Below are 115,343 nucleotides of genomic sequence, written 5' to 3'. Positions count from 1 at the left end.
GTTGTACCGCGCAAACTTGCGACGACGCTCTCGAAATACGTCACCAAGACCTCTCATGGCATTGGCCTTGGCATGCCCGAGACGATGGAAATGGCGCTTCGGGAGTGTGGAACGCCCCGGATTCTTTTTGCTGCAGCGGTCGCCGCCGTCACGAAGGCTTTTGGCCGCCGTGGTGATTTCTACCGGATTGCTGGTCCGAAGGCTCGCGCCATCGATGGCCCGACAAAGAACACCATCCCGCCGTACGATTCCCACGTCGTGCTCGGCCCGGCTCGGCCCAATGGCGTCGCGAACGATATTGCTCAGGCTCTCGGCGGTTCGATCACGGTGGCAGTCGTCGATATCAACGACTTCGGTGGCAACGTTCTCGGCTCAACAGACAAGAGCACGAACGCGTTAGTACTGCACGTTCTCAAAGATAATCCGCTCGGGCAAGACCACCAGAGCACGCCACTTGGTGTCATCCGTCGCGCTGCAGTTTAGATTCCGGCTGCCGGCGTAACTGCCTCGAACTGTGGCAGCTGCCGAACAAGGTGTGCAACTAGAAGTCGATTACTTCGCGGAACTTGGGCAACAAACCTGTCTTGATTCCGGTCAGGCTCGGTTTCATCTGAAACACGCCAGTGTTGTAATTGCCTTCGATAATTGCCGGACCTGTGGTCGAAATTGCGATGTCCCATCCGACATACGGTATCTGCGGAATGATGCAAGAGACCGTGTCGAGGGTACTCAGTACCTCGTCGTAGAGGGGAACTTTGAACCCGACGATTGGGGTTCCTGTTTGTGGATGAGTAACGAAAGTATTCGCGTACTTATCGAAGGCGCCATAGGGGGCGATGCCAGTTTTTTCGTCGAGAACGGTATACATGCCGCCTCGGCCATAGTTATCGACGTCGGCGCCGTTGCCCATGCGCAGTACCGCCTCAAGGACATGCACATCGGTTCCATCGAAGAAAGTGATCATGCGCAGCGAGTTGACGCTAGTAGGACACAGCGCTGACATACCAGGGTGTTGCTCGATGAACGCTTCCACCAGAAACTGGCGATTGTTCATGAGCTCGCGGTACAAAGCAGGAGCATCAGCTAGTTCTTGACCGGAATGTTTCGCGATTCCGGCACCGCTCATGCTGTCGACCACTTTGACCATGATGGGGTCATGGGAACCGACAAATTCGACAAACTCAGACTCCGTGGCGGTTCTGAGATCTAGCCAATCACGACCAAGCCATTCGTTGAACGTTGTGTTGAACGTTGGTTTGTCGTAGAAGCGTTGTCGAAAGTCACGCTGGTTATATTTGACGACGATCGAGTTTGCATTCCCGCTCGTGATCCACGTGCGTCGTTCGGCGCGACTGAGCACGTTAAATTCGAATTCCTCATAGTCGAGGTAACCCGCTTGATAAACGAGCGAGCACCACACCATGTCGAGCAAAATTTGGATGACCGGAGTGCGGTCGCGCGCGCTAATGGCCCGCGCAACCGCCAACATATTCGAAACGTCCAAAGACTTCAGACGCGACACATAATGCCGGATGCGCTTCACAGTTCTCCTACGAAGGTCACACCGACACGGGGGCCGGTTACGAGCTAGCTAGCGGGCGAAACTAAACGGTGCGTCCAGAGGCCAGACGGCTCGACTCGTCGATCCACCCAAGAGCGGTAGGGAAGAGCTTCTCCTTGAATTTTGCGCCGTGGTGAGCGCAGAAGAGGAGATCGCCACTGGCGAGAGTCGCGCGAATGTATGCCTGCGCGCCACAACTGTCACAGCGATCGAGCGCCGTGAGGGTGTAGTCCATCTCATCGACTGTGGTGTCTTCTGTTGCAATGTTCGACATGGCCTACTCCTTCTTGCTTGCGGTTGTTAATCCGTACGCCTATACAAGCATGCGGACCTGCGGATTGTTCCTATATCGAGGGCATTTCGCTCAGCGCGTATCAGAATCAGTCCATGGCGGTCTCAGTGCGCGATGGGTGTTGATGGGCAGCAATGTCGTGCGGAGAACGTAGTCTTAACGCTGGTCTTCCGTCGTCAAACCCTAGGAGCACATCATGGCGAGCTCTGACTATTCAGCCCGTCACCTTTCAGTACTTGAGGGGCTCGAAGCTGTACGCAAACGTCCCGGTATGTACATCGGTTCCACTGACTCCCGCGGGCTTATGCACTGCCTATGGGAAGTCATCGACAACTCAGTCGACGAGGCGCTCGACGGGCACGGTTCAGAAATCAGCGTGATTCTGCACGCTGACGAGAGCGTTGAAGTGCGAGACCAAGCACGGGGCATCCCCGTCGATATCGAACCTAAGACCGGGCTCTCAGGGGTCGAAGTAGTTTTCACAAAGCTGCACGCCGGAGGCAAGTTTGGTTCGGGCTCGTATGCGGCATCCGGTGGTCTTCACGGTGTCGGCGCCTCGGTCGTCAACGCTCTGTCTGAACGACTCGACGTTGAGGTCGACCGCGACGGCAAGACCTGGGCAATGTCATTCCATCGTGGCGAGCCAGGAACATTCGCGGACACGGGCGCACCTACGCCAGACGCACCATTCACTCCTTTCGTTTCCGGCAGTGAACTTCGCATCGTTGGCAAGGTGCCCAAGGCACGCACCGGTACCCGTGTTCGTTACTGGGCTGACCGCCAGATTTTCACCAAGGGCGCAACATTTCAGTCTGACGGATTGATCGATCGACTTCGCCAAACCGCGTTCCTCGTGCCCAACCTCACGTTGAATGTCACGGACGAGCGCGGTGACGAGCCCCGCCACGAGAGCTTCGCGTTTGAAGGCGGAATCTCAGAGTTCGTTGAACATCTCGCCGTTGATCCGCCCATTACCGACACGTGGCGGCTCACTGGCTCAGGCGGCTTCACTGAGAGCGTGCCCGTCTTGCAGCCAAACGGTCACATGGTTTCTACCGAGGTCTCCCGAGACTGCGTCGTGGATGTCGCTCTCCGTTGGGGCACGGGGTACGACACTGTGGTCAAGAGCTTCGTCAACATCATTGCTACCCCCAAGGGCGGAACGCACCTCGCAGGTTTTGAGCAGAGCTTGCTCAAGTTCTTGCGGGCCGAGACAGAAAAAAATTCACGACGACTGAAGCTGGGCAACGACAAGCTCGACAAAGACGACGTACTTGCTGGTCTGACGGTTGTATTGACAGTGCGATTGCCAGAGCCTCAGTTCGAAGGGCAAACTAAGGAGATCTTGGGAACCCCGGCGGTACGCGCAATCGTCGCGAAGGTTGTTGCCACCGCTCTGGCTGAAAAGTTCTCATCGACGAAGCGCGACGACAAGGCTCAGTCCTCGTTGGTGCTCGACAAGGTCGTTGCTGAAATGAAGTCGCGCATTTCCGCGCGTGCCCATAAAGAGACTCAACGCCGAAAAAATGCGCTCGAGAGCTCGAGCTTGCCGGCGAAACTTGTGGACTGCCGCTCGAGCGATGTTGCCAATAGCGAACTATTTATCGTCGAGGGTGACTCGGCACTTGGCACGGCGAAGCTCGGCCGTGACAGTGAATACCAAGCGTTGCTACCCATCAGAGGCAAGATCCTCAACGTTCAAAAAGCATCGATTAGCGACATGTTGTCGAATGCAGAGTGCGCGTCGATCATTCAAGTTATTGGTGCTGGCTCCGGGCGAAGCTTTGATCTTTCAACAGCCCGCTACGGCAAGGTCATCATCATGGCCGATGCAGATGTCGACGGTGCCCACATTCGTACCTTGCTCCTCACTCTCTTCTTCCGCTACATGCCTGACATGATTCGTGACGGCCGGGTCTACGCCGCGGTCCCACCACTTCACCGGGTAGTCGTGATCAATCCAGGGTCGAAGCCCAATGAGACGATCTACACGTACTCCGAAAAGGAACTCAACGGCGTCTTGGCTGGCCTCAAAAAGTCGGGCAAGCGCTACCAAGATCCCATCCAGCGCTACAAGGGTCTGGGTGAGATGGATGCCGATCAGCTAGCGACGACGACCATGGATCGCAATAACCGGGTGCTGCGTCGCGTGAACATCTCGGATGCCGAACAAGCCGGAACCGTGTTCGAGCTGCTCATGGGCAATGAGGTTGCTCCGCGCAAGGAGTTCATCATCCAGGGTCAGGGTCTCGACCGCGACCGGATCGACATCTAGCGACGGAAGGGCCGCCGCCTACACAGCCGACTGCCCAGCTAGGGAGTCGTTCCAATCGAGCCAATTACGCCGTCAAGAGGTGCCCCTGAGGCATCGCGTTTCACTAGCTCTGTTGGGAGGTGACGTACGACCCCATCGGGCGCTACGGCGGTTGCAGGAGCCGCTCCGACCCATCCAAGGGTGAGCACGTCTTCGCCCTTGAGGAGTGAGTGTGCGCGCACCCCGCCTGTTCCTCGTCCTTTGGCCGGGAACTGGTCGAATTCGCTTACCTTAGCGCGGCCAGGGTCGGTGCCGGCAATCGTTGCGCTCGAACCGGAAACGGTCACGGCTACAGGGGTGGTGCTTGGGTCGATGGAATCGAAGAAGATCACGGCGGCGCTGGACTCCACGCGGATTCCGGCCATTCCTCCAGCCGTGAGTCCTTGGGGGCGCACTGATGACGCCGCAAAGTGAAGCAATTGTGCATTTGAGGTGATGAATGTGAGTTCATCACCGTCTTTGCTGTGTCCCGCTCCGACCAGTTCGTCGCCATCTTTCAGAGCGATGATCTCGAAGTCAGGTTTCGATGGCCACGCGCCGGGGGTGACCCGCTTTACCGTGCCGAGTCGAGTTCCCAACGCGATCGGCTGATCGCTCTCGAGCGAGACGAAAGCCAATACTTTCTCTTTGCCATCGATTGCTAAGTATTCGTTGATCTTGGATCCGGCTCCCAGCTGCACCGAGCTTGATGGAACGTTCGGCAGTTCCATCGCCGTGAATCGAATGAGGCGGCCACGGCTTGTGATTGCGCCGACTTCGGTGCGGCTTGTTGTTGTAACGCGCGAGCGAATCGCATCATGCTGTGATCGACGGGGAGTGGCAAGGACGGTTTCACCCTCGGGTATACCAACGCGGATGACGCGGCCCGTTGTTGACAGCAGAATGACGCACGGCTCGTCCGCTATTTCGAGCACCGGCAAGTTCTTGCGGGCGGCGGAGCGTGAGGTTGTTGCGATCGATGCGGGAGCTTCGGTGAGTAGCGTGCGTCGCGGTGTACCAAATTTCTCAGCGACTTCTTCGAGTTCGTCTGAGACGAGTGCGCGAATCAGTTTTTCGTCTGCCAGTAGGGCTTCAAGGCGCGCAATCTCGGCACGCAACTTGTCGGCCTCTGCCTCGAGTTCGATCCGGCTGAACTTCGTGAGTCGTCGCAAGCGCAGCTCAAGAATGTATTCAGCCTGCAGTTCGCTCAGATCGAAGACATCGCGCAGGCGCGTTCGCGCTTGATCGCTGTCATCACTCTGGCGAATGACTTGAATCACTTCATCGATGTCGACGATCGCGACGAGCAGTCCCTTGACCAGGTGCAAGCGCTCACGGTGCTTGGTTAGACGAAAATTGCTGCGCCGCGTAACCACTTGGAGGCGGTGCTTGAGAAAAACTTCAAGCAGCGCTTTGAGGCCCAAAGTTTGTGGGCGACCGTCAACGAGGGTGACGGCGTTGATGCTGAAGTTGTCTTCTAGGGGAGTGAGGCGATAGAGCTGTTCGAGGACAGCATCCGGGCTGAAGCCCGTTTTGATTCCGATGACAAGGCGAAGACCATGATTTCGGTCAGTGAGGTCGGTAACGTCAGAGATGCCGACGATCTTTTTTGCGTTGACGCCGTCTTTGATCTTTTCGATCACACGCTCGGGGCCAACGAGGTAGGGGAGTTCGGTGACGACGAGCCCCATTTTGCGGGCTGTGATGGATTCGACAGAAACTTTCGCTCGTGTCTTGAACGCTCCTCGGCCGTTCGCGTACGCATCCTTTACACCGGCGAGTCCGATGATTTTTCCCCCGGTCGGCAAGTCTGGACCGGGTACGAACTGCATGAGTTCTTCGAGCGAAGCGTCGGGATTTGACAGCAGGTGGCGTGCGGCTCCCACGACCTCGATGAGGTTGTGCGGTGCCATGTTCGTTGCCATGCCGACAGCGATTCCGCTGGCGCCGTTGACGAGCAGATTGGGGAATGCCGCAGGCAAAACTTCTGGCTGAGTTGTGGAGTTGTCGTAGTTCGGCACGAAGTCGACGACGTCTTCGTCGAGGTTGTCGGTCATTGCGATCGCGGAGGCCTGCAAGCGTGCCTCGGTGTAACGCGGGGCAGCGGGACCATCATCGAGCGAGCCAAAGTTACCGTGGCCGTCAATGAGCGGAACGCGAAGAATAAAGCTTTGGGTCAGTCGAACCATCGCGTCGTAGATTGACGCGTCACCGTGAGGGTGGAGTTTTCCCATGACGTCGCCAACGACGCGGGAGGACTTGACGTGACCCTTTTCGGGGCGCAGCCCCATCTCGCTCATCTGGTACAAAATGCGGCGTTGTACGGGCTTGAGGCCGTCGCGGGCATCGGGAAGAGCGCGCGAATAAATCACGGAGTAGGCGTACTCCAAGAACGACCCCTGCATTTCAGTGGTTACATCGATATCTTCGATGCGTTCGCCGGCAGGGGAGTCTGGGGTGGGTTTTGTGGGAGTAGCCATAGGATTGCCCTAATGTTACCGGCGCTTAACCCAGACTCAGCGAACCTCACCGATGTGTTGTCAAGTTCACTCCAGGCAATCGAAGGTGAGGCTAATCGCTTAAGCTTGCCATCCGTCCGGCACGCGGTAGTTGTGCTCGTCGATGGCCTTGGCGCTCAGAGCTTGAAGGCCCGCGCCGGCCACGCGCGCACTCTCAGTTCTGCGTTCTCAAAAACTTCGGTGATTCAATCAGGATTTCCCACCACAACGGCAGCAGCGCTAGCGAGCCTGACGACTGGCGCTCGAGCTGGCCAGCATGGGTTGGTCGGCTATAGCGCTCTCGATACCGTCAATGACCGGGTGGTCAATCAGCTTTCTGGTTGGGATGCTCGGCTCGACCCTGCCGTATGGCAGCGTGTTCCGACTCTCTTCGAACGCGCTAGCGAGCGCGGACACACGGCAGTGGCGGTTGGGGCGGCTCGCTATCGCGACTCTGGGTTCACTCGAGCCGTACTGCGTGGAGCGAAATACGTCGCGGCAGGTTCTTTAGCTGACCGATTGCGCGCGGCCGTGGCAGTTGCCGGCTCGAGTGATGCGGCATCCCTCACCTACGTTTATGCACCAGAACTTGACATGGCCGGTCACGCTAACGGTTGGCAGTCACCGCAATGGACTCACGCGCTGGAAGCTCTCGATGGGGCTCTCGCCGGTGTTGTTGTGCAGCTTGCTGATGATCAGGGAATGCTCGTTACCGCCGATCACGGCATGGTGGATGTTCCTGCCCACGCTCATGTGCTCTTCGACACTTCGCCAGAGCTCCTTGCTGGCGTGCGTCACGTTGCCGGAGAACCTCGCTGTTTGCAGCTTCATTATGAACCGTCATTGACGACGGATGAACGCACCGAGGTCTTCGATCGTTGGTACGCGGCTGAGAGTCATCGTTCGTGGGTCGTTAGCCGTGACGACGCAATAGCTGCTGGCTGGTTCGGCGATGTCGCCCCTGCAGTCGCACCGCGTATTGGCGACATCATCGTTGCGGCACGCAAGGCAATCGCGTACTACGACTCACGAATTCCGAATGATCACGGTCGACTCATGGTTGGTCAGCATGGATCGTGGACAGACGATGAGCTGCGCGTTCCGCTCGTGCGTTTCGGCGCGTTTGCCCATTAGCGGGTTGCGCTGGATCTAGCGGTTTAGGCAGGGTCGTCGTCTGGCTTCGTACCGAAGACGATGTCATCCCAGCTGGGCATTGCTACACGTCGCCTGCGCGACTTAGTGGTCGGTTGGGGCGCAGTTGCCTGAGGCGGGGCAGGAGCATCATGACGCTGTTCAACAACCGGTGGATCGAGAAGGCGCATTGATGCTTCGGGGGCTGCCGCGGGCGAGTCATCCTCGTCAGAAGCATCGAAGCTCGCAGGCTCTCGCTCACCGCGGCGTCTGCGCAGCGCATCAAGAAGATCAGCCGTTTGATTACCAACCCCAGCTTCGGCGGTGCGATCACGCATGACTGGGAGTTCAGCTGGCCGAACGGGCGTTGGTTCGTCATCGAGACCGTTCATGTCAAACGCCCCGCTGTCGAAGCGAGCGGCATCCGCTGCACTGTCTACGGGCGCAACGGCACGGAGTCGAGGGATAAGGGCGCCAGTGGACTCTCCTTGCTGCGACAAGGTCTTAGCTTCGTTGTTGAGGGGAGCTAGTGATTGACGTTTCGGATCAAATTGCCAGCGAGCGTCGTGGTCAATCTCGCTCGCGGTAAAAGCTAGTTTGACGATCCACCCGGTTTCGGGATCTTTCCAGCTTGCCCAACGCTCATCTGTGGCACGGAGCTCGAGGAGGCGATCGCGAATAGCGGATCCGAAAGTGCGCGAGGAGGTGAGAGTGTCAGTCTCGCCAGCAACGTGCACGGGAATTCCCAGCGCGGATTCAATGACAAACTCACGCTCGGCCATGACGGGACCTTCGAAACGAAGAATGTATTCCAAATCGGCACCGGTGACACTCGCGACGTCTTGCGCAGACATTCCGGCACGGATGTGCGCCTGGATTTCACGGGGCGCAATTTTGGGGCTAGCGCTGGCTTGACCGCGACTCTGGCGGAGGCGTGACTGCAGCACGCTATCTACCGCGAGGCGGTACTGCGTTCCATCAGTGCCTGAAACGATCAGTGCACCGTCTTGTACTTCGACTACCCGAAGGTCTTCCATAGTGAACTTCTCCAGCCCTGACGATTCTGTTTCAGGATCGCATGAAGTTGCCCGAAAACGTGGGAATAACACGCCTCGGATAACAGTTGTCTCAGGCGCTGCACAGTGATGCAGATTCGGCGGTTTGCATTTCGGCTCGCTTTCATGGAGACTGTGCCCGCCGATTCCGGTGATTCAACGTAAAACAGAAGTGGATGGGCATGGCCACCGACTACGACGCACCTCGTAAGACTGACGACGACTCCGAGTCGATCGAAGCTCTTAAAGAGCGTGTTCCTGACAAGATGTCGGGCTCGGTTGACGTCGACGATTCAGATAACCCTGCGAACTTTGAACTCGCTGGGGCAGACCTTTCTGATCTCGACCTCGACGTGGTTGTTCTGCCTCCTCAGGCCGACGAATTCACTTGCGTGAGCTGCTTCCTTGTGAAGCACCGCTCGCAGGTAGACCACACCACCAAGCTCGGCGCTATCTGCTTGGAGTGCGCAGCCTAGACTGCGCAATTGCTTCAGCAAGCAACTCGGGAGTGCGACTCGACAACAACCAATATGGTGTCGGGTCGCCCTCATCGTTGACTTCGAGTTTCGCTACGGGAGAAACCCAGCCCCGAATCATTAGCCACGCACGAGCGTCGAGTCGCTGACCTCGTTCGAGAGTCGCCTCAGCCCCGTGGAATGTCGTTACCGCGCCAATGATTGAAATCGGCAGCCGTGCTTTTCCGGCCCGAAGTTCAGTCTCATCAACTTCAATCGTTGGTGCCGATGCCACGAGAAATAAGACGATTCCCCCATACAACACCGCTGCGGTGATGTAGCCGGCAAGAATGTTGATGGGCATAAAGACCAAGATGCTTGCGGGAATGATGAGTGCGGTGCTGACATATAGCCAAGCAGTTGGCCACAAACGTTCGCGATAGATAGTCACTCATCCATTACACACTGCTTTTCTTGATGGCGTTTCGGGCTGGCTGGCGTTCTGCACTAGCCTCGACTCGTGATTGACAACGTAGAGGTGCTCATCTCCGGTGGGCAAACTCCCACCTATGCACATCCCGGTGATGCCGGAGCTGACCTGTATTCGGCAGGAAGCTACTCCCTACCTCCCGGCCACCGCGACACCGTCGCTACCGGAGTTTCGCTCGCGCTTCCCGATGGATACGTTGCTTTTGTTGTGCCACGAAGTGGTTTGGCGGCACGCAGCGGAATCACTATTGTGAACAGCCCGGGCACCGTAGATGCCGGATATCGTGGAGAAATTCGCGTTACCTTGCTTAATACGGATACAGCATCCACATTCGAGATCGAGCCGGGGGATAGAATCGCGCAATTGATCGTTATGCCGGTGTCCCGTGCTCGCTTCATCCCGGTATCGACACTTCCCGGCAGTCATCGCGGTGAGTCGGGCTTTGGCTCGACCGGATTCCGTGCAGATTCAACTCAACAAGGAGCCACTTCGTGAGCGACAACACCGAATCTCTTGAACCTCAAGACCAGCCAAAATCAGCGCCAGAGAATCGTGCAAGCGAGGGTCCGCTTGACGAGAGCGAAGCCAATGCAGTGCGACCCTATGTCGACCTCGGTGGCGTGAAAATTCTGCCTCGCCAAGAACTGCACTTGCGCCTTGAAGTTGAGGAAGCCAGCAAGCGTGTTGTTGCGGTCGGACTGGACTATTCGGGTTCTACACTTCAAATTCAGCCGTTCGCTGCTCCGCGATCAAGCGGGCTGTGGCACGAAATTCGCCAGCAGATTATTGATCAGGTGCACACCCAGGGTGGGACGACGAAGGTTTCGGAAGGCCCATTTGGGCCTGAAGTGTTTGCAGAGATTCCGGTTGCCGGGGCACAGTCTGGTGAGAAGCGAATCGCTCGCTTTGTTGGCGTTGACGGTCCGCGTTGGTTCCTGCGTGGCGTGATCGCTGGTGAGGCTCTCACTAATGCGGATGCCGCGACAAAGATCGAAGACCTGTTCCGTTCCATCGTCGTCGTTCGGGGCAATACGCCAATGCCGCCGCGGGACCTGATTCCGCTGCACATGCCAGCAACGGGAGAGAAGGAAGCTCAGGCGTGAGTTCTTCCGACCTGCCGTCTGGAGCGCCGGAGGATCCTTCCTCGGCGGACCCTTCGTCGGCCGAACCGTCGGTGCGTGACGCTCTCGCGGCTGCCGCACGCCGATCCGCGGTTGGGCATGTGGCTCCTGGCGAGACGCCTACGGGTGGCGCATTGCTCGCCGCCATGGGGGGAATTCGAGGACTCGTCGAGTCGATTCTTCCCGGGCTGAGTTTTCTGGTTATTTTCACTCTCACTCAACAGTTGGTCATCTCGGTTGCTGCCCCGGTGATCGTGGCTTTGGGGTTCGTTGCGGTTCGCTTGATCACGCGCACTCCTGTGTCGTCAGCCCTTGTCGGCGTTGTCGGAGTAGCGCTGTCAGCGGGACTGGCGCTTATTACCGGGCGAGCCGAAGACAATTTCGTCCTCGGCTTCATCATTAACGTGGTCTTCCTTGTCGCCATCATCGTCAGCATCATCGTTCGTCGACCTCTCGTCGGATTGATTGCGATGCTCTTGGTTCCTTCTGCTGCTGACTGGCGTGAGGACAAAGCGAAGTTTCGCGTTGCGTCCATCGCTACCGTCATGTGGGCGGGATTATTCGCACTTCGACTCGGCGTCGAGTTGCCGCTCTATTTCGCCGAAGAGACTCAGGCTTTGGCCACGATGAAGCTTCTCTTGGGCGTACCGCTGTATGCGGGAGTGTTGTGGGTTACATGGTTGCTCATGCGCACGGCCTACGGACGAACGGCATCCGACTAGTTCGTGTTTTTCGTCGTGGCGATCTCGCCCGAGGTTCGCGATGGTGTATATTTATCTCGACGTCAAGATACTTTTGGCCGCAATCGTAGTCTTGTTGCTGCGATTCAGCCTTAGGCTTGCCTTGCTGGATGCAGCGCACGCTCCGCGCAAGGATTGATGAACCGTAGCAAGGGAGATGACAGTGTCGACAGTCAATAGTTTTGGGTCGAAAGACACACTCACAGTCGGGTCAACCGACTACGAAGTGTTTCGCATCGACAAAGTAGCGGGATACGAAAAGCTTCCCTTTAGCCTGAAGGTTCTGCTCGAGAACCTGTTGCGCACGGAAGACGGAAAGAACGTCACCGAAGCGCACATTACGTCGCTGAGCTCCTGGGTTCCCAGTGCAGAGCCCGACACCGAGATTCAGTTCACTCCAGCACGCGTCGTCATGCAGGACTTCACTGGAGTTCCCTGCATCGTTGACCTCGCTACGATGCGCGAAGCTGTCGCCGAGCTCGGTGGAGACCCCACCAAGATCAATCCGCTCGCGCCAGCAGAGCTCGTCATTGACCACTCCGTGATTGCGGACCTGTTCGGTTCTGAGAACGCGCTGGAGCGCAACGTTGAACTTGAGTACGAGCGCAACGGTGAGCGTTACCAGTTCCTTCGGTGGGGACAAACGGCTTTCGACGACTTCAAGGTAGTTCCTCCCGGAACGGGAATCGTTCACCAGGTGAACATTGAGCACCTCGCTCGAGTCACCTACACGCGCGAGGTGGACGGCAAGACGCGCGCCTTCCCCGACACTCTTGTCGGAACCGACTCGCACACCACAATGGTCAATGGCCTCGGTGTTCTCGGATGGGGAGTCGGCGGAATCGAAGCCGAAGCAGCGATGCTCGGCCAGCCGGTTTCCATGCTCATCCCCAAGGTTGTTGGATTCAAGCTCAAGGGTTCGATCCCGGCCGGCGTCACCGCAACTGACGTTGTTCTCACGATCACGCAGATGCTGCGCCAGCACGGCGTCGTCGGCAAGTTCGTCGAGTTCTATGGTGAGGGCGTTGGCGCAGTTCCGCTCGCGAACCGCGCAACTATCGGAAACATGAGCCCTGAGTTCGGTTCGACCGCCGCGATGTTCCCCATCGATGACGTGACTCTTGACTACCTGCGTCTTACCGGTCGCAGCGAAGAGCAGGTTGACCTTGTGGAGGCGTACTCGAAGCTGCAGTCGCTGTGGCACGACCCCAGCGTTGAGCCAAACTACAGCGAGTATCTCGAACTTGACCTCGCTACCGTTGTGCCTTCGATCGCCGGGCCGAAGCGTCCTCAGGACCGTGTCGAGCTCACGAATGCGAAGAACCAGTTCGAAATCGACCTCAACAACTACGCGTCGAGAGATCACTCCAAGGTTGATGCCGCGGTTGAGGGTACGTTCCCGGCATCCGACCCGATTGGTCTCACGCCGCAGGATGAGGACTCGGCTCACGAGCGCTCGCACACTCACGCTAGCCATGCGCCGTACACTGCTTCCTCGCCCACTTCCGTGAGTGTTGATGGGGGAGACCCGTTCACCCTTGATCACGGTGCTGTCGCAATCGCGGCTATCACCTCGTGCACGAACACCTCGAACCCATCGGTCATGCTTGCTGCCGGCCTTCTGGCTCGGAATGCTGCCGCCAAGGGCTTGAAGTCGAAGCCGTGGGTCAAAACCACTCTTGCACCAGGCTCCAAAGTAGTCACTGACTACTACGCAAAGTCTGGACTTGACGTTTCTCTCGAGGCTTTGGGTTTCTACACCGTCGGCTATGGCTGCACAACGTGTATCGGAAACTCGGGACCGCTGGAAGATGAAATCTCTGCCGCGATCAACGAGAACGATCTCGCGGTCACTGCGGTGCTCTCTGGTAACCGCAACTTCGAGGGCCGTATCAACCCCGATGTGAAGATGAACTATCTCGCTAGCCCGCCCCTGGTCATTGCATACGCGCTTGCCGGATCGATGAACTTCGACTTCGACAGCGATGCTCTCGGTCAAGATCAGGATGGCAATGATGTCTTCTTGAAGGACATTTGGCCCGATGCATCTGAAGTTCAGGCCACGATCGACTCGTCGATCGACCGAGACATGTTCATCCACGAATACGCGGGTGTCTTCGACGGCGACGAGCGTTGGCAGAACTTGCCAACGCCAACCGGATCCACTTTCGAGTGGGATGACGAGTCGACCTACGTTCGCAAGCCTCCGTACTTCGAAGGCATGACGATGGAGATCACTCCGGTCAGCTCGATCACGGGTGCACGTGTCCTCGCAAAGCTTGGCGACTCGGTCACCACCGACCACATCAGCCCCGCTGGTTCGATCAAGGGCGACAGCCCGGCCGGACAATACCTGGCTGAGCACGGCATTGATCGCAAGGACTTCAACTCCTACGGATCGCGTCGCGGAAACCACGAGGTAATGATTCGTGGAACGTTCGCGAACATCCGCCTCAAGAACCAGCTTCTCGATGGCGTCGAGGGTGGCTACACCCGTGACTTCACCACGCCGGATGCTGCGCAGTCGTTCATCTACGATGCGGCTCAAAACTATGCAGCCCAGGACACTCCGCTCGTCGTTCTTGGTGGCAAGGAATACGGCTCTGGTTCCTCACGCGACTGGGCGGCTAAGGGCACGAGCTTGCTCGGCGTCAAGGCTGTCATCTGCGAGAGCTTCGAGCGCATTCACCGCTCGAACCTCATCGGAATGGGTGTTCTTCCGCTCCAGTTCCCTGAGGGACAATCCTGGGAATCGTTGGGTCTTGACGGCACTGAGAGCATCAGCATCTCGGGAGTCGAAGAGCTCAATGACGACCGCATTCCGGGCACCCTGCACGTTGTAGCGGAGCCGACTGCGCACTCTCCAGAGGGCAAGACGACGGTGGAGTTCGACGCGAAACTGCGCATCGATACTCCTGGTGAGGCTGACTACTACCGAAATGGCGGCATTCTTCAGTACGTTTTGCGTTCGCTGGTCTAGCTCGAACTAGCTGCTCAAGGCGCGTGGCCGAAAGTATTTACTTTCGCCACGCGCCTTCTGCGTTCCCCGGCGGAAAATCCCGGTACCGCAGAACCCCGTGCGTAATCCTTCACGGTCAGCTGAAGGAGCCTAGACTGAAGGAATGAACTTACTCGAGGGAATCAATGGTCCCCGAGATCTTGACGGTCTCTCTACTGCCCAGCTTGTCGAGTTAGCGCAAGAGATCCGTGAGTTTCTGATTCAGAATGTTTCGCAAACCGGTGGGCATTTGGGGCCAAATCTCGGAGTGGTCGAGCTCACAACCGCTATTCATCGTGTCTTTGATTCGCCGCGGGATTCCATTGTGTTCGATACGGGGCACCAGAGTTATGTTCACAAGATTCTGACGGGACGCAAAGACTTTACGAAGCTGCGCACTGAGGGCGGCCTAGCGGGGTATCCGCAGCGTTCAGAGTCAGAGCACGACATTGTTGAGAGTTCTCACGCCTCAAGTTCACTCTCGTGGGCCGATGGAATTTCACGAGCGTTCGAGATGACAGGGCAGAGCGATCGCCACGTTGTCGCTGTCGTTGGTGACGGCGCGCTCACAGGCGGAATGACGTGGGAAGCGCTCAATAACATCAGCGACGACAACAGTCGCAACCTCATTATCGTAGTGAACGATAACGGTCGTTCATACGCGCCGACCATCGGCGGAATGGCTCATTTCCTCAACAGCGTACGGACTCGTCGTTCGTACCGCTCCCTGTACAGCTCAAGCCAGCGCTTCTTCGGCGCTTTTGGCGGTCCAGGCCGTGCCCTATATCGCGGTATTCGCGGGGGGACGCACGGCTTCCTCTCTCGTTTCAGCAACAACGAGGCTCTGTATTCGAATCTTGACATCAAGTATCTTGGCCCGGTTCATGGCCACGATATTGCGGCCCTCACTGAAGTTCTCGAACAGGCCAAGTCATACGGTGCGCCGGTCATTGTTCACGCGATCACCGAGAAGGGCCGTGGCTACGAGCCAGCACTGCTCGACGTTGCGGATCAATTTCATGCCGTGGGTCAGATTGATCCAGCAACAGGCGAGCCGGTTCAGTCCGGGGGAGCAGCATCGTGGACCTCGGCGTTCTCAGAAGAAATCGTCGCGCTTGCTGACGAGAACCCTCGACTCGTTGGTATCACTGCGGCGATGTTGCGGCCAACAGGGCTCCATCTATTTGCGGAAAAGTATCCAGAACGTGTTCACGATGTTGGCATCGCCGAGCAGCACGCTGTCACTTCGGCCGCTGGGCTTGCCTTTGGCGGTCTGCACCCGGTAGTGGCGCTGTACGCGACGTTTATGAACCGTGCCTTCGATCAGGTACTGATGGATGTCGCGTTGCACCGAGCTGGCGTCACGTTCGTGCTCGACCGTGCAGGGGTCACTGGTCCCGATGGTGCTAGTCACCACGGTATGTGGGACCTTGCTCTGCTCCAGGTTGTCCCGCACATCCGCATTGCGGCCCCTCGCGACGCTGAGCGCCTGCGTGAAGAGCTCGGAGAAGCCGTCGCGGTTGATGATGGTCCCACGGTCATCCGTTTCGCTAAAGGCACTGTGGGAACCTCCTACGATGCGGTTCGCCGAACGGACGACGGCGTGGATGTTCTCCGCGAGGATGAGCAACACGATGTGCTCATTGTCACCGTTGGCTCAATGGCAAAGACCGGACTCCAGGTCGCTGAGCTTCTCGCGGCGCAGGGAATCGGCGCAACCGTAATTGACCCGCGATGGGTAGTTCCCGTAGCGCAGAGCGTGATCGATTTCTCGGCTCAATACCGAATTGTGATCACGATTGAAGATGGAGTTCGTGTAGGCGGAATCGGTACCCGGATTCGTCAGGATATGCGGGCTCAGGGCGTAGATACTGCGGTGAATGAGTTGGGACTCCCTGCCGAGTTCTTGGATCACGGCAGCCGCGACTACGTTCTTGATCAGGTCGGGCTTACTCCTCAACACATCGCGCGCGACGTGGTAGCGCAAGTCCTCGGAAGCAAAATTCCTATTGCTCGACCGCTGAGTGATACCGATTCGCAGGCTGTTACGCTTCCCGCCGAACGAAGCTAGATTTCCCGGGTTATTCTCCGTGACGTCAACGAGATAGTTCTCTTCGACACTTTCTGCGTGCTCCAATGAGCCCCTCGGCTTTTAACAGCAGAAGAGGGCCGACCCAGACAGTGTCCGGGTCGGCCCTCTTCCTAGCTATGCCGCGTTAGTGCGAAACGCTTACTGCACTCCGCGAATCTGCGGATCGTGGAAAGTTCCACCAAACGCCCGCTCCGAAGCGCCAGCGCGATCGAGGTAGGGCGTGACTCCACCCATCTGGAAGGGGTAGCCGGCACCGAGGATGAGGCACAGGTCGATGTCCTCCGCCGCCGCAACCACCTTGTCTTCAAGCATCCGGTGAATCTCGTCGGCAAGACCGTCTTCGATGCGAATCTGAAGCTCCTCGGCCGTCATCGGTGAAGTGCCGCCCTTGACGATTTCTACAGCCTTCTTGGAAACGCCCTTTGCCTTGCCCTTACTGTCACGGTCAAAGATGTATCCGAGCTCGGCGAGCTTGTGCAGGTTCTCACTCTTGAAGAATCGTTCAGGGAATGCAGCGTGATGAGTGTCGAGCACGTGCGCCCCGACCTTGAGTCCAACCAGCTCGAGAAGTTCGAACGGAGTCATCGGCAGCCCGAAAGGACGGGTCGACTCCTCGACGACCTCAAACGGCGTTCCGGTGTCGACAGCGTTCATTGCCTCACCCAAAACCTTGGCCAAGATGCGGTTCACGACGAAACCGGGCGTATCGGTTGTGATCACCGCGTTCTTGCGCAGGTTCTTAGCCGTGACCATTGCGGTCGACAACGTCTCATCGTTGGTGTGCGGTGTTTTGACGACTTCGATGAGCGGCATGACTGCGACGGGGTTGAAGAAGTGGAACCCAACAAGGCGCTCCGGATGCGACAAGTTTGCACCGATCTGTTCCACCGACAACGACGAAGTGTTTGTGGCCAGGATTGCTTCCTCGGAGATGTACTGCTCAACCTCCGCGAACACAGCCTGCTTAGCACCGAGTTCTTCGTAGATCGCTTCAATCACCCAGTCGCAATCAGCAAAGTCCGCTTTGTTCGTGGTGCCGGTAACAAGGGCTTTGAGGCGGTTAGTGTCGTCTGATGACACCCGGCCTTTGTCGTGCAGCTTGTCGATCTCCGAGTGAATCGCGACAACACCGGCATCCGTCGCTGCCTGATCGAGGTCAGTAATAACAACCGGGACCTGCAGGCGGCGGACGAAGAGCAATGCGAATTGGCGGGCCATGAGCCCTGCGCCAATCACACCCACCTTTGTTACTTTGTGGGCCAGTTCCTTGTCTGGAGCCCCAGCCGGTCGCTTGGCGCGCTTCTGAACGAGGTTGAATGCGTAGATGCTCGCCTGGAACTGATCTCCAGAGATCATGTCAGCCAGAGCCTCATCTTCAGCTTCGAACCCGGTCTTCTTGTCAGTGTTCTTGGCTGCCTTCAATAATGCGAGCGCTGCATAGGGCGACTTGGCGACGCGACCAATGCGGTTCGCGAGCATCTTCTCGGCGATTCCGATCGCAACATCCCATTTGACGGTACGTTCGATTTTTCCCGGCTCGTTCTTGCGCTTGACCTTCGTCGTGCCAGCAATGACACCGTCGGCCCAGCGAATAGAGTCTTCGAGGAAGTTCGCAGGACCAAACATGGCGTCAGCAATACCCAGCTCGAAAGCTTCTGGCCCCTTCAGCATTCGGTTGTTCTTGAGCGGATTCTCGATCACTACCTTGAGTGCATTTTCGATTCCGATCAGGTTAGGAAGCAACCAGGCGCCGCCCCAACCAGGAATCAGACCGAGGAATACCTCAGGAAGCGCCAGCGCAGGTACCGAACTGTCGATGGTGCGGTAGTCAGCGTTGAGAGGAACCTCGACGCCGCCACCGAGAGCGAGTCCATTAATGAACACGAACGAGGGAACACCCAAGTCGCTCAGCTTGCCGAGCGCCCAGTGACCAAGCTGCGCCATCTGCTTACCGGTTTCGCGGTCAGGGATTTCGCTGACCTTCGAGAGGTCGGCGCCTGCGGCAAAAATGAATGGCTTGCCGGTGACAGCCAATCCGTGGATTTCTCCAGCGGATGCCCGTTCTTTCTGCTCATCGAGTACTTTTGCAAACTCAAGAAGAGTTGCTGGGCCGAGAGTGTTCGGCCGAGTGTGGTCTTTCCCGTTGTCGAGAGTGACGAGAGCAAGCGTGCGCCCGCCGGACAACGGCACATCGCGAACGAAGGAGTGGGTGATGACCTCGTCTTGAGACAGGCCAGCGAGACGTGCAAACTGCTGGGTCATTGTTACTTAGCTCCCTTGTAGTTGGGGTTTTCCCAGATAACGGATCCACCTTGGCCAAGACCGACGCACATTGCCGTAAGCCCGTAGCGCACCTCAGGGTGCTGTTCGAACTGGGCTGCGAGCTGAATCATAAGACGGACACCCGATGACGCTAGGGGGTGGCCCATCGCGATCGCGCCGCCCCACTGGTTTACGCGGGGGTCTTCATCGTCGATGCCATAGTGATCGAGCAGTGAGAGAACCTGCACCGCAAAAGCTTCATTGAGTTCGAAGAGTCCGATGTCGTCGATCGAGAGGCTCGCCTTGCGCAGTGCTTTCTCGGTTGACGGAATGGGCCCGATGCCCATGATTTCTGGCTCGACACCGGCGTAGGCGAAGCTCACCATGCGCATTTTGGGCTTCAATCCCAACTCGCGCGCTACTTCGCCGCTCGCCATGATGCTGGCTGTTGCACCATCGTTAAGACCGGATGCGTTTCCCGCGGTGATGCGTCCGTGAGAGCGGAACGGGGTTTTGAGTGCGGCGAGTCCCTCAAGAGTTGTCTCGGGGCGGAGTCCCTCGTCGCGAGTGGCCATTCCCCATCCGGCGTCACTTCGCGTGGCGACAGGAATCAGGTCAGGCTGAATGTTGTTGGCTTCGTACGCAGCGGTTGCACGCTGCTGGCTGCGAAGTGCAAAGGCATCGGCGCGAGCCTTCGTGAGGTGAGGGAAGCGGTCGTGTAGCTTCTCAGCAGTGTTTCCCATGTTGAGCGCTTCGGGGTCGACGAGCTTCTCTGACATGAATCGGGGGTTAGGGTCAACGCCAGATCCCATCGGGTGGTGCCCCATGTGCTCCACGCCGCCAGCAATTGCCAGATCGTAGGCGCCGAATGCGATGCCTCCGGCGACATTCGTGACGGCGGTCATAGCTCCGGCGCACATGCGGTCGATGGCGTAACCAGGAACTGAAATCGGCAATCCAGCGAGAATTGCTGCGCTGCGTCCGATTGTGAGTCCCTGATCACCGGTCTGAGTTGTCGCGGCAATCGCAACTTCGTCAAAGCGTTCTTTAGGGATTTGGGGGTTACGCTCCAGCAGTCCGATCATCGCCTTGACGACGAGGTCATCCGCTCTGGTATTCCAGAACATGCCCTTCTCGCCAGCACGCCCAAATGGAGTACGGACTCCATCTACGAACACAATCTCGGTTTCCTTGGCCACAATGCCTCCACTAGATCCTTGGATGTAGGACTGATCCTAGGTGGCCAAGATTAGGGTTAGGAATCCTTTGATTGTTCCTACGACTCGGTGTCGTCGGACTCCTCAGGCGTTTGGTGGGCTTCGACAAAGGCTTGGGCGATTGACTGTGCAGAAACGTCAATTTGCCATTGGCGCGCGCCGAGGGCATGAAGTACTGCCGCAATGCTCTCGCGCGTGATCTCGGTCGGTGGGGTCCAAGCGACACGTCGGAGGTAGTCAGGAGTGAGCAAATTCTCGATCGGGATCGACAATTCTTCCGAGCGCTCGGTCATCATCGCTCGTGCTGCCTTCAGCCGAAGATCGGCTGCGGGGTTCTTGTCTGACCACACTCGTGGCGGCGGAAGTGCGTCGCTAGCGACACGAGAAGCCGGAATGTCCGTCGACGCGATTCCCGCTTGAATCGCGTCCCACCAACGATCAATTTGAGTACGACTAGCACGCCCGCTGAACTCTTTCATCGCAGAGAGCTGACGCTTTGACTCGGGCAGAAAGCGCGCGGCGGCGAGAAGCGCCGAATCAGGAACAAGTCGACCGGGAGCCGTGTCTACTTCTTGAGCGTAGGCATCCCGAGCAAGCCAGAGTTCACGCGCAATGGCGAGATTTTTTCCGCCACGAAGTGAGTGAACCCCGCTGAGCCGGCGCCAAGGTTCTGCGCGAACATTGCTGAGATCCCGAACTAAGACAGAATCGAATTCCTGCTGTGCGATGTCGTGTTTGTCTGCAGAGTCGAGCAGTTCACCAAGAGCTTCGCGAAGATCTACGAGCAACTCAACATCGAGAGCGGCATAGACGAGCCACGCCTGCGGAAGCGGCCGCGTTGACCAGTCCGCCGACGAATGCTCTTTCGCTAGGTGAATGCCGAGGAGATGTTCGACGACAGTGCCGAGTCCAACACGGGGGAGCCCCGCGAGACGAGCGCCCAATTCTGTGTCAAATAGTCGAGTGGGGTGGAGACCAACTTCGCGCAAACACGTGAGGTCTTGTGTCGCTGCGTGCAGAATCCACTCTTCACCGGCGATGATGTCATTGAGCTCGGCGAAGTCGCCGATAGCTGGCGGATCAAATAAGAAGGTGCCAGCTCCGCGACGAAAGATTTGAATGAGGTACGCACGCTGCGAGTAGCGATAGCCGCTCGCACGTTCGGCATCAATTCCGATAGGACCATGGCCCGCAGCAATAGCCGCAACGGCGGCAAGGTATTCTTCCCGATCGTCTATGACGTTTACGGGATCATGAGGGGCTTGGGTTGCGTGCGACTCACCCTCAGGGGTTGCACTTTCGGTTGCGCTATTCACGTCCAACTTTACGGGCCGACAACAGGGTGACTCCTTCAATGGCTGGTGGTAGGCCAGCTAACATGCAGACCAATTCACTCCAGCCTTCCACATGCGCGGCCATGCTGAGATCTTTGGGGCTCCACGAGGCACGTAATTCGATCTGAGCACCGTCAGGCTGCGACTCAAGTTCGCCAAACCCTGTCGACAAAATTCGGGTCGCAGTTCCGGACACTTGATCGTAGGTAGCACCGCGACCGTCAAGAGCATCAACGAGCCACGACCAGGTGACCTCGCTCAGGAACGGATCAACGCCGATCTCCGGTTCTAACGGTGCCTGTGCGAAGCAAATTATGCGAAACTCGCTGTCCCAAGCGTCCGGAACTTCGGGATCGTATAAAAGAACAAAACGGCCAGTGCCAAGATCTGAGTCTTCACCGTGACGTGACGGAGTGACGTCGGCGGCCAGAGCGAATGACCATGGTGCGATCTGAGACGGAGCAGTGATTTCGGTTACTGCGAGCTCCGAGCGCAAAGATGCGCCACGAAGCGACTCGACCGCGGCAGTGAAGACTGCGGGTGGTGTTGGTCCAGCTGGTGAATCGGGCACGACTGAAGATTAGGCTTTAGAGGAACGATCGCTAGTGAGGCACGCCGCGCCAGTGCGGGTGCAGACGGAGGTTTGCGGATGCGAGCACCACAACCGGGGCGCATGGTCGTCGGCATCGTCAGCGGAATTGCTATCGGTGTCACAGCAGTCGGAATCGTCGGTTTGGTCGCTAGCGCGGTTCTTTCCGTAGTTTTTGCTCGGCGGCTCGTGACCCCACCAGGGCGAGCAGACAGTGGACTGCAGATTCTTGCGGTCGGCGAATCGACGATTGTGCTTTCAGCCGCTCTGGAGAGTCGCGCGCCAGGCCGCTTTAGCTTGTGGTTTGCCGACGAGGCAGGTCACGCCCGCATCGGTGCTGTCGTTTCGGAGAGTTCACGATGGGTCGCACGAGAGTTGATCTCGGTTCAACGAGGGATTCCGCACGCCGGGGACAACGCGCGAACGAGTGGCTGGTTCTATCTCAGTCCCGCAGAACTTGGGCTCGAATTTTCCGAAGTACACATTGAAACGGAGCTGGGCGCGGCACCGGCGTGGTTGGTCCCAGCAGCGGCGGCGAGTTCGACGTGGGCAATTCATGTACACGGTCGGGGAGTCCGACGCCAAGAGACTCTGCGCGCTCTGCCCGAGTTTTATGACGCCGGAATCACATCACTTGCCGTGTCATACCGCAATGATACTGAAGCACCAGATTCACCCGACAGGCGCTACGGGTTGGGTTCTACGGAGTATCGCGACGTCGACGCTGCTATCAGTTATGCGCTCGAGGCAGGTGCAGAGCGAATCGTTCTGATGGGATGGTCAATGGGAGGTGCGACAGTCTTGCAGACACTGATGCGCTCCAAGAGTCGGGAAGTAATCGTTGGCCTCATCTTGGATTCTCCCGTAATCGCCTGGGGTCCCATCCTCGAGCTTCACGGCACAATTAACCGAATCCCCACTCCGATTCAGCGCGCGGCGCAAGAAATTCTCGCGGGCGAACAAGCGCAGCTGCTCGTAGGCACCGAGAACCCGCTCGATTTTGCCGCGATGAATTTCGTCGGCCGCGCGACCGAACTCGATCGTCCCATCCTGCTGATGCACAGCACAGCTGACGCTTATGTTCCCGTTGAACCGTCACGTGCGCTTGCGGTGCTTCGCCCGGACATCGTCACCTTCGAAGAATTTGACACTGCCGGTCACACGAGGCTGTGGAACTACGACAGCGAACGGTGGCTTTCGGCTATTCGGTCATGGTTGAGAATTCACGTGGGCGAAGACGACGCCCGAGAAGGTCTCGACTAGGAAATGCTCTTGAGGCGAATCTGACGCTTAGCTCGTGCCAGCATTCCAGTCATGCCGCGAAGGCGGAGTGGACTGACTGCCTTGGCCAGGCCAAGTGACTGAGGGAAGTCGTCCGACAACTCCAGGACTTCCTGGGTGCTGAGGCCAGAAAGGCCCTGTGCCAAAATCGAAGCAAACCCGCGTGTGGTCGGAGCTTCGGGAGGCGCGGTCGCGAACATGTGCACCGTGTCGTTTTCGACCTCAATGAAAATGAAGACCGGGGACTGGCACTCCTCTACCCGTTCAAAAAGATCGGGGTGATCGCGGTAGCGCTCCGGGAGTTCCGGCAGCTCATTCGAGAACTCAAGGAGAAGTTGCAGCCGATCCCGCAGCTGGAGGTCCAAAAAATCGTCGCGGATTTCAGCCAACTGGGTCGGGATCTGCTGCTCACTCATCACTTAAGTCTAACGGGAAGGAACCTCGCCGGGCTCAGTGCCGATGACGATCGGCACTGCGACCAAAGATCCCCATTCAGTCCAAGACCCGTCGTAGTTGCGAACGTTATCGAAGCCCATCAGGTAGTTGAGCACGAACCATGTGTGGCTCGAGCGCTCACCGATACGGCAGTACGCAACAATATCGTCGCCATCTTTCAGCCCGGCACCGTCACGGTAGATCGCGTTCAGCTCGCTGAGCGGACGGAAAGTTCCGTCATCCGCGACAGCCTTGGACCATGGCACACTCTGAGCGCTGGGAATGTGACCGGCACGGAGCGCACCCTCTTCAGGGTAGGCAGGCGCTGTGGTGCGCTCTCCGCTGTACTCCTCAGGGGAACGGACATCAATGAGCGGGTTGCCCAAGTGGGTGAGTACGTCGTCACGGAACGCGCGAATTGTGGAGTCGTTGCGCTCGACGATCGGGTACTCGGTGGCTTGGGGAGTCGGTACCTCGAGAGTGTATTCGCGGCCATCAGCTTCCCACTTTGCGCGCCCACCATCGAGCAAGCGGACATCATCGTGCCCGAAAAGAGTGAAGACCCATAGTGCGTAGGCCGCCCACCAGTTTGTCTTGTCGCCGTAGATGACGACGGTAGTGTCTCGGGAAATTCCGCTACGAGACATGAGCTCGGCGAATCCCTCACCGTCGATGTAGTCGCGGGTTACGGGATCATTGAGATCAGTGTGCCAGTCGATTTTTACGGCGCCGCGGATGTGGCCAGTTTCGTAAAGCAAAACGTCTTCATCAGATTCGACAACTACTAAGCCAGGAGTTTCGAGACGTTCTTCAAGCCAGTCCGCCGAAACCAATCGTTCAGGGTTCGAGAACTCAACGAATTGGGGGGCCGGGTCGCGTTCGATAGTCATAGCTACCTCCGATAGTGGATGGAAAAACTGGCGCGGGCTTCAAACTAAGCTTGATTAGTCCCTTGCCCAAGAAAATTACGCATTCGCCGCTGATTACACCGCGTTGCCGTAAGACTGCGAAACATAACCGAGGCTGAGAATGAGCGCTACTGCGCCTACGACTCCTGAGCGTCTAGTCGATCGTATCCCGTCGTTGACCGGAGCGCAGATGCTCGCCGAACTGGTGCCACCGCGTCAGTTCACCGGGGCGACCTTAGATTCCTATCGACCTGACCGCGACTACCCCTCTCAGGGCGCCGCCGTTGCCGCGATGCGCCACTTTTCTGCCCCGACGAAACCCGGCGGAGGACTGTTTTCTCGCAAAAAAACGCCGGTAGCTAAACCTGGAGTTTATTTGGACGGCGGGTTTGGGGTTGGTAAGACCCACTTGCTTGCGGCTTTGTGGCATCACATTCCTGGCCGCAAGTATTTCGGCACGTTCATTGAGTACACAGCTCTCGTCGGTGCCGTGGGCTATGCCCAAGCTGTTGAGCTTCTCAAGGGTGCTTCGCTGGTGTGCATCGACGAATTTGAGCTTGACGATCCCGGAGACACTCGGTTAATTTCGCGACTGCTGTCTGACCTCGTCGGCTCGGGCACCAAGATTGCGGCAACCTCGAATACTCCGCCGAACGCGCTCGGCGAAGGACGGTTTGCCGCTCAGGACTTCTTGCGAGAAATTGACTCCCTTTCAGCCAAGTTCGAAACCATTCGAATTGATGGAGTTGACTATCGGCGCCGAGACACCGGGGCGCACGCGCTCACAGTCGAGGATGCGGCTGCGGCGGTTTCTCAGATAGCCGGGACAGTGACTTTGGACTCGTTCGATGAAGTGCTGAAACATCTATCGGGAGTTCACCCCTCGCGCTACGTGAAACTGATTGAGGGGATCGACGCGATTGGCTTGACGGACGTGCATCCATTTTCTAACCAGACGGATGCGCTGCGATTTGTTGCGTTTGTAGATCGACTGTATGACGCGCAGGTTCGTATTTTCGCTGAGGGGACGCCACTCGACGGTGTTTTCCCCGACGACATGCTCGCTGGCGGCTATAGCAAGAAGTATTTGCGTGCCGTATCCCGACTTATTGCGCTGACTGCCAACCACGTCTAGTCGCGGTATGCAGTGGACCGGCCCAATTCGCCCATCAAGGGTGGTTCTTGGCGAAGTCATTGTGTATGTGCCCGCTGAGGCATAAGACTGGTCACGGGGAGGTTCACTGTGGCGGAAGAATTCGCGGCGGCGACCATTGGGGTAATTGCGCTTGCAGTGTTGTTGTCGGCGCTGATCGTTTTGTACGCCCGGATTCTTCCGGAAGCGTCTTGGGCACGCGTGATGACAGAGTCTCTCCTGTGCTCGTTGCCCGGTGTCGTTGCGTGGCTGGCTCTTGGCCCTCTTATGTCATCGACATTGCGCCCCATCATGATGCCTTCGCTATCGTTGCTCGGGGGAATCTGTAGCTACCTGGTGACCGTCGTCGCGCGAAGTGCGGGTGCATCGTTTGTTCGGAGTATGACTTTTGGATCTATTTGGGCCGTTGGTGTGTTTGTGCCGACGGCGATCCGCACGTTTGAGCCATTCGGAGCAACCACGCCTCTTGGGCTGAGTCCGATTGATCACGGTGGTGCGCTCGTTATGAGCGTTGCGGTTGGTGCCGGCATGTTCGCCGTCCTGGTGGTGGAACGGAAGTCGCTGATTCGTGGTCGTCGGATGTTTGTCCCCGTCCCGCTGGGGATCGTCGCACTGGTCATCGTGGTTGTGTCGTGGATTGGTTGGCTAGTTGGAGCAGAGTTTGCCATCGACGATGTCGCGGGCCTCATTATCGTCAATGGTGTAGTGAGCGCTATCGCCGGTGCGGTTGGTTGGATCGCAGTTCAGTTGATTGGCCACGGTGTAATTAGTCTCAGATCGCTCGCAGGCGGCGTGGTGAGTGGCCTGATTGCGGTAACGGCCGGCGCACCACTTTTCACTCCAGTTTCTGCGGCAGTGGCCGGGCTTATTGCGGGTGCTGTGGCGTGTGTGTTTACCGTGCGGCGCGGATCGCCGCTGGGTAACCAGTTGCGTTTTCTGGTCAACACCCATTTATTGGGTGGGAGTCTTGGCGTTGTTTCCTTGGGCGTACTCGCGACCGGGTCAGGTTTTCTATTCACCGGCCAGACGGGAATTTTCCAAGAACAGCTCCTCAGCGTCGTCGCGACGGCAAGCTGGTCGTTTGTTATTTCGTCAGGATGCTGGTGGTTGCTCAGCAAGGTCGGTAGAGGCGTTCGCGCCCGCGACTCGCACCTCTTCGTCAAGTAGCGATCGCGTGAGGAGCGTGGCACCGGCGACGGCAGCGGGCATGGCGAACACAGCACCGAACGGAATCAAGAAGACAAGATAGGTCGCTGTTCCCAATCCGAGCGACTGTGCCCGTGAGGCTCTGAGGATGCGACGCCGTGCAGTGAGGTGCATATCTCGAGCCTCGAAGGGGATGTTGGCGAGCTCGACGACTAGGAGCCAGCCGCCGAGTAAGGCACCGGCGGTGGCAGCAATAATGGCGCCGACGATGGGGATAAATCCGAGCAGGAGCACGAGCAGGGCTAGACCGATCGTGGGGAAAAGCAGTCGCAGGCCCTCGCCGAATCCGCGTCGTGCGTCTTTCCAGAACCCTTGCGTCGCGGGCGTGGGCGGCGCACCATGACGGAAATCTACGTGGCTAGAAATTTGACGATAAAAGAAATCTCCGACCATCAGCGTCACCGTCGTGTAGGTGTTCACGATGATGAGGATGCTCGCTAAGAGCAGCGCAACCCCGGCGGCAAATCGCACAGCGGTTCGGGGGAGTTCGTCCCAGTCGTTAGCGAAAGGGGTTATCAGGGTCGCTATGGGGTCAATGGTGACAATCAGGGTAATTAATACCGCGATTGCGACAGCGCCGACGATAGCTGCAGGAATCATCCCCAGAAACATTTGGCGGGGCGCCGTGAGCACTTCGCGGAAGCCTCGAAACAAGAAACTGACGCCGACGAAGAATCGACGAAGTGGCGTTGATCTGGGGGACTTCGCGGCGCGCATTCCCCAAGGGTACTGGCATTGGGCAAGGCCTCAACGTGGCTGATTGCACACACGGCCTGATGGCGAATACGTGTCGCTCTTGCAATTCAGTGCATAAATAGTGGGCGATACCGGACTCGAACCGATGACCTCTTCCGTGTGAAGGAAGCGCGCTACCAACTGCGCCAATCGCCCCGCAGGCCAATCTTCGCATATCTTCGCGACACGCTCGCTACCGAATTGGCTCTCAGCGCAGACTTCGTATACAGTCATCTAGCACGCGAAAACGGGTAACCGAATAGCTGCAAAGTGCGGATGTGGCGCAGTGGTAGCGCATAACCTTGCCAAGGTTAGGGTCGCGAGTTCGAATCTCGTCATCCGCTCGAGTGGGAAGTGTCAGCCTCGCTGGCACTTTCCATGTGCGGTGGAGTGGCCGAGAGGCGAGGCAGCGGCCTGCAAAGCCGTATACGCGGGTTCAAATCCCGTCTCCACCTCGGTATCTAGTGTTTCAACTAAATAGCATGAGCGATTGGCGCAGCGGTAGCGCGCTTCCCTGACACGGAAGAGGTCGCTGGTTCGATCCCAGTATCGCTCACTCGAAAACACCCGACTCAGGTCGGGTTTTTTCGTTTAAGAAGCGCAACCGAACGCTCGTTTGTCTCGTGACACGGCAGTGACCTGATCGCCGCTAAAGTTGCACTGTGACTAAGACTGGATTTGACCTATACACCGACCGCAACGTCGTCGCCATGCGCGTCAACGGTGAGCTGAAAGACCTCGCCACGACGGTAACTGACACGGATGAGGTCGAGGCTGTCACTATCGATTCGCCTGATGGGCTCAATATCCTTCGTCACTCGGCGGCGCACGTCGCAGCTCAAGCGATCCAGACCATTAACCCTGAGGCAAAACTCGGTATTGGTCCGCCCGTTACGGATGGTTTCTATTACGACTTCGATGTCGAGGAGCCGTTTACGCCCGAGGACCTCAAGGCGATCACCAAGGCGATGGATCGCATCATCCGTCAGGGGCAACGCTTTCAGCGTCGTGTCGTGACTGAGGCTGAAGCCCGGGAAGAGCTCGCTAACGAGCCGTACAAGCTTGAACTTATCGGCCTGAAGGGGGCTGTTGCCGAGGGCGACGCCGATGCAGATAACGAGTCGGTCGAGGTCGGCGGCGCCGAGCTCACCATCTACGACAACGTCGATGGCAAGACTGGCGAGGTCTACTGGAAAGATTTGTGCCGTGGACCGCACCTTCCCAACACTCGCATGATCGGCAACGGGTGGTCACTCACGCGTACCGCTGCCGCATATTGGCGCGGTTCGGAAAAGAACAAGCAGCTGCAGCGCGTCTATGGCACGGCCTGGCCGACCAAAGATGAGCTTCGTGAATACCAAGCGCGTCAAGAGGAAGCATTGAAGCGCGATCACCGCAAGCTCGGCGCTGAGCTAGATCTCTTTTCGTTCCCTGACGAAATCGGTTCTGGCCTTGCTGTCTTCCACCCCAAGGGCGGAATCATCCGCCACGAGATGGAGAACTACTCCCGAACGCGCCACTTGCAGGAGGGCTATTCCTTCGTCAACACGCCTCACATCACTAAAGAGGCGCTGTTCGAAACTTCCGGTCACTTGGGCTGGTACAAAGACGGTATGTTCCCACCGATGCACCTCGATGAGGCGCGCAATGAGGAAGGCGAAATAACTCGCCAGGGTGCCGACTATTACCTCAAGCCCATGAACTGCCCGATGCACATCCTGATTTACAAGTCAGGCGGCCGCTCCTACCGCGACCTTCCCATGCGCCTGTTTGAATTCGGCACGGTGTACCGCAATGAGAAGTCTGGTGTTATTCACGGACTGACTCGCGTGCGTGGACTCACCATGGATGACGCCCACATTTTCACAACAAAGGAGGGGATGAAGGCTGAGCTCACTAACACTCTCAACTTCGTGCTCTCTTTGTTGCGGGATTATGGCCTCACAGACTTTTACCTTGAACTGTCGACGAAGGATCCTGAGAAGTATGTCGGTGACGACGATGTGTGGGATGAAGCGACGCAGACCCTTGCCGAGGTGGCCGAAGAGTCGGGGCTTGAACTTGTTCCTGACCCGGGCGGAGCCGCGTTCTATGGCCCCAAGATTTCGGTTCAGGCTCGCGACGCCATCGGGCGTACGTGGCAGATGTCTACCGTGCAGCTCGACTTCAACCTTCCGGAACGCTTCGATCTGGAGTACACGGCTGCGGATGGTTCACGCCAGCGTCCCGTCATGATTCACCGCGCGCTGTTCGGCTCGATCGAGCGCTTCTTCGGCGTTCTCACCGAGCACTACGCTGGGGCATTCCCGGTCTGGCTTTCGCCAGTTCAGGTTGTCGGCATCCCTGTCGCTGAAGCCTACGAGGAGTACTTGGGCGGTGTTGTCGACCAGCTCAAAGCTCTCGGTGTTCGCGCCGAGCTCGACGCATCCAGTGAGCGCATGCAGAAGAAGATCCGCACGCACACGAAGTCGAAGGTTCCGTTCCAGCTCATTGCTGGAGAGCAAGATCAGGCTGCTGGCTCGGTCAGCTTCCGTTTCCGTGACGGAACTCAGGAGAACGGCATCCCGATTGCGGACGCGGTTGCGCGTATTACCGACGCGATCGCGACCCGAGCCCAGGTTTAATTCGTGCGCGACTACGACGGTTCCGAGCTTCCGGCGGGGGAGTCTAGTAACGACTTCGCTGCGGTGCCTGACGCGTTCCAGCGGCTGTGGACGCCCCATCGCATTGCGTACATCATGGACCAGACCCAACCAGAGAAGGATGATTGTCCGTTCTGCGTTGCGCCAACCCTGGATGACGAAAAGGCTCTCATCGTTGCGCGGGGAACTCACGCGTACGTTCTGCTCAACCTCTTTCCGTACAACAGCGGGCACTTGCTCGTGTGCCCGTACCGCCACGTCGCGCTCTATGACGAAGCTACGGATGACGAAGTTGCCGAGATCGCCTCACTCACTCAGACAGCAATGCGAGTGCTGCGCGAAACCTCGAAATCGCACGGATTCAATATCGGCATGAATCAGGGAGCGTTGGCCGGAGCGGGCATCGCTAACCACCTTCATCAACATGTGGTGCCTCGGTGGGCCACCGACTCGAACTTCTTTCCCATCGTTGCGGGAACAAAGGCGATTCCGCGTCTACTTGGTGAAGTGCGTGACGAGCTCGCTAACGCGTGGCCAACGAACCACTGAGAAGGAATTGGCTACGCCCTTCACCGCCAATCCGACGGTAAAATTGGGTCACTATGAGCGACAACACTTCATCAAACCAGTCGGGCACGAGCCGCGTTAAGCGTGGACTCGCTGAAATGCTCAAGGGCGGCGTCATTATGGACGTCGTCAACGCAGAACAAGCGAAGATCGCTGAAGACGCCGGCGCAGTAGCCGTGATGGCTCTCGAGCGCGTTCCCGCAGACATCCGTTCACAAGGCGGAGTGGCTCGCATGAGCGATCCCGACCTCATCGACGGAATCATCGAAGCTGTGTCGATCCCGGTTATGGCGAAGGCCCGCATCGGTCACTTCGTTGAGGCGCAGGTTCTTCAGGCGCTCAAGGTTGACTACATTGACGAATCAGAAGTACTGAGCCCTGCTGACTACGTGAACCACATCGACAAGTGGAACTTCGATGTTCCCTTCGTTTGTGGTGCTACCAACCTGGGTGAGGCGCTGCGTCGCATCACTGAGGGTGCCGCGATGATCCGCTCGAAGGGTGAAGCCGGAACCGGTGACGTCTCTGAGGCGACCAAGCACATCCGCACCATCAAGGGCCAAATCAACGAGCTTCGTTCGAAGACTGCTGACGAACTCTATGTTGCAGCTAAGGAGCTTCAGGCTCCCTACGACCTCGTTCGGGAGATCGCTGAAACCGGCAAGCTCCCGGTTGTTCTTTTCACCGCTGGTGGAGTTGCGACTCCGGCCGACGCTGCGTTGATGATGCAGCTTGGTGCCGATGGCGTATTCGTTGGTTCAGGAATCTTCAAGTCGGGAAACCCGGCTCAGCGCGCCGCCGCGATCGTCAAGGCAACGACGTTCTTCGATGACCCCAGTGTGATTGCGGCAGCATCGCGCGGACTCGGTGAAGCCATGGTCGGCATTAACGTTTCTGACCTCGCTGCTCCTCACCGTCTCTCTGAGCGTGGCTGGTAGTTCACCAGTCGGTCAACTCCCTATTGGAGTTCTCGCTCTCCAGGGCGATTTTCGTGAGCACCTGCATGTGCTCCAGCAACTGGGCGAAACCGCAGTAGCGGTCAAGACGCCTGAACAGCTGGAGCACATCGCCGGCCTTGTCATTCCTGGTGGCGAATCAAGTGTGATCGACAAACTGTCCCGCCTCTATGGGCTTGCTGAACCCATCCGGTCCGCGATTGCGGCGGGTCTGCCCGTGTACGGAACCTGCGCAGGGCTGATTATGCTCGCAGACACCGTTCTTGATGCAATCGAAGGTCAACAGTCCTTTGGCGGTCTCGATATCGTCGTCAGGCGCAATGCGTTCGGCTCGCAGACTGACTCTTTTGAGACTGATCTTGTCGTGCCTGAGCTCGGTGAAGTACCCGTGCGCGCTGTTTTCATTCGGGCTCCAGTCGTCGTCTCTCTGGGGACGGATGTTCGTGCTCTCGCTACCCTCGAAGACGGTCGCGTGGTCGCTGTCGAACACGGCCAGCTCATGGGTACCTCTTTTCACCCAGAGATCACGGGCGATACACGTTTTCACGAGTATTTCGTCGCGCGAGTGCGGAGCCGCAGCTAGTTCCTGCATCATGGGGGAATGAAACTGTACGCAGACCATGCTCCTCGTCGGGCTCGCCAACTGACCGGTGACATCCTCGCGCTAGTTTTCATCGTTGGGTGGATTGCGCTCGGAGTATGGGTGTATCAACTGATCGCTGCGTTCCAGCAGCTCGGTGTTCAGATGCAGGAGGCGGGGGCCGGCTTCAGGTCTACGATGATCGAGCTGGGGGACACTCTGGGTTCGGTTCCCCTCATCGGGGCGGGCATCCGAGTTCCCTTTGATGGAGCGAGCGACGCCGGGGTCGCGTTGGAAAATGCCGGACAGAGCCAACAAGACACGGTGCTTGCTACTGCGACCGTCGTTGGGATAGTGATTGCGGTTGTTCCCATTGCGCTAATCCTGTTGTTGTGGCTGGTGCCCCGACTGCGATTCGCGCGCCGAGCAACCGAAGCGAAAATCCTCTTGAGTTCTCCAGGTGGCGCAGATTTGCTTGCTCTTCGCGCGTTATCTACTCACAAGCTGGGGGATCTTGCCGAGGTGGCGCCAGACGCCGCCGCGCTGTGGCGGGCTGGGGATCCGGTGATTGTCGCGCGTCTTGCACAGCTCCAGTTGCACTCGCTCGGCGTGCGCAGCGCGCTTGTCGAGCACTAGAGCGGGGATTCGCGCAGGCGAACTGTCTGCGTGCCCGGTAGAATGGTGTTTATGTCAGGGCATTCCAAATGGGCAACTACCAAGCACAAGAAGGCGATTACTGATTCTCGCCGCGCGAAGTCATTCGCGAAACTGATCAAGAATATTGAGGTCGCCGCCAAGATTGGCGGAGCTGACCTCTCGGGTAATCCGACTCTTGTTGACGCTATTCAAAAGGCGAAGAAGACATCGGTGCCCAACGACAACATCGATCGTGCAGTCAAGCGCGGCTCCGGCCAGCTTGGCGATGCCATTGAGTATCTCAACATCATGTACGAAGGCTACGGCCCCAATGGTGTTGCTCTTCTGGTCGAATGTCTCACCGACAACAAGAACCGCGCTGCGGCAGACGTACGCACCATCATGAGTCGTAACGGCGGTTCGCTCGCTGACCCTGGCAGCGTCGCTTACAACTTCGAACGCAAGGGTGTTATCTCGATCACTAAGACCGAGGGCGTCACCGAAGACGACATCCTCATTGCCGTACTCGATGCCGGTGCTGAAGAGGTCAAGAACCACGGCGAAGGCTTCGAGGTAATTACCGACACGGCGCACCTCGTTCAATCGCGGGACGCCCTTCAGGCGGCAGGGATTGACTACGACTCCTCAGAGGCAGAATTCGTTCCCCACCTCAAGGTCGAAGTTGATGCGGACACCGCGCGCAAGGTTTTCCGACTGATTGATGCTCTTGAAGAGTCTGACGACGTTCAGAATATTTACTCGAACTTCGACATCACGCCTGAGGTGCAGGCCGAACTCGACGAGGACTAGTCGATGACGCTCCGCGTGATCGGGATTGATCCCGGTCTCACGCGATGCGGCATCGGTGTGGTGGATGTTGCACCAGATCGTCGCGCGACGCTCGTGCATGTTGGCGTGGTGCGCACCCCTCCGGGCATGGCGTTAGAAGAGCGACTCCGCGAAATTGGCGACGGCATCGATGCGGTGATCGCCGAATTCGCGCCTCAACAGCTTGCGCTCGAACGAGTCTTTGCCCAAAACAACGTGAGCACAGTGATGGGAACGGCTCAAGCAAGCGGAGTCGCAATGTATGTCGCCGCTCGCCACGGCATACCGGTCACCCTCCACACCCCCACCGAAGTGAAGCTTGCGATTACGGGATACGGTGGCGCTGAAAAGAAGCAGGTTGGCACAATGGTTGCGCGTGTTTTGGGCCTCGCTGAAGCTCCTAAACCTGCGGATGCGGCGGATGCCTGTGCTCTCGCAATTTGTGGAGCGTGGAAGAGTGGCCCTGGTTTCGCTGCTTCTCCGTCAGGTCGCGGGGCTGATCGCTCAGGGTCATCCGGCTCATCACAGCTGACACCGGCCCAGGAGGCGTGGCGGTCAGCAGAGAAGTCGGCGGGTGCTCGTAGGGTGAAGCCATGATTTCTTCCCTTCGTGGCACCGTCCTTGCCGCGGCCGGAACCACGGTCGTCATCGAAGTTGGGGGAGTGGGCCTCTCGGTGAGTGTCACTCCCGAGCACGCACTATCGGTGCGCGTCGGATCCGAAACTCAACTCAATACAGCGCTCATCGTGCGTGAAGATGATTTAGCGCTCTATGGGTTTCGCACTCCGGACGAACTTTCTGCGTTCACCCTGCTTCGCGGCGTAACGGGCGTTGGCCCTAAAAGTGCGATGGGCGTGCTTGCTGCCCTCGCGCCAGAGGAGATAGCCCGTGCCGTGGCCGAAGAGAACGACGCTGCATTTCGTAAGGTATCGGGCATCGGTCCGAAGACGGCAAAACTCATTGTTCTCAATCTCGCAGGCAAACTCTTCGTTAGTTCTCCCCAGCGTGGCGCTCAGCCCGTTGTCTCCACTCCGGTATCCGAAAGTGTGTCGATGGCGTTGCAGGGGCTCGGGTGGTCTGAGAAGCTTGCCCGGCCCGCGGCTGAGGCTGCCTTCCGCGAGGCAGCAGAGGCCGATAAAGGCAATACACAGGCCGTCTTGAGGCGCGCCCTTCTGCTCGTCGGCTCGCAAACCCCGAATGGTGGTTCGTGATGCCTGACAACGATGATGTCGTCGCCAACTCTGGTGTTGAGTCGGATGCAGAGCTTGCCTTTGAGGGCGCGCTTCGACCGAAATCCCTCCATGAGTTTGTCGGTCAGCAGAAGGTGCGTGGCCAACTGCAGCTTCTTCTGAAGGCAGCAGCGATGCAAAACCGCACGGCAGACCACATCTTGCTTGCGGGCCCACCCGGCCTCGGCAAGACAACATTGGCGATGATTGTTGCGCACGAAAGTAACCGACCATTGCGCATGTCTAGCGGTCCTGCGATCCAGCACGCCGGTGATCTTGCGGCGGTATTGTCGTCGCTTCTTCCCGGCGAAGTTCTCTTCATCGACGAAATCCACCGGATGGCACGCTCGGCCGAAGAGATGCTCTACCTCGCGATGGAAGACTTTCGCATCGATATTATGGTCGGCAAGGGCGCCGGCGCGACATCCATTCCTTTAGACATTGCGCCGTTCACGCTTGTCGGTGCCACGACGCGATCGGGATTGCTGCCGAACCCGCTGCGAGATCGTTTTGGGTTTACCGCACACCTTGAGTTCTATGACGAGCCCGAGCTTGAACAGGTACTCGTTCGTGCTGCCGTGATGCTTGAGCTCGAGATTGATCGCGATGCGATCGCGGAGATTGCTGGTCGTTGTCGCGGCACTCCTCGAATCGCGAACCGATTGCTTCGGCGTGTGCGCGATTACGCGCTCGTCAATCACATTCCGGCTTCTCGGGATGCGGTGCGTGCCGCCCTTGAGCTGTACGACGTCGATGAACGCGGCCTTGATCGTCTGGACAGAGCGGTGATGCAGACCGTACTGACCCGCTTTGATGGCGGACCAGTTGGACTCAGCACGCTTGCAGTTTCCGTCGGAGAAGAAGCAGAGACGGTCGAGTCAGTCGTCGAGCCGTTCCTGGTGCGAATAGGGCTGTTGTCGCGCACGCCGCGCGGTCGTGTTGCGACTCGCGCAGCGTGGGAGCACTTCGGCATCGACGATCGAAATTCGTCTCTCTTCAGTGATGAACTATAGTTTTATTGGCTTAGTACGCGCCTCAGCTTGAGCGCCAGGCCCACAGACCACCGAAAGGTACCTCATGGATCCTCTTTCTATTGCGATGCTCGCCATTCTTGGCGTACTCATCTTCTTTATGTTCCGCAACAGCCGCAAGCGCAAAGCTCAGATGGCAGAACTGCGCGAGCAGATGGTTCCTGGCGTCGAAGTTATGACTAACTTCGGGCTTTTTGGAACGCTCGTTACCAACGACACCGTTGCCAACTCTGCCGAGATCGAGATCAGCACTGGCGTAATCGTCAAGGTTCACAGCCAGACGCTGGCCAAGGTCGTTGTCGAAGAAGAGGCTGTCGAAGGCGCTCCTCGTTCGGTGGAAGAAGCTATGGAAATCGCCAACCGCGAAGCTGCGGAACGCGAAGCTGGCACTGCTGAGGTTGACGCTGACGTGAAGCCAGAATTTGGTGAGTTGTCAGACACGAAGCCGGCTAGCTCTGCTGAGTCAAAAAAGGCGTCCGAGTAACCCACTAGTGTTGAGAGTCGTCCCTCCCGAGGACGGTTGTCCAATGGCGTGCGCTTCTGCACTGCTCTGTTAAGAAAGCTGAGTCAATTAGGTGGCAAGAACTACCCCTGTGAAAAACGCGTGGCGAGCCATCGTCTGGCTCACCGCACTCACGGTGGGGCTCTCCGTATTGATCGGTGCTGGCTCCATTTTCGGTTCGGCCTCCTGGGCTCCGAAGCTCGCTCTTGACCTTGAGGGGGGAACGCAAATCGTTCTCGCCCCTCAGCTCGAGAGCGGACAGACGGTTTCCAAGGAGCAGCTGGCTCAAGCAGTCTCGATTATTCGAGATCGTGTCGACGCCAGTGGTGTCGCTGAAGCTGAAGTTACGACTCAAGGCGCGAGCAACGTCATTGTCTCGATCCCGGGTACTCCTGATAAGGAAACACTCAACCGGATCCAGTCATCGGCAAAGCTCGAATTCCGCCCGGTGCTCTACACCGAGGTCGCGACGACTGCTGCTGCTGAAGCAACTCCTGAACCGACCGATGCGGCGGAGACGCCGGACGGAGAGTCGGCAACGAGCACCCCAGAGCCGACCTTGGCCACAACGCCAACCGCGACACCCACCGACGCAAGCGATCTCAACTGGATTACCGAATCTCTTTTCGACGAATACACCAACTTCGATTGTGCTTCGCTCGACAGCTTTAGCGTTGCTCCCGCTGCTGAGCCGCTCATCACTTGTGATTCGGATGATGCCTTCAAGTACATTCTCGGCCCAGTCGAGGTAGAGGGCAGCACGATCACCGACGCGAGCAGCGGACTGATTTCCAGCTCGCAAGGCGTCAGCACCGGACAGTGGGGCGTCTTCCCGACGTTCAACGCCGAGGGCACCACAGACGTCGCAGCGATGACTACGCGTCTCTTCGGCTTCGACAACACTGATCCGCGCAACCGATTCGGAATCGTGCTCGACGGTCGTGTCATTTCGGCGCCGACGACTCAGGGCATCATTACTGGCGGAAACCCACAGATTTCGGGTTCGTTCGACCAGGACAGCGCAAAAGTTCTTGCTGACCAGTTGAAGTTCGGTGCGCTACCCATTGGTTTCGAAGTACAGAGCAACGATTCCATCTCAGCGACGCTAGGTACAACTCAGCTTAATTCTGGGCTGATCGCTGGTCTGATTGGTCTCCTGCTGGTCGTCATCTACTCGCTGTTCCAATACCGCCTTCTCGGTCTCGTTACGGTGGCTTCGCTTGTAGTCGCCGGAGTGCTCACCTATCTCGTCATCGCCTACCTTTCGTGGCAGCACGGCTACCGACTCTCGTTGGCTGGTGTTGCCGGACTGATTGTGGCGATCGGATTTACCGCGGACTCGTTCATCGTCTACTTCGAACGCATTCGAGACGAACTTCGCGATGGTCGATCTCTGACCGGCGCGGTCGAGGCCGGTTGGAAGCGTGCCCTGCGCACTATCTTCGCTGCGAAGGCCGTCAACCTTCTTTCGGCCGTAGTTCTGTTCGTCCTTGCCGTGGGAAACGTTCGCGGTTTCGCGCTGACCTTGGGACTCACCACAGTGATCGACGTGCTCGTTGTCGTTCTCTTCACGCATCCCATGCTTCAGTTGCTCGCAACAACGAAGTTCTTTGCGAGCGGACACCCCATTAGCGGTCTTGATCCCCGAGCTCTGGGCGCGGTCTACCGCGGTCGAGCTCAGTTCAGAACGCCGGTAGCCACGAAGGCGACCGCGGGAGCAAGCCGCGAGGCTGCTCGCCGCCAAACTATTGCTGAACGAAAAGCTGCTGAGTTGGCGGGAACCGCCAAAGATTCCAGCTCAGATGGAAAGGAATCCTGATGGCTAGCTTCTCGAAGTTCGGCAACGACCTCTACACCGGTGAACTATCGGTTAACTTCATCGGGCGTCGGATGGTGTGGTACACCCTCGCGATAGTTTTGATTGTGGTGTCCATTGCTGGCCCCGCGCTCCGTGGTGGTTACGTACTGGGCATTGAATTTACTGGTGGATCACAATTCCAGATCGACTCGGTCGAAGCGCTAACAGATCCTGCTACCAACGCCGACGCTCAGAACCTTGCGATTGACACCGTATCGGGAGTGGTAGCAGAAGCTGATCCCAAGGTCACCGTGGTGGGAACTGACTCCTTGCGTGTGCAAACGGAACAGCTTGAAGCCGACCAGTCCGACGAGGTGCGCGATGCCTTGGCCGGCGCGTTCAATGTCGACAGCGACCAGGTGGCCGCATCGTTTGTTGGCCCGTCATGGGGCGCAGACATCACGAGTTCTGCACTGCGGGCTTTGCTCGTCTTCGTCGCTCTCGCGGCCATCATGATGGCGATCTATTTCCGCACGTGGAAGATGTCGCTCGCAGCGATGATTGCGTTGCTCCACGACATTGTCATCACTGCCGGCGTCTATGGACTCTTCGGATTCGAGATCACTCCTTCCGCAGTTATCGGGTTCTTGACGATCCTTGGTTTCTCGCTTTACGACACCGTTGTGGTGTTCGACAAAATTCGAGAGAACACCTCGGAAGACGGGGCCGAATCCCGACGCACGTTCGCTGAATCTGTCAACCTTGCGGTTAACCAGACTCTTGTTCGCTCGATCAACACCGGAGTCGTTGCAGCTCTGCCTGTCGGTGCGATTCTCTTCATTGGCGCTTATGTGCTCGGTGCCGGCACGTTGCGCGATATTGCTCTTGCGCTCTTTATCGGAATCATTGTTGGTACTTATTCCACGATCTTCATCGCTGCTCCGCTCTACGCGCAGTTCCGTGAGAATGAGCCTGCAATTCTCAGTCGCACGAAGCGGTTGACCGCAGCGCGCGCCGAAGAGAAGGACCGCAAGTAGCCAGCGTGCGCGGACGTGGATCTCGACGTTCGCAGGCTGCGCAGTGCCCCGATAGGGGTAACGGTATGCCAATGCAGCTACGCGTTCTAGAATTGTTCTAGGGGGTAGCGGAATGAGTGAATCACCACAGTCAGCTGCCTCGTTCCGTGCGCTGTTGCCGAGGATTTTCTCCCGCGCTCAGCCCGCTGGAGCCGTAGAGAATTTACTGCGAACGGTAAAGACTCATCACCCTAAAGCGAACCTTGCACTGATCGAGCGCGCCTATGCCGCAGCTTTCCGAGCGCACGACGGTCAGAAGCGTAAGAGCGGTGAGCCCTACATAACTCATCCCGTCGCGGTGGCGCAGATTCTCGCTGATCTCGGTATCGGTGAGAAGACGATCGCCGCTGCACTCTTGCATGACACCGTTGAAGACACTGACTACTCGCTTGATGAGTTGAGGGTTGAATTCGGCGATGAGATTGCGATGTTGGTCGATGGTGTGACCAAGCTCGACAAGGTCAAGTACGGCGACAGCGCGCAAGCCGAGACGGTGCGCAAGATGATCGTCGCGATGTCGAAAGACATCCGAGTCCTCGTGATTAAGCTGGCCGACCGTCTCCATAACGCTCGCACGTGGGGCTTTGTGCCGCGCGAGTCTGCTTCCCGAAAAGCACAAGAGACACTTGAGATTTATGCACCGCTCGCGCATCGTCTGGGTATTCAGGCGATAAAAATTGAACTCGAAGACCTGTCGTTCGCTGTGCTCCACCCTAAGATCTACGTCGAAATCGAGAGCCTGGTAACTAAGCGCACCCCGATGCGTGACGAATTCGTCAAAGAGGTCATTGCTTCGGTTAATGACGACCTCAAGACATCGCGGATCAAGGGCACTGTCGCTGGCCGTCCGAAACAGTACTACTCGATCTATCAGAAGATGATCGTTCGAGGTCGCGAGTTCGATGAAATTTATGACCTTGTGGGCATTCGTGTTCTCGTGAACTCTGTTCGCGATTGTTATGCGGTGCTTGGGTCGATCCACGCCAGATGGAATCCGATTCCTGGTCGTTTCAAGGACTACATTGCGACGCCTAAGTTCAATCTTTATCAGTCTCTTCACACGACGGTCATCGGACCGCACGGTCGCGCGGTTGAGATCCAGATTCGAACGAGCGAGATGCACCACCGTGCCGAGTTCGGTGTAGCTGCGCACTGGAAATACAAAGACCGTAGTGCGGGCAAGATCGTCGAATCTGGGCCCGTTGATAGCGATATGGCGTGGCTTGCGCACATCACGGACTGGCAGGCCGAAACGTCAGACCCCGGTGAGTTCCTTGAGTCGCTGCGATTCGAGATCGGCGCCAAAGAGGTATACGTCTTCACTCCTCAGGGAAAAGTGATCGGCCTACCAGCTGGCGCGACGCCCGTCGACTTTGCCTACGCGGTGCACACGGAAATCGGGCACCGCACTATGGGTGCCAAGGTCAATGGGCGGCTCGTTCCCCTAGAGACAGAACTCACCAGTGGCGACTCTGTTGAGGTCTTCACCTCCAAGAGTCCGGATGCTGCTCCTAGCCAGGACTGGCTCAGTTTCGTCAAGAGCACTCGAGCCCGAAACAAGATTCGCGCCTGGTTCACGAAGGAACGCCGCGACGAAGCTATCGAGCAGGGCAAGGACGCGATCGCGCGCGCAATGCGTAAGCAGAATATGCCACTGCAAAAGCTCATGAATCACGAGTCTTTCGCCGACCTCGCGTCGACAATGCGTTACGAAGACGTATCTGCGTTGTATGCCGCAGTGGGTGAAGGGCACGTTTCCACTCAGTCGGTAATTGAAAAGCTTGTCGCGTCGCTGAGTTCAGGTACTGAAGAGGACGAAGGGGAACTCACATTCCCCGCGCAGGGAAAGCTGCGTCCCTTCAAGCACTCTGACTCCGGAATTCTCGTGCGGGGAGCGCCAGACATTCTGGTGAAGCTGGCGCGCTGTTGCACCCCGGTACCGGGAGACAAGGTTGTCGGATTTGTCACTCGTGGCGCCGGTGTTTCCGTTCACCGGGCGGATTGTAAGAATGTTCAATCGCTCCTAGACGAGCCCGAGCGCATGATCGACGTTGAATGGGCGCCAACGTCAAAGAGTCTCTTTCTCGTGCAGATTCAGGTTGAGGCGCTCGATCGTTCTGGCTTGCTTTCAGACATCACCAAGGTGCTGAGCGAAACACACGTCAACATTCTTTCTGCCACCGTCAACACGTCAACGGACCGTTTAGCTATCAGCAAATTTGTTTTTGAAATGGGAGATACAACCCATCTCGATCGCGTGCTCAATGCCGTGCGTCGTGTTGACGCGGTCTATGACGTTTATCGCGTCAATAGCGGCTAGCTCGCGGCGGGCTGAGGATGTCTCGCACGCACCAACGTGAGTCGCTCAAGGGCGATCCGTTTTTGGGGCAAATTGCGACGGACCAGCATTGAGTTAGCGCACTCGGAATAATCCAACGTGCCTTCGGTCATCAATGTTGCAATTGCTTGGATCTCGCGGTTTCCGAAGCTCTCGCTAAATCTCAGTAGGTCAATTACTGTGCGGAGTCGTGAGGTCACGCTCACGCCGGCCACGCTATCAATCTCTTCTGGAGAGATCACGACTTCCCGCAGCGTTGCATTCAGGCTCGCATGCGGCCTAGTTCGTGCGCCGATGGCAACGCAGAGCTGATGCCGCCGTGGGGGAGTCACCAGCGCACCCCACACCCAGGCTGCGCTCAACCTCTCGGCAATTATTCGCGGATCGAGCACCACACCGAGGGCCCGTGCACGCAAGTGCGTCGTTTCAAATTCGTGAATAGGGCAGAAGCATTGATCGAGGGCATAGAGCTCTCCATCGAGGACGGCACACTGCAGCTCAACAAGGGGCAGATCGAGTGCGCTGAGCACGGAAGGAAGTCGCGAGGTCATTCCTCTATCGTGCAGTGGCACTCACTCCGACGGTGTGTTCACTCTGGTTCGGTGGACAAACAGATGGCCTGTGGAGAGTCTGCTACTTCAGTGCCCCGAGCCATGCCTTGCGAGCATCTAGTGCGTCCTGAGCATCCGCAATCTTCCTAGCATTGCCGGTGGCCTTCGCTTCAGCAAGTTCGGCTTCAAGTTTCGCGATTGCGTCGTTGAGCTGACCCAAGAATCCTTCGGAACGCTCTTGGCGCTCGGGGTTGCTCTTGTTCCAGTGATCCTCGTCGAGCTTGCGCACGGCCGTTTCGATTTTGCGCAGGCGTTCCTCGGCGACTTTGATCTTGTCGCGAGGGACCTTACCAATTTCATCCCAGCGCTTCTGAATCGACAACAACGACTTCTTGGCTTGAGCGCGGTCTGTGGCGGTCAAGAGTGGCTCGGCCTCGGCGAGCAACGCTTTCTTGAGCTCCCAATTTGCGGTGAACTCGACGTTGTCTTGCGCATCCACCTCGGACTTTGCGGCGTAGAGCACGTCGCCAGCCTGCTTAAACTTTGCCCAGAGTGCATCGTCAAACTTCTTGCCAGCGCGCCCGGCTGCCTTCCAACGATCGAGGAGGCGACGGTAGTTGGGGATGGCGTCGGCACCCTGAGCTACCAACGCTTCCGCTTCGTCGACAAGAGCCTGTTTGTCAGCGCGGGCTTGTTTGTGACTCGTGTCGAGTTCAGCGAAGAATGCGCGGCGATGGGTGTCGATCGTGCTGCGGGCGGCTCGAAAACGCTTCCACAACTCGTTCGCTTCCGCCTTCGGAAGACGGGGGCCATCGGCCTGGTGGGCTTTCCAACGCGCGAAGATGTCGTCGATCTGAGCCGTGACCTGCTTCCACTGTGCTTTGGCAGGATCTGCCGCAGCAAGCGTCTCAGCTTCGACAACAAGGGCAGTTCGCACAGCGATAGCTTCGCCCAGAGCCAGTTTGGCTTCTTCGCTCTGCTTCTCGGTGAGTTTTGAGACCGAGCCACCAAGGGCTTCGACACGTGCGCTGAGCGCCGCGAGATCGCCAACGGCGTTTGCGGTTGCGATTGACTCCTTCAGGGCGCTAATCGCCTTCGAGACGTCTGCGGCGGGCGCACCGTTCTTCACGCGCTGCTCGAGCAACGTCACTTGACCTGCAAGCTCGTGATACTTGCGGGTGAAGTAAGCCAAAGCTTCTTCCGGTGTTCCATCGGGGTATTGACCGACAGCGCGTTCGCTTTCTGCTTCGCGTACAAAGACGGTACCCGTCTCATCGACGCGTCCCCACTCGTTTTGCTCCTGTGTAGCCAATTACTTCACCTTGCTGGTTATGCCGGAAGCCGCTGCCCGGGTGAACCCAAGCTTAGGACAACCACGCTTACGGTCGTTGACGCTGTTACTGGATCGTGAAGCCCGTGATGCTTGTGGCAATCACCGGAGCCCCATCCTCGGCATTGTCGACAATGCCTCCAGAGGTGATCTCGGACTGCAAAGCATCGAGACCAGAAACGACCGTACCGACAATGCTGTAGCCGCCGGCGGTGTCGTCAGGAATTATCGCATCGTCAGAGACGATGAAGAACTGTCGCCCATTGGAGAAGGCATTGTTTCCGGTACGCGCCATTGCGATAGTGCCCGCGGGGTAGAAGCCGCCAACTCCTGCATTTTCCACCGGCCCATAGGCGTAGTCGGGATCACTGGCGCCGGTGCCGTCGAGCGATCCACACTGGATCAACCCGGCGTTCTCAGTTTTCACCATGCGGTGGCAGGTAGTACCGACGTAGTAGTCAGTAGCGATCGAGTCGATGATTGAGGCAACAGCTTGAGGTGCAGCGGCTCCGTCGAGTTCAATTCCGAGAGCCACGTCGTTGAGAGTAAGCTCACCCGTCCACGTGCGGTCTTCGGAGACTGAGACATCTGGAACGTCGCCGACGTTCTCCTGGGCGGCCGCAGTGGGTTCGGGGGTGAAGGACGGCGCGGGTTCCGGCGTTCCTGGTCCAGCACTGAAATAGAACACTTGAGCGGTCGAGACAAGCGCGATTACGAGGATCCCAACGCCAACGGCCAGAACATTGTCGCGCTTGCGGCGTGCAAGAGTGTTCTCATGGACCGCATTGCGGGCAGAGTAGTGGCGCAGGCGTTCCCGAGCGTCTCGTTGCTCGCGTGAATGCTTTTTGCTGGATGCCACCATTACTCCTTGAAGAATTGCGGATTTCGCCGCGGTCGTAGGAACGCCACACTGAACCTTACGGTCTCGTGCGAATCTCGACCAAACGCCACGGCGTTCTAGCCCTGAGCCGAAGGGCTGCGCATTTCATCAGTGCGGACGATTACGATTGACCTATGGATGCTTCCGCAAGTCTTCACAGCGGGGCTACGCCTCTTGCTGTGCGCATGCGTCCGCTGACACTTGACGAGATCGTTGGGCAGAAGCATCTGCTGCAGCGAGGTTCGCCGCTCATGAGTCTCGCATCGGATGCTGGCGGCAGTCATGGCTCGGCATCCATTATTTTGTGGGGTCCTCCGGGCACGGGCAAAACAACCATCGCGAAGGCAATCGCGCGAGGGTCTCAACGCAAGTTCGTTGAATTGTCTGCCGTGACCGCCGGGGTTAAGGACGTGCGTCTGACAATTGAAGAAGCCTTGACCGCGCGCGACCTCTACGGCGTCTCTACCGTGTTGTTTCTCGATGAGATTCACCGGTTCACGAAGGCACAGCAGGATGCTCTGCTGCCGGGGGTCGAGAACGGGTGGATCATTTTGATTGCCGCAACGACCGAGAATCCGTCGTTCTCTGTAATCTCTCCTCTCCTCTCACGGTCATTGTTGTTGACGCTCAATCAACTTGACGATGATGAGCTAGGCGAGTTGGTCGATCGGGCGGTTTCCGACGCTCGTGGACTGAACGATGCGGTAGTGCTTGAATCAGACGCTCGCGCATTGCTTGTACGGCTGTCATCTGGCGACGCGAGACGCGCCCTCACGGCGCTAGAGGCTTCAGCGGTATCGGCTGCCAACGAAGACAACGCTTCGAGTCCACCCGTAGTTACCGCAGAGCATGTTGCCACTGCCGTTGACCGTGCGCTGTTGCGCTACGACCGTCAGGGCGATGAGCACTACGACGTCATCAGCGCTTTTATCAAATCGGTGCGTGGTTCAGACGTCGACGCTGCCATCCACTACTTGGCGAGAATGATCGAAGCGGGTGAAGATCCGCGGTTCATCGCCAGACGGATCATCATCAGTGCCGCTGAAGATGTCGGCGTCGCAGACCCCCAAGCTCTCGTCATCGCCGTCGCTGCGGCCGATGCCGTGCAGATGATCGGGATGCCGGAGGGCCGAATCCCTCTCGCGGAGGCCGTTGTGTATCTCGCGACAGCGCCCAAGTCGAACGCCGCTTATGTTGCCCTGGACGCCGCAATCGCCGATGTTCGCGCGGGAAAGATTGGGCGGGTTCCCAAGCCGCTGCGCGATGCGCACTATCCGGGAGCAAAACGCCTCGGCCATGGCAAGGGGTACCAGTATTCTCACGATTCCGAGTTCGGCGTCGTGAAGCAGCAGTACCTCCCCGATGTCCTTCAGGGGACCGAGTACTACCGCCCAACCAACAACGGAAACGAACGCGACGTGTCGGCTCGACTGGCGAAACTTCGAGAGATTATCCGCGGAGAGTGACCAGCCGACGCGCCAAACCCTTGCTGGCCTCGTTTCGTGCCATAGCGATGCTTGGCGTGTTAGAGTTATGCGTCCCATCGATACGGTTTCGGCGCGCGGCTGCAATGAAACCGGAAATCGCGGAGCAAGGTCTGTAGCCGACCAGTCTCCATTGGGCCATCCCTCTACTTTCTTCTGGTGTGTTGTGTACGCGCGTTCGCGTGCGAGTAATCACCAGAGTGTTCTTACTTGAATCAATCGAAAAGGATCTTGTGTCTACTAAGTCACGTACCCGCAGCAAGACTCGCCTTTCGCGTGCACTGGGCATTGCCCTCACGCCGAAGGCTGCAAAGTACCTCGAAAAGCGCCCCTATGCTCCCGGTGAGCACGGCCGCACCAAGCGCAAGCAGGACAGTGACTACGCTGTTCGTCTTCGCGAGAAGCAGCGTCTACGGGCCCAGTACGGAATCCGTGAAGCTCAGCTGAAGATTCAGTTCGAGGAAGCTCGCAAGACCGCCGGCCTAACCGGTGAGAACTTGGTTGAGCAGCTCGAAATGCGTCTCGATGCACTGCTCGTTCGTTCGGCTATCGCTCGCACGACCGCTCAGGCTCGTCAGATGATCGTTCACCGCCACATCCTGGTTGACGGCCAGCTCGTTGACCGTCCCTCGTTCCGCGTCAAGCCGGGACAGCTCATGCACGTCAAGGCTCGCAGCGAGGGCATGGAAATCTTCCAGGTCGCCGCAGCTGGTGGACACGTGGATGTTCTGCCTAAGACTCCTGGTTACCTCGAAGTTGAAATCGACAAGCTGCAGGCACGTCTCGTACGTCGCCCGAAGCGCGCCGAGGTTCCCGTGACCTGTGAAGTTCAGCTCGTTGTTGAGTACTACGCAGCACGCTAACTAACGCACGAAAGGGTCGGGGCTTATGCTCCGGCCCTTTTTTGCGTTTGGCGGGATGTTGGTGCGATTGTCGAATAGCGTGTAACCACCACTTTTTCTGAGACGGATCGGAGCAGGCATGACTGGCGGAGATATCGCAGGGCTTATCGCGGCAGGAGTATTCGCAGTCCTTGTCGGGTTGCTCGCCGTTCCCTTGCTCAAGTTGGGAAGGGTGTTCGACGAAACGAGTTCCGCAATACGTGGAGTCAGCGACAATCTGGACCCCATGTTGACTGAGGCAACGGCCACGATTTCGGAGACGAATCGCCAATTGGCTCGCGTCGATGCGATCACTCAGAATGTGGAAGAAACCACCGGGAATGTCTCAGCATTGGTCGCACTAGCAGCCGCAACCGTCGGCGGCCCTTTGATCAAGATCGCTGGCCTCAGTGCCGGAGTGCGTGCCGCTGTGCTGAGCATCCGCCCGAAGCGCCGTCGCTGACCTTTTCGCACGGCCTAAGCTAGTACGGTTCTAGTACCGCTCTCGCACCCAAATCTGAAGGAGAAGTTATGAAAGGCGCCGTTCTTTTCGTTGTAGGTATTGCCGTCGGTTTCGTCGCAGCCCACCAAGTCGCGAAGACACCTGAGGGCAAGCAGTTCTTCTCTGAGGTTGACAGCAAGGCACGCGAGTTCACGAGTGCCGTTGTTGATGGCTACCGCGAGCGTGAAGCAGAACTTCGCGCAGCAGTGGGCGAGGCAGAAGAAGCTCTCTCGGACTTTTCGCAGCGTTCTAAGTAAGAAAATCAGGGCCCTCGGGCCGCATTATTGAGTTCCCGGGGATCCCATGCAGACCGCAGACATTCAGAACCGTTGGTTGACCTATTTTGGCGACCGTGGTCACACTATTGTTCCTTCAGCCTCGCTCGTCAGCGATGACCCGACGCTGCTATTCACTGTCGCGGGCATGGTTCCCTTCGTTCCCTATCTGACGGGCCTCGTTCCGGCGCCGTTCGATCGCGCAACGAGCGTTCAGAAGTGCATCCGAACGCTCGATATCGAAGAAGTCGGCAAGACACCGCGTCACGGAACGTTCTTCCAGATGAACGGAAACTTTTCTTTCGGCGACTATTTCAAAAAGGAAGCCATTCAGTTTGCCTGGGAGTTCCTCACGCTTCCCGAGGCCGATGGGGGACTTGGTTTTCACGCAGAGGACCTCTGGGTCACCGTTTACGAAGACGATGACGATGCTGTCGCCTATTGGAAAGAGACCGCAGGGCTTCCTGACGAGCGCATTCAGCGACTCGGGATGGACAGCAACTACTGGTCAACAGGCCAGCCAGGTCCCGCTGGACCCTGTTCGGAAATTTTCTTCGATCGAGGCCCTGCTTACGGCGCCGATGGCGGCCCAGCCACCGACGACGATCGTTACGTTGAAATCTGGAACCTCGTCTTCATGCAGTACCTCCGTGGCGAAGGTAAAGGCAAAGATTTCTCGATCCTCGGCGAACTGCCCAAGCAGAACATTGACACCGGCATGGGCCTGGAGCGCGTTGCGTTCCTCAAGCAGGGCGTCGAGAACATGTACGAAATCGACCAAGTCCGTCCCGTGCTCGACAAGGCCGCAGAACTTTCTGGCCGCACTTACGGCGCTGACCATGAAGCTGACGTTCGACTGCGCGTAGTCGCTGACCACGTTCGTTCGAGCCTCATGCTCATTGCGGATGGCGTTACTCCCAGCAACGAAGGTCGCGGGTACGTGCTGCGGCGCCTACTACGCCGCACAGTGCGCGCCATGCGCCTGCTTGGGGTTGAAGGAACCACCTTCGCTGAACTCTTTCCCGAGTCGCGGGATGCCATGAAGGCCGCCTACCCCGAAGTCGAGAAAGACTACGATCGCATTTCGCGCGTCGTTCTCGCCGAAGAAGATACCTTCATGCGCACGCTCGCTAGCGGAACAACGATCCTTGACACTGCGGTCGAAAACACCAAGAAGTCCGGCGCTTCGGAACTGCCTAGTGACACCGCATTCCTCCTGCACGACACCTTTGGATTTCCCATCGACCTGACGCTGGAGATGGCGGGCGAAGCTGGACTATCGGTGGACCGCGAAGCTTTTGATTCGCTCATGAAACAGCAGCGCGATCGCGCAAAAGCAGACGCAGGCTCCAAAAAGCAATTCCTTGCTGACCTGTCGGTTTACGGCGCGTTCCGCGCGCTCGGCGAGACCACCTTCACCGGCTACGAAAATCTTGAAACCGAATCTAGCGTTCTCGGGATCATCGTCGACGGCGTCTCGGTATCGCAAGCGACATCCGGCCAAATCGCTGAAGTGATCCTCGCCGAAACGTCGCTCTACGCCGAATCCGGTGGTCAAGAAGCGGATGCGGGTGCGATTGTTGGTGCCAGCTACCACCTAGAGATTCTCGACGTCCAACGCCCGGTAAAGGGACTCATCAGCCACAAGGTGCAAGTGACGTCCGGTGAGGTCGGCGTCGGAGACGCTGCAACAGCGATCGTGGATGCCGATTGGCGTCGCGGCGCAACTCAAGCGCACTCGGCAACCCACGTCATCCACGCAGCTTTGCGTCAAATTTTGGGCAAGGATGCTCACCAGTCTGGTTCATACAACAAGGCTGGCTACATGCGTCTGGACTTCTCGTGGTCGCAGGCTCTCTCGGCTGAGACAAAGTCTGAGATTGAAGAAGTCGCGAACACTGCTGTGCGTGACAACCTCGAAGTCACGACACGAATCATGGCACTCGATGACGCCAACGACCTCGGCGCGATGGCGCTGTTTGGTGAGAAGTACGGCGATACGGTTCGCGTTGTCGAAATCGGTGGACCTTGGTCGCTCGAGTTGTGTGCTGGCACCCACGTTGCCCGTTCCGCTGAGATCGGACTTATTTCGCTCGTTGGTGAGTCGTCGGTCGGATCGTCAAACCGCCGCGTTGAGTCCCTCGTCGGCATGAGCGCATTCCGAAACTTTGCAGCGGAGCGCGCAATCGTCTCAGAACTTACTGCCAATTTGAAGACGCCTAAGGAGCAATTGCCTGATCGGATTGCCGAACTGATGGCAAACCTTAAGGCAGCCGAGCGCAAGATTGCCCAGCTTGAGGCTGGCCAGCTCTCGCAGCGCGTACCGGCCTTGGTCGAGACAGCGCAAGTGCTGGGCTCGGTGAAGGCCGTCGTCGAGAATGTTGGCGAGCTTCCGTCAAACGATGACCTTCGTGGACTTGTCCAGTCAGTTCGTGAGCGGCTCGGCTCGAAGGCTGCTGTCGTAGCACTTGCTGCCACAATTGGCGAAAAGCCTGCCGTCATTGTCGCGACCAATGAGGCGGCTCGTGCTCATGGTCTCGCCGCTGGGGCACTGGCCAAGGCGGCAGCAGGGGTGCTCGGTGGCGGCGGTGGCGGCAAGCCAGACATCGCACAGGGTGGTGGCGCAAACCCCGCTTCGATTCCCGACGCTCTCGCACTTATCGTCTCGACTCTGTCCGCTTAGTCCATGCGCTCAGGTACTCGAATCGGTATTGACGTCGGAAAAGTTCGGGTCGGGGTTGCGAGAAGCGACCCTCACGGGATGTTGGCGACCCCAGTAGAGACGGTGAAGCGCGCACAAGCAAGTATCACAAGAGTGCTGGCTATCGCGAAGGAATACGAGGCTGTTGAACTGGTCGTCGGCCTCCCCATCGCTCTTTCTGGACGGGATACTGCGTCAACCGGTGATGCTCGAGAATTCGCTCAACAGCTTGCCGATAGCTCCGATTTGCCCGTGCGGCTCGTAGATGAGCGGATGACCACGATGAGTGCGCATACTGCGCTGCGGGCATCCGGTCGCACCGCAAAAAATTCTCGCTCGGTCGTCGATCAGGTTGCCGCCGTTATAATTTTGCAACACGCCCTCGACTTCGAGCGCTCAGCGGCGCGATTGCCCGGAGAACTTGTCGAACCGACGCTAGGATCCTGAACCATGGCCGATGAACCGAACTGGGAAGATATCTTCAACGATCAACCCGGTGAAAGTGCACCGAAGTCGGCTCGCGCCGCGGCCTCGCATGGCACCGAACGTGCCGATGGCGCGGCAAGCACCGAATCCTCTACTCCGGTAGTAGGCGCTGGCGAACAGCCACTGACCCGGCGCGAAGCGCGAGCGGCTCACGAGGCGCAAGCATCGCGGGGGAGGACCGCAGAAGCTGCTCCGGAAACTGACGGTTCGACACCAGGAGGCCTACCACGCAAGCGTCGTTGGTGGCTCATCATTGGGCTCCCGATTCTTGTTATTGCCATCGCCGGTGCTGCAGTCGCAACTTTTGCGTGGGTCAACTACGAAGAGAAGATCCGCGAAGTGCTCGGCTGGGAACTGCCAAACGACTTTGAAGGAAGTGGCAACGGCGAGGAAGTTATCGTCACCGTCAACTCGGGTGATATCGGATCCGATATCGCGCGGAGCCTTAATGTTGCTGGCGTCACGATGACCTTCGATGCGTTCTACGATCTGTTGCTTGCGCAAGAAACGGACCCAGCCTTCTTTCCAGGAAACTACTCCCTTCAAAAGGAGATGAGTGCTCAATCTGCACTTGATGCTCTGCTTGACCCAGAGAACAAGGTAACCGACAGAGTCTTGATCACCGAGGGCACAACCTTGCCCGACGCGCTCGAAATCATCTCCCAAACCACCGGCATTGCCCTCGCTGATGTGCAGGCGGCATCCGAAGATCTCGCACACTTTGGGCTTCCCGCCGAAGCTGTCAGCCTTGAGGGCTACCTGTTCCCTGCAACCTACGAACTCGACGGCAGCCAAGACCCCTACGTCGTACTCGACCTGATGGTCAACACCATGTACGAGAAGTTGGATGCAGCGGGTGTCCCTGTTGAAGACCGCTACCGAATTCTGACAATGGCAGCGCTTGTCCAGCGCGAAGCCGGCCCCAATACCGACGACTTCTACAAAATTGCCCGTGTCTTCTACAACCGACTCGATCAGGGGATGTTGCTTCAGTCCGACGCGACCGTCGCCTATGGCACCGGAAATCTCCACACGGTGTGGACAACAGACTCCGAACGCGCTGATGCCAGCAATCCCTACAACACGTACGCCAATCCCGGTCTGCCTGTCGGACCGATTGGTCTCCCCGGCGAGTTGGCGATCGATGCTGCCCTGAACCCTGCCGCCGGCGACTGGCTATTCTTCGTTCCGATCAACTTGGCGACAGGGGAGACGGTCTTCACCAGCAATGTTGACGACCATGAGGCTGCAGCCCAGCAGCTTCGCGATTGGTGCGCCGAGAGCGAAGAGAATGGCAGCTATTGCTAGACAGCTCACGTGTTCCGGCCGCGGGATCCACCCGATCGAAGCTTGCCGTTCTCGGTTCTCCCATCGCTCACTCGTTGAGCCCGGCAATCCATCGTGCGGCGTACAAAACTCTCGGTTTCGATTGGGAATACGATGCAATCGATCTGTCAGAAGAGTCTCTGCCCGCGTTTCTTGCGGCTCTCGATGGACGCTGGCGTGGACTGTCACTGACGATGCCTCTCAAGCGCGATGTCGTTCCACTACTCGATTGGGCTGACCCGCTTGTTGAGCTCGTTGGAGGGGCAAACACTGTCGTAGTGACGGATGCCGGTCTCCGTGGCTACAACACGGACGTCGAGGGCGCCATGCGCAGTTTTCTCGATGCCGGATTGTCGAGCTTGGAATCCGTCTGGATTCTGGGGGCAGGTGCCACTGCCGCATCGCTTCTCGTGGCTTCTGTTCGTCTCGGCGCGCAGAAGATCGTCATCTTCGCGCGCAGCCCAGCAAAAGCGGAACCCCTCAAGGTGCTTGGCGAGTCGCTCGGTGCAACGATTATTGTTCGACAATGGCACGATGCGGCTCGGGCAGCCGACATTCCCTCTGTTGTTGTCACAACGGTCCCTGGCGGGGCCATAGATCTTGAGTTCGCTGAGGCTGTGCGCAAGCAAGCAGCCCTCTTTGATGTTGCCTATGACCCATGGCCGAGCGACATTGCGCACAGCTGGATGGCTGCAGGCGGAACAGTAATTTCTGGTCACGATTTGTTGATCAATCAGGCCATTGCTCAAGTACGTATTTTTGCCTCAGGAACGCCAGATGTGCCGCTGGCGCATGAGGCGGATGCGATTGACTCGATGCGTGCCGCAATTGAGGCGCCGTCGATTCGCGACGAGGTCTAGCGACAGGTACGCCGAGCTCACTGGGACGGTGATCTAGCGCTGCGTAAAATGTGGCGTCATCTCGTGTGGGAGGATTGACGCATGCTTCGATGGTTAACGGCCGGTGAATCTCACGGCCCAGAATTGGTCGCAATTCTTGAGGGGATGCCTTCGGGCGTGCCCATCTCACCTGAACAAATTCAGGCTGACTTGGTGCGTCGTACGCTCGGCTATGGCCGTGGTGCCCGCATGAAGTTTGAGCAGGATGAGCTCACGCTGAGTGGGGGAATCCGTTTCGGTGCCACGATGGGTAGCCCCATTGCGTTGCGCATCGGTAACACTGAATGGCCCCGGTGGGTCGAAGTGATGAGTCCGGTTCCCGTCGACCCAGAGACTTTGCCCAAGGGGCGCGGTGCCGCCCTCACGCGTCCGCGTCCGGGGCACGCCGACCTCACAGGGATGCAAAAGTACAACTTTGCCGAGTCCCGTAACGTTCTCGAGCGAGCGAGTGCACGCGAAACTGCAGCTCGCGTTGCTCTCGGTGCCGTTGCGCGCGCGTTCCTCGACGGTCTCGGAATTCATCTCGTTAGTCATACTCTGTCGATTGGTACGGTTCGGGTGCCAGCAGGAAGCGCACTGCCAACACCTGGCGATGTTGCGACCCTCGACGCCGACCTTTTGCGGTGCTTCAACCCCGAGACATCTGAGCAAATGGTTGCTGAGGTCGATCTCGCCCATGAAGATGGCGACACCCTCGGGGGAATCGTCGAAGTTCTCGCCTATGGCTTGCCACCGGGACTCGGTTCGTACACCCACTGGGATCGTCGTCTCGACGCGCAGCTTTCTGCCGCACTCATGGGCATCCAAGCGATCAAGGGTGTCGAAGTCGGGGATGGTTTCGAGACAGCTGCACGTCGTGGTTCAGTCGCGCACGATGAACTTGTGCACTCGCCTGACGGAATCTCTCGAGAGAGTGACCGTGCCGGCGGAATCGAAGGCGGAATGTCTACCGGCACTGTATTGCGTGTTCGTGCCGCCATGAAGCCAATCTCGACGGTTCCTCGTGCTCTTCGAACGGTGGATATCGCGACGGGCGAAGCAGCCGTGGCGCATCATCAGCGTTCGGATGTGTGTGCCGTTCCGGCTGCGGGCGTGGTAGCGGAAGCAATGGTTGCGCTCACTCTGGCGAACTCAGTGCTCGAAAAATTTGGTGGAGATTCGCTTGGCGAAACTAAGCGAAACCTCGAGGCATACCTAGCCGCGATTCCTGATGCGCTCCAGACCACCGGGGCTACGTATGCTCAATGATGGCGGAGCGATCGTTGTCATCATTGGGGCGCCCGGTGCAGGAAAAACTAAAGCAGGCAAGCGACTAGCCAAAATTTTGGATGTGCCTCTTGTCGACACTGACAAGGTTGTCGTCGCCTCACACGGCCCCATCCCTGAACTATTCGCAGAATTTGGCGAAGAATATTTTCGTGAGCGAGAGCGCGAAGCCGTCGCCAACGCACTACTCGAACCTGCCGTCGTCACTCTGGGTGGGGGAGCGGTGCTGAACCTCGAGACGCGTGCTGACCTTGCGTCCCACCGCGTTGTGCAATTGACGATGTCGAAGGCTGCCGCGCGCCTGCGGATTGCCGGAAGTAAACGGCCATTGGCCAATAACGCTGATGAATGGGAAAAGCTCGTCGAAGCCCGTCGTCCTATATATGACGAACTTGCTTCTCTCACGATTGATACTTCACTTAAGCCTATGGAAAAAGTTGCGCGCGAGATCGCCGACTGGTTGGGAACCCAACAACAATGACTGAAACCACGATCATCCCGGTACCTGGAACGAACCCCTACGATGTTCTCATCGGCCGAGGCCTGCTGCCGAAGCTCGCTGAGCAGCTAGGTCCGCGAGTGGCAAAGGTGCTGATCATTCACCCGCCGACGCTTGGTGCGAGAGCAAATGCACTGCGCGAGTCGCTCTCGGAGAACTACGAGGTACTTCTTGCGGAGATTCCGGATGCCGAAGACGCCAAGCGGATCGAAGTTGCCGCTTTTTGCTGGCAGATCATGGGTCAGACCGATTTCACTCGCACCGATGCTGTGATTGGTTTCGGCGGGGGAGCAGCGACTGACCTTGCTGGCTTTGTCGCCGCCACCTGGCTGCGCGGAATCAAGCTCATTCAGTGCCCAACGAGTGTCGCGGGCATGGTTGACGCTGCTGTGGGTGGAAAAACCGGAATCAACACTGCTGAAGGCAAGAATCTTGTGGGAGCGTTCTATGCCCCGAGCGCTGTGGTCGCGGACCTCGACGTGTTAGAAGACCTTCCTCGCAACGAGATCTTGGCCGGATTCGCTGAGATCGTCAAGTGCGGATTCATCGGTGAGCCCGAAATTCTTGACATCATTGAAGCTGACGTCGACAAGGTCATCGATCCACATTCTGAACAGTTTCGGCGCGTTGTTGAATTGTCGATCGGACTGAAAGCTCGTGTAGTTGGCGAAGACTTCACGGAGACCGGTCTTCGAGAGATTCTGAACTACGGGCACACTCTTGGTCACGCAATTGAGCATGCCGAGCGTTACCGCTGGCGTCACGGCGCTGCAGTGTCCGTCGGAATGGTTTTTGCTGCGGAACTAGCCCACCTCGCTGGATCGCTCAGTTCTGAAGTTGTCGACAGGCACCGGAGCATCCTGCAGTCGCTCAGCTTGCCCATCGATTACCCCCTCGGTCGTTGGAACACTCTTCTCGCGACTATGCAGCGCGACAAGAAGGCCCGGGCGGGAATGATTCGTTTTGTGGTGCTCGACTCTGTCGGCCGCACATCCATGTTGAATGGCCCCGACGAAGCGATGCTGTACTCCGCCTATCAGGAAGTCGGGGTCTAGCGGGCTCGTGCCTCGCTAGAGTGGAGCGGTGACTACAGTATTTGTCCTCAATGGGCCCAACCTCAGCAGGCTCGGCAGTCGAGAGCCTGATGTTTATGGTGGGGGAACGCTTCGCGAGCTGCAATCCGCTCTTGAAGCTCACACCCGAGGGCTGGCCAATGGAGAGAATGTTGTGCTCGACTTTCGCCAAACCGACAGCGAAACAGAACTGATTTCTTGGCTCCATGAGGCTGTCGATTCAGGATCGCCGGTCATCATGAATCCTGCTGCCTTCACTCACTACTCGTACGCTTTGCGGGATGCTGCGGCTCAAGTCACTGGCGCAGGGCTCCCGCTCGTGGAGGTGCACATCACGAATCCTCACGCCAGAGAAGAATTCCGTCACACGAGCGTGATTTCTGGTGTGGCAACCGGAGTGATTGCCGGATTCGGTTTCGAATCGTACATTCTCGCCCTCGACGCGGTTGCTCGTCGACTCGGTTAGACTCGAACGTCGCATTTGTCGCCTTCGCGACTTACTCGCGCTTTTGCTCGTTAACAGAAACGGATTTACGCATGGCCTCTACCGCTGACATCAGGAACGGCGTCGTTCTCAACATGGACGGTGGATTGTGGACCGTTATCGAGTTCCAACACGTCAAGCCCGGCAAGGGTGGCGCTTTCGTTCGAACCAAGGTGAAGAACGTGCGTTCGGGTAAGACCGTTGACCGCACATTCAACGCTGGCGCCAAGATCGAGACCGAGACGGTTGACCGTTCCGAATTCCAGTACCTGTACAAGGACATGGAAAATTTCGTGTTCATGAACACGAGCGACTACGACCAGATCACGTTGAGTGCTGAAGCTGTTGGCGATGCCGCAAACTTTATGCTCGAGAACCAGAACGTGGTAATCGCTCTCCACAACGGTGACCCTCTCTACGTCGAGCTCCCGGCATCCGTTGTTCTGGAGATCACATACACGGAGCCTGGCCTTCAGGGCGACCGTTCGACCGGTGGCAGCAAGCCTGCGACCGTCGAAACCGGATATCAGATTCAGGTTCCGTTGTTCCTCGAGCAGGGCACCCGCGTCAAGGTTGATACTCGCGATGGTAGCTACCTCGGCCGCGTGAACGAGTAAATGGGGGCACGCAGCAAGGCGCGTAAGCGCGCGCTTGACCTTATGTACGGTGCCGATGTTCGTGGCGAAAGCATCAACGAAGCGTTGGCAGCAGAGTCACTCCGTGCGATGAACGATCCGGCACGGGCAACCTCGTGGGCGTACGCCCAGCAAGTTGTCTTAGGGATTACCGCTCACGGTGACGAGATTGATGAACTCATCGAGACGTATTCGCAGGGGTGGCCCCTTAACCGGATGCCCGCGGTAGATCGCGCCCTATTGCGTATCGGTCTCTGGGAAATCTTGTACAACGATGATGTTCCCACCGGTGTCGCGATTTCTGAAGCCGTCGAATCAGCCAAGGTTCACTCCACTGAAGATTCAGCGGGTTTCATCAACGGTTTGCTCGGTCGCATCGCGGCCAGTAGCGAGTAACTAGCTCTATTGTGACGTAGCGTTACGCAGTTGCGTGACGCTACGTTACGGCGCAGATCGCCATTGTCGCCGAGGAGTTCTAGCGTTCAGGGATGAGTTCTTCATCCCCCCGCCGCAGCACGGCAGCCGATGCGCTGTCCGTCACTATTCGCGATCTCTCGCGAAGGTTTGGCGAGCGCCGTGTTCTCAACAACATCGATCTCGACATCAGCGCCGGAGATATTGTTGCCCTCATCGGGCCCTCTGGCTGCGGCAAGTCAACGCTGTTGCGCCATATCGGTGGATTGGATTCACCAACCGGTGGCGCAATCAGCATCGGCGGTGCACCCGTTACCGGTCTTGACGCGCGTTCGGCAATTGCTTTTCAAGAGCCTCGTTTGCTTCCGTGGCGTTCGATCAAACGAAATGTCGAGGTCGGGCTTCCTCGCGGCAAGCGTACGAGCGACGATAGCGATCGGGTCGCTGACCTCCTCGAGCTTGTCAAACTGTCTGAATCTGCACAGCTTCGCCCGCGGGAAATCTCGGGGGGAATGGCGCAGCGAGTTTCTCTCGCGCGAGCTCTCGCCCGCCGGCCAGGCGTGCTCCTTCTCGACGAACCTTTCGGAGCGCTCGACGCGCTAACGAGGCTCTCGATGCAAGATCTGCTTCTCGAGCTTCATTCTGCTGAACCCGCCACTATCGTCATCGTCACTCACGATGTTGATGAAGCGCTCTACTTAGCGGATCGCGTCATTTTGCTTGGTGCGGTCGGTAGTGACACCGCACACGAGGGCTCGAGTATCAGGGCCACTGTCACTGTCCCCGGTGTGCGCCCTCGAGATCGCGGCAGCGGAGATCTTGCCGAACTTCGGGCCGAACTACTTGAAGGCCTCGGGGTTCCCACCCACCATCTCAGTTCCCACTAATCCCCGCTTCTTTACTCACCCACGAAGGAAATCATGTCTCGCCGTTCACTTTTTTCTCCCCTTGCCGCTGGCGCAGTTGCGTTGACGCTTGGCCTTTCTGGCTGTGTTGCCGGTGAAGGTTCCGCACTGTCTCCGGAGGCTGCAAACAACGACGGTGGCTGGAGCAGTGACCACCTCGATGTTGACTTTGCTACCTACAACCCTCTGAGTCTCATCATCAAGGAAGAGGGCTGGCTTGAAGACACCCTGGGCGATGATGTCGAGGTGACCTGGATCCAGTCATCCGGTTCCGCAGCGGCGAACGATGCTCTCCGCGCCGGAGCTCTTGACATCGGTTCGACTGCTGGCTCAGCAGCACTGCTGGCGCGGGCTAATGGTTCACCGATCAAAACGGTTGATGTGTACTCGCAACCAAACTGGTCCGCTATTGTCGTTGCCGCGGATTCGCCTATTCAATCGGCTGAGGACCTGCGCGGTAAGAACATCGGAGCCAATGCGGGAACCGACCCCTATTTCTTCTTGCTTCAAACTCTCGCAGAATTCGGTATCGGCCTTGATGAAGTTACGATCACCCAGCTTCAACACGCTGACGGTAAGACGGCGTTGGAATCGGGTGCTGTGGATGCGTGGGCTGGTCTTGATCCGCTGATGAGTGCATCCGTCGTCAATGCGGGTTCGCGCATCGTCTATGACAATCCTGACTTCAACAGCTACGGGTTCTTGAATGCGACGGAAAGTTTTCTCGAGAAGTCCCCTGATCTCGCCCAACTCGTAGTGGATGCTTACGAGAAGGCTCGGCAGTGGGCCGCAGATAACCCCGATGATGCTGCAGCGGTTTTCGCTGATGTTGCGGGTATTGATCTTCCCATCGCCAACTCGGTGCTGCTGGAGCGCACCAACCTTGCCATCGATCCCGCGCCGGGCCAGAAGCAGCTCGATGTGCTGAACATAATCGGTCCAATTTTCGTGGATTCTGGTGCTGTTGCTGCGCAATCACAGATTGACGATGCACTCGCCTCACTCTTCGAGACCACATATGTCGATGCTGCGGATCCGAGCCGTGTCGCCGAGTAACGATTCAAGCGTGTTGGAGCGGCCCGACGTGAACCACGTCGAGGCCGTTCCGGCGATCTCTGCCGCAGCGCCACAGCGCCGACGTCGCTTGGTGCGCTCAATGATTCTGGGTGCGGTTGTTCCTGTTGCGTTAATCGTGCTGTGGCAAATCATTGCGACTTCCGGCGTGGTAGCGAGCTATCGACTGCCAACACCCCTCAGTGTCTGGATAGCGGGCGTAGATCTCTACGAGCGTGGAGTGCTCTATCAGCATGTTGCTATCTCGACGCAACGGGTGATCCTTGGCTTCGCGATGGGCTCAATTGTTGGTTTGGCATTGGCAGCCGTTGTCGGATTGTCCGCTCGCGTCTCTGATTTTTTTGCCCCGACGTTGGGGGCGCTCCGTGCAGTCCCGTCGCTGGCTTGGGTTCCGCTCCTCGGGCTCTACCTCGGTTACAACGAGGATTCCAAAGTTGTTTTGATTGCGATCGGCGCGTTCTTTCCTGTCTATACAACGGTCGCGTCCGCTCTCAGACATGTGGATGCTCACCTAGTGGAATTGGGTCGTAGCTACGGTTACTCCGGCCCGGCCCTCCTGAGTCTCGTTCAGCTGCCAGCGGTGGTGCCTGCAGTTATTTCTTCGCTGCGGCTTGCTCTGGCGCAGGCGTGGTTATTTCTGGTGGCGGGCGAGCTGCTAGGAGCGTCTTTGGGACTCGGTTATTTGCTGGTTGATTCACAGAACAATGGTCGGATTGATCGATTGTTCTTGACGATCATTCTGCTTGGTGTGCTTGGCAAGACCACCGACAGCCTTGTGGGCTTGCTTGAGCGTTTCCTTCTCAAGCGCTGGGGTTCATAAGTCTGTTGTGAGCACGCTATAGTCGGTGAAACAGATTTCCTTTAAATTCCGTCCAGAGAGGCGGGGAAGGAGGTCAGAATGCCTGTACGCACAGTGCTGCAGCATGCTGATATCACCCGAGCGTTGACTCGTATTTCCCACGAGATTCTTGAGTCCAATCGCGGTTCAGACGATCTCGTCATTCTCGGTATTCCTACCCGCGGTGTAACTCTCGCGAAGCGAATCTCGACGATCATCCACTCCGTCGACTCTGCGGTTATTCCCGCCGGTGCGCTCGACGTGACGATGTACCGCGACGACCTTGCTCAGAATCCCACTCGCGCAACTGGCCCGACAGACATCCCCGGTGGCGGTATCGACGGTAAGACGGTTGTGCTCGTTGACGACGTTCTCTACTCAGGCCGAACAATTCGCGCTGCTCTTGATGCGCTGGGTGACCTAGGGCGACCGAGAGCGGTCCGATTAGCTGTGCTTGTTGACCGTGGCCACCGTGAGTTCCCGATTCGCGCTGACTTCGTAGGGAAGAACCTTCCGAGCTCAATGGAAGAACGCATTAATGTGCGCCTGGAAGAAATCGACGGCACTGATGAGGTGACGATCGGATGAGGCACCTACTGACAACGCAGGGTCTGCAACGTGACGAAGCCATCGCGATTCTCGATGTTGCCGAAGACATGGCGGCTGTTGGCGAGCGTGAGGTCAAAAAGTTGCCTACTCTCCGCGGCAAGACCGTCATCAACCTGTTCTTCGAAGACTCCACTCGCACTCGTATCTCCTTCGAGGCGGCAGCGAAACGGCTCAGTGCCGATGTGATCAACTTCGCCGCCAAGGGCTCGAGCGTATCTAAGGGGGAGAACCTCAAAGACACCGCTCAGACTCTTGCCGCCATGGGGGCTGATGCTGTGGTCGTTCGTCATTGGGCATCTGGAGCGCCTAAAACACTCGCTGACAGCGGATGGATCGATGCCGGCATTGTCAATGCTGGCGACGGAACCCACGAGCATCCCACTCAAGCGTTGCTTGACGCGTTTACCATTCGGCGCCGACTTCATGGTGCGAACGCTCGCGGACGGGATCTCGACGGCGTCACCGTCACCATTGTTGGCGACATTGTGCATTCTCGGGTAGCCCGGTCGAACGTCTGGCTACTCACAACGCTCGGAGCGCACGTCACTCTCGTTGCCCCGGCCACGCTCTTGCCGGTGAACCTCAGCGGATGGCCTGTTGAAGTGTCCTATGACCTCGATCACGCGATTGCCCAGGGCCCAGATGTCATCATGATGTTGCGAGTTCAGGGTGAACGAATGGCTGCCGCATTCTTTCCTAATGCTCGCGAATATTCGAAGCAGTGGGGACTCAACGACGAACGAATGCGTGCACTTCCAGCCAGTAGCATGGTTATGCATCCTGGGCCGATGAACCGCGGTCTAGAAATCTCCGCTGCGGCGGCAGATTCGCCGCAGTCGACAGTGCTCGATCAGGTCAGAAATGGCGTCTCAGTGAGAATGTCGGTGCTGTATCACTTGCTGTCCGGAGCTGTAGAGCGATGAGTGAAGAACTAGCCTCTGTCACCGACGTCCGTGTAGTACCCCAGAGAAGAGGACTCTCTTGAGTATAAGAATTGTCAACGCAACTTTGCCTAGTGGCGAGCGCACCGACTTCACCATTGACCGGGGCGTTTTTACCGACGACAGCACTGCGGATCGCACCATTGATGCTTCGGGACTTCAAGCCTTGCCAGGTCTGGTTGACCTCCACACCCACCTTCGTGAACCTGGCTTTGAACAGAGCGAAACCGTCTTGTCAGGCACGCGGGCAGCGGCTATCGGCGGCTTTACCGCCGTCTTTGCTATGGCAAACACCATGCCGGTGCAAGACACTGCCGGAGTAGTAGAGCAAGTGCAGTCATTGGGCGATACCCACGGCTATGCCACAGTGCGCCCCATCGGCGCTGTCACCGAGGGCCTTGGCGGCACGACACTCTCTGAGATTGGTGCCATGGCGAACTCGCGTGCGGGTGTCCGGGTTTTTTCCGACGACGGCAAGTGCGTTCACAACGCGCTTCTCATGCGCCGAGCGCTTGAATATGTGAAGACGTTTGATGGAGTTGTTGCTCAGCACGCGCAAGAGCCGACTCTGACAGTGGATGCCCAAATGAACGAGGGCGCTGTATCGAGCGAGCTTGGTCTCGCCGGGTGGCCGGCGGTTGCCGAAGAGTCGATCATCGCTCGCGATGTACTGCTCGCTGAGCACGTCGGAGCACGGCTTCACATTTGTCACCTCTCAACGGCAGGTTCGGTTGACGTCATTCGGTGGGCGAAAGCCCGCGGCATTGCGGTAACGGCAGAAGTCACACCGCATCACCTTCTGCTGACAGACGAACTTGTGCGTGGCTACGACGCTCGATTCAAAGTGAATCCGCCGCTTCGCCGTGATGAGGATGTGCACGCGTTACGAGCGGCTCTCGCCGACGGAACCATCGACATTGTTGCTACCGATCATGCTCCGCATCCTCCCGAGGCAAAAGAGTGTTCGTGGGCAGAGGCAGCGTTTGGAATGGTCGGTCTCGAATCAGCGCTGAACGTTGTGCAAGAGGCCGTTGTCGATACCGGTCAGTTGACATGGGCAGATGTCGCGCGCGTACTCTCACAGGCGCCGGCACAGATCGGGCGTCTCGACGGCTATCAGGTTCCGTTTGCGCTCGGCTCGCCAGCGAACCTCGTGCTGATTGACCCGAGTGCACGATCGACGTTCAGTACCGAATCGTTGCGCGGCAAGAGCACGAACTCGCCGTATTTGGGGCGCACGCTTCCCGGCCGCGTGCTCACTACGATCCATAACGGGTATGAAACCGTGAGGGATGGCGAATTGGTTGATAGTGATGAAGTTGCTCGGAGCGCGCGACTTGCCACCGTGGAGGCCAACAATGTCTAAAGATGTGTCAACGCTGATCGTGGTCGCTTTCCTCGCGCTACTCCTGGGGCTGATGGTTGCCGGGTGGTTCGCGCGCAAGCGTCGCCAATCGCACATCAGCGTTCCCCAGCTGCCTCCAGCAGATTTGCCTGGCACGCACCCGAGCTTCACGGGAAAGTATGTGTCGACGACGCTCGGCGGAGATCAACTCAATCGTGTTGCCGTTCACACGCTGGGCTTCCGCGGCAACTGCAGCATCGAGGTGCACCCCCACGGCGTCGCGGTGTTCCGCACTGGCGAACGCGATGTGTGGATACCGCGCGCCGACGTGCGCGGCATTTCGCGGGCATCTTTGACGATCGACCGTGTCGTCGAGAACAACGGATTGCAGGTGATCGAGTGGACGCTCGATGGCACAGCAGTCGATAGTTATTTCCGAATGGATGACCCCGAGGCCTGTGAACAAGCCCTCGCCGGTGTCATCAGCAATGAGAGGCAGCCCCATGACCTTTGAAGCAGCAGTGCTCGTACTGGAAGATGGCACTCGCTATCTCGGACAGGCATACGGTGCCCGCGGCCAGCGTCTTGGCGAAGTCGTGTTCGCCACAGGGATGACCGGTTACCAAGAGACGATCACCGACCCGAGCTATGCCGGACAAATCGTCGTGATGACGGCGCCGCATATTGGCAACACCGGGGTTAACGACGAAGACCCTGAGTCCTCGCGCATCTGGGTATCGGGCTTTGTCGTTCGCGACGCTAGCCGCGTTGTTTCCAACTATCGCGCAAACGGTTCCCTCGATGACCAGCTCACCGAGCAGTCAATCGTGGGCATCAGCGGTGTCGATACTAGGGCGATCACCCGGCGCTTGCGTGATTCTGGGTCAATGCGCGGCGGAATCTTTTCCGGTGCTGACGCTGAGTTGAGTCACGAAGATCAGCTCGCCGCAGTGAACAGCACAGCGCAGATGACCGGCCGAAGCTTGTCATCCGAGGTGTCCACCGCTGAAAGCTATGTCGTCGACGCGATCGGCGACAGCATCGGGCGTCTCGCCGTGCTTGATCTCGGTGTGAAAACATCCACCCTGAGATTCTTGGCGGAGCGCGGCTTCGAAGTGCACGTGCTGCCACAGACGGTCACTTTCGATGAGCTGCTCGCCATCAACCCGGTCGCAGTCTTCTATTCGAATGGGCCCGGCGACCCTTCTGCATCGGATGATCATGTCGCCCTCCTCACCGACGTCCTCAAGAAGGGACTTCCGTTCTTCGGAATTTGCTTCGGAAACCAACTTTTGGGCCGAGCCCTCGGGTACGGAACCTACAAGTTGCCATTCGGTCACCGCGGAATCAACCAACCAGTTGTCGATGTGAACACACTCCGCACTGAGATCACTTCTCACAATCACGGCTTCGCGGTTGACGCCCCCGTCGGTGTGATCAGCCAGTCACCGGCCGGCTTCGGTCGCGTCGAAGTAAGCCACGTCAACCTCAATGACAACGTGGTCGAGGGCCTTCGAGCGCTCGACATCCCCGCCTTCTCAGTTCAGTACCACCCCGAGGCGGCCTCTGGCCCCCACGATGCCAACTATCTTTTCGACAGGTTCCGCGACCTTGTTCTCGAGAACGCAAAGGACAGCAAGTAATGCCCAAGAGACAAGACATTTCCTCGGTACTGGTCATCGGTTCCGGCCCGATCGTTATCGGTCAGGCAGCAGAGTTTGACTACTCGGGAACACAAGCCTGTCGAGTGTTGCGCGAGGAGGGCATCCGGGTCATCCTGGTCAACTCGAACCCCGCGACGATCATGACCGACCCCGATTTCGCCGATGCAACCTACATCGAGCCCATCACGTGGGAAGTCATCGAGTCGATCATCGCCAAGGAGCGTCCGGATGCTCTGCTCCCGACCCTCGGCGGCCAGACGGCGCTCAACGCGGCTATCGAGCTCGACGCTCACGGCATCCTCGAAAAGTACAACGTCGAGCTGATCGGCGCGAACCTCGAAGCGATCAACCGCGGAGAAGACCGCCAGATTTTCAAGCAGCTCGTGATCGACTGTGGGGCAGACGTCGCAAAGTCGTACATCGCTCGTACAGTTACGGAGGCGGTTGAGTTCGCCGAGGATCTTGGATATCCACTCGTGATCCGCCCCTCTTTCACGATGGGCGGTCTCGGTTCGGGGTTTGCGTACTCTCGCGAGGAACTGATCCGCATGGTCACCGACGGCTTGCACCAGAGTCCAACTACCGAGGTGCTGCTCGAGGAGAGCATCCTGGGCTGGAAAGAGTACGAGCTCGAGCTCATGCGCGACACGTCAGACAACACTGTTGTCGTGTGTTCGATTGAGAATGTTGACCCGGTCGGTGTTCACACCGGTGACTCGATCACAGTCGCGCCGGCGCTCACTTTGACAGACCGTGAGTACCAGAACCTTCGCAACATTGGCATCGACATCATCCGTGCTGTTGGGGTCGACACTGGTGGCTGCAACGTTCAGTTCGCTATCGATCCCGCGACTGGTCGTGTGATTGTCATCGAGATGAACCCACGGGTATCACGCTCGAGCGCACTCGCGTCGAAAGCAACCGGATTCCCGATCGCAAAGATCGCGGCCAAGCTCGCCATCGGCTACCGTCTCGACGAAATCCCAAACGACATCACCAAGGTCACCCCCGCAAGCTTCGAGCCGACCCTCGACTACGTCGTGGTCAAGGTTCCGCGGTTCGCGTTTGAGAAGTTCCCGGCGGCAGACACCCGCCTCACGACCACCATGAAATCGGTCGGTGAGGCCATGGCAATCGGTCGCAACTATTCGACGGCCCTGCAAAAAGCGCTTCGCTCACTAGAGAAGCGAGATTCAAGCTTCCACTGGAACGGTCAAGTGGGTGACAAGACGGAATTGCTTGCCCTGTCGGCCATCGCTACTGACGGTCGCATTGTTACGGTGCAGCAGGCCATGCGCGCCGGCGCCACGACCGAAGAGGTCTTCGATGCCACCAAAATCGACCCGTGGTTTATCGACCAGATCGCGCTAATCAACGAGGTCGCAATTGACATTGCCGAAGCAGAAAAGCTGACTGTTGCCCTGCTCACTCACGCCAAGAATCATGGGTTCAGCGACGTGCAGATTGCTGACCTTCGTGGTTCCACCGAGGCAGAAATTCGCGATCTTCGCTGGGGCCTGAACGTACGTCCCGTCTTCAAGACGGTCGATACCTGTGCCGGCGAGTTCCCCGCACTTACCCCGTACCACTACTCCAGCTACGACTCCGAGACTGAAGTTGCCCCGAGCGACAAGACGAAGGTCATCATTCTTGGTTCGGGACCGAACCGTATTGGCCAGGGTATTGAGTTCGACTACTCGTGTGTTCATGCCTCGTTCGCCCTCTCCGATGCGGGCTACGAGACCATCATGATCAACTGCAACCCCGAGACGGTCTCGACTGACTACGACACGAGTGACCGGCTCTACTTCGAGCCCCTCACCCTCGAAGATGTGCTCGAGATCATCCATGCAGAGAGCAAGAGTGGTGAACTCCTCGGAGTGATCGTGCAGCTCGGCGGCCAGACAGCTCTGGGTCTCGCTCAGGGACTCAAGGATGCAGGCATCCCGATCCTCGGAACGACACCAGAGGCGATTGACCTTGCCGAGGAGCGCGGGTTGTTCTCGGAGATTCTCGACAACGCTGGACTGCTCGCACCAAAGAACGGCACCGCCACTAACCAGTCCGAAGCGATTGAGATCGCAGAGCACATCGGGTTCCCGGTTCTCGTTCGTCCCTCGCACGTGCTTGGTGGGCGTGGCATGGAGATCATTTATGACTCCGAAGCTCTCGCCGACTACTTCGAACGGGTGCGCGACGTTGTGATCATCTCGCCGAGCTCACCGTTGCTCGTTGACCGCTTCCTCGATGACGCGATCGAGATCGACATCGACGCAATTTATGACGGTACTGAGCTTTACGTCGGCGGAATCATGGAGCACATCGAAGAAGCCGGTATTCACTCCGGCGATTCTGCATGCACCCTTCCGTCGGTCACTCTTGGCCGCGACGTGCTCAATCGCGTGCGCGAAGCAACACTCGCCATCGCTGAAGGCGTCGGCGTGCGCGGTCTGCTGAACGTGCAGTTTGCGATCGGTCAGGGCATCCTTTATGTGCTCGAAGCCAACCCTCGCGCGAGTCGTACCGTTCCCTTCGTATCGAAGGCACTCGGTATCCCGCTGGCGAAGGCTGCCGCTCTCGTGATGGCCGGTTCGAGCATCCGTTCGCTCGTCGATAGCGGCCTACTGCCGATTCTCGATGGCTCGCAAGTGCCATCGACGTCGCCGGTCTCGGTGAAAGAAGCAGTGTTGCCATTCCGCCGCTTCCGCACGGTTGAGGGTCAGGTTGTTGACTCCGTTCTTGGCCCAGAGATGCGCTCGACCGGTGAGGTCATGGGAATCGACTCCAACTTCCCGAAGGCCTTCGCCAAGAGCCAGGAGGCGGCTTATGGTGGATTACCCGACAGCGGATCGGTGTTCGTATCGGTTGCTGACCGTGACAAGCGAGCCGTCATCCTGCCGGTGCTGCGCCTCAGCCAGCTTGGCTTCACGATTCTCGCCACCGAAGGCACCGCCGAAATTCTCGCGCGCAACGGCATCGAGGCTCAAGTGGTGCGAAAATACTTCATGGGTCAAGAGGTTGACGCTGCGGAACCGTCGATCGTGGAGATGATCAACGAAGGCAAGGTGGATGTCGTCATCAACACGCCAAGCGGCCGCAGCGCGCGTGCCGATGGTTACGAAATCCGCACAGCGACGGTCGCCGCCGACAAACCGATCTTCACAACCATGGCCCAACTTGCGGCGGCGGTAGCTTCGTTTGAGGCCATCCGTGATGGCTTCGATGTTCGCTCTCTCCAGGATTACGCCCTCGATCGCGCTGCCGAGCTGGAGAAAGTTGCTAACAATGCCTAGCTTCGCGTCACGACTAGAGCAAACCTTCGAGGAATTCGGGGGAGTCTGCATGGGGGTTGACCCCCACCCGTTCTTGCTCGAGAGTTGGGGGCTTTCCGATGATGTGCACGGTGTTCGCGAATTTGCGCTTCGTGCGGTGGATGCTGCAGCAGGCAACGTAGGAATGATCAAACCACAGGTGGCATTTTTCGAGCGCTTTGGATCTGCCGGCTATGCGGTGCTCGAAGAGTCCTTCGCTTTGGCACGTTCGGCCGGAATGCTTGTCATCGCCGACGTCAAGCGTGGCGATCTCTCGTCTTCGGTAGAGGCGTATGGGCAAGCGTGGCTCACTCCGGGATCTCCTCTGGAAGCTGATGCAATGACGGCTGTCGCGTACCAGGGCGTTTCAGAACTTTCAGGACCGTTTGAGTTGGCACGCAACGCTGGCAAAGGGATTTTCGTACTTGCGGCGACATCGAACGCTTCAGCTTTGAGCATCCAATCTGCTCGCATTGTTGAGGGTGAGCATGAGGGCGCAACGGTTGCGGCCAGCGTTGTTCGAGATGTTCGTGCTCTCAACTCGGAGAGCGGGTTGGGCTCGTTTGGTGTTGTTGTTGGTGCAACGGTGAACGTCGCCGACTACGGCATGCGAGTTGAAGAGTTGATCGATGTGCCGGTACTGGCCCCGGGTTTTGGCGCTCAAGGAGCATTGGTTGAGCAAGCGCGAGAACTATACGGTCCAGCGGTCGTGAACACTATTGTCACGGTCTCGCGAAGCGTTCTCCAAGAGGGAGCGAGCCAGATTCCCTCCGAATTGCGTTCGTTACGCTCTCAACTTCGTGAGCAGGTGCGCTGATGGGACCTCGCCCGGAACCCCCAGCAGTCGATAGAGCTGCTGCATCGCGCGCGGCGATTGCTGCCCGCCGAGCTCGCGCATCGGTCAAACGGGAAGTTGCCGAGCGCGCACGAACCGCTCTGAGCGTTGCACGCACAGCGTGGTCAAGTCCAGATAGCCCTGAGGCTCGGTTGTTGGTTCGCGAGCTCTTGCTCAGTGTTCCCTCGTTGGGACCGACAAGGGTTGAATCAGTGATGGAAGATTTGGCTATTGCCGAGCGTAAGCGCGTCGGTGGTCTCGGTCCGAAACAGCGAGACCGACTCGCCGCGTACCTTTCCGATCGTCAAGGTCCGGAACCCACGCGTCTCGTCGTGCTCGCTGGTCCAACAGCCGTCGGCAAAGGTACTGTCTCGAGCTACATTCGGGAAAATCATCCCGACGTTTTGCTTAGCGTGTCTGCGACGACACGAAAGCCCCGCCCGGGAGAGGTTGACGGAGTTCATTACTACTTCGTTAGTGATGAACAGTTCGACGCCATGATCGCCGGTAATGAGCTTCTCGAGTGGGCAATCGTGCACAATTCCTACCGTTACGGCACGCCGCGTCCGCCAATCGATGCTGCTCTCGCTGCGGGAAAGCGTGTTCTCCTGGAGATTGATCTGCAAGGTGCGCGCTCCGTGCGTTCGGTCATGCCTGAGGCATTATTGGTCTTCCTTCTGCCTCCCACTTGGGAAGAATTGGTTCGCCGATTGATTGGCCGCGGCACCGAAGATGCGGCCGAACAGGCGCGCAGATTAGAGACCGCAAAGGTCGAGTTGGCGGCTCAAGAAGAGTTCGATGTGAAAGTCGTGAACACAGAAGTAAGCCAAGCGGCTCAAGAAGTCGTAGAATTGATGGATGCGCCCGCTGGCGCGACCACTTCCGACTCCAAGGAGCACCCCCATGGTTGACAAGAACTCGGGCATCATTGATCCCCCCATCGACGAACTGCTGTCGAAGGTTGACTCGAAGTACCAGCTGGTAATCTTCGCGTCCAAGCGTGCTCGCCAGATCAACGACTACTACGCAGACCTTCACGAAGGAAGCCTGTTCGACAACGTCGGACCCCTCGTTGACTCCACGATCGAAGACAAGCCTCTCTCGGTTGCTCTTCACGAGATCAACGAGAACAAGCTCGAACTCAAGCGCCTCAGCGGCGAATAGAACCCACTTCGGTGACCGCGCTCAACGTAGTCGTCGGAATTTCTGGCGGAATCGCTGCCTACAAGGCTGTCTCCGTTGTGCGCGAGCTTGTGCTCGCTGGCCACGATGTCCATGTTGTTGCGACGAGCAATGCTCTGCGCTTTGTGGGAATCCCCACGCTCGAGGCGATAAGTCGCAACCCGGTCAACACCGACCTGTACGAGGGCGTTGACGAAGTTCGCCATGTTGCAGTCGGGAAAGCAGCCGATCTGATCATCGTTGCGCCAGCGACAGCGAACACGATCGCAAAAATCGCCACCGGTCAGGCCAACGACTTTCTCGGCAACACTATTTTGGCGAGCACCGCACCACTCGTCATCGCTCCGGCCATGCACACTGAAATGTGGCTCAATCCGGCCACCGTTGCCAATATTGAGACGCTGCGGTCGCGCGGCATCCACATCATTGGCCCGGAATCAGGTCAATTGACTGGCACCGATAGCGGACCCGGTCGGATGTCGGAGCCAAGCGACATAGTTTCTGCTGCTTTGGAGTTGGCGGTTTCCTCTCACGATCTCGCCGGTCGCACGGTGCTCGTTACTGCTGGTGGCACCCGTGAACCTCTCGATCCGGTGCGATTCATTGGTAATCGTTCGAGTGGAAAGCAGGGGGTTGCGTTGGCGTCCGCGGCGGCGGCGCGCGGTGCATCCGTCACGCTTATCGGAGCCAATCTTGAGGTTTCTGCCCCTCCCGGTGTTCACTTTATTGAAGTCGGTTCGACGCTAGAGCTGCAGGCGGCGGTTGTTGCCGAGGCTGTACACGCCGATCTTGTGGTGATGGCAGCCGCTGTTGCCGACTATCGGCCAGCGGAGACCGCTCAGTCCAAGATTAAGAAGCGCAGCGATTCGAGCACTCTTGAACTCCGATTGGAAGAGAATCCTGACATTTTGCGTGGACTGGCGAGCAACCGAACTCGCGATCAGGTGATCGTTGGCTTTGCCGCTGAGACTGAACCTGACGATGACGCTCTCGTCGAACTGGGGCGAGCAAAAATTTCCCGAAAGGGCTGCGATTTTCTTGTTCTCAACCGTGTGGGTTGGAACGAAGGATTCGCCACAGACAGTAACACTGTCGTCGTGATCAACACGGCCGGAGATAGAGTGGGCGAGGCAAGCGGAAGCAAGTTGTCGGTGGCCCACCGCATTCTGGATCTTGTGTTCGCAGCCCGCTGACATCCATTCATCACTACCGGAGACGGCTTATGACTTCGCCCCTGCGCACCTTCACCTCGGAGTCCGTTACCGAGGGACACCCCGACAAGATCTGTGACCAGATCAGCGACAGCATTCTTGATGCACTGCTTGAGGAAGACCCCAACGCTCGTGTTGCGGTTGAGACACTCGTCACGACTGGTCTTGTTCATGTTGCCGGTGAGGTTACGACATCCGGCTATGCGGACATTCCGGCAATCGTTCGAGATCGCATCTCAGCGATCGGCTACAACTCTTCAGCAGTAGGGTTTGACGGCCGATCGTGCGGCGTGTCAATTTCGATTGGCGCTCAGTCGCCCGATATTGCTCAGGGCGTAGATGTCGCATTGGAGACTCGCGAGGGACACTCGAGCGACAAACTTGATGTTCTCGGCGCCGGCGATCAAGGCGTGATGTTTGGCTACGCCACGATCGAAACTCCTCAGTTGATGCCAGCACCGGTGTGGTTTGCCCACCGGATGGCTGAGCGGCTTGCGGAAGTTCGCAAGCTCGGTCTCGTGGATTATCTGCGGCCGGACGGCAAGACACAGGTCACCGTCGGTTACGAGGGCGACATCCCGCGCAGCATTGAGACTGTTGTTCTCTCGACGCAGCACTCGCCTCACATTTCGACCGCTCAGTTGCGGTCGGAGATCGAAGAGCTTGTGGTTCGCCCGATTGCTGAAAGCTCGGGTCTTGATCTTTCGAACCTGCAGTCGATCGTTAATCCGAGTGGCCGATTTGAGATCGGTGGCCCGCAGGGCGACGCTGGCGTCACTGGTCGCAAGGTGATTGTCGATACTTACGGTGGGGCATCGCGTCACGGTGGGGGAGCTTTCAGCGGTAAAGATCCGTCGAAGGTTGACCGCTCGGCGACGTATGCCATGCGCTGGGTAGCAAAGAATGCTGTTGCTGCTGGCCTCGCCGATCGCCTCGAGATCCAGATTGCTTACGCGATTGGCCGCGCGGCTCCGGTGAGCCTCTATGTCGAAACGTTCGGCACTGGCCACGTTTCAGACGAGGCAATTCTTGGTGCGATTCACGAGGTATTTGATTTACGACCTGGCGCCATCATCCGAGATCTGGATCTTCTTCGCCCGATCTACGCCAAGACGGCTACCTATGGCCACTTTGGTCGTGAGCTTCCCGAGTTCACGTGGGAACGACTCGACCGCGTTGAGGCTCTTCGCAGGGCCGCCGGGCTCTAGAGATGACTGAAGCATCCATCGCACGGGTGCTCATTGACTCTCCGCTGCCGCAACTTGACAGGCTTTTCGATTACACGATTCCCGAGAATCTTCGTCACGAAGCGCGCGCTGGTGTTCGGGTCAAGGCTCCGCTCAAGACCCTCGGCCGCTTGGTCGAGGGTTGGATTGTCGAACTAACAGACACTGTCGACTACGCCGGCAAGTTGAGCGAACTCGATTCGATTGTTTCGCCGTTTCCTGTCTTATCTCCAGAAGTGTGGACGCTCGCTCGCGCTGCAGCAGATCGCGCCGCAGGAAACGCAGCTGATGTGTTGCGTCTAGGAATTCCGAAGCGCCACGCTCGCGCCGAAAAATTGCTTCCTGATCCTGCGACCGTGACGTTTGAGCCCTCAGGGCAGCCGCTGCCGGTCACCTATTTCCACGCAGAATCTGTCACGACGCTTCTGACAACGAACAAGAGGGCGGCGCTGTCGGCTCCCACCGGGGTCGTTGAAGTTTCTCCAGGCACGTGGGTTGGTCGGTGGGCTGTAACGATGGCTGAGTTGGCCGCTCAGACGCTCGCTCGTGGCTCGACAACGATTCTGGCGACGCCAGATTTTCGTGATCAGGAGCAGCTTGAGGCTGCCGTTGCTGCGCTTATCCCGGACGACCGAATTCTGAGGCTGGATGCGCGCCAGAGCGTGCAGCGTCGCTACGGAAACTTCTTGAGAACCCACGACGACTCTCCGTATGTCATCGTCGGCAACCGATCTGCGGTGTACGCCCCGGCGAAAAACCTGGGATTGATCGTGATCTGGGATGACGGCGATTCGCTCTACAGCGAAAATCTTTCGCCATACATCCATACGCGGGATGCCGCGCTGCTTCGTCAGGAGCAGCAACAGTGCGCCTTGGTGTTTCTGAGCCACTCCCGCAGCACAGAAGTTCAGCGACTCGTCGAAGTCGGCTGGCTTGTCTCACTGAATCCCGGGGGAATCCGTCCACCGAAGGTAATCCCTTCGGCGAATCAGGAAAGTCAGGATCGACTGGCGGCGATAGCCCGCATCCCGTCGTCGGCGTGGAAGGCGGCGCGTGCCGGTCTCGATGAGGGCCCAGTTCTTGTGCAGGTCGCGCGCCCTGGCTATGCGCCACGGCTTGCCTGTACTGATTGTGCACAGTCAGCGCGGTGCACAACTTGCGCCGGCCCGCTTGCGCAGCGTTCGGCTTCAGCGACCCCAAGCTGCGTCTGGTGTGGAGCGCTAGCCGTGAAGTGGCGCTGTCGTGAATGTGACGGGACGCGATTGCGCATGGTCGGCTCGGGCAGCGCCCGCACGGCTGATGAACTGGGCCGAGCGTTTCCGGGCTATCGCGTGATCGTGGCAGACGGCGATCACCAAGTGCTCACGGTCTCGTCTGAACCATCATTGGTCATTGCCACTCGGGGTGCTGAGCCTGTCGCCGCGGGCGGCTACCGTGCGGTGCTTCTCCTTGACGGTGCCGGGATGCTCGCCCGCGAAAGCTTGAGGGTATCGGAGGATTGTCTCCGCTGGTGGTCGAACGCCATCTCGCTGGCCGCCGACGGTGCTCCAGCTGTGATCGTTGGGGTTGGTGGTTCGCTGGCCACCGCGTTGGTGACGTGGCGTCAAGAGGATTTTGCCAGTTCTGAGCTTGCCGACCGCCGAGAGTTGAGGTTTCCGCCGGCGATTCGTGTCGCCACCCTCACCGGCAAGGTTGATCTCATCACTGACGCAATCGAGAAGCTGCACGTCGAACCGCTTGATGTTCTTGGGCCAGTGGATCTTGCAGACGGGGTGGTTCGCACGATCATCCGTTTCGATTACAAGGCCGGTTCGGCGATTGCCGAACAACTCAAGGCCCTCGTTATCGCGGCCACAACAGTGTCGCGCAGCAACCGCAAACCGGGTGTGCCACGAGCGAGCCAGCCACCACCCGGACTGCGTGTTCACCTTGACGATCTCGAACCATTTGTGGATCTATAAAGCAAGAGTGCGAAAGCTTCCGTATTTTCACGAGAGAATTGGTGGATGACTTCGTTGCGACTCCTCTTTGCCGGTAGCCCCGACGTTGCTGTACCCAGTCTTGACGCGCTGCTAGAGAGCAAGCACGAGGTTGCTGCAGTGCTCACGCGGACTGACTCTGCTCAGGGGCGCCGTCGTGTGATGACCCCGACGCCTGTTGCCGCTCGAGCGGAACAGGCCGGAGTCGAGGTTATCCGGGCAAACCGCCTTGACGACACGGCGAGTGAGTCAATTGAGGCGCTCAATGTGGACCTCGGTGTGATCGTTGCTTATGGAGGACTAGTCCCCAAGCACGTGTTGACCATTCCCCGCCTTGGCTGGATCAACCTGCACTTTTCGCTGCTTCCTCAGTGGAGAGGGGCCGCGCCAGTTCAACGAGCCATTATGGGCGGCGATACGGTCGCCGGCGCGACTGTATTCCAACTTGTTGAGAAGCTTGATGCTGGGGATATTTTTGCCACCATGACCGAGCCCATCGGTGCGCAGCAAACAGCGGGTGCCCTTCTGCAACAACTGTCTTTCTCCGGTGCAACTCTTCTCTCGACTGTGGTCGATTCTTTGGCAGCGGGAACAGCTCACGCCGAACCACAGTCCGGCAACATCACACTTGCCCCCAAATTGACTTTAGAAGACGGTCGTATCGACTGGTCGCAGGGTGCTCAAGACGTGCACAACCAAATCCGAGGCGTCACCCCTGAGCCCGGCGCATCTACTCAGGTAGACGGCAAGCGACTGAAAGTACTTGACGCGGCGATCGCCCGCGAAACCCCCGCTCTCCCGATCGGCCACATCAATTTCGTCGGCAAAAAAGTTTTTGTCGGCACAGCCTCAGAACCAATCGAGCTTCTCCGGGTTCATCCGGAGGGGCGCAACGCAATGGATGCCGCAGCCTGGTGGCGCGGCCTGAATTCAGAATCAGAGGTGGTGGCTTCGTGAGCTACGCACAGTCAGCCCGTCGAGTCGCGCTCGATGTCATTATGGCGGTGCGCGAGTCCGATGCGTACGCCAACTTGTTGTTGCCGGTTCATCTCGAGCGCGCGAAGCTGTCGACAGCGGATGCGGGACTTGCCACTGAGCTGACCTATGGGACTCTCCGCATGCAGGGCTACTACGATGCGGTAATTGAGCAGGCTGCCGGTCGTGCTGTCGCAAAGATTGATCCGCCGGTTCTTGATGTTCTGAGGCTCGCAACTCATCAGTTGTTGTCGATGCGTATCCCGTCGCATGCTGCTGTCGACGAGTCGGTCCGTTTGGCTAAGACGATCGGTTCCCGCTCGGCGGTAGGTTTTGTGAACGCGGTCTTGCGTGCCATTACGAAGCACGAACCAGACGTCTGGCGTGAGCGAGTGATCGGTTCGGCTGCGTCAGGGGAAGAGGCTCTGGCGCTGGCGTATTCGCATCCGTTGTGGGTGACCCGTGCCTTCCGTCAGGTATTGGTTGCCGAGGGTCGTGAGGCTGAGCTTGAGGGACTATTGGCTGCCGATAACGTTCCTGCACGAGTTTCCGTTGTCGCGCTACCAGGCTTCGCGGATGCCACTCAGATTGGTGTGACGGTCGCTGAGTATTCGCCGGTCGGTGGCACCCTTCGCGAGGGTGACCCTGGCAAGAATACTGCAGTGGCTTCGGGGCGAGCACGTGTGCAAGACGAGGGTTCGCAATTGGCTGCACTGGCTTTGAGTCGGGCGCGTCCGATCGTTGCTGGCGAGTCGTGGCTCGATATGTGTGCTGGTCCGGGCGGCAAAGCAGCGTTGCTTGCCGCAGAGGCGCTCATCGGTGGCGCGAAGCTGACCGCTAACGAGCTCGTTCCTGCCCGCGCAAAGCTCGTGCGAAATGCCCTTGCGGTTTTCGATTCACCTCCTGAGGTCTGGGAGAAGGATGGTGTCGAGATTGGCCGCGAACATCCTGGCCAATTTGACCGCATCTTGCTCGACGCACCATGTACTGGTCTTGGGGCACTACGTCGCCGCCCGGAGGCTCGGTGGCGAAAGCAGCCGGGTGATGTTGCCCAACTTGGCGCGCTGCAGACGGCGCTGCTTCATTCGGCACTCGATGCTCTCAAGCCAGGCGGCGTGCTTGCTTATGTGACGTGTTCGCCTCACGCTGCTGAGACGAAAGCGATTGTCGGGTCTGTGCTTCGCAAAGTTCCGAATGTGACCAAAATGGACACTCCTGCGGTAATTCGCACAGTCACGGTACATGAGCTCGATCTCCCGGATGCCACCCATGTCCAGTTGTGGCCGCACCGTCACGGTACCGACGCCATGTTCATTCAGCTGCTCGTGAAGGCTGACTCCTAGATAGGCTCTCGCTATGTCAGTACGCATTAGTCCCAGCATCCTCGCCGCCGATTTTGTCAATCTCGAGCGTGACATTTCTCGCATCTCGAACGCCGATCTGGTTCACGTTGACATCATGGACAACCATTTCGTGCCTAATCTCACGTTTGGGCTACAGATGACTGAACGAATCCAGCAGGTGTCGCCGATCCCGCTCGACATTCACCTCATGATTGAGAACCCAGAACGGTGGGCTCCCGACTATGCAGACTTGGGTGCTTTTGCGGTCACCTTCCATGCCGAAGCCGCTAGGGATGCTGTTGCGCTCGCGCGCACGCTCCGATCTCAGGGCACGCGTGCTGGTGTCGCGGTTAAACCGGGGACGGCGATCGAGCCGTATCTCGAACTTCTTGAGGAATTCGATCAGGTACTAGTGATGACCGTTGAACCTGGCTTTGGTGGGCAAAGTTTCATGGAAGAGACGATGCCCAAATTGCGCCAGTTGCGTGAACTCGTCGATAAGCGTGGCCTCGATGTGTGGTTGGAAGTCGACGGAGGGGTCGATGAACAAACCATCGAAATTGCCGCTGCGGCTGGTGCGGACACTTTTGTTGCGGGGTCATCCGTTTATCGTGGATCCGATCCATCACTTCGAGTGTCAGAACTGCGCGAACGGGCAGCCGCACACCGTCATTAGTCGCCGGCAAGCGATCGGGTCTGGTTGACTAGTCCTATGAGCGATTCAGGAAAAACTAAGCCAGAGGTCGAGTTCTATGAGGGCCAAGCGCCCACTGAGCTTGTCATTATTGATATTGAAGAAGGAACCGGAGCCGAAGCAACTGCGGGTGCCACCGTTGACGTTCACTACTTGGGCGTAGATTTCGAATCCGGCGAGGAGTTCGATTCTTCATGGAGCCGCGGACAGTCCATCAACTTCCCTCTCACGTCTCTCATTAGCGGATGGCAAGAAGGTATCCCCGGGATGAAAGTTGGCGGACGTCGTCAGCTCATTTGCCCTCCTCACTTGGCATACGGCCCCGCTGGTGGAGGACACCAGTTGTCTGGTCGCACGTTGACCTTCGTGATCGACCTTCTCGGCACGAACTAGCTCCAGAGCTGCATCTCGCAAAACGGCAGGGGACCGTCCTTCGGGGCGGTACCCTTGACCTGTGAAAGACTTTGACGAACTTTTTGCAGAACTAAGCCGCAAAGCGGTCGAACGCCCAGCAGGGTCAGGGTCGGTAGCCTTGCTCGATGCTGGAGTGCACTCGATCGGCAAGAAGATCGTTGAGGAGGCCGCTGAAGTATGGATGGCCGCCGAATTCCAGTCTGACGAAGAGACTGCTGAAGAAATTTCTCAGTTGATCTATCACCTCCAGGTTCTCATGGTCGCCAAGGGGCTAACGCCCGACGACGTGTGGCGACATCTCTGACGCCAACACACCCCTTTTCGCGCGAACTGACTGAGAGTTGACATGTTAAGAGTTGCAGTGCCCAATAAGGGTTCACTGAGTGATACCGCTTCCGAAATGCTGTCGGAAGCTGGTTATGTTGGTCGCCGGGACCCCCGCGCGCTGAACGTACGTGACGAACGCAATGGCGTTGAGTTCTTTTACCTCCGCCCCCGCGACATCGCTACCTATGTTGGATCCGGCGCTCTCGACGTTGGGATCACTGGCCGAGACTTGCTTTTGGATTCGCAGTCGCCTGCTGTTGAAATTGCGAGCCTTGATTTTGGGGGATCCACCTTCCGTTTCGCCGGAACGCCCGGCCGCTTTTCTGAACTCTCCGATCTCAATGGAGTGAGGGTAGCCACCAGCTACGCAGGACTCGTTGGTGCGTTTCTTGAGCGTCACGGAGTAAAGGCAGAGCTCGTAGGCCTCGATGGTGCCGTCGAGTCCGCGATCCGCCTTGGAGTAGCGGATGCCGTTGCCGACGTCGTGTCCACTGGCTCAACGCTGCGCGCTCAGGGCCTCGAAATCTTCGGACCGGTCATCCTCGATTCCACCGCCGTTCTCATTAGCTCCGGCACGGCATCCGGAGATGGTGTCGCCACCCTTCAGCGCCGCCTTCAGGGAGTTCTTGTGGCTCGACAGTATGTGCTGATCGACTACGACGTTCCTGTTCGACTTCTTGACGCCGCTACGCAAGTGACTCCCGGTATCGAGAGCCCTACAGTCTCTCCGTTGCAGGATCCCGAATGGGTTGCAGTGCGCTCGATGGTTCGACGCACCGACACTAACCACGTCATGGACGAGCTCTACGCCGTTGGCGCACGCGCGATTCTCGTCAGCACCATCCACGCTGCGAGGATTTAGTCGTGGCTGTCGCAGTCCGAGTCATTCCGTGTCTCGACGTCGCCGACGGCCGGGTCGTCAAAGGCGTCAACTTTAAGGATCTTCGAGACGCAGGAGATCCCGTTTCGCTCGCCCGCCGCTATTACGACCAGGGCGCTGACGAAGTGACCTTCTTGGATGTCACGGCGACGGTAGAAGGTCGCGCGACGATGTACGACGTTGTCCGTTCAGCAGCGGAACAGATCTTCATCCCACTGACTGTTGGTGGGGGAGTCAGGGAACCCGACGACGTCTCCAAGCTTCTTGCCCATGGCGCAGACAAAGTTGGCGTCAATAGTGCAGCGCTCGCTCGACCGCAGCTCATTGATGACATTGCGCGACGTTTTGGTGCTCAAGTACTCGTATTGAGTCTCGATATTAAACGCCGCGGCGATGGCTGGATCGTGACCACGCACGGTGGTCGGACTGAGACCGATCGAGATGCGATCGACTGGGCCCGCGAGGCAATGGACCGTGGTGCAGGCGAATTGCTCGTCAACTCCATCGATGCAGATGGCACCAAACAGGGTTTCGACCTTGAGTTGGTCTCGGCGATTAGCGAATTTGCGACAGTGCCCGTCATCGCCAGTGGTGGTGCCGGTGCTGTGGAGCACTTCGCCCCGGCAATTGCCGCCGGTGCCGATGCCGTGCTTGCGGCATCCGTGTTCCACAATCGCCAACTGACTGTCGGCGATGTTAAAGAGTCACTTCGAAATCATGGATTGGTTACGCGATGAGCGACGAACTCACCCTGGCGACGATTAGCGATGTTCTTGAGCGGGCACAGTTCGCGCCTGACGGCCTGCTGCCGGCAATTATTCAGCAGTGGGATACCAAAGAGGTACTCATGCTTGGCTATATGAATGCGGAAGCACTGACCCGCACATTGACTGAGGGTCGAGTGACTTTCTATAGCCGAAGCAGGCAAGAACTTTGGCGCAAGGGTGATACCAGCGGCCACTTTCAGTTCGTTCGGACGGCAGCCCTCGATTGTGACCGAGATGCACTTCTCGTAGGTGTCGAGCAGGTCGGACCGGCGTGCCACACCGGAACTCACTCCTGCTTCGAGGTCGACCCGCTCGTTCCCGTTCAGGGATTCTCTAATGAATAGCACGACAGACCACGCGGAATTTGAGCGCCTCGTAGCGGTAGGAAACCGGGTCGTTCCGGTCATCCGTCAAGTCTTTGCTGACGGTGAGACGCCAGTGGGCGTGTACCGCAAACTTGCGCAGGCCAAGCCAGGTACTTTTCTTCTTGAATCGGCGGGCCAGGGTGGCATTTGGTCTCGATTCTCGTTCGTCGGCGTAGCGAGCTTTGGTGTGCTTACGCACAACGAAGAGTCCGTTGAGTGGATCGACTACGGCTTGTCGAGGGAGAGAGTTCTCGGCAACGATTGCCCCACAGCCCCGCTAGAGGCTCTAGCGCACCTCAACGAACGATGGAAGACACCAAGAGTTTCCGGCCACCCGCCTCTCACCGGCGGCCTCGTTGGCTTTATCGGGTGGGAAGCGATCCGACAGCTAGAGAACCTTCCGGATGCTCCGCCCGCCGATTTCGATGTTCCGAGCCAAGCACTGAGCTTCGTTTCCGATCTCGTTGTGCTCGACCACCGCAATGGCACAGTGTTGCTCATATCCACGGCGCTCAACGATGGAAATCTTGATTCCGCGACGATGTGGACGGAAGCGCAAACTCGACTCGACGTTTTGCAGACTGGGCTTGCTCGACCGACCGAAGCGTATCTCGCAGAGGTCGACATCGAGATTGAGCCGATCCCAATTCCTCGAACCACTCCTGATGAGTATGCGCAGGCCATCGCCAAATCTAAAGAGTTCATTCGTGAAGGTGACGTATTTCAAGTCGTCATCTCGCAGCGTTTCGATCACGAACTTAGTGCGAGTCCTCTCGACGTCTATCGAGTGCTCCGTACGCTCAATCCATCGCCATACATGTACCTGCTTTCCTTGGTCGATGTTTCTGGTCGCCCATACTCGATTGTCGGGGCCAGCCCCGAAGCGCTCGTCAAGGTGTCGCAAAAACGGGTGCACATGCATCCGATCGCTGGCTCGCGCCCGCGCGGAGTGGACACTGAACACGACCTCGAACTTGCTGAAGAGTTGCTCGCCGATACGAAAGAGCGCGCAGAACACCTCATGCTTGTCGATTTGGCTCGCAACGACCTTTTGAAGGTCTGTATTCCCGGCACTGTGGCCGTCACCGAGTTTATGCAGGTGGAACGCTTCAGCCACATCATGCACTTGGTCTCGTCAGTTGAGGGCGACCTTTCGCCGAATGCTTCAGCCGTCGACGTATTCCGTGCCACGTTCCCGGCAGGAACGCTTTCTGGGGCGCCCAAGCCCCGCGCGCTGGAGATTATCGACGAGCTCGAGCCTGCTCAGCGCGGCGTGTATGGGGGAGTGGTTGGCTATTTCGACTTCGCTGGAGATGCTGATCTCGCGATCGCCATTCGCACGGTCACGATCGTCGATGGTATGGCGCGGGTGCAAGCTGGCGCTGGTCTGGTGGCCGACTCGGACCCTGCTGCTGAACATCAGGAAGCTAAGAACAAGGCGGCGGCTCCACTGCGCGCCGTCGCGGTGGCCAATGCGATGCGGCGGCTGAATTCGTGATCGTGAGACGCTCCAGATCGATCGTGCTCGCTGCTCTCGTAATTTTGGGCGCGACCGTGATGCTCTCCTGGACTCAACAGTGGTTTACGATCGCGCTGAATGAAGGCTCAAGAGTTGACGTGCTCGGAAGTGATGCTGCCGGTTCGCTGGCAGCTCTGGCGCTATCGATCTTTGCGCTGGTTGCGGCACTCAGTCTTTCTTCCGTGATCGTGCGGCGCGTGCTGGGAGTTCTTGCCGCCGGTGTTGGTGCAATCATTGTGGCCGTGAGCCAGTCAGCAATCGCCGATCCGCTTCATTCCTCTAGTGCACTCATCACGGATGCCACCGGAATCAGTGGCGATGAGTCGCTTCGGTCTTTAGTCGACACTGTCAGTGTCAGCGGCTGGCCGATACCGGCGATAGTGGCTGGCGGGCTCATTGTCGTTGTGGGTTTGTTCGCGACGATTTCGGCCCACCGTTGGCCTGCACCCACTAAGAAATACGATCGTGCGACAGCAGTCGTTGCCGACGATCCAGCATCTCAATGGGACGCTCAGAGTCGGGGAATCGACCCAACTGCGAGCTGAGTGGCACAACCACGAGCCTTACTCCCGCTAGAATTTAGGATCAGCAAAGAATGGAGCCTGATGAGTACTGATACTGACCCCGGCCACGGAAACTCTCCAGCGGCATGGACTGCCGTCGTCATCATGTTGGTCGCGTTCACAATCGGAACGCTCGCATTCTGGTTCAATGTGCCGTGGCTCGTGTTTGCCTCGGCAGGGCTCGTCGTTGTCGGCCTGATCGTTGGCCAGATTCTGCGCAAACTCGGTTACGGCGTCGGTGGCGACAAGCTCACCGTCGAGCCCCACAACTAGAGTGCTCTCCGATTTAGTCGACGGCGCGCTCGAAGATGCCGCCGTTCGTCGTGAGGCTGTCAGTCTCGCTCAGGTAGAGCGTGCTGCTGCAGATGCTTTTCCGGCTCTGGATGCCCTTGAGGCTCTGTCGCCGCGCGAACGTGTGCACATCATCGCTGAGATCAAACGGTCTAGTCCATCTCGCGGTGCGTTAGCGGAAATCAGCGATCCGGCATCGCTAGCGTTGTCCTATCAAACCGGCGGCGCCAGTGCGATTAGTGTGCTCACCGAGCAGCGTCGATTCGGAGGTTCCCTTGAGGACCTCACGACGGTTAGAGCTGTTGTGCGACTTCCGGTCTTGCGCAAGGACTTTATCGCCGAGCCTTACCAAGTGTTTGAGGCTCGCGCTGCTGGTGCTGACCTCGTGCTCCTCATTGTTGCTGCTCTAGACCAGAAGACTCTCGAGCACCTTTACAACTTGATCGTCTCATTGGGCATGACGCCGTTGGTCGAAACGCATTCTGCTGACGAGGTTTCGCGGGCCTTGGACGTTGGGGCCAGCTTGGTCGGCGTCAACGCACGAAACCTGAGCACTTTCGAACTCGATCAGAACCTGTTCGGCGAGCTTGCCGATCAGATTCCTAGCGGAGTTATCCGCATTGCCGAATCTGCCGTGAAGTCTGCGGCTGATGTCGCCCACTACCGCAAGGCAGGCGCTGACGTCGTTCTCGTGGGCGAAGCCCTCGTTACCGGTGATCCCATTGCCACCCTGCAAGAATTTTTGGACTGCTAATGCTGAGAGATGAACTAGGACCGTATTTCGGAGAGTTCGGCGGGCGCTTTGTCCCCGAATCCTTGATCGCCGCTCTTGATGAGCTCGACGCTGCCTATAACGAGGCGAAGAACGATTCCTCGTTTCAAGCGGAGCTTGCGGAGTTGCACGCTAGTTACACCGGGCGGCCATCCATTATTACCGAGGTTCCGCGATTCGCGGAGCACGCGGGTGGTGCTCGAATCATCCTCAAGCGTGAGGACTTGAATCACACCGGTTCTCACAAAATCAACAACGTGCTCGGGCAAGCACTGCTCGCTCGTCGACTAGGTAAAACTCGCCTCATCGCAGAGACCGGTGCGGGGCAACACGGCGTAGCGACCGCAACAGCGGCAGCGCTGTTTGGCATGTCGTGCGTTGTCTACATGGGCGAAGTGGATACAGAACGCCAAGCACTGAACGTTGCGCGCATGCGTTTGCTTGGTGCAGAAGTCATTCCCGTGACAGCGGGCTCGCGCACCCTCAAAGATGCGATCAACGAGGCACTTCGCGACTGGGTTGCCAACGTCGAAGACACCCACTACCTCTTGGGGACTGTCGCTGGTCCGCATCCATTCCCTGTCATGGTGCGGGATTTCCACAAGGTGATCGGCGACGAAGCTCGCGAGCAAGTTGTGAAACTCACCGGCGCCCTTCCTACCGCGGTTGTAGCGTGTGTCGGCGGTGGCAGCAACGCTATGGGGATTTTCCACGCCTTTCTCGATGATGCCGGCGTAGCGCTTTATGGCTACGAGGCGGCAGGAGAAGGGCACCTCACCGAACGTCATGCGGCGACCCTCACACGAGGCCGCCCTGGGGTCCTCCACGGTGCACGTAGCTACATGCTCCAGGACGCTGATGGCCAGACCGTTGAATCACACTCGATTTCTGCCGGCCTCGACTATCCGGGTGTTGGCCCTGAACACTCGTGGCTGAAAGATATCGGGCGGGCAGACTACTTGCCCATCACCGATGCTGAGGCGATGGATGCTCTGCGCTTGTTGAGCAGAACCGAAGGTATCATCCCCGCCATTGAGTCTGCACATGCGTTGGCTGGGGCCATCAACTTGGGCAAGGAACTCGGGCCAGACTCCGTGATCTTGGTGAACCTCAGCGGCCGCGGTGACAAAGATATGGAAACTGCTGCAGAATACTTCGACCTCATTGATGCGGAAGCGGCTTCGGCTGCTACTTCCCGCGCGGAGGAAAAGTAATGAGCACCGTAGAAGACACCATTGCCCAGGCGAATCGTGATCGCTCAGGTGCGTTAATCGGATACCTTCCTGTCGGTTTCCCGACTATCGCCGACAGTATTGAGGCTGCCGTTGCTCTCGCCGAGAATGGTGTCGACGTCATTGAACTTGGCTTGCCATACTCCGACCCGGTGATGGACGGCCCCGCAATTCAGAAAGCGACCCAGCAGGCTCTCGCTAATGGTTTCCGGCTTCAAGACGGGTTTGATGCCGTGGCGGAGATCACGTCGCGAGTGTCGGCACCGGTGCTCTTGATGAGCTACTGGAACCCGATCATGCAATTTGGGGTCGATCGGTTCGCAGACGAACTCAAGGCTTCTGGGGGAGCGGGCATCATTACGCCTGACCTTGTTAGCGATGAGGCCGCAGAATGGATTGCGGCATCAGACCGCACCGGTCTTGACCGAGTCTTCCTCGCAGCCCCGTCGTCCAGCGATGCCCGGTTAGTTCGCGCTGTTGAGGCAAGCACTGGATTCGTCTATGCGGTCTCCACGATGGGAATTACGGGCGCCCGTTCTGATGTCGATACCGCAGCGAAAACTCTGGTTGCGCGCTTGCGAAACGCGGGTTCCACGAGCGCGTGCGTTGGACTGGGGATTTCGACCGCTGATCAAGTGCGTGAGGTGCTCAGCTACGCGGATGGTGCAATTGTCGGCTCAGTATTCGTCAGCGCTTTGGCCAATGGCGGGGTGAGCGCCGTAGCACAGACGGCAGCGTCGCTTTCGACCGGTACGCTTGCTTAGTCGCAGTCCAGAAAGGTGACCCTCTTGTCATTAGTGCCCCTCAGTATTCCGAGCCCGCCCGATTCATGGTCGACGCTCGCGACAATTCCGTTCGGCCAATGGTTGAGCGGTCTGGGCGTCAATCCCAACCAGGCGATCGTGATCCACAGTTACGCGATCTGCATTCTGCTGGGAATCATTGCGGCTACCTGGTTGACTTCACGTCGGCTCACTAATCGTGGTGCTGAACCCGGGATTGTTCTCGACATCATCATTTGGGCTGTGCCTCTCGGTTTGGTTGGTGCGCGCGCGTATCACGTGTTGACTCACCCTGGCGATTACTTCTATGACGGCGCGGATCCCTGGGAAGTCATCCGTATCTGGAATGGCGGAAATGCGATTTTCGGGTCGCTGATCGGTGGAGCCGTCGGTGCCTATATTGGCGCGCGAATGACCGGAATACGGTTCTGGAGCTTTGCGGATGCTCTCGCTCCTGCGATTCTCTTGGCTCAGGCTATTGGTCGTCTCGGCAACTATTTCAACCATGAGCTCTTCGGCCAGCCTACTGATTTGCCTTGGGGTCTCGAGATCGAGGCGGGAAATTCAGCAATCCCTGCAGGATTGCCCGTTGATACCCTGTTCCACCCGACTTTTTTGTACGAAATGATCTGGAATGTTGTCGGCATCGTCTTCTTGCTCACAATGGAGCGTCAATACGGTTTCGTAAAGAAGCATGTTCTTGGACTCACCCTCCCCGTCTTCACGGCTACAGGCCCAATTCGCCTCCAGTGGGGCAAGGTGTGGGCGCTGTACATGATTTGGTATGGCGTCGGCCGTGTCTGGTTCGAGTCGATTCGCATCGATCCCAGCGAGGTTTATCTCGGACTCAGAGTTAACGTGTGGGGCGCAATCTTCACGGTGGCCCTCGGCATTATTCTCTTCGTTGTGCAGTCACGTCGTCACGTTGGTGTCGAAAAGAGCGCCTACGTCGATGGTCACGTGTGGACCGCCGATGGTGTTGTAAACTCCGATGAAACGTATTCTGAGCATGACATAGTCGTCAACGATGCCGAGGAGTCCGCTCCTGTCACTGCTTCGAAATAGTCCGCCACAAGCGGCGATACCCCTCAGGCCCCTATCGGGCGCTGAATTTTCTCTGGGCCACTGAAGTCCCTCTCCGCACCAGTAATAACGTGAGGACGGTACGGCATGGCTGTTACCCCACCCTTTGAACGCTTTGGTTCGATCCCAGCAGCAGCAGGGATGTACGACCCATCCAATGAGAAAGATGCTTGTGGTCTCGCCATGGTGGCGACGCTTCGCGGCACCCCTGGGCACGACATTATTACGACGGCGCTTGAGGCGCTTCGTAACCTAGAACATCGCGGCGCGGTCGGTTCCGATGCCGGAACCGGCGACGGCGCGGGCATCATGACTCAGATTCCCGATGATTTCTTTCGAGAGGTCGTCGATTTTGAGCTGCCGAGCAACGGCCGTTACGCCGTTGGCAATGTTTTCCTTCCGCTCGATAGCGCCGCCCGTCACGATGTTAAAGCTGGCATCGAGAAGCTTGCTGCCGAGGAAGATCTCACGGTATTGGGGTGGCGCGATGTGCCGATCCAGCCCGATGAGCTCGGCAGTCTCGCCCGCGGAGCAATGCCGGCTATTGAGCAGCTCTTTTTGCAGTCCAAACGTGTCGACTTGAAAGGAACGCTGCGCGGCATTCATCTCGACCGCCAGACGTATCGTCTCCGTAAGCGTGCAGAACGTGATCTGCACGCGTACTTCCCCTCACTTTCCTGTCGAACGATCACCTACAAGGGCATGGTGACGACGCTCCAGCTCGAGCCTTTCTATCCTGACCTTTCCGATGTGCGTTTCGCGTCAAAGCTCGCGCTCGTGCACTCGCGCTACTCAACGAACACTTTCCCTTCGTGGCCTTTGGCGCAGCCATTCCGCATGGTCGCTCACAATGGCGAGATCAACACTGTGCAGGGCAACCGTAACTGGATGCGTGCACGGCAATCGCAGCTCGAATCTGCGGTTTTCGGAGATATTAACGACATCCTGCCGGTCAATACTTCCGGTGCAAGCGACTCAGCGTCCTTCGATGAGGTCGTCGAGTTGTTGAACCTTGCGGGTCGCCCACTCCCACACGCAATGATGATGATGGTTCCCGAGGCGTACGAGAACCAGGTTGATGCAGATCCTCGCCGTCGCGCGTTCTACGAATATCACTCGATGTTGATGGAGCCCTGGGACGGCCCAGCAGCACTCGTCTTCACTGACGGTTCGCTGGTAGGCGCAACGCTCGACCGCAACGGACTTCGTCCCGGACGCTACCTTGTGACCGACGATGGACTCGTCGTACTCGCCAGTGAGATCGGGGTATTTGACGTCGATCCCACCAAGGTTGTTCGCAAGGGTCGCTTGCGTCCCGGCAAGATGTTCTTGGTCGACACTCAGGCCGGTCGCTTGATCGAGGATGACGAGATCAAGGCAGAGCTTGCGGCATCGCAACCGTGGGCTGAGTGGCTTGAGAGCGGTCGAATTGCCCTCGAAGAGCTGCCGGAGCGCGAGCACATCGTGCATACCCCGGCGTCAGTTACTCGTCGTCAACGCACCTTCGGGTACACCGAAGAAGAAGTACGCATTCTTATCGAACCGATGTCACGGTTGGGAGCAGAGCCGCTCGGTGCTATGGGATCCGATACGCCCATTGCGGTACTTTCGGAGCGCCCACGACTACTTTTCGACTACTTCACTCAGCAGTTTGCGCAGGTGACGAACCCACCACTCGACTCGATTCGTGAGTCGGTTGTTACGTCGATGCGTCTCGGGGTTGGCCCGCAACGTAACTTGCTAGCGGCGACCCCTGAGCATGCCAAACAGGTTGCTCTGCCGTTCCCGGTAATCGACAATGATGAGTTGGCCAAGATTCAGCACATCGAACCGCATCCCGGCTCCCGCCTCGCGACGACCATTAAGGGTCTCTATCGAGTTGATGCTGGACCATCAGCGATGGAAGCGCGGTTGGCGGCGATGTGCGCCGAGGCCGATACGGCTATTGCCGATGGCGCAGAGTTCATCGTGCTCTCCGACCGAGACTCGAATAAGGACCTCGCACCGATTCCATCGCTGCTCATGGTCGCTACGGTGCACCATCACTTGATTCGCCAGCATGACCGCATGAAGGTTGGGCTGATGGTGGAAGCTGGCGATGTGCGCGAGGTTCATCATGTCGCTCTTCTCGTGGGCTACGGCGCGTCAGCAATTAACCCGTATCTGGCGATGGAAACCGCTGAAGAGCTCGTTCGTAATGGCACGATCACTGATGTGAGCGCCGAGAAGGCAGTTCGTAATCTGATCACCGCGCTTGGCAAAGGCGTGTTGAAGATCATGTCCAAGATGGGCATCTCGGTAGTGAGCTCCTATGCGGGAGCTCAGGCCTTCGAAGCTGTCGGTCTTTCTCAGGCGTTCGTCGATCAGTATTTCACTGGCACCAAGAGCATCTTGGGTGGCGTGGGTCTCGATGCCATCGCTCGGGAAAATGCTGCACGTCACACTGCTGCTTATCCCGAGGACCGTGCGCCAACGGTTCACGAACGTCTCAACACCGGTGGAGAATATCAGTGGCGCCGTGAGGGTCCACCGCATCTGTTCAACCCGGAGACTGTTTTCAAGCTCCAGCACTCGACTCGCACGCGTCGCTACGACATCTTCCGTGAGTACACCTCGCAAGTAGATGAGCAAGCGGAAAACTTGATGACCTTGCGTGGACTCTTCGCCTTCAAGACTGAGGGTCGCGAGGCTGTACCGATCGACGAGGTCGAGTCGGTAGCGAGCATTGTCAAGCGTTTCAGCACCGGCGCAATGAGCTACGGCTCGATTAGCAAAGAGGCTCACGAAACACTGGCTATCGCCATGAATCAACTCGGAGCGCGTTCGAACACTGGCGAAGGTGGCGAAGACGTCGAACGACTTCTCGACCCCTCTCGTCGGAGTGCAATCAAACAGGTTGCTTCTGGCCGTTTTGGCGTGACGAGCATGTACTTGACCCATGCAGACGACATCCAAATCAAGATGGCTCAGGGAGCAAAGCCTGGTGAGGGCGGTCAGCTGCCGGCGAGCAAGGTGTATCCGTGGATCGCACGGACGCGCCACGGCACACCCGGAGTCGGATTGATTTCGCCGCCGCCGCACCACGACATCTACTCGATCGAAGACCTCAAGCAATTGATCTTCGACCTCAAGCGGTCGAACCCGTCGGCTCGAGTACACGTCAAACTGGTGAGCCAGAAAGGCATCGGAGCAGTTGCGGCCGGCGTCACGAAGGCAAAAGCGGATGTTGTGTTGGTATCTGGCCATGATGGCGGAACGGGCGCTAGCCCCCTGAATTCGCTCAAGCATGCTGGCACGCCGTGGGAAATCGGTTTGGCCGAAACCCAGCAGACGCTCATGCTCAACGGAATGCGTGACCGCGTTACGGTTCAGGTTGATGGTCAGATGAAGACGGGCCGTGACGTGATCATCGGTGCGCTTCTCGGTGCAGAAGAGTACGGGTTCGCGACGGCGCCCCTTGTGGTGTCTGGGTGCATCCTGATGCGGGTTTGTCACCTCGATACGTGTCCTGTCGGTGTCGCGACTCAGAATCCCGAGTTGCGTGAACGCTTTACGGGCAAGCCGGAGTTCATCGTCAACTTCTTTGAGTTCTTGGCTCAAGAGGTCCGTGAATACTTGGCGCAGCTGGGATTCCGCACGCTGGAAGAAGCGATCGGCCACAGCGAACTGCTTGACATGAACCGGGCAATCTCACACTGGAAGACTGATGGCCTAGATCTGACTCCAGTATTTGAGGGACCGGTATTCGCTGACGATGAGCCTCGCACTCAGTCGGTGGCTCAAGATCACGAACTCGATGAGCACTTCGACCAGCAGCTTATTGAACTCAGCCGCGCGGCATTGGAGAACAAAAGCTCTGTTTCTATCGATCTTCCTGTGCGCAATACTGATCGCGCAGTGGGCACGATGCTCGGTCATGAGGTTACGCGTCGTCATGGCGAGCACGGTCTGCCGACTGACACGATCACCATCACGCTGCATGGTTCAGCGGGCCAATCACTTGGTGCCTTCGTTCCTGCAGGTATTTCGTTGAAGCTGTACGGTGACAGCAACGACTATGTCGGCAAGGGACTGTCCGGAGGTTCGGTCGTTGTCCGGCCTGATCTGGCGAGTGTTTTCCCCGCCGAGACAAATGTGATCGCGGGAAACGTTATTGGTTATGGCGCCACGAGCGGCAGCATCTTCATTCGTGGAAAAGTGGGCGAGCGCTTTATGGTTCGCAACTCCGGAGCGACTGCGGTAGCGGAAGGCGTTGGTGACCACGCTCTTGAGTACATGACCGGCGGTCTCGTACTCATTCTCGGCACGACAGGGAGGAACCTCGGTGCGGGGATGTCTGGTGGCACCGCGTACATTCACCAATTGCGTGAAGAACGCGTTAACGCCGAGTCTTTGAGCTCCGGCGAACTGGGCTTGAGCGAACTCGGCAGCGCTGATGTAGAAATTCTGAAAGATCTGCTCGAACTTCATCGTGCAGAAACAGGGTCGGTTGTTGCCGAAAAAATGCTCGCCGATATGGATGCTACGGCTGCCCAGTTTACGAAGGTGACTCCGCGCGATTATGCGGCAGTAATCGAAACTCGAGCAACCGCATTGGCCGAAGGACTCGACCCCGATGGGGACGTTACTTGGGCGCGAATCAAGGAGGTTACCGGTGGCTGATCCCAAGGGATTCCTCAAGGTACAAGAGCGTGAGCTTCCCAAGCGACGCCCCGTCAGTCTTCGACTGATGGATTTCAAAGAAGTGTACGAACAGCAAGAGTCGGGTCAATTGGCTCGTCAAGCTGGCCGTTGTATGGACTGCGGTATTCCGTTCTGTCATCAGGGATGCCCGCTTGGCAATTTAATTCCTGAGTGGAACGACCTGATGCGTCGGGGAGAGAGCGCCGAAGCAATTGAGCGGCTGCACGCGACGAACAACTTCCCCGAGTTCACCGGGCGGCTGTGTCCTGCACCGTGCGAGAGTTCGTGTGTTTTGGGTATCAACCAACCAGCCGTAACGATCAAACAGATTGAAGTTTCGATCATTGATCAGGCATTTGCCGATGGCAATGTCACCCCACACCCTCCTGGTCGGCTGACGGGCAAGACGGTTGCCGTTGTTGGATCAGGTCCCGCTGGTTTGGCTGCCGCTCAGCAACTAACGCGCGCTGGTCATACGGTTGCGGTGTTCGAGCGTGAGGACCGCATCGGTGGATTGCTTCGCTACGGCATCCCCGACTTCAAGATGGAAAAGCGCCACATTGAGTTGCGTCTTGCCCAGATGCAGGCTGAGGGAACTCGTTTTCGCGCTGGAGTAAACATTGGTGTCGACATCTCGTGGAACGATCTGCGGTCGCGTTACGATGCCGTCGTTGTTGCTACCGGCGCTACGGTGCCGCGCAACTTGCCGGTGCCCGGCCGCGACTCTCTCGGTGTGCACTACGCCATGGAATACCTCGTTCAGTCGAACAAGGTTGTTGCCGGCGACTCCGTGAGCGAACAAATCACTGCTGAAGGCAAGCACGTCGTGGTTTTGGGCGGCGGAGACACCGGAGCGGACTGCATCGGCACGGCACATCGCCAAGGAGCGCTCTCCGTGACGAACCTTGCCATTGGAGTCCAACCTCCGGCAGAGCGCCCAGAACACCAGCCGTGGCCCCTGACCCCCACACTCTTCGAGGTGTCCAGTGCCCACGAGGAGGGCGGCGAGCGACTCTACTTGGCATCGACCGTTGAGTTCGTGACCAACTCTGTCGGCGAAGTGCGTGCAATCAAGGTTGCCGAGACCGAATTCATTGATGGCCGCAGAGTGCCGAAGGCGGGGACCGAACGCGAAATTCCGGCCGATCTCGTGCTGCTCGCGCTCGGATTTACTGGTCCCGAGACAGACTTGCTCAACAAGCAACTGCCAATCGGTTCAGATGATCGTGGCAACCTGACGCGCGACGCTGACTACCAGAGCGACACTCCCGGCGTTTACGTCGTTGGGGATGCTGGCCGCGGTCAGTCATTGATCGTGTGGGCTATTGCCGAGGGGCGGGCTGCGGCATCCGCTGTAGATCGGTACCTTGAAGGGGACACGCAATTGCCGTTCCCTGTTTTGCCCAGCGATCGCGGGATGACCGTGTAGCTGTATCACCACCACTAGTACCACCACCCATTCACCACCACTGAATTGTCAAAGGAAGTTATGAGACGCGCAAAAATCGTCGCGACGCTCGGCCCGGCTACGTCGAGCTACGAGAACATCAGGGCAATCATCGATGCAGGTGTCGATGTTGCTCGCATGAACCTCAGCCATGGAAACTACGCTGTCCACGAAGAGGTATACGCGAATGTGCGTCGTGCCGCCGAGGACGCTGGCAAGCCAGTTGCAGTGATGGTTGACCTTCAGGGCCCTAAGATTCGTCTTGCCAAGTTCGAAGATGGACCCTATGACCTCGCGGTCGGTGACATTTTCAAGATCACGATCGACGATATCGTCGGTAACCGCGAAATTTGCGGGACTACTTTCAAGGGATTGCCTCAGGATGTGGCCCCTGGTGACTTCCTGCTCATCGATGATGGCAAGGTCAAGGTCAAGGTTGTGAGCGCGACGGATACTGTCGTGACCACCGAAGTCATCGTTGCTGGCGCCGTATCGAACAACAAGGGCATCAATTTGCCTGGTGTTGCAGTCAACGTTCCTGCTCTGTCGGAAAAGGACGAAGATGACCTTCGCTGGGGTCTCAAGCTTGGCGCTGACCTGATCGCGTTGTCGTTCGTTCGCAATGCTGAAGACATCGTTCGGGTTCACGAGATTATGGACGAAGAGGGCCGTCGGGTTCCTGTCATCGCCAAGATTGAGAAGCCACAGGCTGTCGATCACCTTGAGGCAATCATTGACGCCTTCGACGCCATCATGGTTGCGCGTGGCGACCTTGGCGTTGAACTTCCTCTCGAGGCGGTTCCGATTGTTCAGAAGCGTACGGTCGAGTTGGCTCGCCGGATGGCTAAGCCGGTCATTGTTGCGACCCAAATGCTTGAGTCCATGATTTCTAGCCCCGTACCGACGCGCGCGGAAACGTCCGACGTCGCCAATGCGATTTTGGACGGTGCTGACGCCGTCATGCTCAGCGGCGAAACCAGCGTGGGGGAGTACCCCGTGATCACGGTTCAGACCATGGCAAAGATTGTTGCTTCAACAGAAGAACACGGTCTCGACCGTATTGCTGAGCTGGGCACGAAGCCGAAGACACAGGGCGGTGCAATCACACTTGCAGCAGCCGATGTTGCCGCGTTCGTTGAAGCAAAATATGTCTGTGTCTTCACCGAATCTGGTGACTCTGCACGTCGGATGTCACGACTGAGGTTCCGCATTCCCATGAAGGCCTTCACGCCGAACCCTGAGATTCAACGCCGCATGTCGCTGATCTGGGGAATCGAATCATTTATTGTCGACCGTGTTACCCACACGGATGAAATGTACCGCCAAGTTGATCAAGTTCTGCTTGATCAGAAGCTCGCTGAGATTGGGGACAAGGTAGTCGTTATTTCCGGTTCCCCTCCCGGAATCGCGGGATCGACAAATGACCTTCGCGTGCACATCATCGGTGACGCAATTAATGCCAAGGCGCCAGTCTGGGCGAACAACTAGTTCACTCAGATAATTGTCGCCAGCGTGCCGGCGAGGACCCAACGGTTCTCGCCGGCACGCGCCGTTAACGAACAATGCGATAGCGGATGGCGCGTTAACGAATAAGACCGAGATCAGGGGTTCTGATCTCGGTCTCATTCTGTAAATATTGTGCCGAATGTGGGACTCGAACCCACACGTCCTTTCGAACAAAGCATTTTGAGTGCTCCGCGTCTACCATTCCGCCAATTCGGCTGACTACAACGCTGAATAGAATACCGTAGGCTTGCACTTGTGACTGACCAAAACACCAATCCCACTGCTCCTCGCCGCGTCGTCGTTGCCGAAGATGAGTCTCTCATCCGCATGGACATCGTAGAAATTCTCCGTGACGCCGGCTATGAGGTTGTCGGTGAAGCCGGTGACGGCGAGACCGCCGTGGCCTTGGCCACAGAGTTGCGCCCCGATCTGGTCATCATGGATGTTAAGATGCCTCAGCTCGACGGCATCTCAGCCGCTGAACGCCTGAGCGCCAACCACATCGCCCCGGTCGTGCTGCTTACCGCCTTCAGCCAGAAGGAGCTCGTAGAGCGTGCTTCAGAGGCTGGTGCGCTTGCCTATGTCGTCAAGCCGTTCACTCCGAGCGATCTGCTGCCAGCGATTGAGATTGCGCTTAGTCGCTATGCGCAGATCATTACTCTCGAAGCGGAAGTCAGTGACCTCGTCGAGCGTTTCGAAACTCGCAAACTCGTTGATCGCGCCAAGGGCCTGCTGAATGAAAAAATGGGGCTGAGCGAACCTGATGCATTCCGTTGGATTCAGAAGGCATCTATGGATCGTCGCTTGACGATGCACGATGTGTCGCAGGCCATCATCGACCAGCTCAGCGCCAAGAAGTAGTTTCTGGCGCGTTATGGCGCCGCCATGAGGCCCGCGCTGATCTTGGGGCCTGCACCGCGCTATGGGGTGTGGCGATCCTTCAGGATGTTCGTGATGCGAACCGTCGAGAGTCGACGTTCCTGTTCGTCACGGATCACGATTTCGTGAGTGGCCAGTGTGCGGCTCAGAGCGATCGCGGTACACGTCGCGGTGACTATTCCTTCGCGCACTGCTCGGGTGTGGGTCGCGTTCACTTCGATGCCCATGGCGACTCGACCGGGGCCGGCATGAATCGCAGAAGATATTGAGCCAAGTGACTCACCGAGCACAACGTGAGCGCCGCCGTGCAAAATACCGATCACCTGGGTGTTGCCCTCAACGGGCATAGTTGCAACCGAGCGTTCGGCTCCCAACTCTAGAAACTCGATCCCCATCTTCTGGGTGAGTGCTCCGCCTCCTGATTCAATAAGTCGTGCGACGAGTTCAGGATCGAGGTCATCGGGATACTTCACAGAGGGGCCCTTCAAGCTAAGTCGTTCCGGCTGTCGGCAGGCGCGGCTAGGCTGGCTGCGTGTCGGATAATCAAAAGCCTACCCTCATGATCATTGACGGCCACTCGTTGGCCTTCCGAGCGTTTTATGCGCTCCCTGTCGATAGTTTCCAGAACAGGGAGGGTCAACATACCAATGCCATTCACGGCTTCTTGTCGATGCTGATCTCTCTCTTGCAGAATGAGAAACCCACGCATCTCGCCGTGGCGTTCGATATTTCCCGCTATTCCTTCCGCACGCGGGAGTACCCCGAATACAAAGGGACGCGTGGCGAAACGCCTGTCGAGTTCGTGGGGCAAATTCCGCTGCTGGAGGAGGCTCTCAAGGCCATGGGTGTCCAAACTCTCAGCAAAGAAGATTACGAAGCAGACGACATCCTCGCCACGCTCGCCCATGAGGGTTCCGACAATGGCTACCGGGTACTTGTTGTTTCTGGCGACCGTGATGCAATTCAAATGGTCAACGATGACGTCACTTTGCTGTATCCAAATGCTCGTGGCGTTTCCGAGTTGAAGCGGTACGACCGCGATGCTGTTTTCGAACGCTACGGCGTGGAACCCCACCAATATCCGGATGTCGCAGCTTTGGTTGGCGAGACCAGTGACAACCTCATCGGCGTTGACAAAGTGGGGGAGAAGACCGCGGTCAAGTGGATCAATCTCTACGGATCGCTTGACGAAGTGCTAGCTCATGCCGAAGAAATTAAGGGCGTGGTTGGGCAAAATTTGCGGGATCAGATGGATCGCGCGGTTCGCAACCGCAAGCTCAACCACCTTCTTACTGATGTCGAATTGCCGGTTACCGTCGGCGATCTCGACCGACGCCCCATCGACGAAGCAGCAGTTCAGGAAGTTTTTGATCGACTCCAGTTCAAAACTCTGCTTCAACGCGTGCTCAAGATTGCGGCAGCGGAACGCGGCGATGAACCCGCCTCGTCGACAGCCCTCGAAACAGCAACCACTGTTCCCGTTGTGCGCACGATGGTTGATGAAGAACTTGCTAAGTGGATTGCTACGAACAGCGCTCAAGGCACAAAGCCTCTCGGCCTCACACTGACAACCGTTGACGGCAAGGTGACCGGCCTCGGGCTAGCAACCGCAACCGAAACTGCTTTTGTGCCCTGGGCAGCAGACCGACTCGACTACGCAGCGCTCACCGAGTGGTTAGCCAGCGACGCTCCGAAGTTCATGCATTCCGCCAAAGCGCAGCTCAAGGTCGCCTTGGCTAACGGTGTCGAGATCGCCGGGATTGCCTTCGATACGATGCTTGCTGCATGGGTGCTCAAGCCAAGCGGAAAACCTGAAGAGCTCGAGGCCCAGGTGTACAACTACCTAGGCGAAACGATCGAACAAAGCGACCCCAATCAGCTTGTACCCGAAACAGAGGCGCTGAGCGCCGCGACGCTGTCTTGGTATGTTATTCGCGTCGCGGAATATCTTGCCGGTCGACTAGACGAAGGTTCGCTCGGTGTTCTGACCGAGATCGAGATGCCGCTTGTTCCTGTATTTGCTCGAATGGAGCGTTCGGGCATTGCCGTGAATCGGCAATTGCTCAACGATCTCAGTACTTCACTGTCTGAAACAGCAGCAGAAGTCGCTCGCAATGCCTTCGAGGTAATTGGGCGCGAGATTAATTTAGGTAGTCCGAAGCAGCTTCAAGAGGTGCTGTTCACTCAGCTGGAGATGCCAAAGACGCGCGCAAACAAGACCGGCTATTCCACGGATGCCGCTAGCCTTGCTGACCTGCAAGAGCAAGCTCCGCATCCGTTCCTCGATCTATTGCTCAAGCACAGGGATGCCACAAAGCTGGCTCAAATCATCACCGGTATTGAGAAAGCGATTGATGAGTCGGGTCGCGTACACACAACGTACGAGCAAGCAGGGTCAAGCACCGGTCGCATTGCGTCTAATGAACCCAATCTGCAGAACGTTCCCATCAAAACAGCGACAGGGCGGCAGATTCGATCAGCTTTCGAAGCTGGCGCTGGATTCGACACTCTATTGACCGCCGATTATTCGCAGATTGAAATGCGCATCATGGCCCATCTTTCTGGAGATGAAGGGCTCATTCAGGCTTTCAACGATGGCGAAGATTTGCATCGTCTTGTCGGATCCAGAATCTTTGGAGTCGAGCCGGCCGATGTCACGTCGGAAATGCGAACCAAGGTGAAAGCGATGTCCTACGGCTTGGCTTACGGACTCAGTGCTTTCGGCCTCAGTAAGCAATTACGTATTGAGACGAGCGAAGCCAAGGCACTAATGACGGACTACTTTGCGCGGTTCGGTGCTGTGCGGGACTACTTGCGCAATGTTGTCGAGCAGGCGCGAGTCGACGGCTACACCACAACGATATTCGGTCGCCGGCGACCCTTTGGCGACCTTAATTCGAAGAATCGTGTTTTGCGTGACAACGCGGAGCGCCAAGCATTGAACTCACCCATTCAGGGATCGGCCGCCGATATCCTCAAAATTGCGATGTTGCAGATCGATGCCGATATTCGTGAGGGCGAACTTAAATCGCGGATGCTTCTCCAAGTTCACGATGAATTGGTCTTTGAAATCGCTGGGGGAGAGCTTGAGCAAATGACTACTATCGTTCATGAGCGGATGTCGGGTGCTGCGAACCTCTCTGTCCCGCTAGACGTTCAAATTGGTACGGGACACAACTGGGATTCGGCAGCTCATTAGGGTTTTCAAGAATTACGGCGAACACTAGCCGCAGCGAGGAGCAGAGATGACAAGCAGAACCGCAACCATCGGATCAAAGGTGGGGCTTCACGCTCGCCCAGCATCTCTATTTGCTCAAGCGGTAAGTACCTGTGGAGTGACAGTGATGCTCACCGACTCGACAGGCAAGACTGTCAACGCGGCGAGCATTCTCAGCGTGCTATCGCTGGGGATCGAGTTCGGTCATTCTGTGACGTTGACATCCGATGATGACGGCGCAGAAGCCGCGCTTGAGTCGTTAGCTCGGCTGCTTGCTAGCGAACTAGACGACTAGCAACAAGATCCGCTAAAAAAGGAGCCAGACAAAGATGTCAGAATCGAAGCTTCAGCCAAGCAACGAGGATTCCGGTGCATCGCGTGAGTCCACGCCGATCGACGCGATCGCCGAAGAGTGGGTTGAGACTTTGACAAGACTCAACCCAGCAATCGGTACCTGGATCGGATCGCCGGGTGCGCATTCTGGGTATGCCGACTATTCACCAGAAGGGCACTCTGAGATTGTTGAAGCTACTCGCGATGTCCTAGAGCGTCTCAAGAATGAGGCTGTTGTTGACCACGTGGATCTCGTTACCAAGTCCGATATGGTGTCGACGCTGCAGCTTGAACTCGACTCTGATGCTGCGAGCTTGTGGATGCGCGATCTCAATAATCTGGCAAGCCCAGCTCAAGACATCCGTGGCGTACTCGATCTCATGCCCACTGCGTCCGGAGACGATTGGTCGGTTATTGCAGACCGACTTCACAACATTCCCGCCGCGATCGATGGCTACATTGCCACCCTCCGCCACGGCATTGATCAGGCGGTCGTTCCGGCCCAGCGTCAAGTTGCTGAAGTTATCGCTCAGGCGAAACAAATCTCAGCACCGGGTGGATTCTTCGATAGCTTTATCGCGGCGGCTCAGCCAGTTGCAGCAGGCGATGCAGCTCTAGAAAGTGCTCTAAACGACGGTGCGTCGGAAGCGGCCAAAAGTTACCTCAAACTCGAAGAGTTTCTCCGCACTGAACTAGCTCCACGAGCTTCGATGCAAGACGCCTTCGGCCGGGAGCTTTATACCCTCCAGTCCCAGAGCTTCCTTGGTTCCAAGATCGATCTCGACGAAACCTATGAGTGGGGAATTGAAGAACTCGCTCGCATGACTCGTGAGCAAGAAGAAATCGCCCGTGAAATCAAGCCAGGGGCTACAGTCGCGGAAGCGATTGCTCATCTCGATTCAGATCCTGCGCGGACTCTCCATGGCACCGAGGCGCTCCGCGAGTGGATGCAGAACCTGAGCGATGAGGCCGTGAATGCCTTGGCCGGCACACATTTCGATATTGCAGAGCCCATGCGAGCGCTTGAGTGCATGATCGCTCCAACACACGACGGAATCATCTACTACACCGGGCCAAGCGACGACTTCTCGCGCCCCGGCCGCATGTGGTGGTCAGTGCCAGAGTCGGTGACCGAATTCACTACGTGGCGAGAAGCGACAACCGTTTACCACGAGGGCGTGCCCGGCCATCATCTTCAGATCGCTCAGGCCGTATACAACCGCAATCAGTTGAATACCTACCGTCGACAGCTGTCTGGCACTTCGGGTCACGCCGAGGGGTGGGCTCTCTACGCTGAACGGTTTATGAGCGAGCTTGGTTTTCTTGATGATCCAGCGAATCGCTTCGGCATGCTCGACGGCCAGCGGATGCGTGCAGCGCGGGTTGTTCTCGACATCGGTGTACATCTGGGCAAGCCCAAACTCGACGGGACCGGAGTCTGGGACTGGGACTACGCTCTTGACTTCATGACGAAGAATGTCACGCTCGATCCCGCTAATGTTCGGTTTGAAGTGAACCGTTACTTTGGCTGGCCGGGCCAAGCCCCGTCCTACAAAGTAGGACAGCGAATCTGGGAAGAGCTGCGAGACGAGTGCAAAGCGCGCGAAGGCGAGTCCTTCGATTTGCGCGCCTTCCATCGCCGAGCACTCAACGTCGGGGGAGTAGGGCTTGACACTCTGCGAACCGCAGTACTCGCCCACTATGAAAAGCCCTAGCGAGGATGCTGATTTCATATCCGTGCCGTGAAGGCGCAGTTTTCCCCAACTAAAGAGAAACACTGGGGTCGGCTGGTTGGTTTTCCCTCACCTGAGGCGCTAGGCTGGAGTGTCGCAATTGCGACTTCTTATTCGTCTGCCTGCGGCGATCACAAAATTACTTATTGCCGTTGGCCCAATTGTGCGCTTTTCGAAGCGCAACCCATACCGGAGCTACTACTACATGACAATCGCAACGACCGACAAGGCACCCAAGCAGGTCGCCATCAATGACATTGGATCTGCTGAAGATTTTCTCGCCGCGGTCGAAAAGACTCTGAAGTTCTTCAACGATGGTGACCTTATCGAAGGTACCGTCGTCAAAATCGATCGTGACGAGGTTCTCCTCGACGTCGGTTACAAGACCGAGGGTGTAATCCCCTCCCGTGAACTTTCCATCAAGCACGACGTTGACCCCACCGAGGTTGTCAACGTTGGCGACACCGTTGAGGCTCTTGTTCTTCAGAAAGAAGACAAAGAAGGCCGTCTCATCCTGTCGAAGAAGCGCGCACAGTACGAGCGTGCATGGGGCGACGTCGAACTCATCAAGGAATCGGATGGCGTTGTCACCGGTTCTGTCATTGAGGTCGTCAAGGGTGGACTCATCGTTGACATCGGTCTTCGTGGATTCCTCCCCGCATCGCTCATCGAGCTTCGCCGCGTTCGCGACCTCACGCCGTACCTCGGCCAGGAGATCGAAGCGAAGATCCTCGAACTCGACAAGAACCGCAACAACGTTGTTCTGTCGCGTCGTGCCCTTCTCGAAGAGACTCAGTCGGCTAGCCGCACTTCGTTCCTCAACAACTTGGCCAAGGGCCAGGTTCGCAAGGGTGTCGTTTCCTCGATCGTCAACTTCGGTGCGTTCGTTGATCTCGGCGGCGTAGACGGACTCGTCCACGTTTCTGAGCTCTCCTGGAAGCACATTGAGCACGCTTCAGAAGTTGTTGAAGTTGGCCAGGAAGTTACCGTCGAGATTCTTGAGGTTGACCTCGAGCGCGAGCGCGTTTCGCTGTCGCTCAAGGCAACGCAGGAAGACCCGTGGCAGGTATTCGCCCGCACCCACGCAATCGGACAGGTTGCACCGGGTAAGGTCACCAAGCTCGTTCCGTTCGGTGCGTTCGTTCGCGTCGCAGACGGCATCGAGGGTCTCGTTCACATCTCCGAGCTCTCCGGCAAGCACGTTGAGCTCGCCGAGCAGGTTGTTTCGGTTGGCGACGAAGTATTCGTCAAGGTCATCGACATCGACCTCGAGCGCCGTCGCATCTCGCTTAGTCTCAAGCAGGCTAACGAGGGCGTTGACCCAGAAGGTACCGAGTTCGACCCGGCACTCTACGGAATGCTCACGGAGTACGACGACCAGGGCAACTACAAGTACCCCGATGGTTTCGACCCCGAGACCAACGAGTGGAAAGACGGCTTCGAGTCACAGCGCGAGAAGTGGGAGCAGGACTATGCTGCCGCTCAGGAGCGTTGGGAACAGCACAAGAAGCAGGTTGCTGCAGCCGCCATTCAGGAAGAGTCGATCAGCAGTGCACCTGCTGGATCGTCCTCGTTCTCGAACGACGAGGCGGCATCCGCTGCTGGTTCAGGAACTCTTGCAGACGACGAGACTCTCGCCGCTCTGCGCGAAAAGCTTTCGAGCAACAACTAGTCTCTAGTTGAATTTCTGTGGCCAGTCTCCTTCGGGAGGCTGGCCACAGTCCGTTAATGGGAGAAGCATCCAGCGGACGAGAGCTCGCTTGCCAACGCCGGCAGCGAGGGTGCGAGGTCCTCGATCACAAGCTGGTGCGAGGGGAGCAACTGGCTGAGGTCCGCTACTGGCGGGTTAGCCGTGCGCGTCGTGATCGACGAATCCGAATAATGACGAGAACAATCAGGGCGATTAGGGCAACAAGGCCGATCACCGGCACGAGTAGTGCCATGAAGCTCAGCAGCACGCTGCTGAGATCTTCGGCAGCGCTCACTACGGGCGCAGCAGTGCCGGCGCTAGCAGCGTTGAGGGCGGGGCGCGCTAGCATCTTCGTGGCGTGCGTTCCGAACGCGAGGAGGACACCAACCGCAACGGGAACCCAAGCATGGGAACTGAAGAACGCGGCGGGATCGGTGACAACGGCCGTTTCGGATGCAGCTCCAGTGCCGAAGGCGATCCCTCCCGCGGCGGGGCGTATGACACTTTGGATCCAGTCGTTGACGGAATCCACGACGGGGATTTTGTCCGCCACGATTTCGACGACAAGAAGCACACCGAGAATCACCAAGACCCAAGGATTTTCGAGCCAAGTCCACGCGCCCGGCAACTCAACGAAATCAAAGACTCGCCCTGCGAGCCCCAAAATTAGCAGCGGGATGTAGGCATTGAGTCCGGCCGCTACAGCCAGACCGCTACCGGTAAGCACCTCAAGCATCCGGAGTTCCTTTCAACACGCTGAGGCTAGCATTAGAGAATGCACTTATTAGCGCTCACCGGTGGCATTGCGTCAGGTAAGTCCACAGTTGCACAGCGTTGGAAACAGCACGGTGCGGTCGTAGTGGATGCGGATGCTCTGGCTCGCGAAGTGGTCGAGCCCGGCTCGCCGGTTTTTGACGTGATTGCTCATCGATTCGGCCCCGGCGTGCTTTCGGAGGACGGGTCGCTGAACCGTGCAGCGCTCGGCAGCATAATCTTTCGAGACAGTCAGGCTCGGGAAGACCTCAACGCCATCACTCATCCCGCGATCGGGCGACTTGCGCAACGTCATTTTGACGATGCTGCTCGGCTGAATCCCGATGCGATGATCGTCTACGACATCCCATTGCTAGTGGAGTCTGCACAGTCTCTCGACCGCTTTGAGCTTGTTGTCACGGTTGAAGCTGAACCTGAAGTGCGGATTCAACGACTAATCGAGCATCGGGGGATGTCTCAGAGCGAGGCTCGGGGTCGTGTGCAATCCCAGGCCACATCCCAAGATCGTCGCGCCGTTGCCGACTTCGTTATTGAGACAAATGGTTCGCTTGACGATACCGAGCATCAAGCCGACCAAGTGTGGTCCCGCATCGTCGCGCAGCTGCAGGCATCTCTCTAATCAAGTTGTCAGTGCGCATGCTTAGACTTGAGTAATGCAACCTACCCGCTCAGTGCGTCCATTTGAGGTGATCAGCGAGTACTCACCGTCTGGCGATCAGCCAGAGGCCATTCGGCAACTCGCGCAGCGGATCAACGCCGGAGAGACTGACGTGGTGTTGCTTGGCGCGACGGGTACCGGAAAGTCGGCAACGACAGCGTGGCTTATCGAGCAGGTTCAGCGTCCGACTCTCATCATGTCGCACAACAAAACACTGGCAGCCCAGCTCGCTAATGAGTTCCGTGACCTGATGCCCAACAATGCTGTCGAGTACTTCGTGTCGTACTACGACTACTACCAGCCTGAGGCCTATATCCCGCAAACGGATACGTTCATCGAGAAAGATTCGTCGATCAATGCCGAGGTCGAACGGCTACGACACTCCACGACAAACTCCTTACTCAGTCGCCGCGACACCGTCGTGGTTTCCACGGTGTCAAGCATCTACGGCTTGGGGGCGGCAGAGTCCTACCTCGAGGCAATGATTGCTCTTCAGGTGGGAATGCGTATTGATCGTGAGACGCTCATTCGCAAGTTTGTGAGCATGCAATACCAGCGCAACGACTATGACTTCTCGCGGGGCAACTTTCGCGTTCGTGGCGACACCATCGAGATCATTCCGGTGTATGAAGAGCTGGCGATTCGCGTGGAGATGTTTGGCGACGAGATTGAAGCTCTTTACTCTCTGCACCCGCTGACCGGCGAAATTGTCAAAAAGATGGATGCCGTTTCTGTTTTCCCCGGAACGCACTACGCGGCGAGCCCAGAAACGATTAAGACAGCGATCGTGTCGATTCAAGCGGAGCTCGCCGATCGACTGGCAGTCCTCGAACGCCAAGGCAAGTTGCTCGAGGCACAACGGTTGCGGATGCGCACAACGTATGACATCGAGATGATGGAGCAAATCGGTTTCTGCAACGGCATCGAGAATTACTCCCTGCACATGGATGGACGCCAGCCTGGCGAGCCACCGAGCTGTCTCCTTGACTATTTTCCCGAAGACTTCTTGGTCGTAATTGATGAGTCTCATGTAACGGTGCCCCAAATTGGCGCGATGTACGAGGGCGACGCTTCCCGAAAGCGCACCCTCGTTGAGCACGGATTTCGGTTACCGAGTGCGCTCGACAACCGTCCACTTCGCTGGGAAGAGTTCCTAGAACGCGTTGGTCAAAAGATTTACCTCTCGGCCACCCCCGGAAAATACGAGCTAGGAATTACCGACTCAATCGTTGAGCAGGTCATCCGACCGACCGGACTGGTTGATCCCCAAATTGTGGTTAAACCATCGAAGGGCCAGATAGACGATCTCCTCGAACAGATCACCACGAGGGTCGAGAAGAACGAGCGGATCTTGGTCACCACGCTGACCAAGAAAATGGCGGAAGAGCTCACAGAGTTCCTGTCAGAGCACGGCGTTCGGGTGCGATACCTGCACGCCGACGTTGACACCCTTCGTCGCGTCGAGTTGCTCACTGAACTGCGGCAGGGGGTCTACGACGTGCTCGTCGGTATCAATCTGCTCAGGGAGGGGCTCGATCTTCCCGAAGTCTCTCTCGTCGCGATTCTCGACGCCGATAAAGAAGGATTCCTTCGTTCATCGACGTCTCTCATCCAGACCATCGGACGAGCAGCACGAAACGTCTCCGGTGAGGTCCACATGTACGCGGATGTCATCACCCGGTCCATGCAGTTCGCCATCGAAGAAACTGATCGTCGTCGCGAAAAGCAAGTCGCATACAACACCGAACACGGCATCGACCCGCAACCGCTTCGCAAGAAGATCGCCGATATCACTGATGCTCTCCTCCGCGAGGGCGCCGACACCGCCGAGCTTCTTTCCACCCGCAATCGTGATGGTAAAAAGAGGGCACCTACACCCAATCTTTCACGTGAGGGAATCGCAGCGAGCGGTGGAAACGACCTTGAGCAGATCATTTCCGAGCTCAATGAACAGATGTTGCAAGCGGCATCCGAATTGAAATTCGAACTTGCTGCGCGATTGCGTGACGAAGTTCAGGATCTCAAGAAAGAACTACGCCAGATGGAGCAGGCTGGTCACTTGCGTTAACTTTCATTGCTTAGCCCAGCGATTCGTGAAGGTCAATCATGGCGCGGGCGAGTGGCATCGCATCAAAAGGTAGTGCGGTCTCGCGTGCAGCACGCCTACGCCTCTCCACTGGTTCGGCGCGAAGCTCCAGGGTTGCTTGTGCCATGTGCGCAGGATCCGCGGCAGTGCTGAGGCCACCGCCATCCCGAAAATCAATGTGGCCCTGGATCTGCGCGCTCACGATTACCGGGGTGCCAGACGCGAGGGACTCAAGCGTGATTCCATGACCGATGGTGCCGCCAACCGTGACGAACGCGAAGTCTGCGGTGGCAAAGACCTCGGCGCGTTCTGCTAGGGAGAGGTCGTCGGCACTCAAGAATTGCACTGGCAGCCCAGAGGCGCTCCGCTCGAGTCGATTGCGCAGCGGACCGTCACCCACGACCACTAGATGCGCATCGATCCCTTGGGTAGTAATGGCACGGATAGCTTCTATAGCGACTGCTACAGCGCCGCCGGTGGTGAGCGGCGCGGCACACACCACAATCACATCGGCACCGCTCGTGTCGCGGAGAGCGGAGTTGTGGCGCAACGGAGTGAAAATCTCCAGATCCACCCCGGGCTCAACCGTCAAGACCCTACTGGCGTCGAGGTACGCGGAGGGAAGTGTCGTCGACTCGCTGCCACACACAACTCGCTCATAGTTCGTGAGCGCTGCGTCGGTGGACCACTTGGCTTGCACATCGTCGGCGAGAAGTATTGCCGGTACATGGTTGTTCCGCGCCCAGGTTCCCAGTTGGCGAAAACTCAGGCGATCGGCAACCTCAAGGCGGTCGGGAACTAGCCGATCAAGCGCACGGCGGATCGCAAGGGGAACCCTCACAAATCCACGACGAATTGCGGGTCCACGTGCGGGAACCGTGACGACGGTGCCGTACTCGGTCCATTTTACGGACGCGACAATTCCAGGCACAATTACGGAAAATTCGTGCCCAGCCGCGCGGTACGCGATTCCGCGTGAACGCACCGCGCTTGAGGGGGAGAGCGCCGGAACTGAATAGAAACTGGCCACGTGCGCGATGTGCATATGTTCATTATCGCCCTCACAAGGCAAACGTTCAGGCAATGTCAGTGGTCTCCGTAGAATAGTAAGAGTGACTACTGCTCCGTTGATCCCCAATTCTCACCTCAGCGTCCGCGGCGCTCGAGTTCACAACCTCAAGAACGTTGACCTCGAAATTCCTCGTGATTCGCTCGTGGTTTTCACCGGTCTTTCTGGGTCAGGAAAGTCGAGCCTCGCCTTCGACACGATCTTCGCTGAAGGTCAACGCCGCTATGTAGAATCTCTTTCCGCCTACGCGCGGCAGTTTCTTGGTCAAGTCGACCGGCCTGATGTTGACTTCATTGAGGGTCTCAGCCCTGCAGTGTCGATCGATCAGAAGTCGACGAACCGTAATCCGCGGTCCACTGTTGGCACGATCACAGAGATCTACGACTACATGCGGCTCCTCTGGGCGCGCATCGGGGTCCCGCACTGTGCTGTGTGTGGCGAAAAGATCGAACGTCAGTCTGTGCAGCAGATTGCTGATCAGCTCATGAAACTCGAGAGTGGCACTCGCTACCAGGTCGTGAGCCCGGTCGTTAGTCAGAAAAAGGGCGAGTTCGTTGACTTATTCGCCGAATTAACGTCGAGCGGATACTCACGCGCGTTGGTGGATGGCGACGTGATTCAACTGAACGATCCTCCCAAACTCAAAAAGCAGGTTAAACACGACATCTCCGTCGTCGTTGACCGCCTCGTCGCTAACGAAGACATCCTCACTCGCCTCACCGATTCCCTCGAAACGGCACTTCGACTTACCGATGGAACTGTTGCGATCAACTTTGTGGACGAAGAGGGCGATGCTGCATGGCGTTCATTCTCAGAGAAACTCTCCTGCCCCAACAACCACCCCATCCAACTTACTGAGATTGAGCCTCGAACCTTCTCATTCAACGCTCCATTCGGTGCCTGTCCCGAATGTTCCGGGCTGGGTACCCGCATGTCGATCGACGCGGATCTATTAATCGCCGATGATTCAGTAAGCCTGTCAGAGGGCGCAATTCTGCCGTGGACCAACGCAGGAAAGGGCCTCTATAACTATTTCGAGAAGTTGCTCGGCGGCCTAGCCCAAGACCTAGATTTTTCTTTGGACACGCCCTGGGGCGAGCTTCCAGAGGACGTCAAGGATGCGATTCTGACCGGAAATAACTTCAAAGTCTCCGTCAAGTGGAAGAATCGCTACGGCCGAGAAATGAAGTATTCGACCGGGTTCGAGGGAGTTATACCGTACATCGAACGCAAGTATCTCGAGGCAGAAACTGACGTTCAACGGCAACGTCATGCCGCCTACCTGCGCGAAATCCCTTGCCCCGTCTGCCAGGGCAAACGACTCAAACCAGAAGTTCTCGCCGTCACCGTTGCTGATCGCAGCATCTCTGATATTTGCGAATTGAGCCTCAGTGACGCCTACGGTTTCATGAACGGCATCACACTTTCAGAGCGCGATGCTCGTATCGCGGCCCAAGTGTTGCGCGAAATCCGGCTTCGTTTGGAATTTTTGGTCGAGGTCGGATTGAGCTATCTCAACCTCGCCCGCGCAGCCGCGACTTTGAGCGGTGGCGAAGCTCAGCGCATCAGACTTGCAACTCAGATCGGGTCTGGGCTTACTGGTGTGCTTTATGTCCTTGATGAACCCAGCATCGGTCTTCACCAGAGGGACAATCGCCGGTTGATCGAGACCTTGGTGAAGCTCAAGAACCTTGGCAACACCCTCATCGTCGTCGAGCACGACGAAGACACCATTCGCACTGCGGACTGGATTGTCGATATTGGGCCGGGTGCTGGCGAACACGGCGGAGAAGTCGTGCATTCTGGCTCCTATGCTGACCTTCTGAAGAACACGGAATCGATTACCGCAGACTACTTGTCAGGACGAAAGGCGATTGAAACGCCGAAAAAGCGTCGACCAATTGACCGCGACCGGCAAATTACTGTGGAAGGTGCGCGAGCCAACAACCTCCAGAACGTCACCGTGAAGTTTCCCCTCGGCACGTTCACCGCGGTGACCGGAGTGAGTGGTTCAGGAAAATCGAGTCTCGTTAACGACATTTTGTATAGGGTTCTCGCCAACGAACTCAACGGTGCACGTCAGATCCCCGGCAAGCACACGCGGGTCACCGGTCTCGAGAACCTAGACAAGGTTGTCCACGTCGATCAAAATCCCATAGGTCGCACACCCCGGTCAAACCCCGCCACCTATACCGGCGTCTTCGACAAAATTCGCACGCTGTTTTCTGAAACAGGGGATGCAAAAGCACGAGGTTACCTTCCCGGTCGATTTAGCTTCAATGTGAAGGGTGGCCGCTGCGAGAACTGTTCGGGCGACGGAACAATCAAGATCGAGATGAACTTTCTCCCTGATGTCTACGTCGCTTGCGAAGTATGCGGGGGAGCCCGTTACAACCGCGACACACTCGCTGTGAAGTACAAATCCAAGAACATCGCAGAAGTTCTCGACATGCCCATTAGCGAGGCTGCAGAGTTCTTTGAGGCGATCTCTAGCATCCATCGATACCTGAAGACGCTAGAAGAGGTTGGACTCGGCTATGTGCGACTCGGTCAAAGTGCAACCACACTTTCCGGTGGCGAAGCACAACGGGTAAAGCTCGCGACCGAACTACAGAAGCGATCGATGGGGCGCAGCATCTATGTCCTCGATGAGCCGACTACTGGGCTTCACTTCGAGGATGTTCGCAAGTTGCTCTTAGTGCTCAATGGTCTCGTTGATAAGGGAAACACGGTCATCGTGATCGAACACAATCTCGATGTTATTAAATCCGCAGACTGGCTTATCGATCTCGGGCCTGAGGGCGGAGCCGGCGGTGGTCAACTGCTATTCACGGGCACGCCGGAAAAGCTCGCCAAGGTGAAAGATAGCCACACCGGAAAGTTCCTCGACGAGGTGCTCAGCGGCAACCGTGTCTAATCAATCGTCCGGATGTCTAGAGTGAAAACGGCGCACGGAACAAAGATTGCATCTAGCGAGGAAAGGGAACGACATGGCTGAAACAGTCAGTTGGCGCCCTCGCGCGGGTGATATTCCTACTCAGCCGGGCGTCTATCGCTTCATAGACGATCGCAAGAGAGTTTTGTACGTCGGCAAGGCCAAGAACCTCCGTTCGCGGTTGAGCAACTACTTCGCACCGCTATCGTCGCTCCACGAGCGCACTCGCCGTATGGTGCTTTCGGCAACCGACGTCGAGTGGACAATCGTAGGAAACGACTTCGAAGCGCTGCAACTCGAATACACTTGGATTAAGGAATTCGATCCGCCGTTCAATGTTCAGTACAAAGACGACAAGTCGTACCCGTATCTGGCAATCACAATGGGCGACGACGTTCCTCGCGTGCTCGTCACCCGTAACCGAAATCTTCCGAACGCGCGCTATTTCGGACCCTACTCCCGAGCCTGGGCAATTCGCGACACCGTCGACGTTATGCTCAAGGCTTTCCCCATGCGAAGTTGTTCGCAGTCGGTCTACAAGCGTGCGCAACATACAGGTCGCCCCTGTCTGCTGGGAGATATCGGAAAATGTGCAGCGCCGTGCGTAGGGCGAGTTACCCTCGAGGATCACAAGTCGATTGCGCTGGACTTCGCCTCGTTTATGGCGGGCAATGACTCACGGATGCTCAATTCGATCCGGGAACAGATGAATCAGTCAGCAGCCTCGCAAGACTACGAGTCTGCCGCGCGCTATCGGGATCAGATAGGTGCCCTCGAAACGGCACTGGCCAAGAACCAAATCGTGCTCTCTGAAGATGTTGACGCCGACTTCTTTGGAATCGCACATGATGAGCTCGCAGCTGCCGTGCAGCAGTTCATCGTGCGAGGCGGACGTATTCGAGGTGTGCGGGGCTGGGTCGTCGACAAGGAACTTGATGTCGATCTTGGCGGTCTGGTCGAGTCTGTGCTTCAGAATGCGTATGACGACGCGTCACCTCCGCGCGACGTCATAGTGCCGGCATTGCCCGAAGACAGCACGGTGCTAGAAGAGTGGCTAGCTCAGCGGCGTGGAATAGGAGCTCGCGCTCGATTGCGGGTTGCGCAACGCGGTGAGAAAGCTGCACTCGCTCAGACCGTCGAGACAAACGCAAAGAACGCGCTGATGCTCTACAAGTCGAAGCGCAGTGGTGACTTCGTTGCTCGCTCTCAAGCTCTGGCCGACATCCAAGAAGCACTAGGCATGTCTGAGGCTCCACTGCGAATGGAGTGCTTCGACGTCTCGCACCTCTCGGGAACGAACGTTGTGGCATCAATGGTGGTCTTCGAAGACGGATTGCCGAAAAAGCAGCACTATCGGCGCTTCAACATCGCGGAAACGACGGACGACACTGACTCGATCTACCAGGTGCTTAAGCGCCGGCTCGCCTATCTAGCGGTCGGAGCTACCGTGCCAGAATCAGGTCAACCAACCCCAGTGAAGGACCTCGCTAAGTCAGAAGAATCGACGGCGCTGGATGAGCAAGATGTCGCTGGTGAGCTGTCGAACCTCACCCAGCAGCCCGTGAGCTCCACAAAGTTTGCCTATCCGCCACAACTTCTGATTGTTGATGGTGGCCAGCCGCAGGTTTCCGCAGCGAAACGTGCGCTAGAAGAGTCGGGGGTTTCTGGCATTCAACTCGCAGGGATCGCGAAAAGGCTCGAAGAAATTTGGCTTCCGGATTCTGACTTTCCGGTCATCCTGCCGCGTAATAGTGATGCACTCTTTTTGATTCAGCGGCTTCGGGATGAAGCCCATCGTTTTGCTATTACTCATCAACGACAGCGTCGATCGAAAGATGTGTCGTCGGTTCTCGCAACTGTCCCGGGCCTTGGACCAGCGCGGATCAAGACCCTCCTTCAGCATTTTGGATCCGTCGCCAGGCTCAGGGGGGCCTCAGTTGACGAGATCATCGAAGTACCTGGCATTGGCGCATCGACAGCCGACGCCATCATTCAGAAGCTCGCCCAACCCGACCTCAGGTAGTCTGGCAACACCATGAAACCTGTTACCGAACAGCAAGAGATGCTCATCGTGACCGGGATGTCAGGCGCAGGACGATCGACAGTCGGAAATGCTCTAGAAGATCTTGGCTGGTATGTCGTTGACAACCTGCCGCCCCAAATGTTGCGTCCGCTCGTTGATCTCGCCCACCGGGCGGGAGATTCCCTGCCTCGCGTCGCGGCTGTTATTGATGTTCGAGGCGGAAAGCTCTTCTCCGACGCTCAAGAGGCCATCCAGTCGCTGCGAGGCTCGACCTCTCTGCGGGTGCTGTTTCTCGATGCAGAGGACGCTGCGCTTGTTCGTCGATTTGAACAAGTGCGTCGCCCCCACCCGCTTCAAGAGGAGGGGACTCCGCTGGATGGGATTGCCGCAGAACGTACCCGAATGGCAGAAATTCGTTCCAGCAGCGACATCATCATCGACACTACAGATCTGAACATCCACCAGCTCGCAACAACCATTATCGAGAAGTTCTCTGCGGAGAGCGACGCCGGTTTGCGTATTACTATTGAGAGCTTCGGGTTTAAGTATGGCCTTCCAGCAGACGCCGATATGGTGGCTGACTGCAGGTTCCTGCCTAATCCCTTTTGGGTTCCTGAACTCAAAGCGCTTGACGGACTCGATGATCGAGTGCGCGCGTACGTCGTTGGAGCAACCGGAGCACAAGAGTTTGTTGCAGACTATGCACGAGCACTTGAGCCTGTCTTTGCTGGCTATCAGCGCGAAAACAAACGACACGCAACGATTGCGATCGGCTGCACCGGCGGTAAACACCGGTCGGTTGCAATTGCAGAAGAATTGTCGGCGATTCTGAGCGGCTTGCCCGGAGTTGCCGTAAGCATCAAACATCGGGATCGCGGACGAGAGTAGATTACTCATCCATGAACACCGCCACCGTGAAAGAAAGGCCAGTTAGTGGCATTAACTGCTGAAGTCAAAGACGAACTGGCACGAATTCAGTTGGGCAAGACCACCGAGCGCGCAGCTGAACTCGCGACAATTCTGCGTTTCTCGGGCGGATTGCACCTGATTTCGGGACGCATCGCCGTCGAGTCTGAGCTCGAGACCGAACTTCTCGCGCGTCGAGTGCGACGCGACATCGCAGAGTTGTATGGGGTGCGCTCCGAAGTGTCACGAGTTGCGTCATCTGGCGGACGTCGCTCAAATAATCTTTTGGTGCGAGTTCTCGACGGGGGAGAGACCTTGGCCCGCCAGACGGGGCTGCTGGATGCTCGCCGCCGACCCATTCGCGGGCTCCCGAATCGGGTCACGACAGGAGGTCGCGGCGAACTGGCGGCTGTCTGGCGCGGCGCATTCCTTGCTGCCGGTTCCCTCACCGATCCCGGTCGCTCTGCGGCCCTAGAGGTTACTTGCCCCGGGAATGAAGCGGCTATGGCTCTTGTCGGCGCAGCGGGGCGCCTGCGCGTGGCCGCTAAGGCTCGAGAGGTGCGCGGAGTTCACCGCGTCGTAGTGCGTGATGGTGAGGCGATCAGCGCGATGCTCACGATCATGGGCGCAGAAACTACTGTGGTCAGTTGGAACGAGTTGCGCCAGCGCCGCGAGGTGCGAGCGACTGCAAACCGCCTGGTCAATTTCGACGATGCGAACCTCCGCCGCTCTGCGCAAGCAGCCGTAGCAGCGTGCGCGAGGGTCGAGCGTGCTCTTGAGATTCTCGGAGACGATGTCCCCAAGCATCTCCGTTACGCCGGTGAATTACGGTTAAGTCACCGTGATTCGAGCCTTGACGAGCTGGGACACCATGCCGATCCTCCCATGACCAAGGATGCCGTTGCCGGCCGGATTCGACGGCTGCTCGCAATGGCCGACAAGCGCGCAAGCGATCTCGGAATCGCCGGAACCGAAGCGAACCTGCCCTCCGAGTTGGAGGAAGCTTAGCGTTCGATGCATGCGACACGTGTGTCGTATGGACGTGGTTAGACTGGAACCATCTCGCCTGCTCGTGCTTGCCAGCCGCGCAGGTTTCAAGATTCTAGGAGGACTTCCGATGGCTGAATATACCCTTCCCGAACTTTCATATGACTACTCGGCGCTCGAGCCGAGCATCAGTGCGACAATCATGGAATTGCACCACAGCAAGCACCACCAGGCCTACGTGACTGGCGCAAACGCTGCGATCGCTGGACTTGCTGATGCGCGCGATGCCGGTGACCTCTCGAACGTGAACAAGCTGGAGAAAGACCTCGCGTTCAACCTCGGTGGCCACGTCAACCACTCGATTTTTTGGACCAACATGTCACCAGATGGTGGCGACAAGCCGACCGGCGAGCTTGAGAGCGCAATCGACGACCACTTTGGCTCCTTTGACAAGTTCACCGCGCACTTTACTGCAACCGCCATGGGCGTTCAGGGCTCGGGTTGGGCCGTTCTGGCGTGGGATTCGCTGGGAGAGCGGCTCATCATTGTTCAGTTCTTTGACCAGCAGGGCAACTTGCCGGCCGGAATCGTGCCACTTTTGATGCTCGATGTCTGGGAGCACGCGTACTACCTCGACTACAAGAACGTGCGCGCTGACTACGTAAAAGCGTTCTGGAAAATCGTTGATTGGGCTAACGTTCAAGACCGCTTCAGCGCAGCGCGCTCGAAGACAAATGGACTGCTGCTACTCTCGTAGCGGCATCGTGGCCGGGTTTGGCCCCGGCTTTAGCCCTGTCTCCGCTAGATAGCACCACCCCACCACTACAGCACGACGCGTCCTAGACGCCTGATTTTCTGGAGCAACAGTGAGCGTAAAAATCGGTATTAATGGTTTCGGTCGCATTGGTCGCAACTTCTTTCGAGCGGCTTTGGCCAAAGACAGCAACATTGAAATTGTTGCGGTAAATGACCTCACAGATAACAAGACTCTCGCTCATCTGCTCAAGTACGACACAATCACAGGTCGTCTCGATGCAGAAGTAACGTTCGACAACGACCAGATCGTTGTCAATGGAACCGCGATCAAGGTATTCGCTGAGCGTGACCCCGCCAACCTTCCTTGGGGAGAGTTGGGTGTTGACATCGTTATCGAATCAACTGGTCACTTCACCAAGTCAGTTGATGCAGCGAAGCACATTGCTGCGGGTGCGAAGAAGGTCATTGTTTCTGCTCCTGCCTCAGGTGACGACGTAGCGACCGTAGTACTTGGTGTTAACGAGGGCGATTACGACCCCACCGTGCACAACATCATCTCGAACGCATCGTGCACGACAAACTGCCTCGCGCCATTGGCGAAGGTCTTCATGGACAACTTCGGCATCGACACCGGCTTCATGACCACGGTTCACGCTTACACTGCTGACCAGAATCTTCAGGATGGTCCTCACGGCGACTTGCGTCGTGCTCGTGCAGCAGCGCAGAACGTCATCCCGACGTCGACCGGTGCTGCAAAGGCACTCGGTTTGGTTCTTCCTGAGCTCGTGGGCAAGCTTGACGGCTATGCACTTCGCGTTC

The 115,343-nt window shown here is 57.6% G+C and carries 103 protein-coding genes and 5 tRNA genes (2 of these 108 only partly in view); 88 read left to right on the top strand and 20 right to left on the bottom strand.

The features are described 5' to 3' along the window. Window positions 1-483, top strand: the 3' portion of a protein-coding gene (locus AC061P_RS07545; RefSeq protein ID WP_449646782.1) for a coenzyme F420-0:L-glutamate ligase. The gene continues 219 nt to the left of window position 1, outside the view; 483 of the gene's 702 nt are visible here — the last part of the coding sequence; the start codon falls outside the window, past its left edge; the stop codon is at window positions 481-483. Between the two features lie 58 nt (window positions 484-541). Here the strand turns inward: AC061P_RS07545 and AC061P_RS07540 are convergent, their stop codons facing one another. Next, window positions 542-1,543, bottom strand: coding sequence for a sugar-transfer associated ATP-grasp domain-containing protein (locus tag AC061P_RS07540; protein WP_480390813.1), 1,002 nt, complete (start codon window positions 1,541-1,543; stop codon window positions 542-544). Window positions 1,544-1,604: 61 nt separating this feature from the next. Continuing rightward, window positions 1,605-1,835, bottom strand: a complete 231-nt coding sequence (locus AC061P_RS07535) for a DUF7455 domain-containing protein (protein WP_449646780.1) — start codon at window positions 1,833-1,835, stop codon at window positions 1,605-1,607. A gap of 214 nt (window positions 1,836-2,049) precedes the next feature. Here AC061P_RS07535 and AC061P_RS07530 point away from each other — a divergent pair, with 214 nt between their 5' ends. Then, complete coding sequence (locus AC061P_RS07530) at window positions 2,050-4,128, top strand: DNA gyrase/topoisomerase IV subunit B (RefSeq protein WP_449646779.1); 2,079 nt, start codon at window positions 2,050-2,052, stop codon at window positions 4,126-4,128. Between the two features lie 38 nt (window positions 4,129-4,166). On the opposite strand, the gene AC061P_RS07525 is transcribed toward AC061P_RS07530, so the two are convergent. After that, window positions 4,167-6,626, bottom strand: coding sequence for a DNA gyrase/topoisomerase IV subunit A (locus AC061P_RS07525; RefSeq protein ID WP_480390812.1), 2,460 nt, complete (start codon window positions 6,624-6,626; stop codon window positions 4,167-4,169). A gap of 12 nt (window positions 6,627-6,638) precedes the next feature. Between AC061P_RS07525 and AC061P_RS07520 the strand changes: the two genes are divergently transcribed. Beyond that, entirely contained in the window at window positions 6,639-7,778 is a 1,140-nt protein-coding gene (locus AC061P_RS07520) for an alkaline phosphatase family protein (protein WP_480390811.1), read from the top strand. Window positions 7,779-7,801: 23 nt separating this feature from the next. On the opposite strand, the gene sepH is transcribed toward AC061P_RS07520, so the two are convergent. Further along, complete coding sequence (gene sepH, locus AC061P_RS07515) at window positions 7,802-8,812, bottom strand: septation protein SepH (RefSeq protein WP_449646776.1); 1,011 nt, start codon at window positions 8,810-8,812, stop codon at window positions 7,802-7,804. 200 nt (window positions 8,813-9,012) lie between these two features. On the opposite strand from sepH, the gene AC061P_RS07510 reads away from it, so the two are divergent. Next, window positions 9,013-9,306 carry a DUF4193 domain-containing protein gene (locus AC061P_RS07510; protein WP_100389298.1) on the top strand — a complete coding sequence of 98 codons (294 nt, stop codon included), beginning with the start codon at window positions 9,013-9,015 and terminating at the stop codon, window positions 9,304-9,306. On the opposite strand, the gene AC061P_RS07505 is transcribed toward AC061P_RS07510, so the two are convergent. Beyond that, the gene (locus AC061P_RS07505) at window positions 9,281-9,736 is read right to left on the bottom strand and encodes a DUF3093 domain-containing protein (RefSeq protein WP_449646775.1); all 456 of its coding nucleotides are present in this window, start codon (window positions 9,734-9,736) and stop codon (window positions 9,281-9,283) included. The two genes, AC061P_RS07510 and AC061P_RS07505, sit on opposite strands and share 26 nt — an antisense overlap. 69 nt (window positions 9,737-9,805) lie before the next feature. Here AC061P_RS07505 and dut point away from each other — a divergent pair, with 69 nt between their 5' ends. The 5 genes from dut (at window position 9,806) to dxs (ending at window position 16,705) form a co-directional block, all read left to right on the top strand. Further along, the gene (dut, locus tag AC061P_RS07500; protein WP_449646774.1) at window positions 9,806-10,270 is read left to right on the top strand and encodes a dUTP diphosphatase; all 465 of its coding nucleotides are present in this window, start codon (window positions 9,806-9,808) and stop codon (window positions 10,268-10,270) included. Continuing rightward, entirely contained in the window at window positions 10,267-10,878 is a 612-nt protein-coding gene (locus AC061P_RS07495; protein ID WP_449646773.1) for a DUF3710 domain-containing protein, read from the top strand. The genes dut and AC061P_RS07495 overlap by 4 nt, the downstream gene beginning before the upstream one ends. Next, window positions 10,875-11,618 carry a DUF3159 domain-containing protein gene (locus tag AC061P_RS07490; protein ID WP_449646772.1) on the top strand — a complete coding sequence of 248 codons (744 nt, stop codon included), beginning with the start codon at window positions 10,875-10,877 and terminating at the stop codon, window positions 11,616-11,618. Before AC061P_RS07495 ends, AC061P_RS07490 begins: the two co-directional genes overlap by 4 nt. Before the next feature lie 181 nt (window positions 11,619-11,799). Continuing rightward, window positions 11,800-14,616, top strand: coding sequence for an aconitate hydratase AcnA (gene acnA / locus AC061P_RS07485; RefSeq protein ID WP_449646771.1), 2,817 nt, complete (start codon window positions 11,800-11,802; stop codon window positions 14,614-14,616). Window positions 14,617-14,758: 142 nt separating this feature from the next. Then, complete coding sequence (gene dxs / locus AC061P_RS07480; protein ID WP_480390810.1) at window positions 14,759-16,705, top strand: 1-deoxy-D-xylulose-5-phosphate synthase; 1,947 nt, start codon at window positions 14,759-14,761, stop codon at window positions 16,703-16,705. A gap of 159 nt (window positions 16,706-16,864) precedes the next feature. On the opposite strand, the gene AC061P_RS07475 is transcribed toward dxs, so the two are convergent. The 4 genes from AC061P_RS07475 to AC061P_RS07460 form a co-directional block, all read right to left on the bottom strand. Further along, window positions 16,865-18,988: a 3-hydroxyacyl-CoA dehydrogenase NAD-binding domain-containing protein gene (locus AC061P_RS07475; protein WP_449646769.1), complete on the bottom strand. Its 2,124-nt coding sequence runs from the start codon at window positions 18,986-18,988 to the stop codon at window positions 16,865-16,867. Between the two features lie 2 nt (window positions 18,989-18,990). After that, window positions 18,991-20,187, bottom strand: coding sequence for a thiolase family protein (locus tag AC061P_RS07470; RefSeq protein WP_449646768.1), 1,197 nt, complete (start codon window positions 20,185-20,187; stop codon window positions 18,991-18,993). A 77-nt stretch (window positions 20,188-20,264) separates the two neighbouring features. Continuing rightward, window positions 20,265-21,521: an HRDC domain-containing protein gene (locus tag AC061P_RS07465; protein WP_480390809.1), complete on the bottom strand. Its 1,257-nt coding sequence runs from the start codon at window positions 21,519-21,521 to the stop codon at window positions 20,265-20,267. Then, the gene (locus tag AC061P_RS07460) at window positions 21,514-22,110 is read right to left on the bottom strand and encodes a DUF3000 domain-containing protein (protein WP_449646766.1); all 597 of its coding nucleotides are present in this window, start codon (window positions 22,108-22,110) and stop codon (window positions 21,514-21,516) included. Before AC061P_RS07460 ends, AC061P_RS07465 begins: the two co-directional genes overlap by 8 nt. 78 nt (window positions 22,111-22,188) lie before the next feature. Between AC061P_RS07460 and AC061P_RS07455 the strand changes: the two genes are divergently transcribed. Beyond that, complete coding sequence (locus AC061P_RS07455) at window positions 22,189-23,391, top strand: alpha/beta hydrolase family protein (protein ID WP_449646765.1); 1,203 nt, start codon at window positions 22,189-22,191, stop codon at window positions 23,389-23,391. Here the strand turns inward: AC061P_RS07455 and AC061P_RS07450 are convergent. After that, window positions 23,388-23,825: a SufE family protein gene (locus AC061P_RS07450; protein WP_449646764.1), complete on the bottom strand. Its 438-nt coding sequence runs from the start codon at window positions 23,823-23,825 to the stop codon at window positions 23,388-23,390. The genes AC061P_RS07455 and AC061P_RS07450 overlap by 4 nt on opposite strands. 9 nt (window positions 23,826-23,834) lie before the next feature. Further along, a complete protein-coding gene (locus AC061P_RS07445) occupies window positions 23,835-24,734 on the bottom strand; it encodes a sulfurtransferase (RefSeq protein ID WP_449646763.1) in 900 nt (299 codons plus the stop codon). Window positions 24,735-24,873: 139 nt separating this feature from the next. Here AC061P_RS07445 and zapE point away from each other — a divergent pair, with 139 nt between their 5' ends. Together zapE and AC061P_RS07435 are read left to right on the top strand one after the other, a co-directional pair. Beyond that, window positions 24,874-25,887, top strand: a complete 1,014-nt coding sequence (gene zapE / locus AC061P_RS07440) for a cell division protein ZapE (protein ID WP_449646762.1) — start codon at window positions 24,874-24,876, stop codon at window positions 25,885-25,887. Between the two features lie 108 nt (window positions 25,888-25,995). Then, a complete protein-coding gene (locus AC061P_RS07435) occupies window positions 25,996-27,072 on the top strand; it encodes an ammonium transporter (RefSeq protein WP_449646761.1) in 1,077 nt (358 codons plus the stop codon). On the opposite strand, the gene AC061P_RS07430 is transcribed toward AC061P_RS07435, so the two are convergent. After that, the gene (locus AC061P_RS07430; protein ID WP_449646760.1) at window positions 26,998-27,828 is read right to left on the bottom strand and encodes an EI24 domain-containing protein; all 831 of its coding nucleotides are present in this window, start codon (window positions 27,826-27,828) and stop codon (window positions 26,998-27,000) included. The two genes, AC061P_RS07435 and AC061P_RS07430, sit on opposite strands and share 75 nt — an antisense overlap. Before the next feature lie 101 nt (window positions 27,829-27,929). Further along, window positions 27,930-28,002: transfer RNA gene (locus AC061P_RS07425), tRNA-Val, on the bottom strand. A 116-nt stretch (window positions 28,003-28,118) separates the two neighbouring features. On the opposite strand from AC061P_RS07425, the gene AC061P_RS07420 reads away from it, so the two are divergent. The 16 genes from AC061P_RS07420 (at window position 28,119) to AC061P_RS07345 (ending at window position 42,011) form a co-directional block, all read left to right on the top strand. Then, window positions 28,119-28,190: transfer RNA gene (locus tag AC061P_RS07420), tRNA-Gly, on the top strand. A gap of 40 nt (window positions 28,191-28,230) precedes the next feature. Further along, window positions 28,231-28,301, top strand: a tRNA-Cys gene (locus tag AC061P_RS07415). Between the two features lie 29 nt (window positions 28,302-28,330). Further along, window positions 28,331-28,402: transfer RNA gene (locus AC061P_RS07410), tRNA-Val, on the top strand. 154 nt (window positions 28,403-28,556) lie between these two features. After that, window positions 28,557-30,470, top strand: a complete 1,914-nt coding sequence (thrS, locus tag AC061P_RS07405; protein ID WP_449648177.1) for a threonine--tRNA ligase — start codon at window positions 28,557-28,559, stop codon at window positions 30,468-30,470. Window positions 30,471-30,473: 3 nt separating this feature from the next. Continuing rightward, window positions 30,474-31,037, top strand: coding sequence for an HIT family protein (locus AC061P_RS07400; protein WP_449646759.1), 564 nt, complete (start codon window positions 30,474-30,476; stop codon window positions 31,035-31,037). A 53-nt stretch (window positions 31,038-31,090) separates the two neighbouring features. Beyond that, on the top strand, window positions 31,091-31,993 hold the full coding sequence (pdxS, locus tag AC061P_RS07395; RefSeq protein ID WP_449646758.1) for a pyridoxal 5'-phosphate synthase lyase subunit PdxS: 903 nt from the start codon (window positions 31,091-31,093) through the stop codon (window positions 31,991-31,993). Beyond that, window positions 31,983-32,594: a pyridoxal 5'-phosphate synthase glutaminase subunit PdxT gene (gene pdxT, locus AC061P_RS07390; RefSeq protein ID WP_449646757.1), complete on the top strand. Its 612-nt coding sequence runs from the start codon at window positions 31,983-31,985 to the stop codon at window positions 32,592-32,594. The genes pdxS and pdxT overlap by 11 nt, the downstream gene beginning before the upstream one ends. A gap of 18 nt (window positions 32,595-32,612) precedes the next feature. Continuing rightward, complete coding sequence (locus AC061P_RS07385) at window positions 32,613-33,227, top strand: hypothetical protein (protein ID WP_449646756.1); 615 nt, start codon at window positions 32,613-32,615, stop codon at window positions 33,225-33,227. 51 nt (window positions 33,228-33,278) lie between these two features. Continuing rightward, on the top strand, window positions 33,279-34,037 hold the full coding sequence (locus AC061P_RS07380) for a YebC/PmpR family DNA-binding transcriptional regulator (protein ID WP_449646755.1): 759 nt from the start codon (window positions 33,279-33,281) through the stop codon (window positions 34,035-34,037). A gap of 3 nt (window positions 34,038-34,040) precedes the next feature. Then, entirely contained in the window at window positions 34,041-34,652 is a 612-nt protein-coding gene (ruvC, locus tag AC061P_RS07375; RefSeq protein WP_480390808.1) for a crossover junction endodeoxyribonuclease RuvC, read from the top strand. Further along, window positions 34,649-35,266 carry a Holliday junction branch migration protein RuvA gene (gene ruvA / locus AC061P_RS07370; protein WP_480390807.1) on the top strand — a complete coding sequence of 206 codons (618 nt, stop codon included), beginning with the start codon at window positions 34,649-34,651 and terminating at the stop codon, window positions 35,264-35,266. Before ruvC ends, ruvA begins: the two co-directional genes overlap by 4 nt. Continuing rightward, entirely contained in the window at window positions 35,266-36,297 is a 1,032-nt protein-coding gene (gene ruvB / locus AC061P_RS07365; protein WP_449646752.1) for a Holliday junction branch migration DNA helicase RuvB, read from the top strand. Before ruvA ends, ruvB begins: the two co-directional genes overlap by 1 nt. 64 nt (window positions 36,298-36,361) lie before the next feature. Continuing rightward, window positions 36,362-36,799, top strand: a complete 438-nt coding sequence (locus AC061P_RS07360; RefSeq protein WP_449646751.1) for a preprotein translocase subunit YajC — start codon at window positions 36,362-36,364, stop codon at window positions 36,797-36,799. Between the two features lie 91 nt (window positions 36,800-36,890). Beyond that, entirely contained in the window at window positions 36,891-38,636 is a 1,746-nt protein-coding gene (gene secD, locus AC061P_RS07355) for a protein translocase subunit SecD (RefSeq protein WP_449646750.1), read from the top strand. After that, complete coding sequence (gene secF / locus AC061P_RS07350) at window positions 38,636-39,652, top strand: protein translocase subunit SecF (RefSeq protein WP_449646749.1); 1,017 nt, start codon at window positions 38,636-38,638, stop codon at window positions 39,650-39,652. Before secD ends, secF begins: the two co-directional genes overlap by 1 nt. 112 nt (window positions 39,653-39,764) lie before the next feature. After that, a complete protein-coding gene (locus AC061P_RS07345) occupies window positions 39,765-42,011 on the top strand; it encodes a RelA/SpoT family protein (protein WP_449646748.1) in 2,247 nt (748 codons plus the stop codon). Here AC061P_RS07345 and AC061P_RS07340 read toward each other — a convergent pair. The 3 genes from AC061P_RS07340 to AC061P_RS07330 form a co-directional block, all read right to left on the bottom strand. Next, complete coding sequence (locus AC061P_RS07340; RefSeq protein ID WP_480390806.1) at window positions 42,008-42,580, bottom strand: hypothetical protein; 573 nt, start codon at window positions 42,578-42,580, stop codon at window positions 42,008-42,010. The two genes, AC061P_RS07345 and AC061P_RS07340, sit on opposite strands and share 4 nt — an antisense overlap. Window positions 42,581-42,662: 82 nt before the next feature. Beyond that, a complete protein-coding gene (locus AC061P_RS07335; RefSeq protein ID WP_480390805.1) occupies window positions 42,663-43,892 on the bottom strand; it encodes a DUF349 domain-containing protein in 1,230 nt (409 codons plus the stop codon). Between the two features lie 85 nt (window positions 43,893-43,977). Continuing rightward, window positions 43,978-44,772 (bottom strand): peptidylprolyl isomerase, encoded by a 795-nt coding sequence (locus AC061P_RS07330; RefSeq protein WP_480390804.1) that lies wholly within the window; start codon window positions 44,770-44,772, stop codon window positions 43,978-43,980. A gap of 152 nt (window positions 44,773-44,924) precedes the next feature. Here AC061P_RS07330 and AC061P_RS07325 point away from each other — a divergent pair, with 152 nt between their 5' ends. From AC061P_RS07325 to pyk, 47 genes are all read left to right on the top strand, one after another. Further along, window positions 44,925-46,256: a replication-associated recombination protein A gene (locus tag AC061P_RS07325; RefSeq protein WP_449646744.1), complete on the top strand. Its 1,332-nt coding sequence runs from the start codon at window positions 44,925-44,927 to the stop codon at window positions 46,254-46,256. A gap of 251 nt (window positions 46,257-46,507) precedes the next feature. Further along, complete coding sequence (gene rpsD / locus AC061P_RS07320) at window positions 46,508-47,137, top strand: 30S ribosomal protein S4 (RefSeq protein ID WP_010202678.1); 630 nt, start codon at window positions 46,508-46,510, stop codon at window positions 47,135-47,137. Between the two features lie 118 nt (window positions 47,138-47,255). Further along, complete coding sequence (locus AC061P_RS07315; protein WP_480390803.1) at window positions 47,256-47,618, top strand: DUF948 domain-containing protein; 363 nt, start codon at window positions 47,256-47,258, stop codon at window positions 47,616-47,618. 68 nt (window positions 47,619-47,686) lie between these two features. Further along, window positions 47,687-47,914 (top strand): hypothetical protein, encoded by a 228-nt coding sequence (locus tag AC061P_RS07310; RefSeq protein WP_449646742.1) that lies wholly within the window; start codon window positions 47,687-47,689, stop codon window positions 47,912-47,914. Window positions 47,915-47,960: 46 nt separating this feature from the next. Next, complete coding sequence (alaS, locus tag AC061P_RS07305; protein ID WP_480390802.1) at window positions 47,961-50,615, top strand: alanine--tRNA ligase; 2,655 nt, start codon at window positions 47,961-47,963, stop codon at window positions 50,613-50,615. Between the two features lie 3 nt (window positions 50,616-50,618). After that, the gene (gene ruvX / locus AC061P_RS07300; protein ID WP_449646740.1) at window positions 50,619-51,080 is read left to right on the top strand and encodes a Holliday junction resolvase RuvX; all 462 of its coding nucleotides are present in this window, start codon (window positions 50,619-50,621) and stop codon (window positions 51,078-51,080) included. A 3-nt stretch (window positions 51,081-51,083) separates the two neighbouring features. Next, entirely contained in the window at window positions 51,084-52,427 is a 1,344-nt protein-coding gene (mltG, locus tag AC061P_RS07295; RefSeq protein WP_449646739.1) for an endolytic transglycosylase MltG, read from the top strand. Next, window positions 52,421-53,305 carry a shikimate dehydrogenase gene (locus tag AC061P_RS07290; RefSeq protein WP_480390801.1) on the top strand — a complete coding sequence of 295 codons (885 nt, stop codon included), beginning with the start codon at window positions 52,421-52,423 and terminating at the stop codon, window positions 53,303-53,305. Before mltG ends, AC061P_RS07290 begins: the two co-directional genes overlap by 7 nt. Window positions 53,306-53,386: 81 nt before the next feature. Further along, the gene (gene aroC, locus AC061P_RS07285; RefSeq protein WP_480390800.1) at window positions 53,387-54,592 is read left to right on the top strand and encodes a chorismate synthase; all 1,206 of its coding nucleotides are present in this window, start codon (window positions 53,387-53,389) and stop codon (window positions 54,590-54,592) included. Continuing rightward, window positions 54,582-55,091, top strand: coding sequence for a shikimate kinase (locus tag AC061P_RS07280; RefSeq protein WP_480390799.1), 510 nt, complete (start codon window positions 54,582-54,584; stop codon window positions 55,089-55,091). Before aroC ends, AC061P_RS07280 begins: the two co-directional genes overlap by 11 nt. Beyond that, window positions 55,088-56,164 carry a 3-dehydroquinate synthase gene (aroB, locus tag AC061P_RS07275; protein WP_480390798.1) on the top strand — a complete coding sequence of 359 codons (1,077 nt, stop codon included), beginning with the start codon at window positions 55,088-55,090 and terminating at the stop codon, window positions 56,162-56,164. The genes AC061P_RS07280 and aroB overlap by 4 nt, the downstream gene beginning before the upstream one ends. Before the next feature lie 28 nt (window positions 56,165-56,192). Then, on the top strand, window positions 56,193-56,648 hold the full coding sequence (locus tag AC061P_RS07270; protein WP_480390797.1) for a type II 3-dehydroquinate dehydratase: 456 nt from the start codon (window positions 56,193-56,195) through the stop codon (window positions 56,646-56,648). A 71-nt stretch (window positions 56,649-56,719) separates the two neighbouring features. Further along, on the top strand, window positions 56,720-57,283 hold the full coding sequence (gene efp, locus AC061P_RS07265; protein WP_449646733.1) for an elongation factor P: 564 nt from the start codon (window positions 56,720-56,722) through the stop codon (window positions 57,281-57,283). Next, window positions 57,284-57,697 carry a transcription antitermination factor NusB gene (gene nusB, locus AC061P_RS07260; protein WP_449646732.1) on the top strand — a complete coding sequence of 138 codons (414 nt, stop codon included), beginning with the start codon at window positions 57,284-57,286 and terminating at the stop codon, window positions 57,695-57,697. 92 nt (window positions 57,698-57,789) lie between these two features. Beyond that, window positions 57,790-58,602 (top strand): ABC transporter ATP-binding protein, encoded by an 813-nt coding sequence (locus AC061P_RS07255; protein WP_480390796.1) that lies wholly within the window; start codon window positions 57,790-57,792, stop codon window positions 58,600-58,602. 33 nt (window positions 58,603-58,635) lie between these two features. After that, window positions 58,636-59,676, top strand: a complete 1,041-nt coding sequence (locus AC061P_RS07250) for an aliphatic sulfonate ABC transporter substrate-binding protein (protein WP_480390795.1) — start codon at window positions 58,636-58,638, stop codon at window positions 59,674-59,676. Continuing rightward, entirely contained in the window at window positions 59,639-60,514 is an 876-nt protein-coding gene (locus AC061P_RS07245) for an ABC transporter permease (protein WP_449646729.1), read from the top strand. Before AC061P_RS07250 ends, AC061P_RS07245 begins: the two co-directional genes overlap by 38 nt. Window positions 60,515-60,592: 78 nt before the next feature. Beyond that, window positions 60,593-61,120, top strand: coding sequence for a bifunctional pyr operon transcriptional regulator/uracil phosphoribosyltransferase PyrR (pyrR, locus tag AC061P_RS07240; RefSeq protein ID WP_449646728.1), 528 nt, complete (start codon window positions 60,593-60,595; stop codon window positions 61,118-61,120). Then, window positions 61,117-62,064 (top strand): aspartate carbamoyltransferase catalytic subunit, encoded by a 948-nt coding sequence (locus tag AC061P_RS07235; protein WP_480390794.1) that lies wholly within the window; start codon window positions 61,117-61,119, stop codon window positions 62,062-62,064. The genes pyrR and AC061P_RS07235 overlap by 4 nt, the downstream gene beginning before the upstream one ends. A 58-nt stretch (window positions 62,065-62,122) precedes the next feature. Continuing rightward, window positions 62,123-63,448 carry a dihydroorotase gene (locus AC061P_RS07230; protein ID WP_449646726.1) on the top strand — a complete coding sequence of 442 codons (1,326 nt, stop codon included), beginning with the start codon at window positions 62,123-62,125 and terminating at the stop codon, window positions 63,446-63,448. Continuing rightward, on the top strand, window positions 63,441-63,941 hold the full coding sequence (locus AC061P_RS07225; protein ID WP_449646725.1) for a PH-like domain-containing protein: 501 nt from the start codon (window positions 63,441-63,443) through the stop codon (window positions 63,939-63,941). Before AC061P_RS07230 ends, AC061P_RS07225 begins: the two co-directional genes overlap by 8 nt. Further along, complete coding sequence (carA, locus tag AC061P_RS07220; protein WP_449646724.1) at window positions 63,931-65,070, top strand: glutamine-hydrolyzing carbamoyl-phosphate synthase small subunit; 1,140 nt, start codon at window positions 63,931-63,933, stop codon at window positions 65,068-65,070. Before AC061P_RS07225 ends, carA begins: the two co-directional genes overlap by 11 nt. Then, window positions 65,070-68,384 (top strand): carbamoyl-phosphate synthase large subunit, encoded by a 3,315-nt coding sequence (gene carB, locus AC061P_RS07215; protein WP_480390793.1) that lies wholly within the window; start codon window positions 65,070-65,072, stop codon window positions 68,382-68,384. The genes carA and carB overlap by 1 nt, the downstream gene beginning before the upstream one ends. Next, a complete protein-coding gene (gene pyrF / locus AC061P_RS07210) occupies window positions 68,377-69,219 on the top strand; it encodes an orotidine-5'-phosphate decarboxylase (protein WP_449646722.1) in 843 nt (280 codons plus the stop codon). The genes carB and pyrF overlap by 8 nt, the downstream gene beginning before the upstream one ends. Further along, complete coding sequence (gene gmk, locus AC061P_RS07205; RefSeq protein WP_480390792.1) at window positions 69,219-70,148, top strand: guanylate kinase; 930 nt, start codon at window positions 69,219-69,221, stop codon at window positions 70,146-70,148. Before pyrF ends, gmk begins: the two co-directional genes overlap by 1 nt. Next, window positions 70,141-70,401 (top strand): DNA-directed RNA polymerase subunit omega, encoded by a 261-nt coding sequence (gene rpoZ, locus AC061P_RS07200; protein WP_009772249.1) that lies wholly within the window; start codon window positions 70,141-70,143, stop codon window positions 70,399-70,401. Before gmk ends, rpoZ begins: the two co-directional genes overlap by 8 nt. Before the next feature lie 11 nt (window positions 70,402-70,412). Next, on the top strand, window positions 70,413-71,612 hold the full coding sequence (coaBC, locus tag AC061P_RS07195; protein WP_480390791.1) for a bifunctional phosphopantothenoylcysteine decarboxylase/phosphopantothenate--cysteine ligase CoaBC: 1,200 nt from the start codon (window positions 70,413-70,415) through the stop codon (window positions 71,610-71,612). 29 nt (window positions 71,613-71,641) lie between these two features. Next, window positions 71,642-72,838, top strand: coding sequence for a methionine adenosyltransferase (metK, locus tag AC061P_RS07190; protein ID WP_449646719.1), 1,197 nt, complete (start codon window positions 71,642-71,644; stop codon window positions 72,836-72,838). A 2-nt stretch (window positions 72,839-72,840) separates the two neighbouring features. Next, window positions 72,841-74,817: a primosomal protein N' family DNA-binding protein gene (locus AC061P_RS07185; protein WP_449646718.1), complete on the top strand. Its 1,977-nt coding sequence runs from the start codon at window positions 72,841-72,843 to the stop codon at window positions 74,815-74,817. 54 nt (window positions 74,818-74,871) lie between these two features. Further along, the gene (gene fmt / locus AC061P_RS07180) at window positions 74,872-75,792 is read left to right on the top strand and encodes a methionyl-tRNA formyltransferase (protein ID WP_449648176.1); all 921 of its coding nucleotides are present in this window, start codon (window positions 74,872-74,874) and stop codon (window positions 75,790-75,792) included. Then, window positions 75,789-77,153: an RsmB/NOP family class I SAM-dependent RNA methyltransferase gene (locus tag AC061P_RS07175; RefSeq protein ID WP_449646717.1), complete on the top strand. Its 1,365-nt coding sequence runs from the start codon at window positions 75,789-75,791 to the stop codon at window positions 77,151-77,153. The genes fmt and AC061P_RS07175 overlap by 4 nt, the downstream gene beginning before the upstream one ends. 13 nt (window positions 77,154-77,166) lie before the next feature. After that, the gene (gene rpe / locus AC061P_RS07170) at window positions 77,167-77,829 is read left to right on the top strand and encodes a ribulose-phosphate 3-epimerase (RefSeq protein ID WP_449646716.1); all 663 of its coding nucleotides are present in this window, start codon (window positions 77,167-77,169) and stop codon (window positions 77,827-77,829) included. A gap of 36 nt (window positions 77,830-77,865) precedes the next feature. Further along, on the top strand, window positions 77,866-78,240 hold the full coding sequence (locus AC061P_RS07165) for an FKBP-type peptidyl-prolyl cis-trans isomerase (RefSeq protein ID WP_449646715.1): 375 nt from the start codon (window positions 77,866-77,868) through the stop codon (window positions 78,238-78,240). Window positions 78,241-78,301: 61 nt separating this feature from the next. Then, window positions 78,302-78,565, top strand: a complete 264-nt coding sequence (locus AC061P_RS07160; protein ID WP_449646714.1) for a phosphoribosyl-ATP diphosphatase — start codon at window positions 78,302-78,304, stop codon at window positions 78,563-78,565. A 42-nt stretch (window positions 78,566-78,607) separates the two neighbouring features. After that, window positions 78,608-79,450 carry an ATP phosphoribosyltransferase gene (gene hisG / locus AC061P_RS07155; RefSeq protein WP_449646713.1) on the top strand — a complete coding sequence of 281 codons (843 nt, stop codon included), beginning with the start codon at window positions 78,608-78,610 and terminating at the stop codon, window positions 79,448-79,450. Window positions 79,451-79,452: 2 nt separating this feature from the next. Further along, window positions 79,453-80,205: an imidazole glycerol phosphate synthase subunit HisF gene (gene hisF, locus AC061P_RS07150; RefSeq protein WP_449646712.1), complete on the top strand. Its 753-nt coding sequence runs from the start codon at window positions 79,453-79,455 to the stop codon at window positions 80,203-80,205. Further along, the gene (gene hisI / locus AC061P_RS07145) at window positions 80,202-80,579 is read left to right on the top strand and encodes a phosphoribosyl-AMP cyclohydrolase (RefSeq protein ID WP_449646711.1); all 378 of its coding nucleotides are present in this window, start codon (window positions 80,202-80,204) and stop codon (window positions 80,577-80,579) included. The genes hisF and hisI overlap by 4 nt, the downstream gene beginning before the upstream one ends. Further along, window positions 80,572-82,098, top strand: coding sequence for an anthranilate synthase component I (locus tag AC061P_RS07140; protein ID WP_449646710.1), 1,527 nt, complete (start codon window positions 80,572-80,574; stop codon window positions 82,096-82,098). Before hisI ends, AC061P_RS07140 begins: the two co-directional genes overlap by 8 nt. Window positions 82,099-82,100: 2 nt before the next feature. After that, window positions 82,101-82,664, top strand: a complete 564-nt coding sequence (locus AC061P_RS07135) for a Trp biosynthesis-associated membrane protein (RefSeq protein WP_480390790.1) — start codon at window positions 82,101-82,103, stop codon at window positions 82,662-82,664. Window positions 82,665-82,724: 60 nt separating this feature from the next. Further along, window positions 82,725-82,955 (top strand): DUF6704 family protein, encoded by a 231-nt coding sequence (locus AC061P_RS07130; protein WP_449646708.1) that lies wholly within the window; start codon window positions 82,725-82,727, stop codon window positions 82,953-82,955. 1 nt (window position 82,956) lies between these two features. Continuing rightward, window positions 82,957-83,727 carry an indole-3-glycerol phosphate synthase TrpC gene (gene trpC / locus AC061P_RS07125; protein ID WP_480390789.1) on the top strand — a complete coding sequence of 257 codons (771 nt, stop codon included), beginning with the start codon at window positions 82,957-82,959 and terminating at the stop codon, window positions 83,725-83,727. Then, window positions 83,727-84,959 (top strand): tryptophan synthase subunit beta, encoded by a 1,233-nt coding sequence (gene trpB, locus AC061P_RS07120; protein WP_480390788.1) that lies wholly within the window; start codon window positions 83,727-83,729, stop codon window positions 84,957-84,959. Before trpC ends, trpB begins: the two co-directional genes overlap by 1 nt. Continuing rightward, window positions 84,959-85,741, top strand: coding sequence for a tryptophan synthase subunit alpha (gene trpA, locus AC061P_RS07115; protein ID WP_480390787.1), 783 nt, complete (start codon window positions 84,959-84,961; stop codon window positions 85,739-85,741). Before trpB ends, trpA begins: the two co-directional genes overlap by 1 nt. Window positions 85,742-85,774: 33 nt before the next feature. Further along, a complete protein-coding gene (gene lgt, locus AC061P_RS07110; RefSeq protein WP_480392169.1) occupies window positions 85,775-86,824 on the top strand; it encodes a prolipoprotein diacylglyceryl transferase in 1,050 nt (349 codons plus the stop codon). A gap of 105 nt (window positions 86,825-86,929) precedes the next feature. Continuing rightward, the gene (gene gltB / locus AC061P_RS07105) at window positions 86,930-91,504 is read left to right on the top strand and encodes a glutamate synthase large subunit (protein WP_480390786.1); all 4,575 of its coding nucleotides are present in this window, start codon (window positions 86,930-86,932) and stop codon (window positions 91,502-91,504) included. Next, window positions 91,497-92,954, top strand: coding sequence for a glutamate synthase subunit beta (locus AC061P_RS07100; protein ID WP_480390785.1), 1,458 nt, complete (start codon window positions 91,497-91,499; stop codon window positions 92,952-92,954). Before gltB ends, AC061P_RS07100 begins: the two co-directional genes overlap by 8 nt. 60 nt (window positions 92,955-93,014) lie before the next feature. Then, entirely contained in the window at window positions 93,015-94,460 is a 1,446-nt protein-coding gene (pyk, locus tag AC061P_RS07095; RefSeq protein WP_480390784.1) for a pyruvate kinase, read from the top strand. Between the two features lie 151 nt (window positions 94,461-94,611). On the opposite strand, the gene AC061P_RS07090 is transcribed toward pyk, so the two are convergent. Beyond that, window positions 94,612-94,694, bottom strand: a tRNA-Leu gene (locus AC061P_RS07090). A 39-nt stretch (window positions 94,695-94,733) separates the two neighbouring features. On the opposite strand from AC061P_RS07090, the gene AC061P_RS07085 reads away from it, so the two are divergent. Beyond that, the gene (locus tag AC061P_RS07085) at window positions 94,734-95,339 is read left to right on the top strand and encodes an ANTAR domain-containing response regulator (RefSeq protein ID WP_009772227.1); all 606 of its coding nucleotides are present in this window, start codon (window positions 94,734-94,736) and stop codon (window positions 95,337-95,339) included. Window positions 95,340-95,398: 59 nt separating this feature from the next. On the opposite strand, the gene AC061P_RS07080 is transcribed toward AC061P_RS07085, so the two are convergent. Next, window positions 95,399-95,830: a PaaI family thioesterase gene (locus AC061P_RS07080; protein ID WP_449646701.1), complete on the bottom strand. Its 432-nt coding sequence runs from the start codon at window positions 95,828-95,830 to the stop codon at window positions 95,399-95,401. Between the two features lie 59 nt (window positions 95,831-95,889). On the opposite strand from AC061P_RS07080, the gene polA reads away from it, so the two are divergent. The 4 genes from polA to rpsA all read left to right on the top strand — a co-directional run bounded on the left by polA (window position 95,890) and on the right by rpsA (window position 102,312). Continuing rightward, window positions 95,890-98,556, top strand: coding sequence for a DNA polymerase I (polA, locus tag AC061P_RS07075; RefSeq protein ID WP_480390783.1), 2,667 nt, complete (start codon window positions 95,890-95,892; stop codon window positions 98,554-98,556). A 46-nt stretch (window positions 98,557-98,602) separates the two neighbouring features. Beyond that, window positions 98,603-98,869: an HPr family phosphocarrier protein gene (locus tag AC061P_RS07070; RefSeq protein WP_449646699.1), complete on the top strand. Its 267-nt coding sequence runs from the start codon at window positions 98,603-98,605 to the stop codon at window positions 98,867-98,869. 34 nt (window positions 98,870-98,903) lie between these two features. Further along, a complete protein-coding gene (locus AC061P_RS07065; RefSeq protein ID WP_480390782.1) occupies window positions 98,904-100,622 on the top strand; it encodes a DUF885 domain-containing protein in 1,719 nt (572 codons plus the stop codon). Window positions 100,623-100,845: 223 nt separating this feature from the next. Then, complete coding sequence (rpsA, locus tag AC061P_RS07060) at window positions 100,846-102,312, top strand: 30S ribosomal protein S1 (protein ID WP_449646697.1); 1,467 nt, start codon at window positions 100,846-100,848, stop codon at window positions 102,310-102,312. 163 nt (window positions 102,313-102,475) lie between these two features. Here rpsA and AC061P_RS07055 read toward each other — a convergent pair whose 3' ends face one another. After that, window positions 102,476-103,066 carry a DUF4126 domain-containing protein gene (locus AC061P_RS07055; protein ID WP_480390781.1) on the bottom strand — a complete coding sequence of 197 codons (591 nt, stop codon included), beginning with the start codon at window positions 103,064-103,066 and terminating at the stop codon, window positions 102,476-102,478. 39 nt (window positions 103,067-103,105) lie between these two features. On the opposite strand from AC061P_RS07055, the gene coaE reads away from it, so the two are divergent. Beyond that, the gene (coaE, locus tag AC061P_RS07050; RefSeq protein ID WP_480390780.1) at window positions 103,106-103,723 is read left to right on the top strand and encodes a dephospho-CoA kinase; all 618 of its coding nucleotides are present in this window, start codon (window positions 103,106-103,108) and stop codon (window positions 103,721-103,723) included. Window positions 103,724-103,757: 34 nt separating this feature from the next. Further along, the gene (uvrB, locus tag AC061P_RS07045; protein ID WP_449646694.1) at window positions 103,758-105,830 is read left to right on the top strand and encodes an excinuclease ABC subunit UvrB; all 2,073 of its coding nucleotides are present in this window, start codon (window positions 103,758-103,760) and stop codon (window positions 105,828-105,830) included. Between the two features lie 10 nt (window positions 105,831-105,840). Here the strand turns inward: uvrB and AC061P_RS07040 are convergent, their stop codons facing one another. Beyond that, entirely contained in the window at window positions 105,841-106,893 is a 1,053-nt protein-coding gene (locus tag AC061P_RS07040; protein WP_480390779.1) for a glycosyltransferase, read from the bottom strand. A gap of 67 nt (window positions 106,894-106,960) precedes the next feature. On the opposite strand from AC061P_RS07040, the gene uvrA reads away from it, so the two are divergent. From uvrA to gap, 6 genes are all read left to right on the top strand, one after another. After that, complete coding sequence (uvrA, locus tag AC061P_RS07035) at window positions 106,961-109,834, top strand: excinuclease ABC subunit UvrA (protein ID WP_449646692.1); 2,874 nt, start codon at window positions 106,961-106,963, stop codon at window positions 109,832-109,834. A gap of 73 nt (window positions 109,835-109,907) precedes the next feature. Further along, complete coding sequence (uvrC, locus tag AC061P_RS07030) at window positions 109,908-111,875, top strand: excinuclease ABC subunit UvrC (RefSeq protein ID WP_480390778.1); 1,968 nt, start codon at window positions 109,908-109,910, stop codon at window positions 111,873-111,875. Between the two features lie 12 nt (window positions 111,876-111,887). Beyond that, window positions 111,888-112,763 carry an RNase adapter RapZ gene (rapZ, locus tag AC061P_RS07025; RefSeq protein WP_480390777.1) on the top strand — a complete coding sequence of 292 codons (876 nt, stop codon included), beginning with the start codon at window positions 111,888-111,890 and terminating at the stop codon, window positions 112,761-112,763. 45 nt (window positions 112,764-112,808) lie between these two features. Beyond that, window positions 112,809-113,789: a DNA-binding protein WhiA gene (whiA, locus tag AC061P_RS07020; protein ID WP_480390776.1), complete on the top strand. Its 981-nt coding sequence runs from the start codon at window positions 112,809-112,811 to the stop codon at window positions 113,787-113,789. Window positions 113,790-113,898: 109 nt separating this feature from the next. Continuing rightward, window positions 113,899-114,525, top strand: a complete 627-nt coding sequence (locus AC061P_RS07015) for a superoxide dismutase (protein ID WP_480390775.1) — start codon at window positions 113,899-113,901, stop codon at window positions 114,523-114,525. A gap of 109 nt (window positions 114,526-114,634) precedes the next feature. Then, window positions 114,635-115,343: the 5' portion of a type I glyceraldehyde-3-phosphate dehydrogenase gene (gap, locus tag AC061P_RS07010; protein WP_449646687.1), read on the top strand. It continues 299 nt past the right edge of the window; 709 of the gene's 1,008 nt are visible here — the first part of the coding sequence; its start codon is at window positions 114,635-114,637; the stop codon falls past the right edge of the window.

It is taken from the genome of Rhodoglobus sp. G.S.4, from assembly GCF_056619605.1.
This window is presented reverse-complemented; position numbering and strand designations above follow the sequence as displayed.

Bases quoted from the DNA above. Each gene is read 5' to 3' on its own strand.
- pyk (WP_480390784.1), top strand. From the start codon at position 93,015: ATGAGACGCGCAAAAATCGTCGCGACGCTCGGCCCGGCTACGTCGAGC.
- aroB (WP_480390798.1), top strand. From the start codon at position 55,088: ATGACTGAAACCACGATCATCCCGGTACCTGGAACGAACCCCTACGAT.
- rpsA (WP_449646697.1), top strand. From the start codon at position 100,846: ATGACAATCGCAACGACCGACAAGGCACCCAAGCAGGTCGCCATCAAT.
- ruvA (WP_480390807.1), top strand. From the start codon at position 34,649: ATGATTTCTTCCCTTCGTGGCACCGTCCTTGCCGCGGCCGGAACCACG.
- zapE (WP_449646762.1), top strand. From the start codon at position 24,874: ATGAGCGCTACTGCGCCTACGACTCCTGAGCGTCTAGTCGATCGTATC.
- AC061P_RS07330 (WP_480390804.1), bottom strand. From the start codon at position 44,772: ATGGTGGCATCCAGCAAAAAGCATTCACGCGAGCAACGAGACGCTCGG.
- trpA (WP_480390787.1), top strand. From the start codon at position 84,959: ATGAGCACCGTAGAAGACACCATTGCCCAGGCGAATCGTGATCGCTCA.
- carB (WP_480390793.1), top strand. From the start codon at position 65,070: ATGCCCAAGAGACAAGACATTTCCTCGGTACTGGTCATCGGTTCCGGC.
- AC061P_RS07430 (WP_449646760.1), bottom strand. From the start codon at position 27,828: ATGCGCGCCGCGAAGTCCCCCAGATCAACGCCACTTCGTCGATTCTTC.
- pyrF (WP_449646722.1), top strand. From the start codon at position 68,377: ATGCCTAGCTTCGCGTCACGACTAGAGCAAACCTTCGAGGAATTCGGG.
- metK (WP_449646719.1), top strand. From the start codon at position 71,642: ATGACTTCGCCCCTGCGCACCTTCACCTCGGAGTCCGTTACCGAGGGA.
- AC061P_RS07385 (WP_449646756.1), top strand. From the start codon at position 32,613: ATGAAACTGTACGCAGACCATGCTCCTCGTCGGGCTCGCCAACTGACC.
- AC061P_RS07380 (WP_449646755.1), top strand. From the start codon at position 33,279: ATGTCAGGGCATTCCAAATGGGCAACTACCAAGCACAAGAAGGCGATT.
- AC061P_RS07455 (WP_449646765.1), top strand. From the start codon at position 22,189: ATGCGAGCACCACAACCGGGGCGCATGGTCGTCGGCATCGTCAGCGGA.
- AC061P_RS07525 (WP_480390812.1), bottom strand. From the start codon at position 6,626: ATGGCTACTCCCACAAAACCCACCCCAGACTCCCCTGCCGGCGAACGC.
- AC061P_RS07475 (WP_449646769.1), bottom strand. From the start codon at position 18,988: ATGACCCAGCAGTTTGCACGTCTCGCTGGCCTGTCTCAAGACGAGGTC.
- AC061P_RS07315 (WP_480390803.1), top strand. From the start codon at position 47,256: ATGACTGGCGGAGATATCGCAGGGCTTATCGCGGCAGGAGTATTCGCA.
- AC061P_RS07140 (WP_449646710.1), top strand. From the start codon at position 80,572: ATGAATAGCACGACAGACCACGCGGAATTTGAGCGCCTCGTAGCGGTA.
- pdxS (WP_449646758.1), top strand. From the start codon at position 31,091: ATGAGCGACAACACTTCATCAAACCAGTCGGGCACGAGCCGCGTTAAG.
- pyrR (WP_449646728.1), top strand. From the start codon at position 60,593: ATGCCTGTACGCACAGTGCTGCAGCATGCTGATATCACCCGAGCGTTG.
- ruvX (WP_449646740.1), top strand. From the start codon at position 50,619: ATGCGCTCAGGTACTCGAATCGGTATTGACGTCGGAAAAGTTCGGGTC.
- AC061P_RS07445 (WP_449646763.1), bottom strand. From the start codon at position 24,734: ATGACTATCGAACGCGACCCGGCCCCCCAATTCGTTGAGTTCTCGAAC.
- AC061P_RS07245 (WP_449646729.1), top strand. From the start codon at position 59,639: ATGTCGATGCTGCGGATCCGAGCCGTGTCGCCGAGTAACGATTCAAGC.
- AC061P_RS07325 (WP_449646744.1), top strand. From the start codon at position 44,925: ATGGATGCTTCCGCAAGTCTTCACAGCGGGGCTACGCCTCTTGCTGTG.
- trpB (WP_480390788.1), top strand. From the start codon at position 83,727: ATGCTGAGAGATGAACTAGGACCGTATTTCGGAGAGTTCGGCGGGCGC.
- AC061P_RS07530 (WP_449646779.1), top strand. From the start codon at position 2,050: ATGGCGAGCTCTGACTATTCAGCCCGTCACCTTTCAGTACTTGAGGGG.
- AC061P_RS07450 (WP_449646764.1), bottom strand. From the start codon at position 23,825: ATGAGTGAGCAGCAGATCCCGACCCAGTTGGCTGAAATCCGCGACGAT.
- AC061P_RS07055 (WP_480390781.1), bottom strand. From the start codon at position 103,066: ATGCTTGAGGTGCTTACCGGTAGCGGTCTGGCTGTAGCGGCCGGACTC.
- nusB (WP_449646732.1), top strand. From the start codon at position 57,284: ATGGGGGCACGCAGCAAGGCGCGTAAGCGCGCGCTTGACCTTATGTAC.
- AC061P_RS07065 (WP_480390782.1), top strand. From the start codon at position 98,904: ATGTCAGAATCGAAGCTTCAGCCAAGCAACGAGGATTCCGGTGCATCG.
- AC061P_RS07225 (WP_449646725.1), top strand. From the start codon at position 63,441: ATGTCTAAAGATGTGTCAACGCTGATCGTGGTCGCTTTCCTCGCGCTA.
- AC061P_RS07165 (WP_449646715.1), top strand. From the start codon at position 77,866: ATGAGCGATTCAGGAAAAACTAAGCCAGAGGTCGAGTTCTATGAGGGC.
- AC061P_RS07310 (WP_449646742.1), top strand. From the start codon at position 47,687: ATGAAAGGCGCCGTTCTTTTCGTTGTAGGTATTGCCGTCGGTTTCGTC.
- uvrB (WP_449646694.1), top strand. From the start codon at position 103,758: ATGCAACCTACCCGCTCAGTGCGTCCATTTGAGGTGATCAGCGAGTAC.
- AC061P_RS07250 (WP_480390795.1), top strand. From the start codon at position 58,636: ATGTCTCGCCGTTCACTTTTTTCTCCCCTTGCCGCTGGCGCAGTTGCG.
- sepH (WP_449646776.1), bottom strand. From the start codon at position 8,812: ATGGAAGACCTTCGGGTAGTCGAAGTACAAGACGGTGCACTGATCGTT.
- rpe (WP_449646716.1), top strand. From the start codon at position 77,167: ATGTCAGTACGCATTAGTCCCAGCATCCTCGCCGCCGATTTTGTCAAT.
- gmk (WP_480390792.1), top strand. From the start codon at position 69,219: ATGGGACCTCGCCCGGAACCCCCAGCAGTCGATAGAGCTGCTGCATCG.
- AC061P_RS07130 (WP_449646708.1), top strand. From the start codon at position 82,725: ATGAGTACTGATACTGACCCCGGCCACGGAAACTCTCCAGCGGCATGG.
- AC061P_RS07185 (WP_449646718.1), top strand. From the start codon at position 72,841: ATGACTGAAGCATCCATCGCACGGGTGCTCATTGACTCTCCGCTGCCG.
- AC061P_RS07040 (WP_480390779.1), bottom strand. From the start codon at position 106,893: ATGCACATCGCGCACGTGGCCAGTTTCTATTCAGTTCCGGCGCTCTCC.
- AC061P_RS07280 (WP_480390799.1), top strand. From the start codon at position 54,582: ATGCTCAATGATGGCGGAGCGATCGTTGTCATCATTGGGGCGCCCGGT.
- aroC (WP_480390800.1), top strand. From the start codon at position 53,387: ATGCTTCGATGGTTAACGGCCGGTGAATCTCACGGCCCAGAATTGGTC.
- AC061P_RS07345 (WP_449646748.1), top strand. From the start codon at position 39,765: ATGAGTGAATCACCACAGTCAGCTGCCTCGTTCCGTGCGCTGTTGCCG.
- coaE (WP_480390780.1), top strand. From the start codon at position 103,106: ATGCACTTATTAGCGCTCACCGGTGGCATTGCGTCAGGTAAGTCCACA.
- carA (WP_449646724.1), top strand. From the start codon at position 63,931: ATGACCTTTGAAGCAGCAGTGCTCGTACTGGAAGATGGCACTCGCTAT.
- hisI (WP_449646711.1), top strand. From the start codon at position 80,202: ATGAGCGACGAACTCACCCTGGCGACGATTAGCGATGTTCTTGAGCGG.
- dxs (WP_480390810.1), top strand. From the start codon at position 14,759: ATGAACTTACTCGAGGGAATCAATGGTCCCCGAGATCTTGACGGTCTC.
- AC061P_RS07015 (WP_480390775.1), top strand. From the start codon at position 113,899: ATGGCTGAATATACCCTTCCCGAACTTTCATATGACTACTCGGCGCTC.
- hisG (WP_449646713.1), top strand. From the start codon at position 78,608: ATGTTAAGAGTTGCAGTGCCCAATAAGGGTTCACTGAGTGATACCGCT.
- efp (WP_449646733.1), top strand. From the start codon at position 56,720: ATGGCCTCTACCGCTGACATCAGGAACGGCGTCGTTCTCAACATGGAC.
- secF (WP_449646749.1), top strand. From the start codon at position 38,636: ATGGCTAGCTTCTCGAAGTTCGGCAACGACCTCTACACCGGTGAACTA.
- AC061P_RS07070 (WP_449646699.1), top strand. From the start codon at position 98,603: ATGACAAGCAGAACCGCAACCATCGGATCAAAGGTGGGGCTTCACGCT.
- AC061P_RS07360 (WP_449646751.1), top strand. From the start codon at position 36,362: ATGGATCCTCTTTCTATTGCGATGCTCGCCATTCTTGGCGTACTCATC.
- alaS (WP_480390802.1), top strand. From the start codon at position 47,961: ATGCAGACCGCAGACATTCAGAACCGTTGGTTGACCTATTTTGGCGAC.
- AC061P_RS07535 (WP_449646780.1), bottom strand. From the start codon at position 1,835: ATGTCGAACATTGCAACAGAAGACACCACAGTCGATGAGATGGACTAC.
- mltG (WP_449646739.1), top strand. From the start codon at position 51,084: ATGGCCGATGAACCGAACTGGGAAGATATCTTCAACGATCAACCCGGT.
- uvrC (WP_480390778.1), top strand. From the start codon at position 109,908: ATGGCTGAAACAGTCAGTTGGCGCCCTCGCGCGGGTGATATTCCTACT.
- AC061P_RS07510 (WP_100389298.1), top strand. From the start codon at position 9,013: ATGGCCACCGACTACGACGCACCTCGTAAGACTGACGACGACTCCGAG.
- rapZ (WP_480390777.1), top strand. From the start codon at position 111,888: ATGAAACCTGTTACCGAACAGCAAGAGATGCTCATCGTGACCGGGATG.
- AC061P_RS07255 (WP_480390796.1), top strand. From the start codon at position 57,790: ATGAGTTCTTCATCCCCCCGCCGCAGCACGGCAGCCGATGCGCTGTCC.
- ruvC (WP_480390808.1), top strand. From the start codon at position 34,041: ATGACGCTCCGCGTGATCGGGATTGATCCCGGTCTCACGCGATGCGGC.
- gltB (WP_480390786.1), top strand. From the start codon at position 86,930: ATGGCTGTTACCCCACCCTTTGAACGCTTTGGTTCGATCCCAGCAGCA.
- thrS (WP_449648177.1), top strand. From the start codon at position 28,557: ATGCGCGTCAACGGTGAGCTGAAAGACCTCGCCACGACGGTAACTGAC.
- rpoZ (WP_009772249.1), top strand. From the start codon at position 70,141: ATGGTTGACAAGAACTCGGGCATCATTGATCCCCCCATCGACGAACTG.
- ruvB (WP_449646752.1), top strand. From the start codon at position 35,266: ATGCCTGACAACGATGATGTCGTCGCCAACTCTGGTGTTGAGTCGGAT.
- AC061P_RS07340 (WP_480390806.1), bottom strand. From the start codon at position 42,580: ATGACCTCGCGACTTCCTTCCGTGCTCAGCGCACTCGATCTGCCCCTT.
- AC061P_RS07520 (WP_480390811.1), top strand. From the start codon at position 6,639: ATGTTACCGGCGCTTAACCCAGACTCAGCGAACCTCACCGATGTGTTG.
- AC061P_RS07235 (WP_480390794.1), top strand. From the start codon at position 61,117: ATGAGGCACCTACTGACAACGCAGGGTCTGCAACGTGACGAAGCCATC.